Origin of the sequence: Xanthomonas campestris pv. campestris str. ATCC 33913, from assembly GCF_000007145.1 — a bacterium.
Lineage (GTDB): Bacteria > Pseudomonadota > Gammaproteobacteria > Xanthomonadales > Xanthomonadaceae > Xanthomonas > Xanthomonas campestris.
This window is the reverse complement of the sequence record NC_003902.1, coordinates 1,672,476-1,787,818: the sequence shown is the minus strand read 5'-3', so window position 1 is coordinate 1,787,818 and position 115,343 is coordinate 1,672,476. Positions and strand designations below refer to the sequence as shown.

At 63.9% G+C, this 115,343-nt stretch carries 96 protein-coding genes, 1 tRNA gene, 2 other RNA genes and 3 pseudogenes (1 of these 102 only partly in view); 48 read left to right on the top strand and 54 right to left on the bottom strand.

From position 1 onward, the window contains the following. The 7 genes from pstS to rnt form a co-directional block, all read left to right on the top strand. Positions 1 to 391 carry the 3' portion of a phosphate ABC transporter substrate-binding protein PstS gene (pstS, locus tag XCC_RS07980; protein ID WP_011036712.1) on the top strand. It extends 701 nt beyond the left edge of the window, so only the last 391 of its 1,092 coding nucleotides appear in the window; the start codon falls outside the window, past its left edge; the stop codon is at positions 389 to 391. A 112-nt stretch (positions 392 to 503) separates the two neighbouring features. Continuing rightward, positions 504 to 1,478 carry a phosphate ABC transporter permease subunit PstC gene (gene pstC, locus XCC_RS07975; RefSeq protein ID WP_011036711.1) on the top strand — a complete coding sequence of 325 codons (975 nt, stop codon included), beginning with the start codon at positions 504 to 506 and terminating at the stop codon, positions 1,476 to 1,478. Further along, positions 1,478 to 2,341, top strand: a complete 864-nt coding sequence (gene pstA / locus XCC_RS07970) for a phosphate ABC transporter permease PstA (protein ID WP_011036710.1) — start codon at positions 1,478 to 1,480, stop codon at positions 2,339 to 2,341. Before pstC ends, pstA begins: the two co-directional genes overlap by 1 nt. A 22-nt stretch (positions 2,342 to 2,363) precedes the next feature. After that, a complete protein-coding gene (pstB, locus tag XCC_RS07965) occupies positions 2,364 to 3,194 on the top strand; it encodes a phosphate ABC transporter ATP-binding protein PstB (protein ID WP_011036709.1) in 831 nt (276 codons plus the stop codon). Positions 3,195 to 3,314: 120 nt separating this feature from the next. Then, positions 3,315 to 4,025 (top strand): phosphate signaling complex protein PhoU, encoded by a 711-nt coding sequence (gene phoU / locus XCC_RS07960; protein WP_011036708.1) that lies wholly within the window; start codon positions 3,315 to 3,317, stop codon positions 4,023 to 4,025. Positions 4,026 to 4,159: 134 nt separating this feature from the next. After that, entirely contained in the window at positions 4,160 to 4,564 is a 405-nt protein-coding gene (locus XCC_RS07955) for an RcnB family protein (protein WP_011036707.1), read from the top strand. Positions 4,565 to 4,703: 139 nt separating this feature from the next. Further along, complete coding sequence (gene rnt / locus XCC_RS07950; RefSeq protein ID WP_011036706.1) at positions 4,704 to 5,354, top strand: ribonuclease T; 651 nt, start codon at positions 4,704 to 4,706, stop codon at positions 5,352 to 5,354. A gap of 178 nt (positions 5,355 to 5,532) precedes the next feature. On the opposite strand, the gene XCC_RS07945 is transcribed toward rnt, so the two are convergent. The 4 genes from XCC_RS07945 to rnr all read right to left on the bottom strand — a co-directional run bounded on the left by XCC_RS07945 (position 5,533) and on the right by rnr (position 13,004). Further along, on the bottom strand, positions 5,533 to 8,565 hold the full coding sequence (locus XCC_RS07945; RefSeq protein ID WP_011036705.1) for a ligand-binding sensor domain-containing diguanylate cyclase: 3,033 nt from the start codon (positions 8,563 to 8,565) through the stop codon (positions 5,533 to 5,535). 247 nt (positions 8,566 to 8,812) lie between these two features. Beyond that, positions 8,813 to 9,562: a 23S rRNA (guanosine(2251)-2'-O)-methyltransferase RlmB gene (gene rlmB / locus XCC_RS07940; RefSeq protein ID WP_011036704.1), complete on the bottom strand. Its 750-nt coding sequence runs from the start codon at positions 9,560 to 9,562 to the stop codon at positions 8,813 to 8,815. 316 nt (positions 9,563 to 9,878) lie between these two features. Further along, entirely contained in the window at positions 9,879 to 10,352 is a 474-nt protein-coding gene (locus XCC_RS07935; RefSeq protein WP_011036703.1) for a GFA family protein, read from the bottom strand. Between the two features lie 126 nt (positions 10,353 to 10,478). Continuing rightward, on the bottom strand, positions 10,479 to 13,004 hold the full coding sequence (gene rnr, locus XCC_RS07930; RefSeq protein WP_011036702.1) for a ribonuclease R: 2,526 nt from the start codon (positions 13,002 to 13,004) through the stop codon (positions 10,479 to 10,481). A gap of 121 nt (positions 13,005 to 13,125) precedes the next feature. Here rnr and XCC_RS07925 point away from each other — a divergent pair. Then, a tRNA-Leu gene (locus XCC_RS07925) sits at positions 13,126 to 13,212 on the top strand. Between the two features lie 550 nt (positions 13,213 to 13,762). Here the strand turns inward: XCC_RS07925 and XCC_RS07920 are convergent. From XCC_RS07920 to XCC_RS07900, 5 genes and pseudogenes are all read right to left on the bottom strand, one after another. Continuing rightward, positions 13,763 to 15,286 carry a platelet-activating factor acetylhydrolase IB subunit gene (locus tag XCC_RS07920; RefSeq protein ID WP_164923329.1) on the bottom strand — a complete coding sequence of 508 codons (1,524 nt, stop codon included), beginning with the start codon at positions 15,284 to 15,286 and terminating at the stop codon, positions 13,763 to 13,765. A 760-nt stretch (positions 15,287 to 16,046) separates the two neighbouring features. Continuing rightward, positions 16,047 to 16,133, bottom strand: a pseudogene (locus XCC_RS07915) (acyl-CoA dehydrogenase family protein); the annotation flags it as partial. Positions 16,134 to 16,185: 52 nt separating this feature from the next. Continuing rightward, positions 16,186 to 16,296 (bottom strand): acyl-CoA dehydrogenase family protein, encoded by a 111-nt coding sequence (locus tag XCC_RS07910; protein WP_019237783.1) that lies wholly within the window; start codon positions 16,294 to 16,296, stop codon positions 16,186 to 16,188. A gap of 28 nt (positions 16,297 to 16,324) precedes the next feature. Beyond that, complete coding sequence (locus tag XCC_RS22545) at positions 16,325 to 16,435, bottom strand: acyl-CoA dehydrogenase family protein (protein ID WP_043877804.1); 111 nt, start codon at positions 16,433 to 16,435, stop codon at positions 16,325 to 16,327. Positions 16,436 to 16,463: 28 nt separating this feature from the next. After that, positions 16,464 to 17,612, bottom strand: a complete 1,149-nt coding sequence (locus XCC_RS07900) for an acyl-CoA dehydrogenase family protein (RefSeq protein ID WP_011036700.1) — start codon at positions 17,610 to 17,612, stop codon at positions 16,464 to 16,466. 123 nt (positions 17,613 to 17,735) lie between these two features. Here XCC_RS07900 and XCC_RS07895 point away from each other — a divergent pair, with 123 nt between their 5' ends. From XCC_RS07895 to metH, 3 genes are all read left to right on the top strand, one after another. Continuing rightward, a complete protein-coding gene (locus XCC_RS07895) occupies positions 17,736 to 18,731 on the top strand; it encodes an ArsR/SmtB family transcription factor (RefSeq protein ID WP_040941503.1) in 996 nt (331 codons plus the stop codon). After that, on the top strand, positions 18,728 to 19,867 hold the full coding sequence (locus tag XCC_RS07890; RefSeq protein ID WP_011036698.1) for a homocysteine S-methyltransferase family protein: 1,140 nt from the start codon (positions 18,728 to 18,730) through the stop codon (positions 19,865 to 19,867). Before XCC_RS07895 ends, XCC_RS07890 begins: the two co-directional genes overlap by 4 nt. A gap of 82 nt (positions 19,868 to 19,949) precedes the next feature. Beyond that, on the top strand, positions 19,950 to 22,706 hold the full coding sequence (gene metH, locus XCC_RS07885) for a methionine synthase (protein WP_011036697.1): 2,757 nt from the start codon (positions 19,950 to 19,952) through the stop codon (positions 22,704 to 22,706). A gap of 415 nt (positions 22,707 to 23,121) precedes the next feature. Here the strand turns inward: metH and XCC_RS07880 are convergent, their stop codons facing one another. From XCC_RS07880 to XCC_RS07860, 5 genes are all read right to left on the bottom strand, one after another. After that, positions 23,122 to 24,327, bottom strand: a complete 1,206-nt coding sequence (locus tag XCC_RS07880; protein ID WP_011036696.1) for an AGE family epimerase/isomerase — start codon at positions 24,325 to 24,327, stop codon at positions 23,122 to 23,124. Further along, entirely contained in the window at positions 24,324 to 25,310 is a 987-nt protein-coding gene (locus tag XCC_RS07875) for a carbohydrate kinase family protein (RefSeq protein WP_019237781.1), read from the bottom strand. Before XCC_RS07875 ends, XCC_RS07880 begins: the two co-directional genes overlap by 4 nt. Further along, positions 25,307 to 26,617, bottom strand: a complete 1,311-nt coding sequence (fucP, locus tag XCC_RS07870; RefSeq protein ID WP_011036694.1) for an L-fucose:H+ symporter permease — start codon at positions 26,615 to 26,617, stop codon at positions 25,307 to 25,309. The genes XCC_RS07875 and fucP overlap by 4 nt, the downstream gene beginning before the upstream one ends. A gap of 13 nt (positions 26,618 to 26,630) precedes the next feature. After that, complete coding sequence (locus tag XCC_RS07865; protein ID WP_016944503.1) at positions 26,631 to 27,740, bottom strand: LacI family DNA-binding transcriptional regulator; 1,110 nt, start codon at positions 27,738 to 27,740, stop codon at positions 26,631 to 26,633. 244 nt (positions 27,741 to 27,984) lie between these two features. Next, positions 27,985 to 28,821 carry a transporter gene (locus XCC_RS07860; RefSeq protein ID WP_011036692.1) on the bottom strand — a complete coding sequence of 279 codons (837 nt, stop codon included), beginning with the start codon at positions 28,819 to 28,821 and terminating at the stop codon, positions 27,985 to 27,987. Between XCC_RS07860 and XCC_RS07855 the strand changes: the two genes are divergently transcribed. Then, positions 28,740 to 28,919, top strand: a complete 180-nt coding sequence (locus XCC_RS07855; RefSeq protein ID WP_162274426.1) for a hypothetical protein — start codon at positions 28,740 to 28,742, stop codon at positions 28,917 to 28,919. The genes XCC_RS07860 and XCC_RS07855 overlap by 82 nt on opposite strands. Before the next feature lie 155 nt (positions 28,920 to 29,074). On the opposite strand, the gene XCC_RS07850 is transcribed toward XCC_RS07855, so the two are convergent. The 5 genes from XCC_RS07850 to XCC_RS07830 form a co-directional block, all read right to left on the bottom strand. Continuing rightward, positions 29,075 to 29,752, bottom strand: a complete 678-nt coding sequence (locus XCC_RS07850) for a DUF2058 domain-containing protein (protein WP_043877923.1) — start codon at positions 29,750 to 29,752, stop codon at positions 29,075 to 29,077. Positions 29,753 to 29,770: 18 nt separating this feature from the next. Beyond that, a complete protein-coding gene (locus XCC_RS07845) occupies positions 29,771 to 30,007 on the bottom strand; it encodes a SlyX family protein (RefSeq protein ID WP_011036690.1) in 237 nt (78 codons plus the stop codon). Then, on the bottom strand, positions 30,000 to 31,346 hold the full coding sequence (locus XCC_RS07840) for a UDP-glucose dehydrogenase family protein (RefSeq protein WP_011036689.1): 1,347 nt from the start codon (positions 31,344 to 31,346) through the stop codon (positions 30,000 to 30,002). The genes XCC_RS07845 and XCC_RS07840 overlap by 8 nt, the downstream gene beginning before the upstream one ends. A gap of 24 nt (positions 31,347 to 31,370) precedes the next feature. Continuing rightward, the gene (locus XCC_RS07835) at positions 31,371 to 32,273 is read right to left on the bottom strand and encodes an FKBP-type peptidyl-prolyl cis-trans isomerase (protein ID WP_225041547.1); all 903 of its coding nucleotides are present in this window, start codon (positions 32,271 to 32,273) and stop codon (positions 31,371 to 31,373) included. 151 nt (positions 32,274 to 32,424) lie between these two features. Further along, positions 32,425 to 32,982 (bottom strand): glutathione peroxidase, encoded by a 558-nt coding sequence (locus XCC_RS07830; protein WP_011036687.1) that lies wholly within the window; start codon positions 32,980 to 32,982, stop codon positions 32,425 to 32,427. 134 nt (positions 32,983 to 33,116) lie between these two features. Here XCC_RS07830 and XCC_RS07825 point away from each other — a divergent pair, with 134 nt between their 5' ends. From XCC_RS07825 to XCC_RS07795, 7 genes are all read left to right on the top strand, one after another. After that, on the top strand, positions 33,117 to 33,365 hold the full coding sequence (locus XCC_RS07825; protein ID WP_012438718.1) for a hypothetical protein: 249 nt from the start codon (positions 33,117 to 33,119) through the stop codon (positions 33,363 to 33,365). A 2-nt stretch (positions 33,366 to 33,367) separates the two neighbouring features. Then, the gene (locus tag XCC_RS07820) at positions 33,368 to 33,730 is read left to right on the top strand and encodes a GntR family transcriptional regulator (RefSeq protein ID WP_011036686.1); all 363 of its coding nucleotides are present in this window, start codon (positions 33,368 to 33,370) and stop codon (positions 33,728 to 33,730) included. Then, positions 33,727 to 34,602 (top strand): ABC transporter ATP-binding protein, encoded by an 876-nt coding sequence (locus XCC_RS07815; RefSeq protein WP_011036685.1) that lies wholly within the window; start codon positions 33,727 to 33,729, stop codon positions 34,600 to 34,602. The genes XCC_RS07820 and XCC_RS07815 overlap by 4 nt, the downstream gene beginning before the upstream one ends. Beyond that, positions 34,599 to 35,585 carry an ABC transporter permease gene (locus tag XCC_RS07810; protein WP_011036684.1) on the top strand — a complete coding sequence of 329 codons (987 nt, stop codon included), beginning with the start codon at positions 34,599 to 34,601 and terminating at the stop codon, positions 35,583 to 35,585. Before XCC_RS07815 ends, XCC_RS07810 begins: the two co-directional genes overlap by 4 nt. A gap of 9 nt (positions 35,586 to 35,594) precedes the next feature. Further along, positions 35,595 to 36,419: a GIN domain-containing protein gene (locus XCC_RS07805; RefSeq protein WP_011036683.1), complete on the top strand. Its 825-nt coding sequence runs from the start codon at positions 35,595 to 35,597 to the stop codon at positions 36,417 to 36,419. A 27-nt stretch (positions 36,420 to 36,446) separates the two neighbouring features. Beyond that, positions 36,447 to 36,980 carry a DUF2884 family protein gene (locus XCC_RS07800; RefSeq protein WP_011036682.1) on the top strand — a complete coding sequence of 178 codons (534 nt, stop codon included), beginning with the start codon at positions 36,447 to 36,449 and terminating at the stop codon, positions 36,978 to 36,980. 98 nt (positions 36,981 to 37,078) lie between these two features. Continuing rightward, on the top strand, positions 37,079 to 37,501 hold the full coding sequence (locus XCC_RS07795; RefSeq protein ID WP_016944498.1) for a hypothetical protein: 423 nt from the start codon (positions 37,079 to 37,081) through the stop codon (positions 37,499 to 37,501). A 104-nt stretch (positions 37,502 to 37,605) separates the two neighbouring features. Here the strand turns inward: XCC_RS07795 and XCC_RS07790 are convergent, their stop codons facing one another. Beyond that, positions 37,606 to 39,009 carry a class II fumarate hydratase gene (locus XCC_RS07790; protein WP_011036680.1) on the bottom strand — a complete coding sequence of 468 codons (1,404 nt, stop codon included), beginning with the start codon at positions 39,007 to 39,009 and terminating at the stop codon, positions 37,606 to 37,608. A 286-nt stretch (positions 39,010 to 39,295) separates the two neighbouring features. Between XCC_RS07790 and XCC_RS07785 the strand changes: the two genes are divergently transcribed. The 17 genes from XCC_RS07785 to XCC_RS07705 all read left to right on the top strand — a co-directional run bounded on the left by XCC_RS07785 (position 39,296) and on the right by XCC_RS07705 (position 61,048). Beyond that, positions 39,296 to 40,618: a hemolysin family protein gene (locus XCC_RS07785; RefSeq protein WP_012438720.1), complete on the top strand. Its 1,323-nt coding sequence runs from the start codon at positions 39,296 to 39,298 to the stop codon at positions 40,616 to 40,618. A gap of 35 nt (positions 40,619 to 40,653) precedes the next feature. Further along, positions 40,654 to 42,021: an adenylosuccinate lyase gene (gene purB / locus XCC_RS07780; protein WP_011036678.1), complete on the top strand. Its 1,368-nt coding sequence runs from the start codon at positions 40,654 to 40,656 to the stop codon at positions 42,019 to 42,021. 252 nt (positions 42,022 to 42,273) lie between these two features. Further along, on the top strand, positions 42,274 to 42,774 hold the full coding sequence (locus XCC_RS07775; protein ID WP_011036677.1) for a DUF3060 domain-containing protein: 501 nt from the start codon (positions 42,274 to 42,276) through the stop codon (positions 42,772 to 42,774). A gap of 139 nt (positions 42,775 to 42,913) precedes the next feature. Then, a complete protein-coding gene (locus XCC_RS07770) occupies positions 42,914 to 43,537 on the top strand; it encodes a DUF3060 domain-containing protein (RefSeq protein WP_016944495.1) in 624 nt (207 codons plus the stop codon). A 170-nt stretch (positions 43,538 to 43,707) separates the two neighbouring features. Then, positions 43,708 to 45,255 carry a cupin domain-containing protein gene (locus XCC_RS07765; RefSeq protein ID WP_011036675.1) on the top strand — a complete coding sequence of 516 codons (1,548 nt, stop codon included), beginning with the start codon at positions 43,708 to 43,710 and terminating at the stop codon, positions 45,253 to 45,255. Then, positions 45,252 to 46,163, top strand: a complete 912-nt coding sequence (locus XCC_RS07760) for a GNAT family N-acetyltransferase (RefSeq protein ID WP_011036674.1) — start codon at positions 45,252 to 45,254, stop codon at positions 46,161 to 46,163. The genes XCC_RS07765 and XCC_RS07760 overlap by 4 nt, the downstream gene beginning before the upstream one ends. 180 nt (positions 46,164 to 46,343) lie before the next feature. Beyond that, positions 46,344 to 49,172: a 2-oxoglutarate dehydrogenase E1 component gene (locus XCC_RS07755; protein WP_011036673.1), complete on the top strand. Its 2,829-nt coding sequence runs from the start codon at positions 46,344 to 46,346 to the stop codon at positions 49,170 to 49,172. 42 nt (positions 49,173 to 49,214) lie between these two features. Then, positions 49,215 to 50,429, top strand: coding sequence for a dihydrolipoyllysine-residue succinyltransferase (gene sucB / locus XCC_RS07750; RefSeq protein ID WP_011036672.1), 1,215 nt, complete (start codon positions 49,215 to 49,217; stop codon positions 50,427 to 50,429). Positions 50,430 to 50,575: 146 nt separating this feature from the next. Beyond that, positions 50,576 to 52,012: a dihydrolipoyl dehydrogenase gene (lpdA, locus tag XCC_RS07745; RefSeq protein ID WP_011036671.1), complete on the top strand. Its 1,437-nt coding sequence runs from the start codon at positions 50,576 to 50,578 to the stop codon at positions 52,010 to 52,012. Positions 52,013 to 52,165: 153 nt separating this feature from the next. Next, positions 52,166 to 52,759 (top strand): TIGR00730 family Rossman fold protein, encoded by a 594-nt coding sequence (locus XCC_RS07740; RefSeq protein ID WP_014507326.1) that lies wholly within the window; start codon positions 52,166 to 52,168, stop codon positions 52,757 to 52,759. Positions 52,760 to 52,970: 211 nt separating this feature from the next. Next, positions 52,971 to 53,573: an IMPACT family protein gene (locus XCC_RS07735; RefSeq protein ID WP_043877805.1), complete on the top strand. Its 603-nt coding sequence runs from the start codon at positions 52,971 to 52,973 to the stop codon at positions 53,571 to 53,573. Then, entirely contained in the window at positions 53,570 to 55,336 is a 1,767-nt protein-coding gene (locus XCC_RS07730) for an ABC transporter transmembrane domain-containing protein (protein ID WP_011036668.1), read from the top strand. Before XCC_RS07735 ends, XCC_RS07730 begins: the two co-directional genes overlap by 4 nt. A gap of 95 nt (positions 55,337 to 55,431) precedes the next feature. Then, positions 55,432 to 56,331, top strand: a complete 900-nt coding sequence (locus XCC_RS07725) for a hydrogen peroxide-inducible genes activator (protein WP_011036667.1) — start codon at positions 55,432 to 55,434, stop codon at positions 56,329 to 56,331. A gap of 88 nt (positions 56,332 to 56,419) precedes the next feature. Further along, entirely contained in the window at positions 56,420 to 58,111 is a 1,692-nt protein-coding gene (locus XCC_RS07720) for an ABC transporter ATP-binding protein (RefSeq protein WP_011036666.1), read from the top strand. Continuing rightward, positions 58,095 to 59,180, top strand: a complete 1,086-nt coding sequence (locus XCC_RS07715) for an efflux RND transporter periplasmic adaptor subunit (protein WP_011036665.1) — start codon at positions 58,095 to 58,097, stop codon at positions 59,178 to 59,180. Before XCC_RS07720 ends, XCC_RS07715 begins: the two co-directional genes overlap by 17 nt. Then, on the top strand, positions 59,177 to 60,580 hold the full coding sequence (locus XCC_RS07710) for a TolC family protein (RefSeq protein WP_011036664.1): 1,404 nt from the start codon (positions 59,177 to 59,179) through the stop codon (positions 60,578 to 60,580). Before XCC_RS07715 ends, XCC_RS07710 begins: the two co-directional genes overlap by 4 nt. A 270-nt stretch (positions 60,581 to 60,850) precedes the next feature. Then, positions 60,851 to 61,048, top strand: coding sequence for a hypothetical protein (locus XCC_RS07705; RefSeq protein WP_011269904.1), 198 nt, complete (start codon positions 60,851 to 60,853; stop codon positions 61,046 to 61,048). A 377-nt stretch (positions 61,049 to 61,425) separates the two neighbouring features. Here the strand turns inward: XCC_RS07705 and XCC_RS07700 are convergent, their stop codons facing one another. Both XCC_RS07700 and pdxY read right to left on the bottom strand, forming a co-directional pair. Beyond that, on the bottom strand, positions 61,426 to 62,553 hold the full coding sequence (locus XCC_RS07700; protein ID WP_011036663.1) for a prephenate dehydrogenase: 1,128 nt from the start codon (positions 62,551 to 62,553) through the stop codon (positions 61,426 to 61,428). Beyond that, positions 62,550 to 63,458, bottom strand: a complete 909-nt coding sequence (gene pdxY / locus XCC_RS07695) for a pyridoxal kinase (protein WP_011036662.1) — start codon at positions 63,456 to 63,458, stop codon at positions 62,550 to 62,552. The genes XCC_RS07700 and pdxY overlap by 4 nt, the downstream gene beginning before the upstream one ends. Positions 63,459 to 63,636: 178 nt before the next feature. Here pdxY and XCC_RS07690 point away from each other — a divergent pair. After that, positions 63,637 to 63,711: non-coding RNA, sX9 sRNA (locus tag XCC_RS07690), on the top strand. Positions 63,712 to 63,832: 121 nt separating this feature from the next. Here XCC_RS07690 and dnaJ read toward each other — a convergent pair. The 4 genes from dnaJ to hrcA form a co-directional block, all read right to left on the bottom strand. Beyond that, positions 63,833 to 64,963, bottom strand: coding sequence for a molecular chaperone DnaJ (gene dnaJ, locus XCC_RS07685; protein ID WP_011036661.1), 1,131 nt, complete (start codon positions 64,961 to 64,963; stop codon positions 63,833 to 63,835). 138 nt (positions 64,964 to 65,101) lie between these two features. Next, positions 65,102 to 67,030 carry a molecular chaperone DnaK gene (gene dnaK, locus XCC_RS07680; RefSeq protein ID WP_011036660.1) on the bottom strand — a complete coding sequence of 643 codons (1,929 nt, stop codon included), beginning with the start codon at positions 67,028 to 67,030 and terminating at the stop codon, positions 65,102 to 65,104. Positions 67,031 to 67,171: 141 nt separating this feature from the next. After that, positions 67,172 to 67,690 (bottom strand): nucleotide exchange factor GrpE, encoded by a 519-nt coding sequence (grpE, locus tag XCC_RS07675; protein ID WP_014507314.1) that lies wholly within the window; start codon positions 67,688 to 67,690, stop codon positions 67,172 to 67,174. Positions 67,691 to 67,790: 100 nt separating this feature from the next. Then, a complete protein-coding gene (gene hrcA / locus XCC_RS07670) occupies positions 67,791 to 68,822 on the bottom strand; it encodes a heat-inducible transcriptional repressor HrcA (protein ID WP_057672795.1) in 1,032 nt (343 codons plus the stop codon). Positions 68,823 to 68,960: 138 nt separating this feature from the next. Here hrcA and recN point away from each other — a divergent pair, with 138 nt between their 5' ends. Further along, complete coding sequence (gene recN, locus XCC_RS07665) at positions 68,961 to 70,625, top strand: DNA repair protein RecN (RefSeq protein WP_011036657.1); 1,665 nt, start codon at positions 68,961 to 68,963, stop codon at positions 70,623 to 70,625. Positions 70,626 to 71,277: 652 nt separating this feature from the next. Here recN and fur read toward each other — a convergent pair. Beyond that, positions 71,278 to 71,688, bottom strand: a complete 411-nt coding sequence (gene fur / locus XCC_RS07660; RefSeq protein WP_005988392.1) for a ferric iron uptake transcriptional regulator — start codon at positions 71,686 to 71,688, stop codon at positions 71,278 to 71,280. 103 nt (positions 71,689 to 71,791) lie between these two features. On the opposite strand from fur, the gene XCC_RS07655 reads away from it, so the two are divergent. After that, on the top strand, positions 71,792 to 72,187 hold the full coding sequence (locus tag XCC_RS07655) for an outer membrane protein assembly factor BamE (protein WP_011036655.1): 396 nt from the start codon (positions 71,792 to 71,794) through the stop codon (positions 72,185 to 72,187). 222 nt (positions 72,188 to 72,409) lie between these two features. Here XCC_RS07655 and XCC_RS07650 read toward each other — a convergent pair whose 3' ends face one another. Continuing rightward, positions 72,410 to 72,706, bottom strand: a complete 297-nt coding sequence (locus tag XCC_RS07650; protein ID WP_011036654.1) for an RnfH family protein — start codon at positions 72,704 to 72,706, stop codon at positions 72,410 to 72,412. Positions 72,707 to 72,708: 2 nt separating this feature from the next. Continuing rightward, positions 72,709 to 73,140 (bottom strand): type II toxin-antitoxin system RatA family toxin, encoded by a 432-nt coding sequence (locus XCC_RS07645; RefSeq protein ID WP_011036653.1) that lies wholly within the window; start codon positions 73,138 to 73,140, stop codon positions 72,709 to 72,711. A 60-nt stretch (positions 73,141 to 73,200) separates the two neighbouring features. On the opposite strand from XCC_RS07645, the gene smpB reads away from it, so the two are divergent. Beyond that, a complete protein-coding gene (gene smpB, locus XCC_RS07640) occupies positions 73,201 to 73,704 on the top strand; it encodes an SsrA-binding protein SmpB (RefSeq protein ID WP_011036652.1) in 504 nt (167 codons plus the stop codon). 224 nt (positions 73,705 to 73,928) lie between these two features. Here smpB and XCC_RS07635 read toward each other — a convergent pair whose 3' ends face one another. Further along, a complete protein-coding gene (locus XCC_RS07635; protein WP_011036651.1) occupies positions 73,929 to 76,388 on the bottom strand; it encodes a S8 family serine peptidase in 2,460 nt (819 codons plus the stop codon). 133 nt (positions 76,389 to 76,521) lie between these two features. Here XCC_RS07635 and ssrA point away from each other — a divergent pair. Beyond that, positions 76,522 to 76,918, top strand: a transfer-messenger RNA (tmRNA) gene (gene ssrA / locus XCC_RS07630). Positions 76,919 to 77,387: 469 nt separating this feature from the next. Here the strand turns inward: ssrA and XCC_RS07620 are convergent. The 3 genes from XCC_RS07620 to XCC_RS07610 form a co-directional block, all read right to left on the bottom strand. Then, positions 77,388 to 77,870 carry a Mor transcription activator family protein gene (locus XCC_RS07620; RefSeq protein WP_011269907.1) on the bottom strand — a complete coding sequence of 161 codons (483 nt, stop codon included), beginning with the start codon at positions 77,868 to 77,870 and terminating at the stop codon, positions 77,388 to 77,390. A gap of 250 nt (positions 77,871 to 78,120) precedes the next feature. Next, positions 78,121 to 78,498 carry a hypothetical protein gene (locus tag XCC_RS07615; protein WP_011269908.1) on the bottom strand — a complete coding sequence of 126 codons (378 nt, stop codon included), beginning with the start codon at positions 78,496 to 78,498 and terminating at the stop codon, positions 78,121 to 78,123. Next, entirely contained in the window at positions 78,498 to 79,562 is a 1,065-nt protein-coding gene (locus tag XCC_RS07610) for a hypothetical protein (protein WP_228442190.1), read from the bottom strand. The genes XCC_RS07615 and XCC_RS07610 overlap by 1 nt, the downstream gene beginning before the upstream one ends. 34 nt (positions 79,563 to 79,596) lie before the next feature. Here XCC_RS07610 and XCC_RS07605 point away from each other — a divergent pair, with 34 nt between their 5' ends. Next, positions 79,597 to 79,902, top strand: a complete 306-nt coding sequence (locus XCC_RS07605; RefSeq protein ID WP_228442188.1) for a hypothetical protein — start codon at positions 79,597 to 79,599, stop codon at positions 79,900 to 79,902. A gap of 559 nt (positions 79,903 to 80,461) precedes the next feature. Here XCC_RS07605 and XCC_RS07600 read toward each other — a convergent pair. The 3 genes from XCC_RS07600 to XCC_RS07590 all read right to left on the bottom strand — a co-directional run bounded on the left by XCC_RS07600 (position 80,462) and on the right by XCC_RS07590 (position 85,944). Then, positions 80,462 to 84,025 carry a plasmid replication protein, CyRepA1 family gene (locus XCC_RS07600; protein ID WP_011036648.1) on the bottom strand — a complete coding sequence of 1,188 codons (3,564 nt, stop codon included), beginning with the start codon at positions 84,023 to 84,025 and terminating at the stop codon, positions 80,462 to 80,464. 380 nt (positions 84,026 to 84,405) lie between these two features. Continuing rightward, a complete protein-coding gene (locus XCC_RS22755; RefSeq protein ID WP_012438742.1) occupies positions 84,406 to 84,594 on the bottom strand; it encodes an excisionase family DNA-binding protein in 189 nt (62 codons plus the stop codon). A 201-nt stretch (positions 84,595 to 84,795) separates the two neighbouring features. Next, a complete protein-coding gene (locus XCC_RS07590; protein ID WP_011036647.1) occupies positions 84,796 to 85,944 on the bottom strand; it encodes a tyrosine-type recombinase/integrase in 1,149 nt (382 codons plus the stop codon). A gap of 284 nt (positions 85,945 to 86,228) precedes the next feature. On the opposite strand from XCC_RS07590, the pseudogene XCC_RS07585 reads away from it, so the two are divergent. Together XCC_RS07585 and XCC_RS07580 are read left to right on the top strand one after the other, a co-directional pair. After that, a pseudogene (locus tag XCC_RS07585) lies at positions 86,229 to 86,837 on the top strand (integrase); the annotation flags it as partial. Next, positions 86,827 to 87,519 (top strand): DUF6216 family protein, encoded by a 693-nt coding sequence (locus tag XCC_RS07580; RefSeq protein WP_011036645.1) that lies wholly within the window; start codon positions 86,827 to 86,829, stop codon positions 87,517 to 87,519. The pseudogene XCC_RS07585 and the gene XCC_RS07580, both read left to right, overlap by 11 nt. A 70-nt stretch (positions 87,520 to 87,589) precedes the next feature. Here XCC_RS07580 and XCC_RS07575 read toward each other — a convergent pair. Beyond that, positions 87,590 to 88,308: pseudogene (locus XCC_RS07575) on the bottom strand (hypothetical protein). Positions 88,309 to 88,651: 343 nt separating this feature from the next. Here XCC_RS07575 and XCC_RS07570 point away from each other — a divergent pair. Beyond that, positions 88,652 to 89,784 (top strand): IS3-like element ISXca1 family transposase gene (locus tag XCC_RS07570; RefSeq protein WP_087942920.1). Its coding sequence is split into 2 segments (ribosomal slippage): positions 88,652 to 88,907 and positions 88,907 to 89,784, totalling 1,134 coding nucleotides; the frame shifts between segments, so codons are not numbered across the junction. Between the two features lie 90 nt (positions 89,785 to 89,874). Here the strand turns inward: XCC_RS07570 and XCC_RS07565 are convergent. The 10 genes from XCC_RS07565 to XCC_RS07525 all read right to left on the bottom strand — a co-directional run bounded on the left by XCC_RS07565 (position 89,875) and on the right by XCC_RS07525 (position 102,569). Further along, positions 89,875 to 91,242, bottom strand: coding sequence for an IS5-like element IS1478 family transposase (locus XCC_RS07565; protein ID WP_011035783.1), 1,368 nt, complete (start codon positions 91,240 to 91,242; stop codon positions 89,875 to 89,877). A 440-nt stretch (positions 91,243 to 91,682) separates the two neighbouring features. Next, positions 91,683 to 94,880: a DEAD/DEAH box helicase gene (locus XCC_RS22380; RefSeq protein WP_228442281.1), complete on the bottom strand. Its 3,198-nt coding sequence runs from the start codon at positions 94,878 to 94,880 to the stop codon at positions 91,683 to 91,685. Beyond that, positions 94,877 to 96,496, bottom strand: coding sequence for an EH signature domain-containing protein (locus tag XCC_RS07555; protein ID WP_228442282.1), 1,620 nt, complete (start codon positions 96,494 to 96,496; stop codon positions 94,877 to 94,879). Before XCC_RS07555 ends, XCC_RS22380 begins: the two co-directional genes overlap by 4 nt. Continuing rightward, the gene (locus XCC_RS07550) at positions 96,496 to 97,200 is read right to left on the bottom strand and encodes an OmpA family protein (RefSeq protein ID WP_228442283.1); all 705 of its coding nucleotides are present in this window, start codon (positions 97,198 to 97,200) and stop codon (positions 96,496 to 96,498) included. Before XCC_RS07550 ends, XCC_RS07555 begins: the two co-directional genes overlap by 1 nt. 16 nt (positions 97,201 to 97,216) lie before the next feature. Continuing rightward, complete coding sequence (zorA, locus tag XCC_RS07545; RefSeq protein WP_011036639.1) at positions 97,217 to 99,106, bottom strand: anti-phage ZorAB system protein ZorA; 1,890 nt, start codon at positions 99,104 to 99,106, stop codon at positions 97,217 to 97,219. 19 nt (positions 99,107 to 99,125) lie between these two features. Then, positions 99,126 to 99,605, bottom strand: coding sequence for a hypothetical protein (locus tag XCC_RS22375; protein ID WP_011036638.1), 480 nt, complete (start codon positions 99,603 to 99,605; stop codon positions 99,126 to 99,128). A 136-nt stretch (positions 99,606 to 99,741) separates the two neighbouring features. Further along, complete coding sequence (locus tag XCC_RS07535) at positions 99,742 to 100,956, bottom strand: IS4-like element IS1481A family transposase (RefSeq protein ID WP_011035386.1); 1,215 nt, start codon at positions 100,954 to 100,956, stop codon at positions 99,742 to 99,744. Positions 100,957 to 101,069: 113 nt separating this feature from the next. Continuing rightward, on the bottom strand, positions 101,070 to 101,135 hold the full coding sequence (locus XCC_RS22750) for a hypothetical protein (RefSeq protein ID WP_407368640.1): 66 nt from the start codon (positions 101,133 to 101,135) through the stop codon (positions 101,070 to 101,072). A gap of 719 nt (positions 101,136 to 101,854) precedes the next feature. Beyond that, a complete protein-coding gene (locus tag XCC_RS22075) occupies positions 101,855 to 102,025 on the bottom strand; it encodes a hypothetical protein (protein ID WP_011036637.1) in 171 nt (56 codons plus the stop codon). Between the two features lie 301 nt (positions 102,026 to 102,326). Next, a complete protein-coding gene (locus XCC_RS07525) occupies positions 102,327 to 102,569 on the bottom strand; it encodes a hypothetical protein (protein WP_011269914.1) in 243 nt (80 codons plus the stop codon). Positions 102,570 to 102,756: 187 nt separating this feature from the next. Between XCC_RS07525 and XCC_RS07520 the strand changes: the two genes are divergently transcribed. Further along, the gene (locus XCC_RS07520) at positions 102,757 to 104,412 is read left to right on the top strand and encodes a sensor domain-containing diguanylate cyclase (RefSeq protein ID WP_043877806.1); all 1,656 of its coding nucleotides are present in this window, start codon (positions 102,757 to 102,759) and stop codon (positions 104,410 to 104,412) included. Positions 104,413 to 104,428: 16 nt separating this feature from the next. Here the strand turns inward: XCC_RS07520 and XCC_RS07515 are convergent, their stop codons facing one another. Then, entirely contained in the window at positions 104,429 to 104,662 is a 234-nt protein-coding gene (locus XCC_RS07515) for a hypothetical protein (RefSeq protein WP_019237807.1), read from the bottom strand. A gap of 249 nt (positions 104,663 to 104,911) precedes the next feature. On the opposite strand from XCC_RS07515, the gene XCC_RS07510 reads away from it, so the two are divergent. After that, entirely contained in the window at positions 104,912 to 105,886 is a 975-nt protein-coding gene (locus tag XCC_RS07510) for a GGDEF domain-containing protein (RefSeq protein ID WP_011036633.1), read from the top strand. A 94-nt stretch (positions 105,887 to 105,980) separates the two neighbouring features. Here the strand turns inward: XCC_RS07510 and XCC_RS07505 are convergent, their stop codons facing one another. From XCC_RS07505 to XCC_RS22625, 6 genes are all read right to left on the bottom strand, one after another. Continuing rightward, positions 105,981 to 107,405 (bottom strand): efflux transporter outer membrane subunit, encoded by a 1,425-nt coding sequence (locus XCC_RS07505; RefSeq protein ID WP_011036632.1) that lies wholly within the window; start codon positions 107,403 to 107,405, stop codon positions 105,981 to 105,983. After that, positions 107,399 to 108,130, bottom strand: a complete 732-nt coding sequence (locus XCC_RS07500) for an SDR family oxidoreductase (RefSeq protein WP_011036631.1) — start codon at positions 108,128 to 108,130, stop codon at positions 107,399 to 107,401. The genes XCC_RS07505 and XCC_RS07500 overlap by 7 nt, the downstream gene beginning before the upstream one ends. A gap of 33 nt (positions 108,131 to 108,163) precedes the next feature. Next, entirely contained in the window at positions 108,164 to 111,334 is a 3,171-nt protein-coding gene (locus XCC_RS07495) for an efflux RND transporter permease subunit (RefSeq protein ID WP_011036630.1), read from the bottom strand. Positions 111,335 to 111,515: 181 nt separating this feature from the next. Then, positions 111,516 to 112,706 (bottom strand): efflux RND transporter periplasmic adaptor subunit, encoded by a 1,191-nt coding sequence (locus tag XCC_RS07490; RefSeq protein WP_011036629.1) that lies wholly within the window; start codon positions 112,704 to 112,706, stop codon positions 111,516 to 111,518. Beyond that, positions 112,703 to 113,476, bottom strand: a complete 774-nt coding sequence (locus XCC_RS07485; protein ID WP_029628996.1) for an SDR family NAD(P)-dependent oxidoreductase — start codon at positions 113,474 to 113,476, stop codon at positions 112,703 to 112,705. Before XCC_RS07485 ends, XCC_RS07490 begins: the two co-directional genes overlap by 4 nt. After that, positions 113,473 to 113,700, bottom strand: a complete 228-nt coding sequence (locus XCC_RS22625; protein ID WP_019237805.1) for a hypothetical protein — start codon at positions 113,698 to 113,700, stop codon at positions 113,473 to 113,475. Before XCC_RS22625 ends, XCC_RS07485 begins: the two co-directional genes overlap by 4 nt. Before the next feature lie 129 nt (positions 113,701 to 113,829). On the opposite strand from XCC_RS22625, the gene XCC_RS07480 reads away from it, so the two are divergent. Continuing rightward, complete coding sequence (locus XCC_RS07480; RefSeq protein WP_011036627.1) at positions 113,830 to 114,864, top strand: LysR family transcriptional regulator; 1,035 nt, start codon at positions 113,830 to 113,832, stop codon at positions 114,862 to 114,864. Positions 114,865 to 115,343: the final 479 nt, after the last annotated feature.

The window sequence follows — 115,343 nt, the reverse complement described above, 5'->3', positions numbered from 1 at the left end:
GATCAAGGGCTCGATCGGCTATGTCGAACTGGCCTACGCGCTGCAGAACAAGATGCCGTACGCGTCGATGCAGAACGCTGCCGGCCAGTGGGTGGAGCCGAACGCTGAAAGCTTCGGCGCCGCAGCGGCCAGCGCCGACTGGACCAATGCCAAGGACTTCAACCTGGTGATCACCAATGCACCGGGCGAGAAGGCCTGGCCGATCACCGCGACCAACTTCATGCTGATGCACAAGCAGCCCAAGGACGCGGCCCGCAGCAAGGCCACGCTGGACTTCTTCAAGTGGGCACTGGAAAACGGCCAGGCCCAGGCCAGCGAACTGCATTACGTGCCGCTGCCGCCGGAGCTGGTGAAGCAGATCGAAGCCTACTGGGGCAGCGAGTTCAAGTGATGTTCGCCTCCCGCCGCTGTGGCGGGTTGCGCTGCGACGCGGTGCCTGAGGGCGCCGCGTCGATCCTGCTATCTCACGCTCCCGCGATTGCGCGGGTGACGAGCCCAATCGAATGAATGCCACCGCCATTCCCGAAGCGATGACCGCACCGCGCGGCCGCGATCTGCGCGATGCGCGTGCCGATCGCCTGTTCAAACTGGCATTGGCGGCAACCGTCGTCTTCGTCCTGCTGGCCCTGGGCAGCGCTGCGCTGTCGATGTTGTGGGGCGGACGCCACGCGCTGCAGATGCAAGGCCTGAGCTTCTTCTATTCCGCCGACTGGAATCCGGTCGAGAACAAATACGGTGCGCTGGCACCGATCTACGGCACCTTGGTCACTGCGCTGATCGCGATGGTGATTGCAGTGCCGGTGAGTTTCGGCATCGCCTTCTTCCTCACCGAAGTGGCGCCGCGCTGGTTGCGCGGCCCGGTCGGCACGGCAATCGAGTTGCTGGCCGGCATTCCTTCGATCATCTACGGCATGTGGGGCCTGTTCGTGCTGGTGCCGGTGATGACCGAGCACGTGACGCCATGGCTCAACGACAACCTGGGCACGCTGCCGCTGATCGGCAAGTTGTTTCAGGGCCCGCCGCTGGGCATCGGCCTGCTGACCGCCGGCTTTGTGCTGGCGATCATGGTGATCCCGTTTATTTCCTCGGTGATGCGCGAAGTGTTCCTGACAGTGCCGACGCGCCTTAAGGAATCGGCGTACGCATTGGGATCGACCAAGTGGGAAGTCAGCTGGGACATCGTGCTGCCCTACACGCGGTCTGCAGTGATTGGCGGCGTATTCCTGGGCTTGGGCCGCGCACTGGGTGAAACCATGGCGGTGGCCTTCGTGGTCGGCAACACGGTGCGGCTGTCGCCGTCGCTGCTGGAACCAGGCACCACCATTGCGGCATTGATCGCCAACGATTTCGGTGAGGCAACCGAAACCTATCGCTCCGCGCTGCTGTTGCTGGGCTTCGTGTTGTTCATCGTGACCTTCATCGTGCTGGCCATTGCGCGCTTCATGCTGATGCAGCTGTCGCGTCGGGAGGGCAACTGATGTCGTCGGTCTCGCAACACCTCTACACGCGGCGCCGCATCACCAATGTGGTGGCGCTGCTGCTGTCCTGCGTCACGGCGTTGTTCGGCCTGTTCTTCCTCGGCTGGATCCTGTGGACGTTGCTGTCCAAGGGCGTGCCCGGCATCGACGTCAACCTGTTTACCAAGATGACCCCGCCGCCGATGCAGGAAGGCGGCTTGCTCAATGCCTTCTTCGGCAGCGCGGTGATGTGTGGCCTGGCAATCGCGATCGGCACGCCGCTGGGCGTGGCGGCCGGTACCTGGCTGGCCGAATACGGCAATGCGCGCAAGACCGGCGTGGTGGTGCGCTTCGTCAACGACATCCTGTTGTCGGCACCGTCCATTGTGCTGGGCCTGTTCGTGTACACGCTGTACGTGATGCAGACCGGCGGGCGCTTCTCCGCGTTCGCCGGTGCGCTGTCGCTGGCCTTCATCGTGCTGCCGGTGGTGGTGCGCACCACCGACGAAATGCTGCGCCTGGTGCCTTCGCAAATGCGCGAAGCGGCGCTGTCGCTGGGCATTCCGCATTGGAAGGTGACCGTGCAGGTGCTGTATCGCAGCGCGTCTGCCGGCATCGTCACCGGCGTGCTGCTGGCGCTGGCGCGCATCAGCGGCGAAACCGCACCACTGCTGTTCACCGCCTTCGGCAACCAGTACTGGAACAGCAACATCTTCCAGCCGATGGCCAGCGTGCCAGTAATCATGAACCAGTTTGCCGGCAGCCCGTATGAGTCGTGGCAGACCCTGGCCTGGTCGGGTGCACTGGTACTGACCGTGTTCGTCTTGTTGGTGAGCCTGGGCGCACGTGCGCTGCTGTTGCGTAACAAGATTTCCAATGACTGACCTTTCTTTCCGGACGCCCGACATGAACGATCTCCAAAACGCCAAGCCGATGCATCGCATCGCTGTTCCGGCCGCCAAGGGGGCGCCGACGGCGCAGGCGCCGGTGAAGGTGGCCGCACGCAATCTGGACTTCTATTACGACAAGTACCACGCGCTCAAGGGCATCAATATCGAAATCCCGGAAAAGCGCGTCACCGCGCTGATCGGGCCATCCGGTTGCGGCAAGTCCACGCTGCTGCGCATCTTCAACCGCATCTATGCGCTGTACCCGAAGCTGGAAGCGCGTGGCGAAGTGCTGCTGGATGGCGAAAATATCCTCTCGCCGAAATATCCGATGAACCGCCTGCGCAGCAAGGTCGGCATGGTGTTCCAGAAGCCGGTGCCATTTCCGATGACCATCTTCGAGAACGTGGCCTACGGCATCCGTCACCACGAGAAACTGTCCAAGGCCGACATGCAGAACCGCGTCGAGCACGCGCTGCGCCAGGGCGCGCTATGGGACGAGGTCAAGGACAAGCTTGGCCAAAGCGCACTGGGTCTGTCCGGTGGCCAGCAGCAGCGCCTGTGTATCGCGCGTGCGGTGGCGCTGCGGCCGGACGTGCTATTGCTGGACGAACCGACCTCCGCGCTGGATCCGATTTCCACCAGCCGTATCGAGCAGCTGGTGGAAGAACTCAAGCGCGATTACACCATCGTGATCGTGACCCACAACATGCAGCAGGCCGCGCGCGTGTCCGATTACACCGCCTTCATGTATCTGGGCGACCTGATCGAACACGATCGCACCGAAACCATTTTCTCGCAGCCGTCCAAGCAGCAGACCGAGGACTACATCACCGGCCGCTTCGGCTGATGTAGGCCTGCCGTATCACCGCATTGAAGCAGCTCCGCCACCCCGCCGCGTGCGACGCCACCTGCATGCGCATGCCTGGGCAGGGACGGACATCCACCACTGCCACGAATCGAGAACACGATGAACCAGCACCTCAACGACCACATCGTCAAAAGCTACGACGAGGAGCAGCACCGTCTTGTCGCCGAAATCGTGCGCATGGGTGATACCGCAGTGGCGCAGCTGGAAGCGGCGCTGGATGTGGTGGAACGCCGTGATGACAATGCCGCGCACCGTATCGTGGTCAACGACGAAGCCATCGACGCGCTGGAACATGCGATCAGCCACGACGTGATGCGGCTGGCATTGCGCGGGCCGATGGCGCGCGACCTGCGCGAGATCCTGGCCGGCCTGCGGATTCCTGCAGATATCGAGCGCATCGGCGATTACGCCGCCAACGTGGCCAAGCGCTCGATCGCACTCAATTCCGCGCCGCCGCTGCCGCAGACGGTGGGCTTGCGTGCACTCGGCCAGATGGCGGCCGATGCGGTACGCGAAGCCGTACAGGCCTACCGCAACAAGGACGCCGAGGCGGCCATCCGTGTGCGCGACGAAGATGCACGCCTGGACGCGCAGTACACCGCGTTGTTCCGCGAGTTGCTCACCTACATGATGGAAGACCCGCGCAATATCACCCCGTGCACGCATCTGCTGTTCATGGCCAAGAACCTGGAACGGATCGGCGACCACGCCACCAACATCGCCGAGAACGTCTGGTTCCTGGTGCATGGCGAGCAGCCGCTGCCGCCGCGACTGAAGCGCGACGAGACCAGCACTACCGGCGTCATCTGAGGCCAGCGCCTGCCCTAGCGGCGCTGCGGATGACCGGGAGATCGCCCGCAAAGCCTCATTTAATTACGTATTCATCTTTAGACTCCTAGGGTGAAATCACACAGGCAGTCCCCGTGACCTCAGGAGTCGCGCAGATGAAACGCATCATTGGTTCCTTCATGGCCCTGTCGCTGCTGGCGTCTGGCGGCGCGCTTGCCGCACCTCAGCAGCACGACAACCGCGGCCACGACGACAATCGCAACCGGTCTGCACAACGCCATGACGACCGTGGCCCTGACCGTCACGACGACCGCCACGATGATCACCGCGACGACCACCGCAATGCGCGCGCCAACGACCACCGCAATAATCGCCACGGCCCGCCCTACCGCCGCGGCGAACGGCTGGCACCGGACCATCGCGGCAACCGCGTGGCCGGCTACCGCAAGCATCATCTGAACACGCCGCCGCGTGGCCACGAGTGGCGCCGTGTGGACAACACCTACGTGTTGATCGCGGTTGCGACCGGCCTGATTGCCAGCGTGGTCGCCGGCCGCTGATATCTGCGCCCCGCAGCTGACGTCAGCAGGCCCGATCCGTGCAAGCACAGGTCGGGCCTTTTCGTGTCTGGCCGTCTTTCTCATGCGCACGGACGGCGGCTGTGCGACCGATCGGGCCGGCCATGCGACCTGCTAGGCTATGCCGATGAACGAACCGGTCGACCTGCAACCCTCCCCCTCCCTGCTACCCATGTCGCGGCGTTTTCGCGGCTATCTGCCGGTGGTGGTGGACGTGGAAACCGGCGGGTTCGACTGGAACAAGCACGCGTTGCTGGAAATCGCCTGCGTGCCGATCGAGATGGACGCGCAGGGGCATTTCTTCCCGGGCGAAACCGCCAGTGCGCATCTGGTGCCGGCGCCGGGGCTGGAGATCGATCCGAAGTCGCTGGAGATCACCGGCATCGTGCTCGACCATCCGTTCCGTTTCGCCAAGCAGGAAAAGGACGCGCTGGACCATGTGTTCGCGCCGGTGCGCGCAGCGGTCAAGAAGTACGGCTGCCAGCGCGCGATCCTGGTGGGCCACAACGCGCATTTCGACCTGAATTTCCTCAATGCCGCGGTTGCCCGCGTTGGCCACAAGCGCAACCCTTTCCATCCGTTCAGCGTGTTCGACACGGTCACACTGGCCGGCGTGGCATACGGCCAGACCGTGCTGGCGCGCGCCGCCCAGGCCGCCGGCCTGGACTGGAACAGCGCCGATGCGCACAGCGCGGTGTATGACACCGAACAGACCGCGCGCCTGTTCTGCAAGATTGCCAACGCGTGGCCGGGCCCGGCTAGCGCGGGGTGAGTGGGCGGGGATTGGGCAGTCGGGATTAGGGACTCGTAAGAGCGGGGCTCCCGGCTTCTGAGACAACGTCGGTAGCAGCAGTGCTGCATGCAACGCGATTAATTCCCCGCGCCGTTTCTTGTAACCAGCACAGCGCCAAACAGCGCGCTCTTGCGAATCCCCAATCCCCAATCCCGTCCTAACCAATACAGATCCGGTCGCGCCCGGCGCTCTTGGCTTCGTAGAGCGCATGGTCGGCACGTTGCATCAGCGATGAACCCGACTCTTCCTCGCCCAGTTCGGCCAGTCCCGCACTGAAGGTCACCTGCAGGCCTTCCACGCCGCCCCAGTCGTGCCGTGCATGAAACTGCGCGCGGATGCGCAGGCACAAGGCGTGCGCCTGCTCAAGCGTGGTGTCGCTGAGCAGCAGCGCAAATTCCTCACCACCCAGGCGCGCGGGCAGGTCCGAGGCACGCGCCGCCGCCGTGAGCAGCACGCCCACGTCATGCAGCACCGCATCGCCGCTGGCATGCGAATACTGGTCGTTGATGCGTTTGAAATGATCTATGTCCAGAATCGCCAGCACCAGCGGCCGTCCACTGCGGCGGGCCCGGCTTAAATCACGTGCCAGCGCCTCGTCGAAATGCCGCCGGTTCGGCAAGCCGGTCAACGCATCTTCGTGGGCCTGGCGTTCGAACGCATCGGACTTGATGCGCAAACGCGTGAGCAGCTCGCTCTTTTCCTGGTTGGCCTGCAATAGCCGTTGCGCCTGCCGCTGCAGGTCTTCGGTGCGCTTGCGCACCAGTTCGGCCAGCCGCGCGTTGTGGGTCTTGTAGCGCCGCAACAGAAAGCGATACAGCAACGCAAGCAACAGCAGCGCGCCCAGCGCGCCGGCCAGCCGCACGTCCTGGCGTTGCCACCACAGCGGCAGCACCTCGAACGCCCAGACCGCTTCGTGCGGGCTCCAGGCACCGCCCGGGTGGCGCGCGGCCACGCGCAAGCTGTAACGCCCCGGCGGCAGGCCGATGAATTCCACGCTGCGCTGCCGGCCGCGCTCGATCCAGGTGTTGTCCAGACCATCCAGGCGCGTGCGGTATTCGATACGTTCGGGCAGCAGGAAGCTCATGCCGACATAAGACACCGTCAGCCGCTGCCCGCCCGGCAGCTTGGTCTGCTGCCGCCATGGCACCGGCCGGCCGCCCTGCTGCACGTTTTCGATCAACGGCGGCGGCGCGGGCCGTTCGCGGAAGCGCTGCAGGCGTGCCGGGTCCACGGTGCTCACGCCGCCGGCAGTCACCACCCACACGCTGCCATCGGCACGTTCGATCATGCTCGGGCCAGAGCTGCCATTGGCCTGCGCGTTGCCCATGCCATCGATTTCGCCGTAGCGTTCGATGCCGAGCCGGCCGCGCCCCTCGGCCACTGCATTGAGTGTGTTGAGTTCAGTTCGCAGCACGCCGCGGTTGCTGCTGATCCAGGCATTGCCCAGGCGATCGGCGACCAGCTGGAACACGGTGTCCACCGGCATGCCCTGCTCCAGCCCCACGCGTGCCAGCGCGCCACGACGTGCCCGGTACAGCCCACGATCGGTGGAAATCCAGACATCTTCGCCAACGCGCTGGAATCCGAACACGCTGCGCGCACCGCCCAGCCGCTCCAGCGGCAGCTGCTGCAGCACACCGTCACGGACCACGGCCGCGCCATCGACCGAACCGATCCACAGTGCACCATCGATGCTGGCGAGCGCAGTCACCACACCATCGGGCAGGCCGGTGATGGCCAGCGGCGCACGCCGCCCATCGACCAGATGTACTACGCCACGTTGGGTCGCCAGCCAGACGGTGTCGGCATCGTCGATCACGATTGCGCGAATGTGCCCGTTGGGAATGCCGTCGGTCTCACCGAAGTGGCGCAGCACACGCCCGTTGCGCAGCACAAACACGCCATCGGCGTAGGTGCCCACCCACAGGTCGCCGCGCCGATCCAGCGCCAGGCTGAGCACCGACAGCCGCCGCCCGGACGGTGTGGCCACCGGCACCGGCACGATGCGGCCGTCGGGCAGCAGGCGGTCCAGGCCTGCGGTGGTGGCCACCCACAGGCTGCCGTCGCGGTCTTCCAGCAGCGCGCGCGCGTAGTCGCCACTGAGCCCGTCGCGCTGGCTGTAGCTGCTGAACAAGGTTTCGCGCAGGCGGAACAGCCCACCGTTGGCGCCCACCCAGATGCTGCCTTCGGCATCCTCGCGCAGGCTGACGATGCGCCCGGTGGGCAGCGCACGGCCAGCCTCCAGATGCTCCACGCCGTGGCTGCCGATGCGCAGCAGGCCCTGGCTCTCGCTGCCCAGCCACAGGTCGCCATGGCGATCCTGCAGCATCGCAGTGAAGTGGCCCTGCCCCGGCACGTGGTGCACCAGCTGCGCACGTTCGCCCTGCAGGCGATACAGCTGCTCGCCGGCCACTACCCACACCGTGCCGTCCGGTGCCCGATACGGCCAGGCCAGACCCGGCGGCAGGCCGAACGCTGCGGGCGCGCGATGCATGCGGCCATCCGGCTCGCGGTAGATCAGGCCATCCAAGGTGCCGATCAGCAGCCGGCCCCGGCCGTCGAAGACCATCCGCGGGAAGCTGCTTTGCAACGGTACGCCGGCCTGCGGCGGAAAATAGTCGAAGCGCCCATCCGGCCACAGGCAGCCCAGGCCATGGCCTTCGAACAGCAGCCACATCCGGCCATCAGCATCCATGGTCATGCCGTGGATCAGCGCCTGCGGCCAATCAGCACGGCGCGGCCACTGCCGCCAGTGACCATCGGCACCGTGGCGCACCAGATTGCCGCGTGCATCACTCAGCCACAGGGCGTCGTCGTGATCCACGTATAGCGCACCGACGCCGTTGTCGGGCAAGCCGGGCCGCGTGCTGCGATCGATGACAGTGAATTCCAGCCCGTTGTAGCGGACCAGGCCCTCCCAGGTGGCGAACCACAGGTAGCCATCGGCGGTCTGGGCGATGTCGCGCAACGAGTTATGCGGCAGTCCGTTGCGCGAACTCCAGCTGTCGATGGCGTAGTCGCGCAGGCGTGCGCTCGTGCTCGGGGCCGCGTGTGCTGCAAGCGAGCACATCCACAACAGCGCGCACACGCAGGCCGCGAGCCAGCATTGCCACTGCCCCCACCCTCGTGTCGACGCCGTTGCGCCATCCCCACTATCGCCCGCGCTGCGAGCGCCCACCCCAAGCTTCATCACCCACACGACACGCCGTTCGCTGCGGATATGGTAGGCAAAAACGCGCGCCAGCGCCGCTGCCGCGATGCCAGGGCCTGGTGTAGTGGGCTTGCCGGTGCGTGGGCGAGGCCAGCGCACCGCGCAATGCGCTGCAATTGCGCAGGAGTGTGGTGTTGCCGCTATGCCACCGATGGGCGCTGCGCGCTTATAAACTCGCTGCGGCAGTGCCCGGCCCGCGCACTGCGGCGCCGGCGCACCGCATGACTCAGGCGCCCAGGCGCTGGCGCACGGCCTCGAATAAGGTCACGCCCGTGGCCACCGAGACATTGAGGCTTTCGATGTCGCCGGGCATCGGGATCTTGACCAGGCCATCGCAATGCTCGCGGGTGAGCCGACGCAGGCCATCGCCCTCGCCGCCCAGAACCAGGCCGACATTGCCGCGCAGGTCCACGCTGTACAGCGAAGCCTCCGCTTCGCCGGCCAGGCCATACAGCCACACGCCCTGCTTCTGCAGATCACGCAGGCAGCGCGCCAGGTTGGTCACCGCCACCACCGGGATGCGGTCGGCCGCGCCGGCCGAGGTCTTGCGTACGGTGGCGTTGACCGTGGCGGACTTGTCCTTGGGAATCACCACCGCGGTGACGCCGGCAGCAGCGGCGCTACGCAGGCAGGCCCCCAGGTTGTGCGGGTCCTGCACGCCGTCCAGGATCAGCACCAGCGCGCGCCCTTGTGCAGCCTCCACCAGGCCTTCCAGCTCGTTCTCTGCCCAGAGCCGCGCCGCGGCGTAGCGCGCAGCCACGCCCTGATGGCGTACCTGGCCGCCCACGCCGTCCAGCGCCTGGGTGTTGACCCGGCGCACGTCGATGCCCTTGCGGCGCGCCTGTTCTTCGATCTCGGTCAGGCGCGGGTTCTTGCTACCGGCCTCGATCAGGACCTCGCGCACGTTGTCGGCGTCGTTCTCGACGGACGAGGCGACAGCATTGACGCCGACGATCCACTGGTTCTGCTTGCTCATTGCGCGGGCATACGAAGAAATGAGGGGGAATGGTAGGGCCTGCGGCCTGCTACGTCACGGCCGGGGCACGGATCGCCTGACAAATCAGGTAAACGATTGCAGCGCCGCCGCCGGCACCTGCCGGGAGTCATGCGTCGCTGGCCGCCGCGCGCATGCCGCAACGGCAGCCGTGCACCGGACTGTTTCCGCGCGAGGTGAACCGCTGTGGACAAGCGCTTGAACGCTTGTCGCGCCGACGTCGGCAACGAACCGCAGTGCGCCGACATCAGCCTGATTGAACACAGCGAGGACCTGCAAGGCGAGGCCCGATCGCTGCTTACACCGGCCACCGCTCGGTGTCGTGATCCGGATGCTGATGCGATACGAGCGCGGCCTGGAATGCCAATGCCGCCGCGTCATCCTCGCTCGGGCGTATCGGCAGCTGCGTCAGGGTATCGACGAACGGCACCTTGCGCTCCAGCCCGTACTGAATATGTGGGGGCAACCGCTCTGGCGTATCGAATGCACCAGCGGCAATCGCCACGCCATCGGGTGCTTCATAGGTCAACGGTGTCCCGCACTCGGCGCAAAAACCGCGCTGCACCAGCGTCGACGACGCGAAGCGCTTGGGCTCACCGCGGGTCCAGCGGAACGCGGCGCCACGCACCGACACCAGCGGCGCGTAATACGCTCCAAACGCTTTCTGACACATGCGGCAGTGACAGATCGATGCGTGGTCCAACACGCCGCGCACATGAAAGCGCACCGCACCGCATTGGCAGCCACCGCTGTATTCGGAAGATGCGCTCATCGTTTGCCTCGCAGATCGGCGTATTAGGCAAGCCACCGCGTCATCACGGCGCGGTGGCACTCACTCCGCACTGTCCGGCTCAGCAGTGCGGGCCGCCATGCCGGCCACCCGCACTACCGCGCAGCATCAATACGGCTTTTTCTTGCGCTTGGCCGGCTTCTCACGCGGCGGCAGCGGTGCTTCTGCAGGCGCACCCTCTTCGGCCAGACGGAAGTCGATCTTGCGTTCTTCCATGCTCGCCTTGAGCACCAACACGCGCACCGGGTCGCCCAGACGGAATTCGCGACCGCGGCGTTCGCCGGTCATCGTTTTGCGGATCGGATCGAACTGGTAATAGTCCTGCGGCAGCTGGGTGACGTGCACCAGGCCGTTGACCTTGGACTGGGTCAATTCCACGAACAAGCCGAAGCTGGTCACGCCACTGATCACGCCGTCGAACTGGCCACCGACATGCTTTTCCATCCAGGCGGCGCGATAACGCTCGTCCACTTCGCGCTCGGCCTCGTCGGCACGCCGGCCACGCTCGGAACACTGCAGCGACAACGCGGCCATCTGACGCGGGGCGTAGATGTATTTTTCCGGGCTGGCGCCGGTCAGCGCGTGCTTGATCGCACGGTGCACCAGCAGGTCGGGATAACGGCGGATCGGCGAGGTGAAGTGCGCGTACGCCTCCAGTGCCAGACCGAAGTGACCGTTGTTTTCCGGCGAATACACCGCCAGGCTCTGGCTGCGCAGCAGCACCGATTCCAGCAGCGCGGCATCCGGACGCGCACGCACCTTCTTCAGCAACTTGGTGTAGTCACCTGGGCGCACCTTGCTCCACGCCGGCAGGCTCAGCTGGAATTCCTTGAGGAACTCCAGCAGGTCTTCGTACTTGCTCTCCGGCGGCCGCTCGTGCACGCGGTACGGCGCAGGCACATGCATGCTCAACAAATAACGCGCTGCCTCGACGTTGGCGGCGATCATGCATTCCTCGATCAGCTTGTGCGCGTCGTTACGCACCAGCATGCCGGCCTGGGTGACTTCGCCGGTGTTGTCGAGAACGAAGCGCACTTCGGAGGTTTCGAATTCGATCGCGCCGCGATGCGTGCGCGCCTTCGACAATACGTTGTACAGCTGATGCAGACGCTGCACCTGCGGCAACAACGGGCCGATAAACGCCTTGGTATCGGCATCGTCTTCGCCCACCGCCTTCCAGACCTGGTTGTAGGTCAGGCGCGCGTGCGAATTCATCACCGCTTCGTAGAAACGCGAGCCGGTCACTTCGCCATCGCGTCCCACCTGCATATCGCAGACGAAACACATGCGGTCGACCTTGGGCATCAGCGAACAGATGCCGTTGGACAAGGTCTCCGGCAGCATCGGCACCACGAACCCGGGGAAGTACACCGAGGTGGCGCGCTTTTGCGCTTCGTCGTCCAGCGGCGTGCCGGGACGCACATAGTTGGAGACGTCGGCGATCGCAACCACCAGACGGAAACCGTCGGCATTGGGCTCGCAATACACCGCGTCGTCGAAATCCTTGGCGTCCTCGCCATCGATGGTGACCAGCGGCATCTGCCGCAGATCCACGCGCCCGCCGATCATCTGCGGCTCGACCACCAACGGCACCGCCGCGGCTTCGTCGAGCACCTCCTGCGGGAATTCATGCGGCAGCTCGTGGCCATGGATGGCCATTTCCACCACCAGCGACGGCGTCAGCTTGTCGCCCAGCACCGCGATGATCTTGCCGATCGCCGGGCGGCGCGCGTCCGGCGGTGCGATCAGCTCGCACACCACCAGCTGGCCTTCGCGGGCCTCGCCGATGCCGTCCGGGGCGATCTGCACATTGCGCTGCACGCGCTTGTCGTCGGGGTCGACGTAGGCCACACCGTGCTCGTAGAAGAAGCGCCCGATCATGCGCGACATGCGGCGTTCCAGCACCCGCGCGATGGCGCCTTCGCGGCGGCCACGGCGGTCGATGCCGGTGACGTTGGCCAGTGCGCGATCACCGTGCATGACCTTGCGCATTTCGAACGGCGGCAGGAACAGGTCGTCGCCACCTTCGTCCGGCTTGAGGAACCCGAAGCCTTCCGGATTAGCGATCACCACGCCGGCAATCAGGCTGGTCTGCTGCACCGGTGCATAGCCGCCACGGCGGTTCTGCACCAGCTGCGCTTCGCGCACCATCGCGGCCAGGCGCTTGCCCAGCGCATCGATGCGATCGCTCAAGCCCAGCTGTTCGGCGATTTCTTCAGCGGTCTGCGGGCCGTCGCAATCTTCCAGCAATTGCAGGATGGCTTCGCGGCTAGCAATCGGCTCGGCGTAGCGCAGCGCTTCGCGGTCGGCGTGCGGGTCCTTGAATCCGGTATCTGCGACAGCCTGCACGGCGTCTTTCTGGAATCGTTCCGGCGGCGGCGCAGGCGGGCCGCTCTTGCGAGGATGCGGTGCGCGGGGCGCAGCAGGCTCGACGGGAGGTGCCGGCTGGTCGGACGATGCCTTTGCCGCAGCGCGCTTGTTGGCGGATTTGGTGGACGCACCTGCCGCAGCGCGGACCAGGAAGTCCGGCATCCAGCCCGGCAGTTTCTGTTGCTCGGCGGTGCTGGACTCGCCCGGGCTTGCGGATTTGCGGCGGCTGGGCCGGTCGGAATCGGGGGTATTTTTCTTTGTCATTACCCTAATGGTACCCCTTGCGGTCCTGACGTGGGCGGCAATGCCAGCCAGGCCCTTGGCAATTGCTCCACATCACCCGTTGACAAGCCCCCCAGGAGTCTGCAAAATTCGCGGCTCACCTGCCCAGGTGGCGGAATTGGTAGACGCACTAGCTTCAGGTGCTAGCGGGGGCAACTTCGTGGAGGTTCGAGTCCTCTTCTGGGCACCAGTTTAAAAAGACCTCCGAGCGATCGGGGGTCTTCTGGTTTCTGGGGTTGGGTTTTTCGGGTAGATGCTGCGACGTGGGCACTGCACGCTGCGCGAGATCGGTGATGCAGGCCTTGCGCTAGATGTGCGCGGCTGCGCTCGGCTTGTGGCGAAGGCGCCTAACCCGGCCTGTTGTTCCTGCTCGATGCGTTGGCGCTTGCGCCCTCGATGCAGGCAGCCTCAGCCTGTCTGTTGACTGCATGACCATGCAGTTCAACGGACTCTGACAAGCACGGCAACTGCGTGGTTTCTGCCCTGCCCCACGGCTTGCTTGCTCCCAGCCTTTCCGAACGAGCTCATGTGCGCACCGCGCGCGTAGAAGTGCTGCTCAATCGCAAGGATCAAGCATCAGGGCGATAGACGTCATGCGATTGGCGTCGACGAAACCGGACGCGCCGTGCGCCAGCTGCGACGCAACAGCAACTCGACCTAAGCAACTCGACCCACCTCATCGCAACCGCATCGCAGCGACGATCACAGGCGCAGGCGACGCCGCCCCTGAACACCGCAGCTCAAGGCGCGGCAGTAATGCCTGCCGCGCGCAGCGCCTGTGCCCAGATCCTATAGCCGGCCTCGCTGGGGTGGGTACCGTCGGGCATCAGCGCCTCGGGCAAGGCGCCGTCGGGTTGCAGCATTTGCGGCCCGATATCCACCAGCCGCACCGCCGGGTCACCGGCAAAGCGCGCAGCAAGCAGGCGGTTGGTTTCGGCGATCGGCGCTCGCTGCGGGCTGTCGGGGCGATGGCCGCGGGGCATGATCGCCATCAGGATCAACTTGCTGTTGGGCAGGCGCTGGCGCACTTCGGCAACCACCGCTTCCACGCCCTGCGCGGTCTCGGCGGGTGTACTGGCGCGCGATTGCGCGGTGCCGGTGAGATTGTTGGTGCCGATATGCAGCACCACCCAGCGCGGATCGAGCCCATCGAGTTCGCCCTGGCGAATGCGCCACAGCACGTTTTGGGTGCGGTCCCAGCCAAAGCCCAGATTCAACACCGGCCGCTTGCCATACAGCCAAGCCCAGGACGCAGGCCCGCTGACGCGCGTGGCCTGCGGCGGGCCGGCCCAGAAATGCGTGATCGAATCACCAATCATCACCACCTCCGGCTTGAGGCTGCGCGCGGTGGCCAGTGCGGCGTGGTGGCGCGCGTACCAGTCGTAGGAGTCCTGTTCCAGCCAATCGACCGGGATCAGCGAGGTTGCCACCCCGCGGCTCAGCTCGGCGACCAGCTTGACCGGTGGCTCGCCCAGCAGCTTTGCCAGGGTCGGCTCGATGGCTTCCGCCAGCATGCGCTGGCCCTGCGTGTCCGGATGCAGGGCACCGGCCGGCGGGCGGAAGCGGGTGTCGTAGAACAGCTCGGTGCGCAGCGCGCCGTCGCGCAGGAAGATCGACCCCACATCCAGGTAGGTCACGCGCGGATTATCGCCATAGCGCATCGCCAGGGCCTGGTTGACCTGCGCGTCGCGGCGCGACTTTTCGGCCGAGACCGCACTTGGCAGCACACCCAGCAACAGGATGTGCGTGCGTGGCAGCTTCTGTTCGATCGCCGCGACCACCGCATCGATGCCCAGCTGGGTCTGCTCGGCGGTGTGCTGCAGGTGCCCGGTGTTGTTGGTGCCGATCAACACCACGGCCACCTTGGGATGCAGGCCATCCACTTCACCGTTGGCCAGGCGCCAAAGCACGTGCTCGGTGCCATCGCCGCTGAAGCCTAGGTTGAGCGCACCACGGCTGCCGTAAAAGGTCTGCCAGGTGGGCTGGAAATTCTCGTCGGGCGCCTGGGCCTTGTCGTAGTTCTGGGTGATCGAATCGCCGATCAGCAGCAGCGGCGTGTCGGCGTGTTGCTTCGCCTGCTCCAGCACCCGCGCATGCCGTTGCGCCCACCAAGGCTCCTGCAGCCGGTCGGTCGGCACGATCGACGGTGGCGGCGTCTGCGCAGTGGCCGCAGTGCAGACCAGCAATAGCCCACAGCACACCAGCGCGGGCGCAATGGCAGACAGCGAAAGGCGGGAAACCACCGCGTGCAAAGACCGGAACATGCGCGCACCAGAGACAGGAGATGCGGCGATTGTGGTCTGCGCGCGCGGCGTACGACAAGCGTGTACGCAGCGAGGCTGCGGTTTGGCGCTGCTGTGGTGGTGGCTCGGCGCCTGACGCCGTGCAGGCTGAGCAGCCTAGACATCGTAGGAGCGCGCTTGTGCGCGAGGTGGCGTTCTCGGTAACGCCTCATCGCGCGCAAGCGCGCTCCTACGAGGCGGGGTATCGCAACCGGATACGCCGCGATACCGGCAACGCCATCACGCGCCTGATCCCGATAGGCATGTGACTCATCAGATGTGGCACGTGGTCTTGGCTCGGCCGCCGAAACGGCTCAAGCCTAAATGCAGGCTTGCAAGCCCAGGCGTTGTAAGAGCGCGCGCGCGCGATGTCGCGTTATCGGTAACGCTTCATCGCGCGCAAGCGCGCTCCTACGAGGCGGGATATCGCAACCGGATACGCCGCGATACCGGCAAGGCCATCACGCGCCTGATCCCGATAGGCATGTGACCAATCAGATGTGGCATGTGGTGTTGGCTCGGCCGCCGAAACGGCTCAAGCCTAAATGCAGGCTTGCAAGCCCAGACGTTGTAGGAGCGCGCTTGCGCGCGATGAAGCGTTATCGATAACGGCTCATCGCGCGCGAGCGCGCTCCTACGAGGCGGTGGATCGCCATCTGATACACCACGATTCCAGCAAAACTATTACGCGCCTGATGTGGATAGGCCTCGACCGGTGGCGCGTGACGAAACGCGGCCGACCTCAGCGCAGGCCGGTTTCGCCGCGCGCGATCACCAAGCGTTGAATCTCCGAGGTGCCTTCGTAGATCTCGGTGATCTTGGCATCGCGGAGAGCGTTCCAGCGTTGCCGCACCCGCGGCAGCGCTGGAGCGCGGCCGACCTCAGCACACCCCGGTTTCGCCGCGCGCGATCACCAGGTGTTGAATCTCCGAGGTGCCTTCGTAGATCTCGGTGATCTTGGCATCACGGAGAGCGTTCCAGCGTTGCCGCACACGCGGCAGCGCTGGAGCGCGGCCGACCTCAGCGCAGCCCGGTTTCGCCGCGCGCGATCACCAGGTGTTGAATCTCCGAGGTGCCTTCGTAGATCTCGGTGATATTGGCATCACGGAGAGCGTTCCAGCGTTGCCGCACACGCGGCAGCGCTGGAGCGCGGCCGACCTCAGCGCAGGCCGGTTTCGCCCCGCGCGATCACCAGGCGTTGAATCTCCGAGGTGCCTTCGTAGATCTCGGTGATCTTGGCATCGCGGAAGTAGCGCTCCAGCGGCATTTCCTTGGAATAGCCCATGCCGCCGTGGATTTGCACGGCCTGATGGGTGATCCACATCGCCGCTTCCGAGGCGATGAGCTTGGCCACCGCTGCTTCGGTGCCGAACTTCTGGCCCTGCCCCTTGAGCCAGGCCGCGCGCAAGGTGAGCAGCAAGGCTGCGTCGAGCTTGCACTTCATGTCGGCGATCTTGGCCTGGGTCATCTGGAAGGTGCCGATCGCCGCGCCAAACGCCTTGCGCTCCTTCACATAGGCCAGCGTGGCCTCATAGGCCGCGCGCGCAATGCCCACTGCCTGCGAGGCAATGCCGATCCGGCCTGCATCGAGCACGCTCATCGCAGTCTTGAAGCCCTCGCCTTCCGCGCCCAGCACCTCGTCCGGCTGCGCTACGTAATCGGCGAACTCAATCTCGCAGGTGGCCGAGGCGCGGATGCCGAGCTTGGGCTCGGTCTTGCCGCGATGGAAGCCGGCGCGCGCCGTATCAACCATGAAAGCAGTAATGCCGCGCGAGCCCTTGTCCGGCTCGGTCACCGCGAACAACACGATGTACTTGGCCACCGGGCCGGAGGTGATCCAGCTCTTCTTGCCATTGATGACGAAGCTGCCATCGCCCTGCTTGATCGCACGGCAACGCATGGCCGAGGCATCCGAGCCGGACTGCGGTTCGGTCAGCGCAAATGCGCCGATGTGCGTGCCTTCGGCGATTGCGCGCACGTACAGCTGCTTCTGCGCCTCGGTGCCGTTCTTCAGGATGCCGGTGCAGAACAGCGAATTGTTGACCGACATGATGGTGGAGTGCGCGCCATCGGCGGCGGCAATCTCGATCATCGCCAGCGCATAGCTGATCGGGTCCATGCCGGCGCCGCCGTACTCGGCCGGCACCTCGATGCCCATCAGGCCGTTCTCGCCCAGCAACTGGATGTTCTCCAGCGGAAACTCGCCGCTGCGGTCGAACTGCTCGGCGCTGGGGGCGATCTTTTCCTGCGCGATCCGGCGGGCCACGTCCTGGATCATCAGTTGTTCTTCGGTAAAGCTGAAATCCACGTTCGACCCCTCCCGGGTATTGGCTGAGCGGCCATTGTAGCCACAACCATTCGCATGCGTATGTAGTTGACCCCACACCCCGCCCGGTCGAAAATATCTCCATATCGCGATATAGAGATATTCATGGATCTGGAAGACTGGTCGGCCCGCCTGAAAGTGTTTGCCGACGCCACCCGGGTACGCCTGCTGGCCTTGCTGGAACAGGAAGAACTCACCGTGGCCGAGCTGTCGGCCATCACCCGCCTGGCGCAGCCGCGGGTCTCCACCCATCTGGCCAAGCTCAAGGAAGCTGGCTTGGTGCGCGACCGCCGCGCCGGCGTGTCGGCCTACTACCGGTTTGACGAAGTGTCACTGGACCCGGCCCAGCGTGCGCTGTGGCTGGCGCTGAGCACCGGCAGCGACGACCCGCTGCTGCGCCAGGACGCCGAGCGCGTGGCTGCCGTGCTCGCCAACCGCGCCGCCGACCAGAACTGGGCCGATTCGGTGGCCGGCGACATGGAGCGGCATTACTCCCCGGGGCGCACCTGGGAAGCGCTGGCACGCACCGCGCTGCCGCTGCTGGAAACCGGCGACGTGCTCGATATCGCCTCCGGCGATGGCGTACTCGCCGAGCTGGTGGCGCCGCACGCCACCCGCTACATCTGCATCGACACCAGCGCACGCGTGGTCGCTGCGGCCAGCGAGCGCCTGCGCAAGCTGCGCAATGTGGAAGTGCGCGAAGGCGACATGCATGCACTGCCCTTCCCCGATGCCAGCTTCGACCTGGTGGTGCTGATGCACGCACTCACTTATGCAGCCAAGCCCGCGCAGGCGGTGGCCGAGTCGGCGCGCGTACTGCGCCCCGGCGGCCGGCTGTTGCTGTGCAGCCTGGCCAAGCACGAGCACCGCGCAGCGGTGCAGGCCTACGGCCACGTCAACCTGGGCTTTGCAGCGAAGGAATTGCGCAAGTTCGTAGAGAAAGCCGGCCTGGACGTGTCCAACCTGGAGTCAGTGACGCGCGAAAAGCGTCCACCGCATTTCGAAGTGATCTCGTTGATTGCGATGAAGCCGGGAATCGGGAATCGGGAGTCGGGATTGGTTGAAGGCAAGAGCAACGCGTCGCGGAGAGCCAACGCATGACACACCTACCAATCCCCAGTGCCGAATCCTCCATCCCGTTTTCGCTGCCATGGCTGCACCCGGAGCGCGCCGCCAAGCTCACCGCGGCGCTGCGCGAGCGCATCCTCATCATCGACGGTGCGATGGGCACCATGATCCAGCGTCACGATCTGCAGGAATCCGATTACCGCGGCACGCGGTTTGCCGAGGGGTACGACAGCGCGCAAGGGCACGTGCACGGCGCCGGCTGCGATCACGCGCCGCAAGGGCATGACCTGAAGGGCAACAACGATCTGCTGCTGCTGTCCAGCCCGGAGATCATCGCCGGCATTCATCGCGCCTACCTGGATGCCGGTGCAGATCTGCTGGAAACCAATACCTTCAACGCCACCTCGGTCAGTCAGGCCGACTATCACCTCGAACATCTGGTGTACGAGTTGAACAAGGCCGGTGCCCAGGTCGCACGCGCCTGTTGCGATGCCGTCGAAGAGCTGACACCGCAGAAGCCGCGCTTTGTGATCGGCGTGCTCGGCCCCACCAGCCGCACCGCATCGATCAGCCCGGACGTCAACGACCCCGGTTACCGCAATACCAGCTTCGATGCGCTGCGCGAAACCTATCGCGAAGCCATCGACGGCCTGATCGATGGCGGCGCCGATACCTTGATGGTGGAAACCATCTTCGACACCCTCAACGCCAAGGCTGCGTTGTATGCGATTGAAGAAGTGTTCGAAGCGCGTGGCGGCCGCCTGCCGGTGATGATCTCCGGCACCATCACCGATGCCTCCGGGCGCACGCTGTCCGGGCAGACCGCCGAAGCGTTCTACGCCTCGGTCGCACACGGCAAGCCGTTGTCGGTGGGCCTGAACTGCGCGCTGGGCGCCAAGGAGTTGCGCCCGCACGTGGAGACGCTCTCGCAGATCGCCGATGCCTACGTCAGCGCGCATCCCAATGCCGGGCTGCCCAATGCGTTCGGCGAATACGACGAGACGCCGGCAGAAATGGCCGAAACGCTGCGCGAGTTCGCCAAATCCGGCCTACTCAACCTGGTAGGCGGTTGCTGCGGCACCACGCCGGACCATATCCGCGCGATTGCCGAGGCCGTGGCCGACCTGCCGCCGCGCCAGCTACCCAACGCGCTGGAGCAAGCCGCATGACGCAGGCCTGCGCGCGCCGTCTTCGTTGCCGGCCTGACACGCACGCGTGCTCTAGCCGACCCGTCACCTTGCAGATGCCCGCATGAACGCACAGCCCCGCTACACCCGTCTGTCCGGCCTGGAACCGCTGGTCATCACTCCAGACCTGTTGTTCGTCAACGTGGGCGAGCGCACCAACGTCACCGGCAGCGCGCAGTTCCGCAAGCTGATCAAGGAAGAGCGCTACGAGGAAGCGGTGGAGGTCGCGCGCCAACAGGTCGCCAACGGCGCGCAGATTCTCGACGTCAACATGGACGAGGGCCTGATCGATTCCGAGAAGGCAATGACGCGCTTTCTCAACCTGATCATGTCCGAGCCGGATATCGCGCGCATCCCGGTGATGGTGGATTCGTCCAAATGGACCGTGATTGAAGCGGGCCTGAAGTGCCTGCAGGGCAAGAGCATCGTCAACTCGATCTCGCTCAAGGAAGGCGAAGCGGTGTTCATCGAACAGGCGCGCAAGGTGCTGCGCTACGGTGCCGCCGCGGTGGTAATGGCGTTCGATGAAGTGGGCCAGGCCGACACCTGCGCGCGCAAGGTGGAGATCTGCACACGCGCCTACAAGGTGCTGACTGAAAAAGTGGGCTTCCCGCCGGAAGACATCATCTTCGACCCGAACATCTTTGCGGTGGCTACCGGCATCGAGGAGCACGACAACTACGCGGTGGACTTCATCGAGGCGACGCGCGAGATCAAACGCACCCTGCCGCATTGCCATATCTCCGGCGGCGTCTCCAATGTGTCGTTCTCGTTCCGCGGCAATGAAAGCGTGCGTCAGGCGATCCACTCGGTGTTCCTATTCCATGCAATCAAGGCCGGCATGGACATGGGCATCGTCAACGCTGGCGGCATGCCAATCTACGACGAGCTCGACCCGGAGCTGCGCGAGCGCGTGGAGGATGTGATCCTCAACCGCCGCAAGGACGGCACCGAGCGACTGCTGGAAATCGCCGAGCGCTACAAGGGCACCAAGGGCGCCGCCAGGACCGAGGACCTGGCCTGGCGCGAAAAACCCGTGCGTGCACGCCTGGCGCATGCGCTGGTGCACGGCATCGATGCGTTTGTGGAAACCGACACCGAAGAAGCCCGGCAACTCTCCACGCGCCCGCTGGACGTGATCGAAGGGCCGCTGATGGACGGCATGAATGTGGTCGGCGATCTGTTCGGCGCCGGCAAGATGTTCCTGCCACAGGTGGTCAAATCCGCACGCGTGATGAAAAAGGCCGTGGCCTATCTGCTGCCCTTCATCGAGGCGGAAAAACTGCGCACCGGCGATGTCGGCAAGTCCAACGGCAAGATCATCATGGCCACGGTCAAGGGCGACGTGCATGACATCGGCAAGAACATCGTCGGCGTGGTGCTGGCGTGCAACAACTTCGATGTGGTCGACCTGGGCGTGATGGTGAGCGCGCAGGTCATCCTGGATCGTGCGCGCGAAGAAAACGCAGACCTGATCGGGCTATCGGGCCTGATCACGCCCTCGCTGGAAGAGATGTCGCACGTGGCGCGCGAGATGCAACGGCAGGGCTTCGAGATTCCGCTCCTGATCGGTGGCGCTACCACCTCGCGTGCGCACACGGCGCTGAAGATCGACCCGCATTACACCGCGCCGACCGTGTGGGTGAAGGATGCCTCGCGTGCGGTGGGGGTGGCGCAATCGTTGATCTCGCGCGATCTGCGCCAGGCCTTCGTCGCCGCCAACGAGGCCGATTACGCCGAGATCCGCGCGCGTCATCGCAACCGTGGCGATGCCAAGCGACTGGTGTCGCTGGAAAAGGCACGCGCGCAAAAGTTCGATGGCGGCTGGGACAGCTACACGCCTCCCGCGCCGCGCCAGCCCGGCCTGCAGGTGTTCGACGACTACCCGCTGGACGAGCTGATCGAGCTGATCGACTGGACCCCGTTCTTCCAGGCCTGGGAACTGGCCGGCAAGTTCCCGGCCATCCTCAGCGACGAGATCGTCGGCCCCCAGGCCAGCGAGCTGTATCGCGATGCCCGGCGCATGCTCAAACGCATCGTCGAAGAGAAATGGCTGACGGCCAAAGCCGTCTTCGGCCTGTGGCCGGCGAACAGTGTGGGCGATGATGTTGTTGTCCTCACTGAGCCGGCGGACTCGGCAATCCCGCATGGCGAATCGCACAGCGCCGCGGAAGCGCTCGACCATTCCCGATTCTCCATTCCCCATTCCCTGCACTTTTTGCGCCAGCAAGTCGATAAACCCGTCGACCGCCCGGATTTCTGTCTGGCCGACTTCATCGCGCCCAGGAGCAGCGGCAAGCAGGACTGGATTGGTGCGTTCGCGGTCACCGCCGGGATCGGCATCGACCCGCATGTGGCGCGTTTTGAAGCGGCCCACGACGACTACAACTCCATTCTGCTCAAGGCGTTGGCCGACCGCCTGGCCGAGGCCTTGGCCGAACGCCTGCATCAGCGCGTGCGCACCGAATTCTGGGGCTATATCGCCGATGAAACGCTGGACAACGAGGCGTTGATTGCAGAGCGCTATCAAGGTATCCGCCCGGCGCCCGGTTATCCGGCCTGCCCGGAGCACAGCGAAAAACGCACCTTGTTCAATCTGTTGCATGCCGAGCGCAACGCGGCGATGTCGCTGACGGAAAGCTTCGCCATGCTGCCCACCGCGGCCGTGTCGGGCTACTACTTCAGCCACCCCAAGAGCCAGTATTTCGTAGTGGGGCGCCTGGGCAAGGAACAGGTTGCCGACTACGCCAAGCGCAAGGGCATCACGCTGGCGCTGGCCGAACGCTGGTTGGCATCGAATCTGGACTACGACCCGGAGTGAGGGCAGCTGATCTGCCGCCTGGCTGCAGGGCCCTTGCCCGCCCCCCATCACGCGATACGCTGCAAGTACGTCCTTGTAAGCGCTTACGCGGCATCCATGCCGCGTAAGGTCCCGCGACAGTGGGCAAACAAGGACCAATCGAGATGGGCGGTGTGCATGGTTTTCAACAAAGCAACCAGAAAACTCTCTGGCGTGGTGTCCTCACCGCTTGCGGGACCGTGTGGCGGCATGGATGCCGCCACCGAGCCCCCAGGGATGGGTTCCCGGCGTGTCCCATGAGCGGTGAGGGAATCGCGCCCTCGACCGACTAGGCTTCTGACCTCAACGTCTGACTGCGTCTAAATGCCGCTACGAGTCGATATCTCGGCGCCTTGAAGTCATTGAAAGGTGGGCACACCCCGCCGACCGTGTCGCATCACGCAGCCGGCCGCAACACGTTCAACACTTCGTAGCACGCACCCATGGTGTGGTAATCGGTCTTGCCGGCCGGGCTCTTCTCGTCACTGTACTTGCGGTTGTCCGCATCCAGGATGCGGTACCACGCGCCGTAGCGGTGATCGATCATGTGCGTCCAGGAATAATCCCAGAGCTTGTCGTACCATTGCCAGTAGCGCGCCTCACCGCTGCGCTGCGCCAGCAACGCAGCGGCAGCCAGCGACTCGGCCTGCACCCAGAAATACTTGTCGTCGTCGCAGACCTTGCCGTCGGGGTCGAAACCGTAATACAGCCCGCCACGCTGCGCGTCCCACGACCGCTCCACCGCCACATCGAACAGGTGCTGCGCAGTCGGCAGCAACCAGTCGGCCGGCGCATAGCGATCGAGCAACATCAGCAACTTGGCCCATTCGGTCTGGTGCCCGGGCTGGAATCCCCATGGACGGAACAGGTGCTTGGGATTGTCGCGGTTGTAGTCCCAATCGATATTCCACTGCAGATCGTAGTGCTCCCACACCAGGCCATCGGCCTTGGCGGCCTGGCGCCGGGTCATGTTGTCGGCGAGCAGCAGCGCGCGGTCGAGATAGCGCTGCTCACCGCTGGCCTCGTAGGCGGCGATCATTGCCTCGCACATGTGCATGTTGGCGTTCTGGCCGCGATACGTGGTGAAGTTGAACTGCGCATCGGCCTCGTCACGGTACAAACCAAAACCCGGCTCCCAGAAATGTTTCTCCAGTAGCTGCCAGGTCTCGTCCATCCACGCGCGCGCTTCGTCCACGCCGGCCTTCAAGCCGCACGAATACGCCAGCAACACGAAGGCCACGCCGTAGCAGTGGTTCATGTCGTCTTCCACCACGCCATCGCGCAGCGTCCACGCATAACCGCCGGTGGCGGCATTACGGTGCACGTTACGCAAATAGGCCAGACCATGCCGCACCGCGTCCAGATAGTCGGCATTGCCGAATTCGCGGTAGGCCATCGCATAGTTGAAGACAAAGCGCGTGCTGCTCACCAGATGCCGGTGCCCGGCGTCGTAGATGGAGCCGTCGTCGCGGAAATACTGGAAAAAGCCACCGGCCGGGTCGATCGCGCGCGGGTGGTAGAAGGCCATGGTGTCGGCGATGTGCTGGCGCAGGACATCGGCCGAACGGAAATCCGGTGGGGGGGTCGCGGGCAATGGGCTCATGATTGTTCCTGGATCAAAGAATGGACCTCGTCAACGCTGGGCATCGCGGCAAACGCGCCCTTGCGTGTCACCGCCAGCGCACCAACCGCGGCGGCGAAGCGAATCACCTCGGCAATGGCCGCCGGGTCGGCACACAGCTGCTCAAGCGTGCTCGCGCGCGCTGCCAGCTGGAACAACAGGCCGCCCACGAAGGCATCGCCGGCCGCCGTGCTGTCGCGCACCTGCACATGGAACGCGGGCACCTGCCCGGAATCCACACGCGTCTGCCAATGCACCGGCCCGCCGCCATCGGTGACCAGCAACCAACGGGCGTGGCCTTGCCACAGCTTCTGCGTCACCGCGCTGGCATCGCTGTCGAGCGTGCCGGCGAGATAGTCGAGCTCTTCGCGCGACAGTTTCACCACGTCGGCAAGCGCGAGCGCTTCCCACAACAGCGGTGCCGGGTCGACATCCTGCGGCCACAGCATCGGGCGCAGATTGAGATCCAGGCTGACGATGGCGCCATCGGCACGCGCGCGGCGCATGCCGTCGAGCGTGCACCGCGCGATGGCCGGCTCGGTCATGCTGTTGGAGCACACGTGCAACACGGCCGCCTGCGCAAAGCCATCGGCGGCGAAATGTTCGGCACGGAACAACAGGTCGGCCGCCGGCGGGCGATAGAAGCTGAAACTGCGTTCGCCGGCCGCATCCAGCGCGACGAATGCCAGCGCCGTCTTGGCCTCATCGGTGCGCACGATGCCATCGGTCACGACACCGGCCTGCTGCAGGCTCTCCAGCAGAAAATCGCCAAACATGTCGCGCCCGAGCATGCCTACAAAATGCGCCGCGCCGCCCAGGCGTGCCACCGCAACAGCCACGTTGGCCGGAGCGCCACCCGCATATTGGGCGAAGGTGCGGGCCTCGTCCGGGCCGGCCGGCGGCAGCGCCAGCATGTCGATCAGCGCTTCGCCGAAACACACCACCTGGTTCTTGGCAGCACTCATGCGCGCGCCTCCGCCAGTGCGCCGCGCAGACGCGAGCCCCAGATGCCGTAAAACACGATGTACAGGTAGCACAGCAGCGGCAACACGAACGACTCATGCAAGCCGATGCGGTCTGCCAGCAGGCCCTGCAGGTAGGGCACGATCGCGCCGCCCACAATGGCCATGATCAGCAGGCTCGACGCACGCCCGGTCAGCGGGCCAAGACGCTCGATGCCCAAGGTGAAAATGGTCGGGAACATGATCGAGTTGAACAGGCCGATCGCCACCAGCGCATACACCGCCAGCATCCCGCCACTGGCCATGGTCAGGCCCAGCAGCAGCGCATTGATACCTGCGAATACCGACAACAACACGCGCGGCGACAACTTGGCCAGCAGCGCCGAGCCAATGAAGCGCCCGATCATCGCCAGCGTCCAGTACGCGGAGACGTAGTTGGTTGCCTGACGCTCGGTGAAGCCGCCGATCTGCGGCAGCGAGAAGTAGTTGACCATCAGGCTGCCGATCGCGACTTCCGCCCCCACATAGAAGAAGATCGCCAGCACGCCGAACCGCACATGCGGGTGGCGCAATGCATCCAGCAGTGAATGCGCGCTTTCGTCCTTCTGCGCACTCGCATCGGTGAGCGCCGGCAGGCGGAACAGGAACACGAAGATCGCCAGCAGGAACAACACCACCGCCAGGCCGATATAGGGCCCCTGCACTGCCTGCGCTTCCTGCACGCGATAGGCCAACTGCTCGGCGTCCGGCAGCACCTTGAGCTGGTCGCCCGTCATCACGGTGTTGGACAGGATCAGCCAGCCACCGAACAGCGGCGCGATCGCGGTACCAAGCGAATTGAGCGCCTGTGCCAGGGTCAGCCGGCTCGATGCGCTGCGCTCGGGACCGAGCAGCGCCACGTATGGATTGGCCGCCACTTGCAGGATGGTGATGCCGGTGGCCAGCACGAACAACGCACCGAGGAAGGCGCCATACACGCGCAATTCCGCCGCCGGCCAGAAGCCCAGCGCGCCAACCGCCGCCACCGCCAGGCCAGCCACGATGCCCTGCTTGTAACCCAACCGCGCCACCAGCCAGCCGGCCGGCAGCGACATCAGGAAATACGCGCCGAAGAAGGTGAACTGCACCAGCATCGCCTGCGCGAAGTTGAGCTCGAACACCGCCTTCAAATGCGGGATCAGGATGTCGTTGAGGCAGGTGAGAAAGCCCCACATGAAAAAGATCGTGGTGGCCACCGACAACGCGACGCCGTTGTTGACGGGCGCCTTGTTGCCGCTTGGCACATTGGATTGCGTGGAAAGGGAAACCATAGGAGTTGCCTGGTCAGCGGCCTGGGGCCTTGGTGGGGGGATGGGTGGACACTGCGGGGGACGGTGCACATGCGCTGCTCGCGCGAATCTTCAATGCCACCGCGGCGGTAAGCCGCTGCGGCGCATGGTCGGGGTCTTCAATGCGCTGCAGCATCAGCTGTGCGGCCTGCTGCCCACGCGCGCGCGGGTCGGCCGCCAAGGTGGTGAGTGCGGGGGTGAACAAGCCGGCTTCGGCGATATCGTCAAAGCCGGTCACTGCGAAGTCGCGGCCGGGCACAATGCCGCGCATGGCCAACGCGGCCATCAATCCGAGTGCAACGCTGTCGTTGTAGCAAACCGCGGCACTGGCAGTGCGGTCGGGGTGCGCAAGCATCTGGGTCGCACAGACTGCGGCATCCTGGCGGTTGGGCGCCGACTCCACCCACTGCACTGCCAGACCGGCGGCCGCCATTGCGCGCGCGTAACCGGCGCGCCGTTGCCGGCAGGAACTGGATGCGGCATGCCCACCGAAAAACACGATATGCCGATGGCCCTGCGCGATGAGATGCGAGCAGGCCTCGAACGCGCCCTGCTCGTTGTCCAGCGCCAGCAGATCCCACTCGGCGTCGGCGACCTCGCGATTGAACAGCAGCACGTTGCGCTGCCGTCCCAATGCCTGGGTCAGTGCCTGCGCCTGACTGCCTTCGGCCGGCGACAGGATAATGCCGGCGGGCGTGTGCTCCATCAGCGAGCTCAGCACCGCCTGCTGGCGCTGCGTGGATTCACCGGTGCTACCGAGCAAGGTCACGTACCCGGCTGCGCCCAGCGCCTCGTCCACGCCAGCAGCGAATTCGGCAAAGAACGGATTGGACAGATCATTGATCACCAGCGCGATGCTGGATGACGTGCGGCGGCGCAGATTGGCGGCGGCACGGTTATAGACATAATGTTGGCGATCCAGCTCGGCCTCGACCCGCGCGCGCGTGCTCGCATGCACCAGCGGGCTGCCACGCAGCACCAGCGACACCGTCGCGCGCGAGACACCGATGGCGTTGGCGATATCGCGCAAGGTCACCGCGCCACGGCGGGTGCTGCGCGCTGCGTCGTCCTCAGGCGACGGAGGCGCCGGCGTGGTGCGGGTCACGCAGCAGACCTGGAGTGGTAAGGAAGAGGCATGCACTCGACGCTGATTGGATCGATCCAATTAGGCCTTTTCCCTGCATTCAATGCATGCGGCAGTGCAGCATTTCTGTGGGAACGGGCTGGAGCGTGCGTTGGTCAGTCCAATGGTACTGACGAATGTCCCTTGCCCCACGACGACCAGAGCAAGCGCCCTGACTCCAAGCGCAGCGCCTGTGTGCTGGCCCCAGCGTATCCGCGGCTCACCCTCACTGGAACGCGATCGACAGCCCTAACCCGCCCTGCCAGTCCGGGCTCTCGGAGGTCAGCCCCCGCAACACCGAGACATCCAACTGCATCGCGTGCGGCAGCTGCCATGCACCGCCCGCGCCCGCCACCCGTGCATGGTCACCCCCCGAGTCGATGCCGGCTTCCACATAGGTGCTGAAGTGCTCGCCGGAAAAGAAGGTGTAGTTCGGTGCGAAGGTCCATTGGTGGCCATCGCTATCGCGGGCATAGTTGACGTACAACGCCAATGCGCGCTCCTGCGGTAGGTCCCACGAGGCGGTGACACCCAGTTCGCGCGAATAGCCGTCGCTGAAGGCCGCACTGCCGGTCGGCACGCTGTAGCTGCCGAGCACGGCCCAATGAAAGCTCTCCACGCGCGACGGCAGCGCCACCTTGAGCGCAACGTGGCTGTCGCCACCACCCCGCACACGTTCACCACCGCCGTGCTGCCAGTTGTAGCTGTCACTGCCCAGCTGCAGCTCGACGTTCTCAAACAGGCCCAGGCGCAGCACGGTATCGGCCGTGTACAGCGTGGTGCGCTGCCCGCCGCTGCGGTCAGTGCTGGCATCGGGAAGCCCCTGCTCCCAGGCAAACGCGCCGGGGCGCAGCGTCTCGGCCGCGAACGGGATCCCCGGGCGATCGAACGCCGGCGCATCGTCGGCCTGCGCGGAAGCGCGCTGGCTGAGCAGAGTCAGTGCGAGCAGCACTGCGGCGGATGTACCGAGACCGCGTGCAAATGATCGGCGACGTGATTGCGCGCAATACGTTGCTTCAGCCGCAGGGGAAGAAGCAAGACGAAAAAGCGACAGTGCGGACATGGCAAGACCTTCCAATGAAGAAGCGGCGGCGCATCAGTCGCGTCATCATCCCGAAGCCGCCATCCGCGAGCGCTGCGATGGTGGGGTGCTGGCCGTGATTAGCCTGTGTATCGCGGCGCAACAGAACCGAAGCGCTGGAAGGCGGGCATTCGTTAGGCCTGCGGGCCAACAAAGACAGCGACGGGCAAACAAAAAGGCACCGCTCAGGTGCCTGATTTGCTGCCTTCAATGTGCCGGAAAAACACGCCCCGCCTCACCAGACCAGGTCGTCCGGCACCTGATACTTCGGGTCGGCGTACGGGTCGTCACCGGCCGGTGCATTGGGATCCACTTTCAACGCTACCGATGGTGCAAACACGGCTTCGGCTTCGGCCAGCACCTGCGCTGTCACCAGCAGATAGCGGCCGTTGAGTTGCAGCACGCCCAACTGGCCGGCATTGAGGGCCTTGAGCTGATCGGCGGTGACGTAGATGCGCTTGATCTTGCCGCCATATGGAAAATGGCGGGCGATGTCCGCTTCCGCGTGATTGAGGCTCTTGTCCTTGAGCAGTTCTTCCAGCTTGGCCTTGGCTTCGCGCCGCAGGCGTGCTTCTTCCTGCTTCACGCGCTCGGCTTCGATGCGCTCGTCCTTCTCGCGTTGCGCGCGGATCGCGTAGGCCTTGGCCAGATCGATGTCCTCGCGGGTACGCGCAGGCCGGGGCCCACGACGGTCTGCGTTCGGATGCGGCCTGGCGGAGGGCGCGGGCTTGCCGTCGGGTGCCGCAGCGGCATGCGGCCGCTGCGGTCCCCTGCCCTGTCCCGGCTTGCCGGGCGCAGGCTTGCCACCCTTGCCATGCGGACGCGCGGCAGGCCGTGCGTCGGGTTTGCGTTCGGGCTTGGGGGCGGGCTTGAAGCCCAACCCAAGCAACTGGTCACGTAGGGTATCGCTCATGGCGGTGGCAATCTGCAATCAATAGTGCGGCGGTGGCGGTTCGTCCGCCGCATCCGCAAACAACGTGGAGCGCACCTTGCCCAGATCCTCGAGCAGGTGGCGGATCAATTCGGCATTGCGGGCGCCCGTCAAACGGGCGTCCGCAAGCGCTTCACTCAGTTCGGTCAGCGCCTGCTCCTGAAAAGAGAGGCGCGTTTCCAGTTCCACCAACCGCGCTTCCAGTTCCTGGTCGCGCGGCGAGAGTTGCTCATGCATGCAGCGAACGGCCTCGTCCGATGGCGTAGTACGCCAGACCTGCGGCTTCGATCTCCTGCGGGTCGTACAGGTTGCGGCCGTCGAACACGACGTCGTCCTTCAGAGCCTGCTTGATCTTGCCGAAATCCGGGCTGCGGAACTGCTTCCACTCGGTGACCACGACCAGCGCGTCGGCGCCTTCCAGTGCGGCGAAGGCGTCGTCGCAGAACGCCAGGTCGTCGCGCTCGCCGAAGATGCGCTTGGCTTCGTGCGTGGCTTCGGGGTCGTACGCGCGCACCTTGGCACCGGCTTCCCACAACTGCGCCATCAGGCGACGGCTGGAGGCTGCACGCATGTCATCGGTATTGGGCTTGAACGCCAGGCCCCACACCGCAAAGGTCTTGCCGGCGATGCTGCCGTTGCCATCGGCATAGTGACGCTGCACCAGTTCGAACAGATGCCCCTTCTGCGCGTTGTTGACGCTTTCCACCGCGTTGAGCAGGGTCGGCTGCATGCCGTACTGCTGCGCGGTCTTGGCGAGCGCCTGCACATCCTTCGGGAAGCACGAGCCGCCGTAGCCGGCACCGGGATAGATGAAGTGCCAGCCAATGCGCGGATCCGAACCAATGCCGTTACGCACATGCTCGACGTCCGCACCGACGCGTTCGGCAATGTTGGCGATCTCGTTCATGAAACTGATCTTGGTCGCCAGCATCGCGTTGGCCGCGTACTTGGTCAGCTCGGCCGAGCGCACATCCATTTCCACGATGCGATCGCGGTTGCGGTTGAACGGGGCATACAGACGGCGCATGCGTGCAATCGCTGCCGGCTTCTTGGCCCCGATCACGATCCGGTCCGGGCGCATGCAGTCGGCCACCGCGTCGCCTTCCTTGAGGAACTCAGGGTTGGAAACCACGTCGAACTCATGGTCCACGCCGCGTGCATCCAGTTCTTCCTGGATGGCCGCGCGCACCTTGTCGGCGGTACCGACCGGCACCGTGGACTTATTGACGATCACCGACGGCCCGTCGATATGACGGCCCACGGTGCGCGCAACCGCCAGCACGTACTGCAGGTCGGCGCTGCCGTCCTCGTCCGGCGGCGTGCCCACGGCGATGAAGGTGATTTCGCCGTGCGCAATCGCCTCGGCCGCGTCGGTGGTGAAGCGCAACCGGCCAGAGGCGTGGTTGGCTTTCACCATCGGCTCCAGGCCGGGTTCATAGATGGGAATCACCCCACGATTGAGACCATCAACTTTCGCCTGGTCGATATCCACGCAGATAACGTGATGACCTACTTCCGCCAGACAGGTACCGGTGACAAGACCAACATAGCCGGTACCAAAGATCGCAACTCGCATGGGTGGGGGTACTCCTGTGGGGGATCAGGGAAGGATACCCATCAGTTCGACATCGAACGTCAACGTTGCGTCCGGTCCGATCGGCCCCCCTTGCGTGCCGTTCGGGCCATAGGCCAAGTTGGATGGAATCCAGAAACGATATTTCGAACCGACCGGCATCAAGGCGACACCCTCGGTCCATCCAGCAATCACTTGATTCAGACCAAACTCGGCCGGCTGGCCGCGCTGGTAAGAGCTATCGAAGACCTTCCCGTCGAGCAGCTTGCCTTCGTAGTTGACGCGCACCGTGTTGGTAGGCATCGGGCGCTCGCCGCTGCCCTGGCGCAGCACCATGTACTGCAGACCCGAGGCCGTGGTGATCACGCCCTTTTCGGTCTTGTTCTTGGCCAGGAACGCATTGCCTTCTTCGCGATTCTTGGCGCCGGCTGCGCCCTGCTTGGCAGTGGCGAACGCCTGCATCGTTGCGGCCGCTTCCTGCTGGGTCAACCGCGTGGTGCCCTTGGCGAATACGGTGCGGACGGCTTCCATCAGGATCGACAGATCGATCTCGTCCTTGATGCCGGCCAGCGACGGGCCAACCGCGCGGTCACCCAGCATCAGGCCGACATTTTCCTTGGACGGCGCCGCCGGGGCGCTGCCCGGTGCCATGCCCGGCATCTGCTGGCCATTGCGTGCCGCCAGCGCGGTGCGCAGTGCGGTGTCGGTGGCCTGGGTCTGCTCGTCGGACAACAGCGGCTTGCCGCCCTTGAAGGCGTTCTCGATGGCGCGCTGCATGGCGCTCACATCGATGTCCTGCGCGATCGGCTCAAACGAACGTGCCACGTCCATACCGATGGCGTAACTCACGTTGCTCTTTTCAGACGATGCATTCAAAGCCGGCTTCTCCTTGGTGGCCGCTGCGGCCGGTTGTTGCGACATCGCAGGCATCGTTGCCAACATTGCCACCATCAGTAGCGACGCCGCCGCGCCGCGCTTTCCCATCTTCATTCGATGCACTTCCCGAAAGTGAAAAGATCACGCCGACGCCGGCGCTGAATGCGCATTGTCGCATGTGCACGCGACGTTGCGCGCGCCGCGCTCAGCGTGCTGGCGCCTTGAGCTCGCGCTCGATCGCCGCCAGCACCTGCGGATCGTCCGGCTTGACCTTGCTCGGGAACTGCGCCACCACATGTCCATTGCGACCGATCAAATACTTGTGGAAGTTCCAACCCGGCGCCACGCCGGTCTCGCGCGTCAGTCGCTGATACAGCGGGGTCGCCTGCGCGCCCAGCACATGCACCTTCTCAAACATCGGGAACTTGACGCCATAGGTCAGCGTGCAGAATTCCTGGATCTGTTTCTCAGATCCGGGTTCCTGCCCCTGGAAATCGTTGGACGGGAAGCCGAGCACCGTGAACCCGCGGCTGCCGAAGCGCTGATTGAGCGCTTCCAGGCCTTCGTACTGCGGGGTGAAGCCGCACTTGCTGGCGGTGTTGACCACCATCACCACCTTGCCGCCGTAACTACGGTTCAGGTTGATTGGGGCCTTGCCGGCCAGCGGGCGATAGTCCAGATCCAGCACCGAGGTACCGGCTGCCACCGCAGCAGTGGAAAAAAGTCCAGCAAATACAAGGACCAACAGACGATTGAGCGACATGAGCGGTGCCCTAGGTGGTGAGGACACACGCGCCGGCGGCGGGGTGCCATCAGTTGGGTATGACAGGCAGTTGACTGCCTGCGTGTCGGTGTTATAGTTGAATACAAAACCAGTCATCCAACGCAGGGGAAAGCATGAACAGCACACGCTTTACGCGACCAGTTCCGCTGCTGCTGTTCGGCAGCACCCTGTTCGCCATTGGTTGCCTGGGAGCCGCTTCCAGTCAGGTCACGGATACCGGCGCCGATTATGGCGCGTCGGAGGCGGTTACGGAAAACGCGACAACTCCCCCCGAGACACGCACCCGGCCCAGCCGGCACCTGCGCGCCTCGCTGTCGATGCCCTATTTCTCCTTCGCGCAAGTCCTGCGCCCACGGAGCTGATCATGACTGACATCCAGTGGAGCGACGGCGCTCCCATCTATCGCCAACTCAAGGAACGTGTGATTGCCATGATGCTCGATGGAATCCTCAAGCCTGGCGACGCCCTGCCCTCGGTGCGGCAAGTGGCGGCCGACTATCAATTGAACCCCATCACCGTTTCGCGCGCCTATCAGGAACTGGCCGACGAAAACCTGGTGGAGAAGCGCCGCGGCCTGGGCATGTTCATGACCCCGGAAGCCGCACAGAAATTGCGTGGAAGCGAACGCGAGCGCTTCCTCAATGAAGAATGGCCTGCGGTGCTGGAACGCATCCAGCGCCTGGGACTGACCATCGACGATCTGCTGCCACAGGGGAAAACACCATGACCGCCGTCTCCACCGACCACGTGGTCGACGCTCGTGGCCTGCGCAAGGCCTACAAGCACCGACTTGCGCTGGACAACACCAGCTTCACCATCGCCGCCGGCCGCATCATCGGGCTGATCGGCCCCAACGGCGCCGGCAAGACCACCGCGCTGAAGGCCGTGCTGGGCCTGACCGATTTCGACGGCGAGCTGCAGGTGCTGGGCATGGACCCGCGCACGCAGCGCAATGCGCTGATGAACGAGGTCTGCTTCATCGCCGATGTGGCAGTGCTGCCGCGCTGGCTGCGGGTCGGTGAGGCCATCGACTTCGTCGCCGGCGTGCACCCGCGCTTTGACCGCGCCAAATGCGAGCGCTTTCTGGCCAACACCCAGCTCAATCGCAAATCGCGGGTGCGCGAACTCTCCAAGGGCATGATCGTGCAGCTGCACCTGGCCCTGGTGATGGCCATCGATGCGCGCATCCTGGTGTTGGACGAACCCACGCTGGGCCTGGACATCCTGTACCGCAAGCAGTTCTACCAGCGCCTGCTGGAAGACTACTTCGACGAGCAGAAAACCATCATCGTCACCACCCACCAGGTGGAAGAGATCGAGCACATCCTCACCGATGTGATGTTCATCCGCGATGGCCGCATCGTGCTCACGGCCGATATGGAACACGTCGCCGAGCGCTACACCGAAGTACTGGTCAACGCCGAGCACCTGGACAGCGCGCGCGCACTGGGCCCCATCGACGAGCGCAGCCTGCCGTTCGGCAAGACCGTGATGCTGTTCGACGGTGCGCCCAAGGAGCAACTCGCCCGCTTCGGTGAAACCCGCAATCCCGGCCTGGCCGATCTGTTTGTTGCTGTCATGAAGGGGACCTACGCATGAATGCAATGACCCACCAAGCATCTCCCGCACGCACGTTCACCTGGCTGCTCAAACGCGAGTATTGGGAGCACCGTGGCGGTTTCGTCTGGTCGCAGGTGATCACCGGCGGCATCGCGGTGTTCTTCGCGCTACTGGGCGCAGTGATCGGCGCAGTCAGCGCGCGCGGCAACATGTCCGGCGACAGCATGAGGATGGACGACCTGGCCGAATACACCCGCACCCTGGGCCAGGTGGGCGACGGCCTGCTGCTGGGCGGCATCGGCATCGCCTCGGTCGTACTGGCCTTCGTGGTGTTCTTCTATGCGCTGGGCAGCCTCTACGACGACCGCCGCGATCGCAGCGTGCTGTTCTGGAAGTCGTTGCCGGTGTCGGACACGCAGACAGTGCTGTCCAAGGCCGCATGGGCGTTGTTGCTGGCGCCGCTGATCGCGATTGCGATCGGTCTGGTGGTCGGCCTTGCCCTGTGGTTGATCGCCATCGGTGGTGCGTTGATCGCCGGCGTCCCCAGCCCATGGGCCATGGCCACGCATTCGCATCCGTTCGCTTTGGTTGGACGGCTGTTGATGACCGTGCCGATGAGCCTGTTGTGGTCGCTGCCGACCGTGGGCTGGCTGATGTTCTGCTCGGCCTGGGCCACGTCCAAGCCGTTCCTGTGGGCGGTGCTGTTCCCGCTGCTGGCCTGCGTGATGCTGAGCATTCTCTCGGCCATGCCCGGTGTGTCGCTGCCGATCGGCTGGGTCTGGTACATCGTCGGCTACCGCGGCCTGCTCAGTGCCCTGCCCGGCACCTGGTCGCCGCGCGCGGTCAGCGGCACCCTGGACAGCAGTGCGATGCAGAACCCCAGCGACCTGGTGCAGTGGGTGCTGCAACACACCGACAGCGCACGCGTCTACGGCAACCCGGACATCTGGATCGGTGCGGCCATCGGCGTTGCCCTGATCGCTGCCTCCATCTACCTGCGCCGCCGGCGCTCCGAAGCCTGAGGTCGCGCCATGCGCCTGCAACTGAGTCTGCTCCTGCTGCTTGGTCTGCCCGGTGTTGCCCTGGCCGAAGAGCAGTGCAAGTTTTCCGACCCGCGCAGCTTGGAGTTGCAGCTGTCCGGGATCAAGACGGTGTTGTTCGAAATCGCCTCCAATGACCTGCGCCTGGAGGCGCTTCCGGGCAGCAGCGGGCGCGTGAGCGGGCGTGCCTGCGCTGCCCGGCCCGAGTTGCTGCGCAACCTCACCGTCACCCAGAAACGGATGGGCACCAAACTGGTAGTCACGCTGGAAGACGACCGCCCGCTGCGCATTTCCATTGGCGAGAGCTACGCCTATCTGGACCTGCGCGGCAGCGTGCCGAATACGCTGCTGGTGCAGTTCGACATCGGTTCTGGCGATGCCGAGATCAGCGGCGCCGCAGCCGTCAGCGCCGACGTGGGCTCCGGCGACATGACCGTTCGCCGCACCAAGGGCCGCGTGACCGCCAAGGTGGGTTCGGGCGATATCGAACTGGAGGACGCGGGCGCCTTGCAGGTGCTGGCCGTGGGCTCTGGCGATATCAAGGCGCGCCAGATCCGTGGCGCGGCCGAGGTCGGCAAGATCGGCTCGGGCGACGTGAAGCTGCATGGCGTCGCCGGCAACGTGCAGGTCGGCAGCATTGGCTCGGGCGATCTCGAAGTCCGCGATGTACAAGGCAGCGTCAACATCGAATCGATCGCCTCCGGGGCCGCGGATGTGCGCAAGGTGCAAGGGGATCTGACGTTGGCGCACAAGGGCAGCGGCGATATCAACGCCAGCGATATCTCCGGCACCACGCGTGTGCCGGCCGACAATTGATCAACGTCCAACATGGGGAGACTGCAGATGAAAGTGCTTGCTTCGGCATTACTGATGGGGGCGTTGCTGGTGGGGTGTGGCGGGCACTCGGAAAGCACGACCAGCGGCTCGGCACAGGTCAACGGCAGCGGTGTGACGTTCGACAACAACAGCGTCACGCTCAACCGTAGCGGCTTGCCGGCGGCCAGGATCGGTGCAGACGGCAGCTTGCGCATCGCTGGCAAGCCGGTGGCGCTGAACGCTGCGCAGCAGCAGGCCATGCGCGGCTATTACGCGCAGTTGCAGGCCGTGGCCAAGCAAGGCATCGAGATCGGCACCAAGGGCGCGGCGTTCGGTGCGCACGCGGCGGGCGAAGCGCTCAAGGGCGTGCTGAGCGGCAACCCCGACCAGATCGGCGGGAAGATCGAAGCCGAGGCCGACACCTTCAAGCAACACGCACTGCAGATCTGCGACCGCCTGGTTGGTCTGCGCACGGCGCAGGATGCGGCCGCCAGCCTGATTCCGGCCTTTGCGCCCTACGCCAGCCTCACCCAGCACGACGTCGAGGACTGCCGCAAGTAACGCCACTGCGCCGGCATGCGCCGCCCCGGTCGATTGATCGGGGCGGCGTTGACGGACGCGGGATTACACTAGTGGTCTTCCCACGACCCTCCGACCCCATGAACAAGCTCGTGATCCTCTGCATGGCGCTGCTGCTGTGCACTCTAGCCGCCTGCGGTGACCAATCGTCCCGCCGCGCCGAACGTGGCAAGCCACGCGTCGCGGTGACCACCCAGTCGGTGATGATTCGCCGCCCACCCGCAGCCAATGCGGAAATCACCCCGGACGGCACGCTGAAGATCGACGATATCGCCCTGCCGCAGGCCGAGCCGACCCGGCTCAAGTTGCAGCTGCTGTTCGGTCACCTGCAGATGTTGCGTCAGCAGGCCATCGCCGATGCGGGCCCGGACCCCGGGTACAAGTCGATCAAGCTCACCGCAACGCCGGACATCCAGCGCCTGAGTGGCGAATTGCTCAACGACATCCCGCCGCTGCAGCCGTATCGCGAAAGCTTCGGCAACGTGCAGGCCGAGCGGCATTGAGTCTGCATAATCGCGGCAATCCGTAGGAGCGCGCTTGCGCGCGATGGGCCGTTATCGATACAGCCCATTGCGCACGAGTGCGCTCCTACAACAGCTGACCAAGGTCAGCCGCCACCACCGCCACCCGCCTGGATGCCGCCGCGTGTCAACGCCGCCGGATCCAGCAAACGGCGCAGCTCTGCCTCGCTCAGACCGCTGTCTTCCTTGGCCACATCCAGCACCGGGCGCTGCTCCTTGTAGGCGCGCTTGGCGATCGCGGCAGCCTTTTCGTAGCCGATGATCGGGTTGAGCGCGGTCACCAGGATCGGGTTGCGGTCCAGGGCCTCGCGCACGCGCTCCTGGCGCACCTTCAATCCGGCAATGGCGGTATCGGCGAGCAGGCGCGAGACGTTGCTGAGCAGGTTGATCGAATCCAGCAGGTTCGCGGCGATCAGCGGCAACGCCACGTTCAACTGAAAATTGCCGGTCTGCCCGGCCACCGTGATCGCGGCGTGGTGCCCGATGACCTGCGCGCACACCATCACGGTCGCTTCGGGAATCACCGGATTCACCTTGCCCGGCATGATCGAACTGCCTGGCTGCAGCGCCGGCAATTCGATCTCGCCCAGCCCTGCCAGCGGCCCGGCATTCATCCAGCGCAGGTCGTTGGCGATCTTGATCAAGGCCACCGCCAGCGCATTGAGCTGGCCCGACAATTCCACCGCATCATCCTGCGCCGCCAGGCCTTCGAACTTGTTCTCGGCACTTTCGAACTTGACGCTGCTCAACGTGGACAAGGCCTTGGCCACCTTGCCGCCGAAGCGCGGATCGGCGTTGATGCCGGTGCCAATCGCAGTGCCGCCCAGCGGCAACCGGCGCAGCCGCTTCAGGCTGTCGTCGATGCGCTCCTGCGCTGAACTGAGCTGCGCAGACCACGCGCCGAACTCCTGACCAAAGGTCAGGGGCATCGCATCCATCAGATGCGTGCGGCCGGTCTTGACGATCTTGTCCAGACCCTTGGCGCGCTTGTCGATGGTCTTGCGCAGGTGCTTGAGCGCCGGCTGCAGCTGCTCCTGCACCGCCAGCAATGCCGAGACGCGAATGGCGGTGGGCACCACGTCGTTGGAACTCTGCCCGAGATTGACGTGGTCATTGGGGTGCACCGCGTCCTTGCCGGCGCGGGTGGCCAGCGTGGCAATCACCTCGTTGGCATTCATGTTCGACGACGTACCAGAGCCGGTCTGATACACATCGATCGGGAAATGTGCATCGTGCGCGCCCTGCGCCACCTGCAAGGCGGCTTCCTGCACCACCTTGGCCACCGATTTGGACAGCAGCCCGAGATCGGCGTTGACGCCTGCGGCCGCGGCCTTGATCAACCCCAGCGCGCGAATGAAACCGCGCGGCATCGGCTGGCCGGAAATCGGGAAGTTCTGCACAGCGCGCTGGGTCTGCGCACCCCACAACGCATCGGCAGGCACCTGCAACTCGCCCATGCTGTCGTGTTCGATCCTGAAACTCTCGCTCATCTGCACTCTCCGCACATCGTTGATTGGTGGTGAAGGAAGGCTGGCAGCGGGGCGCACCCGGGCTGGCGACGCCATACGATACGCGCCCACGCCGTTGCCGCGATGTCATCGCAGCACTGCGGCTAGACTGCTGCCTGTGTTTGCTGGAGATCTTTCGCTGCCATGGGCCACGCGCCTGACTGTAGGACCAATCTTTTGATCGCGTGCCACGCCACGCCACACCGCCGCCCCAGCCCCGCACACGTTGCGCAGCGCGTTCCAGTCAACGCACGGCGTGGAGCACGCCATGTGGGCTAACGTCGGGCTGTTGCTGGTCGCGCTGTTGCTGGTGCTGTTGAACGGGTTTTTTGTCGCCGCCGAATTTGCACTGTTTAAATTGCGGCATACCCAGGCGGTGGGCCTGGCCGAACACCACGGCTGGCGCGGGCGCCTGCTGCTGGGCGTGCATGCACACCTGGACGCGTATCTATCGGCCTGCCAGCTCGGGATTACGCTGGCCTCGCTTGGCCTGGGCTGGGTCGGCGAGCCGGCCTTCGCGCACCTGCTGCAGCCGGTGTTCGACACGCTGGGTCTATCGCCGGAAGCCGCGCAGTTCACCGCGCTGGCGATCGCCTTCAGCCTGATCTCGTTTCTGCACATCGTGCTCGGCGAACTGGCGCCCAAATCGATGGCCATTCGCCGCCCGGAACGCATGTCGCTGTGGACGGCCGCACCGCTGTACGCGTTCTACTGGGTCATGTATCCGGCGATCTGGGTGCTCAACAACAGCGCCAACCGGCTGCTACGCGTGCTGGGCTGGGGCGAGGTGGAGCATCAATCGCACCGCTATTCGCGCGAAGAACTCAAGCTGATCGTGGGCCGCCAGGACCCCAACGCGGCTGCGCCCGACCACGGCATGGCACTGATGAGCCATGTGCTGGAGCTACCCGACCTGGTGGCTGGCGACCTGATGCGCCCGCGCGAACACCTGCGCAGCCTGCGGGAAGGCATGACGCTGCAGACGGTGCTGGCGGAATTCAGCACCTCGCGTTACAGCCGTTATCCCTGGTTCGACGCCGATGGCGAGCAGGTACTCGGCATCCTGCACACCAAGGACATCCTGGTGGCGATGGCGCGCGGCCAGACCCTGGATGCGTTGCGCACCCTGCTGCGCCCGGCCACCGTGCTGGCGCTGGAAAGCCCGATCCCGCGGGCGCTGGAGCAGTTCCGCAGCGGCGCCACCCATCTTGCGCTGTGCGTGGACGAGCACGGCCGCATCCTGGGCTTCTTCACCCTGGAGGACCTGCTGGAGGTGGTGGTGGGCGAGATCGAGGACGAGCACCGCCACGTGGTGCGCGACGCACCGGTGCGCGGCCCGGACGGCTCGCTGCTGGTGGCCGGCAGCACCTCGATCTTTCGCCTGGAACGCCTGCTGGGCCGGGATCTCAGCGCGCCCGACCAGGTCAATTCGGTTGGCGGCCTGATCGTGCACCAGCTGCAGCGGCTGCCGGAAGAAGGCGAGACCCTGGAACTGGACGGGCACCTGCTCACGGTCCGGCGGATGGTCGGCCACCGCATCCAGGCGGTGACGGTGCGCCCGGTCGGCGAAGCCGGCGCCGGGGCGGCGTAGAATAGCCGCCCCGCCTGCTTCCCAGTGCCCTGCCCATGTCGGATTCCGCCCTGCTCGCCCTGTCCCCACTCGATGGCCGCTACGCCTCCAAGGTGGACGCGCTGCGCCCGATCTTTTCCGAATACGGCCTGATCAAGGCGCGGGTGAAAGTGGAGATCGAGTGGCTGCTGGCACTGGCCGCCGAGCCGGGCATCGCCGAACTGCCGGCCTTCTCGGCCGCCGCCACGCAGCGCTTGCGCGCCCTGGCCGAGCAGTTCAGCGTGACGCACGCCGCACGCGTCAAGGAGATCGAACGCACCACCAACCATGACGTCAAGGCGGTGGAGTACTTCATCAAGGAACAGCTCAAGGACGACGCCGAGCTGGGCCCGGCGCTGGAATTCGTGCATTTCGCATGCACCAGCGAAGACATCAACAACCTCAGTTACGGCCTGATGCTGGAGCAGGCACGCCGCGAGGTGCTGCTGCCCACCCTGGACGGCGTCGCCGCCTCGCTGCGCACGCTTGCGCACGCTCAGGCCGCGCAGCCGATGCTCTCGCGCACGCATGGCCAGACCGCCTCGCCCACCACGCTCGGCAAGGAGATCGCCAACGTGGTGGCGCGGCTGGAGCGCCAGCGCAAGCAGATCGCCGCGGTCGAGCTGACCGGCAAGATCAATGGCGCGGTGGGCAACTACAACGCACACGTGGCGTCCTACCCGTCGGTGGACTGGCCGCAGTTCGCGCAACGCTTTGTCGAAGGCTTGGGGCTGGTCTTCAACCCCTACACCACGCAGATCGAGCCGCACGACAACGTGGCCGAAATCGGCGATGCCACCCGCCGCGCCAACACCATCCTCATCGACCTGGCACGTGACATCTGGGGCTACATTTCGCTCGGCTATTTCAAGCAAAAATTGAAAGAAGGCGAAGTCGGTTCCTCGACCATGCCGCACAAGGTCAACCCGATCGACTTCGAGAACGCCGAAGGCAATTTCGGCGTCGCCAATGCGCTGTTCGAGCATTTCAGCGCCAAGTTGCCGATCAGCCGCTGGCAGCGCGACCTCACCGACTCCACCGTGCTGCGCGCCCTCGGCACCGCGTTCGGCCATACGCAAGTAGCGCTCGACTCGCTGGCCAAGGGCCTGGGCAAGCTGACCGTCAATTCCGAGCGCCTGGATGCCGATCTGGACGCCGCCTGGGAAGTACTGGCCGAGGCCGTGCAGACGGTGATGCGCCGCCATGGCCTGCCCAATCCCTACGAGCAACTCAAGGCACTGACCCGCGGCCAGGGCATCACCGCCGCCTCGATGCAGGCGTTTGTGGAAAGCCTGCAACTGCCCGAAAAGGACAAGCAGCGCTTGCGTGCGTTGACGCCCGGTGCTTATACCGGTCTGGCCGAGCAATTGGCGCGCGCCATCTGATCTGCCGGCAAGGCCAGTACCGGCCCGCCGTACGGGCCGTATCTGCTCAGCCTGCCCAGACCTCAGGCAGCGTCCATCGGTCGCGCTTCCTGCCAATGGCGTGCCGTCTGCACTCGTTAAAGGCTGTGCCTCGATCCGCCTCGCGTCATGCACGCCAACTGTTTCCCGGGCCCGGACAGGGCCCATGGTCCTGCACATGGACCACCGAGCCGGACTGCTATCGTGCCGGCCTCGCCCTTCAGGAGATCGTCAATGCGTGTGACTCAGACAGCAGTGTCCCTGTTGACCCTCGCCAGCGTGCTGGCGCTGAGCGGATGCGGCGCCGATGGCCCCGCCGCGCAGGCGCTGTCGGCGGTGTCGTCCACCTTGACCGACCCAGCCAGCGGTGCCGACTGCGGCGGCAGGGATCTGCGCATTACCAAGGACAACGCCGACACGATCGTCAATGGCGAATGCGGCGCAGTAACGATCACCGCCTCGCATGGCGCGCTGAACGTCGAAAAGGCACGTGCCATCCGCGTGGAGGGCAGCAGTTTCACTGTCCTCAACCGACAGGTCGGCGAGTTGAGCATCATCGGCAACAACAACACGCTCAACCTGACCAACCTCGGCAGCGCAGACATCCAGGGCAACCAGAATCTGGTCCTGGTCCGCGAGGTGAAACAGGTGCGTTTTTCCGGTAACGACAACACCGTCAATCCCTACAGCAAACCCACGCTGGACGACCGTGGCAGCGGCAACAAGCTGATGTAACGGCGGCGCGATCGCCATCGGCCTGTCTGCCGTGCCGCTGGTGGATCCGTGACTCACAGACTCGACCACCTCGTGCGCCAGCGGCGCGGGGACCAAGCCCATCGCTGCGTTGTGTTGTTCCCGTTTTCAGGAGATTGACATGGCATTGCGCTCACTGCTGCCCCTCTCACTGCTCGCATTGGCGGCCTGCGGCGAGCAGCCCGCTGCTGATCCTGCTGCTGCCATCTCCCCGACGCCTCCAAGCGCATCCGCAGCATCGGTGGCGCCAGCTCAATCCGCTCCCCAGCCGGCGCAGCCGGCCCTGTCGCCAGCAAGCACCGACGCCGCACCGAAGGCCGACACTGGCGAGCGGCCGACGTTGCTGGTCACCTCGACCAGCGGCACGGTCAGTTGCGACGGGCATAACGTCGATCTGACCGGCGACCACGCCAATCTGCTTTTCAAGGGCGATTGCGGCGCCATCTCCGTGCTGGGCGAGCAGGCAATCGTGCAGATCGAGCGCGCCGAATCGGTCCGTATCGTTGGCGACGCTGCTCAGGTCACCCTGGCCGGCGATGCCAAAAGCGTCGAACTGTTCGGCCGCAAGTCCACGCTCAAGGCCGGTCGCGTCGACACCCTGCTGGTGCCCGGCGACGACAATCACGTGCAGGTGCAGACGATCGGTGAGGCCACGCTGCACGGTCGCGGCAACCGCATCAGCCAGCAGTCCGGGACTGTGAGGGTCGATGACTACGGCAGCGACAACCAGATCACGACCCGCTGACCCGCCGGCGCCGGCCAGCATCCGGCGCGACCAGCGCCTCCGTGGGCATGCCTTGCACTGAAACCTGACTGCAACACAGGCCGGCAAGGCATCGCGCAGCGGGCTGGGCGACAATAGGCCACTTCGCCGGCCGCGCAGCGCCGGCTTTTCCCAGTCGGACCCGTCACACCATGAAAAAGACCGCCGCAAAAAAGACCGTTGCCAGAAAGGGCGCCCCGCTGCCCTTCGAGATCCATGCCACCCGCGATCAGCCGTTGGGCATGCCGGTCGAGCGCTTTCTACGCACCTACTGGCACAAGCATCCGCTGCTGATCCGCAACGCGTTCCCGGATTTCCAGTCGCCGCTGCAGCCCGAAGACCTGGCCGGACTGGCCTGCGAAGACGGCGTGCTGGCGCGGCTGATCAGCCACGACCGCGCCGCCGACGACTGGACCGTGCGCAGCGGACCTTTCCAGGAAACCGACTTCCCCGGCCTGCCCGACCACGACTGGACCCTGCTGGTGCAGGACGTGGACAAGTGGGACGCCGACGTGCGTGCGCTGCTGGAGCAGTTCCGCTTCCTGCCGCGCTGGCGCATCGACGACATCATGATCAGCTTCGCCGCCACCGGCGGCTCGGTGGGCGCGCATGTCGACCATTACGACGTGTTCCTGCTGCAGGGCCTGGGCCATCGCCGCTGGCAGGTCGACGCACGCAGCTCGCAGGGCCGCAAGCCCACGCCGATGGCGTTCCGCGACGATGTGGACATCAAGCTGCTGCGCGAATTCAAGCCCACCCACGACTGGGTGCTGGGCCCGGGCGACATGCTGTACCTGCCGCCGCTGGTGCCGCACCACGGCGTGGCCCAGGACGCTTGCCTGACCTTCTCCATCGGCACCCGCGCGCCCTCCTCGGCCGAGCTGATCGGTGACTACCTGGACACCTTGATCGCCGATGCCGACGAGGCCGTGCGCTATCACGACGAAGACCTCAAGGTGCCGGCTGATCCATACGAGATCGATGTCACCGCGATGAACCGCGTGGTCGCCGCACTCAACGCCCTGCGCATGAACGACCCGGACCGCCTGGGCGACTGGTTTGGCCGCTTCATGACCACCTACCGCGCCTCCGGCGACGTGGTGCCGGCACCGGAACCGATCCCGCGCGAGGCCGTGGAGCAGGCCCTTGACGAAGGAGTGCTGCTGCATCGCCACCCGTGGTCGCGGCTGGCCTGGCGGCGTGCCAAGCGCGGCGCCACCCTGTTCTGCAGCGGCCTGGAATTTGCGCTGTCGGTCAAGGACGCCAGCCGCCTGGCCGCCGCCGAGGAGATCGACGGCGCGCTGTACGGGCAGTTGTCCGTGCGTGGCCGCGAGGTGGTGCTGGAACTGCTGGCGCAGGGCCATTACCAGCGCGCGCATGAGGATCAGTACGAAGACCTCGACGACGACGATGCGCATACCCTGAGCCTGTCGGCCGACCACCTCGACAACGACGAAGACGCTGATCTGGATGCCGACACCGACGCCACGCAGATCGATGCGGACGCCGATGTGGAAGCAGTCGCAGACGAGGCTGACCAGCCGGATGCGCTCGAGGAAGCGGAAGACGAGGACGACAACGCCGAGGCGGCCGCCGACACCGGCATGGCAAGCGACGCCTCTGCCACGCAGGAAGACGACGCCGCCAACCCGGCCGACGACGACGCGTTGCACGACGACGAGGATCCGCAGCGCGCATGACTCCCGCCGGCCCGGCGCAGATCGTCACCCTGGACCCGGCCACGCAGGCCGGGACCTTGCGTGCGCTGCGTGCGGGCTGGGCGGCCAGCGCTACCGAGGACTCCTGGAATGCCCTCGACCCGCTCAGTCTGCACCTGGCCGCACGCGATGCGGATGGCGAGCTGGTCGCCGCCGTCCGGCTCACCCCGGATCGGCGCATCGACCGCCTGGGCGTCCTGCCGGCCTGGCGCCGGCGCGGTCTGGCCGCTCGCCTGCTTGCCGCCGCCGTGGACAGCGCCCGCCAGCGCGGCTGGCCCACCGTGAGCACGCATGTCAGCGCAGACGCCGCCGCCCTGTTCGGCCGGCTCGGTTTCCTGCCTGTGCCTCCCGCTGCGCTCTCGACAACCGCAGAGGAGGTGCCAGCAGGCCAGGCGCTGTATCGCCGCCTGGACGGCCCCATGGCGGTCGAAACCCTGGCTGCGGCACACACCGCCACCACCGCCCTGCTCGGCACCGCGCGCCGGCAGGTGTTGATCTACACGCGCGCCCTGGACGTGGCGTTGTTCGATGCCCCGGCCGTGCTCGAGGCGCTGCGTCGCTTTGCCACCGCTCGCCACGACAAGCGCGTGCACGTGCTGGTGCAGGAGCCCGCCGCGGCCGGCGCCAGCAGCAGCGCACTGCTGCGGCTGGCGCAACGCCTGCCCAGCGTGTTCCGGTTCCGTGCGATCAGCGATCCGGTCGATACCAGCTATGCATCGGCCTACGTGATCGGCGACGACGCCTACTACTTTCGTCCAACAGGGCACCGCTTCGACGACGGCGAAACCTGGCTGACCGGCGCGGCACGCAGCCGGCAGCTGGAGCGCGAATTCGCGCAGATATGGGAGCGCAGCGCACTTTGGAACGAGCCGCGCGCGCTTGGCATCTGACGCCGCAGCGCCCCTTGCGCGTAGGCGTCTGGCCAATTGGTCTACCCCGCCGGTCAGCTCGCAGACGCCCCCTCACAAGCGCAAGGGGGTATAATTTTTCGAGATTTGAGATCGACCGATAGGGCAACTCGCCCTGCCGCTTCCGCACAATCATCCCCACAGCAGACCCGACTTACCATCGTGGATAATCTCCTAAAGCAGTTCGCGCAGTCATCGCAGCTCGCCGGCGGCAATGCCGCCTATATCGAGGATCTGTACGAGCAGTACCTCGTCGCCCCCGACAGTGTCGATCCGAAGTGGAAGGCGTATTTCGACGGCTTCAACGGTCGCGATGCCGGTGATGTGCCGCACTCGGCGGCAATTGCCCACATTCTCAGCGCCTCCAAACAGGCTGCCAATGCCGGTACCGGCGTGGGCGCCAGCGACGAGCGCGAGCGCAATGTCGGTCGTCTGATCACCGCCTACCGTTCGCGTGGTCATCTCGGCGCGCAGCTCGATCCGCTGGGCCTGACCCCGCCGGTCAACCCGCCCGACCTGGACCTGCCGTTCCACAGCCTTTCGCAGGCTGATCTGGACAGCGAGTTCAGCACCGGCGGTGTCGGCGGGCAGCCGCGGATGAAGCTGAAGGATCTGCTGGCGCGCCTGAAGGCGACCTACGCCAGCACGATCGGCGCCGAATTCATGCATATTCCCGAATTCGACCAGCGCCAGTGGATCTACAAGCGCCTGGAAGATGCCGGCGGCAAGATCGCTGCCGATGCGGCCAGCCGCAAGCGCACGCTGGAGCGGCTCACCGCCGCCGAAGGCCTGGAGCGCTACCTGCACACCAAGTACGTCGGCCAGAAGCGCTTCTCGCTGGAAGGCGGCGACGCACTGATCCCGATGATGGACACCATCATTCGCCAGTCCGGCAATGACCAGGTCAAGGACATCGTGATCGGCATGGCCCACCGCGGCCGTCTCAACGTGCTGGTCAATACGCTGGGCAAGAACCCGCGCAAGCTGTTCGACGAGTTCGAGGGCAAGTTCGAGCACGCCCACGACGACCGCGCGCACACCGGCGACGTCAAGTACCACATGGGCTTCTCGGCGGACATCGCGGTCGGCGACGACAAGCAGGTCCACCTGGCGCTGGCGTTCAACCCCTCGCACCTGGAAATCGTCGACCCGGTCGTGGTCGGCAGCGTGCGGTCGCGGCAGGAGCGTTTCGGTGATGCGGATCGCAAGACCGTGCTGCCGATCCTGATCCATGGCGACGCCGCATTCGCCGGCCAGGGCGTGGTGATGGAGCTGTTCCAGATGTCGCAGGCGCGCGGTTTCGCGGTCGGCGGCACCGTGCATATCGTGGTGAACAACCAGATCGGCTTCACCACCAGCGCACGCGACGATGCCCGCTCCACCCTGTACTGCACCGACGTGGCCAAGATGATCGGCGCGCCGGTCTTCCACGTGAACGGCGACGACCCGGACGCGGTGATGTTCGTGTCCAAGCTGGCCTATGAGTTCCGCCAGCAGTTCAAGAAGGACGTGGTCATCGACCTGGTCTGCTACCGCCGTTGGGGCCATAACGAGGCCGACGAGCCGGCCGCCACCCAGCCGGTGATGTACCAGACCATCCGCAAGCACAAGACCACCCGCGAGCTCTACGCCACCAAGCTGGAAAGCGATGGCGTGCTGAGCGCCGACGAGGCCAAGGCGCTGGTGGATGGCTACCGCAACAAGCTGGATTCGGGCGAATACACCACCGAATTGGCCAAGCGCAAGCCGGACGAATTCGCCATCGACTGGTCCAAGTATCTGGTCGGCACTGCGGCCGATCCGGTCGATACGCGCGTCAAGCGGAATGAGCTGGACCGTCTGGCCAAGCTGATCACCACCATCCCGGCCGGTGTGGAACTGCACGCCCGCGTGGCGAAGATCTACGAAGACCGCGTCAAGATGGCCGCCGGCAATCAGGACGGTGACTGGGGCTTTGCCGAGAATCTGGCCTACGCCACCTTGCTGGCCGAAGGCCACAAGCTGCGCCTGGTCGGCCAGGATGCGGGCCGCGGTACGTTCTTCCACCGTCACGCGATCCTGCATGACCAGAAGACCGACAGCTATTACCTGCCGCTGCGCCAGCTGGTGGAAAACCCGGAAGACGCCACCATCATCGATTCGCTGCTGAGCGAAGAAGCAGTGATGGGTTTCGAGTACGGCTACTCCACCACCGACCCGAACGCGCTGTGCGTCTGGGAAGCGCAGTTCGGCGACTTCGCCAATGGCGCGCAGGTGGTGATCGACCAGTTCATCGCTGCCGGCGAGGCCAAGTGGGGCCGCATCGCGGGCCTGTCGCTGTTCCTGCCGCATGGCTACGAAGGCCAGGGCCCGGAGCACAGCTCCGCACGTCTTGAGCGTTTCCTGCAGCTGTGCGCGCTGGAGAACATGCTGGTCTGCGTGCCGACGACCCCGGCGCAGTGCTTCCACATGATCCGTCGCCAGATGCGCATGACCACCCGCAAGCCGCTGGTGGTGATGACCCCGAAGTCGTTGCTGCGCCACAAGCTGGCGGTGTCGACGCTGGAAGAACTGGCCGATGGGCAGTTCCAGCATCTGATCCCCGACGCCAAGGCCGACGCGAGCAAGGTTAAGCGCGTGGTGCTGTGCTCGGGCAAGGTCTATTACGACCTGCTCGAAGACCAGACCAAGCGTGGCCAGGACGACGTTGCCATCCTGCGTGTGGAGCAGCTGTACCCGTTCCCGCGTGCGCAGCTGGCCGCAGAACTCAAGCGCTTCGGCAATGCCGCCGACGTGGTGTGGTGTCAGGAAGAGCCGCAGAACCAGGGTGCGTGGTATCAGATTCGCCATCACCTGAATTTCTGCCTGGCCAGCGGTCAGAGCCTGCATTACGCCGGCCGTGCCCGTTCGCCCTCGCCTGCTGCCGGCCACATGGCCGACCACATCGCCGAACAGCAGAAGCTGGTCGCCGATGCGCTGCTCAATCCGTTCAACGACCAAGTCGCTGAATAACTCCTCTTCCCCAAAGAACGAAAACCCTAGGACGCTCCCCGAATGGCCACCGAAGTCAAAGTTCCGGTACTGCCCGAATCCGTTTCCGACGCCACCATCGCCAGCTGGCACAAGAAGGCCGGTGAAGCGGTCAAGCGCGACGAGAATCTGGTCGATCTGGAAACCGACAAGGTCGTGTTGGAAGTTCCTTCGCCGGTCGACGGCGTACTGAAGGAAATCAAGTTCGAAGCCGGCAGCACGGTCACCAGCAACCAGATCCTGGCGATCATCGAAGAAGGCGCCGTGGCCGCAGCTGCACCGGCCGAAGAGAAGAAGGCCGATGCCACGGCGGCCGCCGCTGCGCCTGCTGCTGCGCCGGCACCGGCTGCCGCTGCCGCTGCCGCGCCGGTTGCATCGAAGTCGTCTGCTGACAGCCTGCCGCCGGGTGCGCGTTTTTCCGCCATCACCCAGGGCGTGGATCCGTCGCAGGTCGACGGCACCGGCCGTCGTGGCGCGGTGACCAAGGAAGATATCGTCAACTTCGCCAAGGCCGGCGGCGTGGGCAAGGCGTCTGGCGCCCGTCCTGAAGAGCGCGTGGCGATGACCCGCGTGCGCAAGACGATCGCCAAGCGCCTGATGGAGTCCAAGAACTCCACCGCGATGCTGACCACCTTCAACGAGGTCAACCTCGCCAAGGTGTCGGCCGCGCGCAAGGAACTGCAGGACGAATTCCAGAAGGCGCACGGCATCAAGCTCGGTTTCATGAGCTTCTTCGTCAAGGCCGCGGCCAACGCACTGCAGCGCTTCCCACTGGTCAACGCCTCGATCGACGGCGACGACATCATCTATCACGGCTACAGCGACATCTCGATCGCCGTCTCCACCGAGAAGGGCCTGGTGACGCCGGTGCTGCGTAACGTCGAGCGCCAGTCATTTGCCGAAGTCGAACAGGGCATCGCCGACTACGCCGCCAAGGCGCGCGCCGGCAAGCTGGGCCTGGACGACCTGCAGGGTGGCACCTTCACCATCACCAATGGCGGCACCTTCGGCTCGCTGTTGTCGACCCCGATCATCAACCCGCCGCAGAGCGCCATCCTGGGCATGCACGCGATCAAGGAACGTCCGATCGCCGAGAACGGCCAGGTCGTGATCGCGCCGATGATGTACCTGGCGCTGTCCTACGACCACCGCATCATCGACGGCAAGGATTCGGTGCAGTTCCTGGTCGACATCAAGAATCAGCTGGAAAACCCGGGCCGGATGCTGTTTGGCCTCTAAGAGCCGGGAATCGGGAATGGAGATTCGGGAATGGGACAAGCGCCCATCGACCGCTCCATTCCCGCCTGGACCTGGATGGGACGCGACAGGCGCGTGCGCTGTTGCGATTCCCCATTCCCTACTCCCCATTCCCGTGAGCAAATGAAATGAGCGAACAATTCGACGTCGTCGTCATCGGTGCCGGCCCGGCCGGTTATCACGCTGCGATTCGTGCAGCGCAGCTCGGCATGAAGGTCGCCTGCATCGACGCAGCCATCGGCAAGGACGGCAAGCCCGCCCTGGGCGGCACCTGCCTGCGCGTGGGCTGCATCCCGTCCAAGGCGCTGCTGGATTCCTCGCGCCAGTTCTGGAACATGGGCCACCTGTTCGGCGACCACGGCATCAGCTTCAACGACGCCAAGATGGACGTGCCCACCATGATCGGCCGCAAGGACAAGATCGTGAAGCAGTTCACCGGCGGCATCGCGATGCTGTTCAAGGCCAACAAGATCACCCCGTACTACGGCTTCGGCCAGTTGCAGCCGGGCAACATCGTCAAGGTGACTCAGCACGAAGGTGGCGAGATCGAGCTGAAGGGCACCAACGTGATCCTGGCGGCCGGTTCGGAATCGATCGAACTGCCGTTCGCCAAGTTCGACGGCGACACCATCGTCGATAACGTCGGCGGCCTGGACTTCACCGCGGTACCCAAGCGCATGGCAGTGATCGGTGCCGGCGTCATCGGCCTGGAGCTGGGCAGCGTGTGGAAGCGTCTGGGCGCCGAGGTCACCATCCTCGAAGCGCTGCCGGATTTCCTGGCCCTGGCCGATGCCGAAGTGGCCAAGACCGCGCTGAAGGAATTCAAGAAGCAGGGTCTGGACATCAAGCTGGGCGCCAAGGTCAGCAAGACCGAGATCACCGGCAGCGGCGACGCCAAGCAGGTGGTGCTCAGCTACACCGACGCCGCCGGCGAGCAGACCCTGACCGTGGACAAGTTGCTGGTCGCCGTGGGCCGGAAGGCCGCGACCAAGAATCTGCTGGCCGATGGCACCGGCGTCAAGCTGACCGAGCGTGGCCAGATCGAGGTCGATGGCCATTGCCACACCGGCGTCGACGGCGTGTGGGCGATCGGCGACTGCGTGCGCGGCCCGATGCTGGCGCACAAGGGCTTCGAGGAAGGCATTGCGGTGGCCGAGCTGATCGCTGGCCTGCCCGGGCACGTCAACTTTGACACCATTCCGTGGGTCATCTACACCGAGCCGGAAATTGCCTGGGTCGGCAAGACCGAGCAGCAGCTCAAGGCCGAAGGCGTTGCCTACAAGGCCGGCAGCTTCCCGTTTGCGGCGATCGGCCGTGCGGTGGCCATGGGCGAGCCGGCCGGCTTCGTCAAGGTGATTGCCGATGCCGAAACCGACCGCGTGCTGGGGATGCACCTGGTGGGCGTGGGTGTCTCGGAGCTGGTGCACGAAGGTGTGCTGACGATGGAGTTCAGCGGCTCGGCGGACGATCTGGCGCGCATCTGCCATGCGCACCCGACCCTCTCCGAAGCAATCCACGACGCCGCCATGGCGGTGAGCAAGCGCGCCATTCACAAGGCGAATTAAGCCGGGAATCGGGAGTGGGGAATTGGGAATCGCAAGAGCGTTCCCATCACTTCGCTCTTCATGCTGACGCCGGACCTAGGTCCGGCGTCATGCGTTCCGGCTTTTGTTTCTGCTTTTACCCATTCCCAATTCCCTACTCCCGATTCTCATCCCATGAAAAGCATCTGCGTCTACTGTGGTTCCAATGCCGGCAACAAGCCTGCCTATGCCGAGCGCGCTATCGCCCTGGGTGACCGCATCGCCAAACAGGGGCTGCGCCTGGTGTATGGCGGTGGCAATGTCGGCCTGATGGGCACGGTGGCCAACGCGGTGCTGGCCGCAGGTGGCGAAGTGACCGGCGTGATTCCGCAGCAGCTGGCCGATTGGGAAGTGGCGCATCGCGGGCTGACCACGCTGGAAATCGTTGGCTCCATGCATGAGCGCAAGATGCGCATGTTCGAGCTGTCGGATGCGTTCGTCGCCCTGCCCGGTGGCTTTGGCACCATGGAGGAGATCTTCGAGATGCTGACCTGGCGGCAGCTGGGCATCGGCAACAAGCCGTGCGCGTTCCTGGACATCGAAGGCTTCTACGCGCCGCTGATCGGCATGATCGATCGCATGGTCGAGGAACGCTTCCTGCATCCGGATCAGCGCAGCGACCTGTGGTACGGCGCCGACATCGAGCAGATGCTGGAGTGGATGCAGCACTACACGCCGGCACAGGCATCGAAGTGGATCGACGAGAAGCGCCGCTCCACCCTGGTGTGATCGTCACGGCGGCAACAACAGTCGCTGCGGACCAGCGCAGCGCGCTTGTATTACGGCGCTAACCCCACGCAGATGCTGTACTGATCTAGCACCACACGCTCGTCAGTGACCATGCGGATAGCGCGCTGCACATCCGCGCCGCAACCTGTCCACGCCCCCACCTGCTCGCACAGAGACGCACGCCCGGCCGCGCGCGACCAGCTCGCATAGAATGCACGCGATGCCAGACACCCTTGCCGCCGACGCGCACCACAGCCTGGAGATCAAGCACAGTCGCTTTGTCGCACAGGCCTGCGCGCTGGCATCGCCCGAGCAGGCACTGGAGCAGGTGCGGCGCTTTGCGGCCGTGGATGCCACGCACAATTGCTGGGCCTACCGCTACGGGCAGGAATACCGCTCCAGCGACGACGGCGAACCCAGCGGCACCGCTGGCCGGCCGATCCTAGCTGCGATCGATGGCCAGGGCTACGACCGCGTCGTGGTGGTGGTGACGCGCTGGTATGGCGGCATCAAGCTCGGCGCCGGCGGCCTGGTGCGCGCGTACGGCGGTACGGCCGCCGAATGCCTGCGGCTGGCCATGCGCCGGCCACTGGTGACGATGTCGCTGCTGGCCCTGCGCTGCCCGTTCGACGACCTGGGCGTGGTCCATGCCGCGCTATCGACCTTCCACGCCGACAAGCTGGACGAGCAATTCGACACCGAGGGCGCCGCATTGCGCGTGCAAGTGGCCGCGGATCAGCTCGCCGGCTTGAAAACCCGCCTGTGCGACGCCACTCGCAACAGGGTCCATCTCTCAACACCGGAAGCCGCATGAGCCAGCCCCCCGCCAAGCCTGCCCCACTCCGCAAGCTTGGCAACCTGCGCACCCTGTGGCCCTTCGTGCAGCGCCAGCGCGGCCTGTTCGCGGCCTGGCTGGTCGCATTGGCGGTCTCCTCGGCGGCCACGCTGAGCCTGCCGGCTGCGGTCAAGCGCATGATCGACCACGGCTTCTCCGGCGGAACGCAGATCAACCAGGCCTTCGCGCTGCTGTTTGCAGTGGCGGTGGTGCTGGCGCTGGCCACGGCGGCGCGCTTTTATTTCGTGGCGCTGCTGGGCGAAAAAGTGGTCGCCGATCTGCGCGGCCGCCTGTATGCCCATCTGATTGGCCTGGATGCCGGCTTCCACGATCGCAGCCGCAGTGGCGAGCTGGTGTCGCGCCTATCGGCCGACAGCGAACTGCTGCGCGGCGTGGTCGGCACCACCATGTCGGTGGCCTTGCGCAGTTCGGTCACGGTGATCGGCAGCCTGGTGATGCTGTTCGTCACCAGCCCGCGGCTGGCCGGCTTCACCTTGATCGGCATTCCGCTGGCGGTGCTGCCGATCGTGCTCGGCGCGCGACGCCTGCAGAAGATCTCGCGGGCCAGCCAGGACCGCGTGGCCGATGCCAACACGCTTGCCGCCGAAACACTAGGGGCGGTGCGCACGGTGCAGGCACATGCGCGCGAGGGCTACGAGAGCAACCGCTTCAGCCAGGCCTTGCAGGCAGCCATCGGGACCGCGCGCGTACGCATCCGCACCCAGGCCACCGTCACCGCAGTGGCGATCATGCTGATCTTCGGGGCCATCGTCGCGGTGCTGTGGTTGGGCGCGCACGATGTCATCGCCGGGCAGATGACGCCGGGCACGCTGGGCCAGTTCGTGCTGTATGCACTGATTGGCGGTGGTTCGGTGGGTGCGCTGGCCGAAGTATGGAACGAGCTGCAACGCGCTGCCGGTGGCATGGGGCGGATCGGCGAGTTGCTCGACGAGCAGTCGGCAATTGTCGCGCCCGCGACCCCGCAGCCGTTGCCGGTGCCGGTGCGTGGCGCGATCCATTTCGACCAGGTGGTCTTCCACTACCCGCAGCGCCCGGACATGCCGGCGCTGGATGGCTTCGACCTGCATGTGCAGCCGGGCGAAACCGTGGCGCTGGTCGGCCCCTCCGGCGCCGGCAAGAGCACGGTGCTGGCGATGCTGTTGCGCTTCCACGACCCGCTGAGCGGCAGCGTGCGGATCGATGACGTAGATCTGCGCCAGACCGATCCAGTGCTGCTGCGCGAGCAGATCGCACTAGTCCCGCAGCAGCCGACCTTGTTCGCCGCCAGTGCCGCCGACAACATCCGGTATGGCCGCCTGGACGCCAGCGACGCGCAGGTGGAAGCCGCCGCCACGGCTGCCGAGGCCGACATCTTCTTGCGCGCATTGCCGCAGGGCTATGCCAGCGAACTGGGCGAGCGCGGCACGCGCCTGTCCGGCGGCCAGCAGCAGCGCGTGGCAATCGCACGGGCGCTGCTCAAGGATGCTCCGATCCTGTTGCTGGACGAGGCCACCAGTGCGCTGGATGCACAAAGCGAGCGCGCGGTGCAGCAGGCGCTGGACCGCTTGATGCAGGGCCGCACCACGCTGGTCATCGCGCATCGCCTGGCAACGGTGCTCAAGGCAGATCGCATTGTGGTGATGGACGCCGGCCGCATCGTGGCGCAGGGCACGCATGCACAACTGGTGGCCGAAGGCGGGCTGTACGCGGAGTTGGCGAAGCTGCAGTTCATCGATCAGTGACCGCCACACGCTCACTGATCGCTGCAATCACGCGGCACGCGCGTACGGCCACCTCGGCATGCACGCCCGCACGCGCTGAGGCCAGGAGCTGACCCATGCCCCGCCCCAGAACCACCATCCGCCAACTCAGTTATTTCGTCGCGCTGGCAGACACCGGCAGCTTCACCCGTGCCGCCGAGCAGATGGGCGTTTCGCAACCCTCGCTGTCGCAGCAGATCCGGGGACTGGAAACCATCATCGGCGCGCCGTTGTTCGAACGCGGCGGGCCGGCGATCCTTACCCCATTGGGGCGCGAACTGCTGGCGCGTGCACGCAGCATCCTGCTCGATCTGGCCGACCTGGAAGACGTGCGCGCCACCTCGGCAGATTCGCTGATCGGCACCATCCGGCTCGGCGTGTCGCCCACGCTGGGCGCGTACCTGATGCCCAGCCTGGTGGCGCGGCTGCACCGGGAGCATCCGGCGCTGCGCGTGCATGTGCGCGAAGGATTGCCAACAGTGCTGGCCAGCGACCTGGCCACTGGCGTGCACGACGTGATCCTGGCGCAGTTGCCGGTGGCCGGGCGCGGCCTGCACAGCGAACGCCTGTTCCGCGAACCGTTGCACGTGACCATGGCCGCCGACCATCCGCTGCGGACCAAGGCCTGCATCACCCCCGCCGATTTGCGCGGCACCAGCTTGCTGACGCTGATGCCGGAATATCGCCTGGCCGAGCAGGTGGCCGCGATTGCGGCGGAAGTCGGCGCCAACGTGCTGCGCGATTACGAAGGGACCAGTCTGGATGCGATCCGGCAGATGGCCGGCATGGGCATGGGCCTGGCGCTGCTGCCGGATCTGTACGTGCGCCAGGAGATCCGCGAGGGCGACGATGTGGTGGTACGGCCGGTCAAGGGTGGGCGCTATTACCGCGACATCGGCCTGCTCTGGCGACAAGGTGCCGGCCGTGCGCCGGCGTTCGGGCTTATCGCCGAATTGCTGCGTGCCGCCGCCGCATAGGAAAATCCTATGCGGCAAATAAGCTCGCCGGCCTTGTTCGTAAGCACGAACTCGTCAATGCTGCACTGAACTCATCAGCGGAAGTGCAATGGCGGCGGGCAAACAGATCGGATGGCGGGAAGCGGCAAGCTGGCTGGCGGAGATCGTCGGGCCGGACATGCCCTATGTGCGTCTGGCCATCGTCTACGGCGTGGCGATCAGTCTGTTGTCGCTGGCCACGCCAATCTCGGTGCAGTTGCTGATCAACAGCGTGGCCAACACCGCGCTGCCCACGCCGCTATGGACCTTGTCGGTATTGTTGCTCGGCCTGTTGCTGCTGGTCGCCGGCCTGAGCGCGATGCGGGTGTGGGTCATGGCGCTGTTCGAACGCCGCTTGTTCGCACGCGTGGTGGCCGAGATCACGGTGCGCGCCGTGCATGCGCAAAACCCGTTCTTCGCCGACCAGAACCGCGGCGACATGTTCAACCGCTACTTCGATCTGGTGGTGGTGCAGAAGGCCGTGCCGAGTCTGGCCATCGGTGCGTTCACCATCGTGCTGCAGTCGGCGGTGGGGCTGATCGTCACCAGCTTCTACCACCCGTTTTTCCTGGGCTTCAACGCCTTGCTGCTGCTGGTGATCTTCAGCATCTGGATGATCTGGTCGCGCGGGTCGATCCGCACCGCGGTGGATCTGAGCCACGCCAAGCACGAGGCAGCACGCTGGCTGGAAAGCGTCGGCGGCTCCAACGGGTTCTACAAGTCCAGCCGCCATCTCGATTTCGCAATGGATCGCTCCGAGGCGGTCACGGCCGCCTACATCGATCGGCATCGGCGCCACTTCAGCTACAGCTTCACCCAGACCGCCTCCTTCCTGCTGGTCTACGCGGTGGCCAGCGCCGCGTTGCTGGCACTGGGCGGCAACCTGATCCTGCGCGGTGAGTTGTCGATCGGCCAGCTGGTGGCGGCCGAGCTGATCCTGAGCGCGGTGTTCTACGGTATCTCCCAGCTAGGCACCTACCTGGATGCGCTCTACGACCTGGTCGCCAGCTCCGAGGAACTTTCGTTGCTGTTCGCGATTCCGCAGGAACGCGCCGTGGTGGCGCCGGGCAAGACCCCGGGCAACAGCGCGGTCCGCTTGGATGGGGTGGTGATCGATGGCGCGCGGTTCGACTTTTCGCTGGCCGCCGGCGAACAGCTGGTGACGCTGGCCGATGGCGGTGCCGAGCGGCTGCTGGCCATGGTGTTGAAACGGCACGTGGTGCCCGACCGCGGGCTGGCGATGGTGGGCGGCGCCGACATGGCCACCTTCGACATGTATCTGCTGCGTTCGGAAGTCACCGTGCTCGACCGCCCCACTATCGTGGAGGTCACCATTCGCGAATACCTGGCGCTGGCCTCCAGTGATGTGAGCTCCGAAGCGATGCTGGAAGCCATCGACGCGGTGGGCTTGCGCAGCCGCATTGCCTCGCTTCCCAAGGGGCTGGACACGCGTCTGGCCGCCTCCGGCTACCCGTTGTGGATCGGCGAGGTGATGGCGCTGAAGCTGGCCAACGCGCTGCTGGTGCAACCGCGTGTGCTGATGCTGTCGCAGCTGTACGACCTGATTCCGGCCGAACGCCTGACCAAGATCCTGCGTCGTTTGAAAGCCACCGGCACCACCGCCTTGTTGTGCACCGGCCGGCCGGAGGACATCACCCTGGACGGCTGGTTCCGCCTGCAACCCGGACAGCAGCAGCGCTACGCCACGCGCGATGCCCTGATCGCATCCATGCAGGAGGCAGACGATGCGCCAGGCCGCTGATCGCAACGCGCACTTCCCAACCCTGGCGGCGATGCGGCCGCCCAGCATCGCCAAGGCACTGGCCTGGATGCTGCTGATCGGCGTGGCCATTGCCGCGGCGATCCTGGCGCTGGCACCGTGGGTGCAGACCGCCAGCGGCAAGGGACAGGTGGTCTCGCTGGACCCGGGCGATCGCCAGCAGCAGGTCACCGCCTTCGTTCCCGGCCGTGTCGAGACGTGGTACGTGCACGACGGCCAGCATGTCTCGCGTGGCGACCCGATCGCGCGCGTCGGCGATCTGGACCCGGACCTGCTGACCCGCCTGGCCAGCGAACGGGCGCAGGTGCAGGCCGAGATCGCCGCCATCCAGCAATCACGCGCGGTGGCCGGCATCGATGTGGAGCGCAGCCGGCAATTGCTGGCCGAAGGCCTGGCCGGGCGCCGTGACTACGAGCTGACCCAGATCAAGGTGGCCGAAGCCGATGCCAAGCTGGCCGAGTCGCGCGCCAAGTTGACCCGGATCGACATCCAGTTGAATCGCCAGTCTGCGCAGTTGGTGCGTGCGCCGCGCGACGGCCGCGTGCAACAGCTCAACGCCGCCAGCGGCAGCGCGATGGTGTCGCCGGGCACGGTGCTCGCGGTGATCGCGCCCGAGCGCGTGGAGCGTGCGGTCGAGCTGTATATCGACGGCCGCGACGTGCCATTGATCCGCCCCGGACGGCCGGTGCGGCTGGAGTTCGAAGGCTGGCCGGCAATCCAGTTCAGCGGCTGGCCGTCAGTGGCGCACGGCATGTTCGATGGCCGCGTGCGTGCGATCGACCCCAACGCAGCGCCCGACGGACTGTTCCGCATCCTGGTCGAACCCATGCCGGGCAAGCCGGCGTGGCCGGCGCAGGAATTCGCGCGCCAGGGCGGCAAGGTGCGCGGCTGGGTGCAGGGCGAAACCGTGCGGGTCGGCTACGAACTGTGGCGCCAACTCAACAACTTCCCGCTGGAATTCGACCGCCGCCCGACGGCCACGCAGCAGGATGACGGCAAGGCCAAGCCGGCGGCGTACAAGGCCGAAGACGACGCGACGGGCAAGAAATGATGCACCGTTTTGTTGCCCTGTTGATCGCACTCTGCCCCGGAGCGGCATTCGCCCAGACCGCTGCCCTGACCCTGGACGAGGTGTTGCAGTCCTCTGCCCGCTCGGCGCCGCAAATCGTCGAATCGCTGGCCAAGGTGCGCCAGGCCGAAGGCAAGGGGCTATCGGCCAATGGCGCGTTCGATACGGTGTTCGATATAGATGGCCGCTCGCGCGAGGCCGGCTATTACGACGGCAGTTCGATCGAGAGCACGGTCAAGCGGCCCTTCGAGGAAAACGGCGGCTACTACTACGGCGGGTACCGGTCCTCGCGCGGGTCGTTTCCGGTCTACGAAGACAAGTCCTACACCGACCGCGGCGGCGAAGTGAAAGTCGGTGCGCTGTATGCGCTGCTGCGCGACCGCGTGGTGGATGAGCGCCGCACCCGTCGCAGCGTGGCCAGCGGCGACATCGACGTGGCGCAGTACGAAGCGGAGATGGTGGCGATTGGCGTGCAGCGCCGCGCGGTGGATGCCTACCAGAGCTGGGTCGCGGCCGGGCTGAAGCTGCGGGCCTACAAGGACCTGCTGGAGCTGGCCGAACGCCGCCGCAACGCCATTTCCCGGCAGGTGACGCTCGGCGCACGGCCAACCATTCTGTTGACCGAAAACGACCAGAACCTGGTGCGCCGCCGCGCGCTTGTGGTGCGCTCGGAGCAGGACTTCGCCAATGCGGCCAATGCGTTGTCCTTGTATCTGCGCGACGACGCCGGCATGCCGCTGATCGTGTCCGCCGAGCGGCTGCCCGCCGACGCCTCCGCGCTCGAAGGTCTGGCCGGCGCCAGCAAGATCACCGCGCCGGTGGAACGCCCCGATTACCGCGCCGTGCTGACCCGCATCGATCAGGCCACCGCCCGCCTGATGCTGGCGCAGAACGATCTGAAGCCACGCCTGGACGTGAGTTTCGAGGTCAGCAAGGATCTGGGCGCGCCCGGCGTGGGTGGCCCAAACCGTTCGCCGACCGATGCGATCATCGGCTTCCGTTTCAGCGTGCCGCTGGAAAATCGTTCCGCCAAAGGCCGCGTGGCCGAGGCACGCGCGGAGATCGAGGCGCTGGATCAACGCAGTCGCTTCCTGCGCGACCAGATTTCGGTGGAAGTGGAATCCATCGTCATCTCGCTCAATGCCGCCCAGCGACTGGCCGGCATCGCCGATGAGGAGCGCAGCCTGGCAGACCGGCTCGCTGCGGCGGAGCGGCGCCGTTTTGAACTGGGCTCGGGCGACTTTTTTCTCGTCAATCAACGCGAAGAAACTGCCAACGATGCCCGCGTACGGCTGATCGATGCACAGGCGCGGATCGCCTCCGCACGTGCCGAACTGGCCGCCGCCACCGCGGACCGTGACGCTTTGATGCTGCGCCAGTAGCGCACGCTGGCGCTGGCCGGATGTCCGTGCATCCAGCCCAACAGGCCCGCCGCTGGGCAGCGTGCAACGCACCACTGCCATGCCCTCGAAGTGTCGCGCGCGTAGCGCGAGAAGCTAAAAAGCAGCCACAACCGGCGCCGTCATTGTGTGCTTCATCGCTTGACGACGCATCGGTAACACGGCGCTGCGCATGCTCGCGACACCGGCAACAGCGCCGGTCGCGCGATCGTTGACGGTCGCATTGCAACCTTGAAACTGAGGAGGTGCGAGATGTCTTTTCGGCAATTTCCAGCCGTCGGTGCAGACGGCGAGCCCTACGTGATCATCGAGTTCCGCGACGACCAACCGCAGGGGCGCGCGCAGACACACGCGACACCACGCTATGAGCTCCCCGACGGTCGCCATCTGCTGCGGCAGGGCCAACGCTTCGTCACCAGCGGCGGCGAACTGAGCCTGCAAGCGGCATAACGCCAGCTGGTCATTTTTTGACCATGGCAAACCCGGCCGTTGCGCGGCAAGGGCTGATGCGAGTTATCCACATGCTTGTCCAGGATTCATCCACACCCTGTGTGGATGAATCTGCCATGCGTCAGCGCCAGTGCTCGGGGTCGCTTTCACAGTCGTTCGAATTACTTAGCAGGCGAGTGCGTTTCCACTTGCCACTGCGTTGCTCCCGCAGATGTGGTGCGTCCCGAGGCCACTCGATTGACAGAAGCAAAGCACCTTGAAGCCTGCCTACCCGTGATGCGGAACAGGCGTGGGCAGACGCGAGGCCTATGACTACATCGCTGCCGCTGATGAGTCAGGTCTTGCATACTCCGGTGCATGACGATGACTCGAAAGACTCAACGTTCCCGATCAACGCGCTCCAACACCCGCCCGATCCGGTCGGCATCGATTTGCGCTGCGGCGCGGCCCAGTGCAGCGCGATCGCTCTCCGGCTCGAACCCCATCCGGAAGTGCAGCTCGCCGCCGGGCGTGCGCGAGGAGTGGATCGAGGACAGGTTGACGCCGTGCTGCTCGAATACATGCAGCAACACGCGTAACGAGCCCGGCTGGTCTTCGGGCAGATACACGCTCAAGGTCAGCGGCTCGGTGAGGTCGGCCAGCAGGTAGCCCACCCGTTCATAGGTGTAGTTGCCGGCCGCCAGTGAGTCGCCTTGCAGGGCCTGCGCGTTGGCATCGAGAAAGGCCTGCCGAAATCGCAAGCGTGCCGCATCATCGCCCTGCACCACCAAGCCGCGCAGTTCTTGCAGCTGCGCGAGCAAGCGGTCGAGCATTTCGGCAACGTAAGGATTGCCGAACTGGATGTCTTCGTAGATCGACGGGTTGAGCGAGAGAATGCGCGCGATCACCGCGGTATCCAGTTCGAACGAGGCCGAGCGGTATGGCATCAAGGTGCGCAACTCGCCGAGCAAGGGGGCGTAGTCGCGCAAGGTGCCAGCCTGCGCCAGATGGGTGGCATGCACCATGGCCTGCACGAGCGCCATCACGCGGTCGTGGTGTTCGGGCGTGGCGTAGACGCACTCGGCCTGCAACGCGCTGCACAGCGCATCCACCCAGCCGGACCAGCGCTGCACACGTGCGCGGCAGACCACCATCACCCGCCCCTTCAAGGTGGGCGACTTGGGCGGTGCGGTCATCGGGTGCAGGCCCACCACCTCGGCCTGCGACGCCAGCATCGCCGCGACTGGCGCCTGTTTGATCGAGGTGACATCCAGCCACAGTTGCTCCGCCGCACGCGCGCCGGCAAGAGCGGCATAGCGTTCGATCAGCGCAGCGGTGTGGCGGATTGGTGCCGAAAAAATCAGCACATCGGCGCGCGCCACCAGCGTGGCGTCGTCCAGCCCGTCCGGTAATGCCGGATCCACGCCGATCACCTCCAGCCCCATGCGCGTGCGCAGGAATTGGGCGAGCCAGCGTCCGTAGGCGCCGGCGATCCCGACGATGCCAACGACCGGATGCGCGATCACGCCAGTCGCTCAACCGCAAAGCGCGGCGCGGTGCCAAGCGCGGCCGGCGCGGCAGCCAGCACATCGAATTCCTCGAAGCCAGCAGCCAGGGTGGCCTCCAGCGCCGCATGCACGCCGGTCAGTGCATGCCCCACCGCCTGCTCGAATGGCACATCGCGCAGCAACAGGCCGATCAGCAACGCCATCAGCACATCACCGGTGCCGGCCACGTCCACCGGCAGGTGCGGGCTGGCCCAGCGATAGACTGCCTCAGCGCTCACGGCCAGGGTCACCAGCTCGCCGGTGCCGCCGGCCACGCTATGTGCAAGCACCCATTGCGGGCCACGCGCAAGCAAGGCGCGTGCAGCGACGATGGCATCGTCCTGTTCCAGACTCGGCAGCCCGGTCAGGCGACCAAGCTCGAAGGCATTGGGCGTCACCAACCAGGCATGCGGCAACAGCCGCTCGGCAAACACGCGCTCCAACCCGGGCTCCACGTAAGGGCCGGTGTGGGTGTCGCCAATCACCGGGTCCAGGCAATAGCGCAACTGTGGCGCCTGCGGCAGGGTCTGCTCCAGCCAGTCCGCAAAAGCCTCGCCATTGGCCAGGCTGCCGAAGTAACCGGAAACAAGCAAGCGTGCACGCTGCGGCAGGCCGCGCTCGGTCGCGCCCAGCAATAGATCCGCCAGCCAGTCGGCCGGCAGGATGCGTCCGCGCAAGGTGGCGTAGAACGGCGCATTGCTCAGCAAGGTAGTGGGTACTTCCGCCACGCGTAAGCCCAGCGCGCGCAACGGCGGCACCGCCGCGCTGTTGCCGGCATGCCCGTAGACCAATTGCGATTGCACCGAGATCACATCGACCGGTGCAGGACCATCCGGGCGCTGACGGCGGCCGTGGACGAGGTGGCTGTCGGTTGCGTCGCTCATGCAGGCACCATCTTCGAAAGAGATGTCCCATTATCCGCGCAAGCCAGCAAGCGTGCTGTCGAAACAGCAGGAATGGCACGCCCGTGCATCCACAACGCTGCGCCTGGTGACTGCTTAGAGCAGCTATCAAAACTACTGCGCTGCCGCCAGGCGGGCGCGGCCGGTGCTCGGAATCCTCATGTGCCCACGTACACTCCGGTTCCTCCGCGCCGTCCGCACCCACCTGACGGCTGCTCGCTACGTTTTGTTAGCCGCTCTTAGTTATGCCGAGTTGGGCAGGGCAATCCGTGCAGGCGATTCCATAAAAAAATCCGGCGTGCATCGCTGCACGCCGGACGTTGCTGGATCACATCAGCTGGATCTGCGCCCCTGGATCAGGAGGTCATCCGATCCCAGAAACCCTTCACTCCATCGATGAAGGTCGCCGACTTGGGCGAATGCTTGCGCGCGTCCTCACCGGTGAACGTGGCCTCAAACTGCTTGAGCAATTCGCGCTGATCGGTAGTGAGGTTGACCGGCGTTTCCACCACCACGCGGCAGTACAGATCGCCCTCGCTGCGGCTGCGCACCGAGCGCACGCCCTTGCCACGCAGCCGGAACAGCTTGCCGGTCTGCGTTTCGGCCGGGATGCGGATTTCCGCTTCGCCGCCCAGCGTGGCCACCCGCACGGTGTCGCCGAGCGCGGCCTGCGAAATGCGGATCGGCACCTCGCAATGCAGGTCGTCGCCATCGCGCTGGAAGATCGCATGCTCGCGCACGCGCACTTCCACATACAGATCGCCCGGCGGCGTACCGGCCGGGCCAGCTTCGCCCTCGCCTGCCAAACGGATGCGGTCGCCGGTGTCCACGCCTGCCGGCACCTTGATCGACAGTACCTTGTCCTCTTCCACGCGACCTGCGCCATGGCAGGTCTTGCACGGGTTCTGGATCAGCGTGCCGCGGCCGTCGCAATGCGGGCAGCTCTGCTGCATGGCGAAGATGCCGCGCTGGATGCGGACCTGGCCGCGCCCATGGCAGGTTGCGCAGACTTCCACCTTGCCGTCTTCCGAGCCGCTGCCGTGGCAGGGTTCGCACTCGATCAGCGTGGGGATCTCGATGCGCCGCTCGATGCCGGCGACGGCTTCTTCCAGATCCAGTTCCAACACGTAGCCGACGTCGGCACCACGTCGCGCAGCGCGCGGACCGGCGGCGCCACCGCCAAAAATATTGCCGAAGATATCGCCAAAGATATCTCCCATGTCCGGACCACCAGGCCCGCCACCGCCGCCGCCCATGCCGTGCTCGAACGCCGCATGGCCGTGCGCGTCGTAGGCACGGCGCTTGTTGCCGTCCGACAGCACTTCATAGGCTTCCTTGCATTCCTTGAACGTTGCCTCTGCAGCAGCGTCGCCAGGATTGCGGTCCGGGTGGTACTTCATGGCACAACGCCGATAAGCCTTCTTCAGCTCCTCGTCGCTGGCGCCACGGGCCACGCCCAGAACTTCGTAGTAATCGCGTTTGCTCATGACAGGGAATCGGGAATCGGGAGAAGGGAATCGTTCAAAGCGTACATCCTCACATCAGCAGGCATCCGGAAGGGTCAGAACAGCGAAGGAGCGATGCCGTAGCACCGCTCCTCCGATTCTCTATTCCCTATTCCCGACTCACGCCTTCTTATCGTCCTTGACCTCGGTGAACTCGGCGTCCACCACGTCATCGGCGGCCTTGGAGGCCTGCGCATTGCCGCTGGCCGCATCGGCGTTGCCGCCCTGCTCTGCCGCGGCGGCCGCGGCGTACAGCGACTGGCCGGCTTCTTCCAGGGTCTTGCTGCGCGCTTCGATCTGCGCCTTGTCGTCGCCCTTCATGGCGGTTTCCAGGTCGGCCAGGGCCGCTTCCACCTTGCCGATCACATCGCCACCCACCTTGCTGCCATGCTCGGTGATCGCGGTGCGGGTGGCGTGGATCAAGCCATCGGCCTGGTTGCGGGTCTGCACCAGCTCCTGGAACTTCTTGTCTTCTTCGCGGTTGGCTTCCGCGTCGGCGACCATGCGCTGGATCTCTTCATCCGACAGGCCCGAACCGGCCTTGATCTCGACCTTCTGTTCCTTGTTGGTCTTCTTGTCCTTGGCCGACACGTGCAGGATGCCGTTGGCGTCGATGTCGAAGGACACTTCCACCTGCGGCATGCCACGCGGCGCCGGCTCGATGCCGGAGAGGTCGAACTTGGCCAGCGACTTGTTGAAGCGGGCCTGCTCGCGCTCACCCTGCAGCACGTGCACGGTCACGGCCGACTGGTTGTCTTCGGCAGTGGAGAAGGTCTGCGAGGCCTTGGTCGGGATGGTGGTGTTCTTTTCGATGATCTTGGTGAACACGCCGCCCATGGTTTCGATACCCAGCGACAGCGGGGTCACGTCCAGCAGCAGCACGTCCTTGACGTCGCCAGCCAGCACGCCGCCCTGGATCGCGGCGCCCACGGCCACGGCTTCGTCCGGGTTGACGTCCTTGCGCGGTTCCTTGCCGAAGAAATCGGCAACGGCCTGCTGCACCTTCGGCATACGGGTCTGACCGCCGACCAGGATCACTTCGTTGATGTCGCTGGCGCGCAGGCCGGCGTCGTTCAACGCGGTGCGGCACGGCTCGATCGACTTCTTGACCAGGTCTTCCACCAGCGCTTCGAGCTTGGCACGGGTCAACTTGATGTTGAGGTGCTTCGGGCCCGAGGCATCGGCGGTGACGTACGGCAGGTTCACTTCGGTCTGCTGCGAGGTCGACAGCTCGATCTTGGCGCGCTCTGCGGCGTCCTTGAGGCGCTGCAGCGCCAACGGATCCTTGCGCAGATCGATGCCCTGATCCTTGTTGAATTCGTCGACCAGATACTCGATGACGCGGTTGTCGAAGTCTTCGCCGCCCAGGAAGGTGTCGCCATTGGTGGCCAGCACTTCGAACTGCTTCTCGCCATCGACCTCGGCAATTTCGATGATCGACACGTCGAAGGTGCCGCCGCCCAGGTCGTACACGGCAATCTTGCGGTCACCGCCGTTCTTGTCCAGGCCATAGGCCAGGGCAGCAGCCGTCGGCTCGTTGATGATGCGCTTGACGTCCAGACCGGCGATGCGGCCAGCGTCCTTGGTGGCCTGGCGCTGGCTGTCGTTGAAGTACGCCGGCACCGTGATCACCGCTTCGGTGACCTTTTCGCCCAGGAAGTCCTCGGCGGTCTTCTTCATCTTTTCCAGCACGCGTGCGGAAATTTCCTGCGGCGCCATGCGCTTGGAATCGCTGGTCTGCACCCAGGCATCGCCGTTGTCGTGCGCCAGAATGCCGTACGGCACGTGGGAGATGTCCTTCTGCACTTCGCCGTCAGTGAACTTGCGGCCGATCAGGCGCTTCACCGCGTAGAAGGTGTTCTTCGGGTTGGTCACCGCCTGGCGCTTGGCCGAGGCACCGACCAGCACTTCGCCGTCCTTGGTGTAGGCGACGATCGAGGGCGTGGTGCGATCGCCCTCGGAATTTTCGATGACGCGGGCCTTGCCGCCGTCCATGATCGCCACGCACGAGTTCGTGGTGCCGAGGTCAATACCAATGATCTTGCCCATGGATACGCTCCTGATGAGTCTTTAGCTGTGTCCGGCGACGCCGGGTCTGGCTGAGATGTGGGGGTGGTGCGCAGGTGTTCAAGCCACCTGTACGAATCTGCGTTCCGCGTCTGCGCCGGCCGGTTCAGCCGGCAGCAGTGCTCAGTCGTGCTTGGCCACGACCACCAGGGCCGGGCGCAGCAGGCGCTCGTTGAGCAGGTAACCCTTCTGGAACACCTGCACGACATGGCCCGGCGCGATGCCCTCGGCCTCGCCCTGGCTGATCGCCTGGTGCTGGTCGGGATTGAACGGCTGGCCGACCGGGTCGAGCAGGGTCAGGCCGTTGTCGGCAGCGACCTTGAGCAGCTGCTTGTAGGTCAGATCCAGGCCATCGCGCAGCGGGCTGGGTTCGGTGCCGGCGGCGGTGAGGCCCGCGTCCAGGCTGTCGAACACCGGCAGCAGTTCGCCGAGCAGCTTCTCGTTGGCGAACTTGCGCGCGTTCTCCACATCGCGGGCGATGCGCTTGCGCTGGTTCTCCAGGTCGGCGCGCTCGCGCAGGGCGTCGGCCTTGACCAGGGCGATCTCGCTGCGCAAGGACTCGATCTCGGCCTTGAGCGGATCGGTCTCGGGCGGGTTCTGGGACAGGTCTTCGGAGTCGAATTCGGGGTGGTCTTGGTTCATGTGCAGTTCCCGGGCAAGCGGAACGCCCGCCCCAACGTCACCCCGTATGTGGGCGCTCGCGCGCGTTTCAAGCAAATGCCATCGCTCCGATCGAGCGCGGTTATCGCGTGCCGGGCGGCTCCATGGCCGCGCCCAGCATCTGCGCGGCGGTCTGCACCAGCGGAATCACCCGGTCGTAGGCCATGCGTTTGGGCCCGATCACCCCCAGCACGCCCAGCACCTGGCCGCCGGCGGTATACGGCGCGGTGACCAGCGAGACGTCGTCCAGCGACACCATACCGGTTTCCTCGCCGATGAAGATGCGCACACCCGGCGCCTGGATGGTGCGTTCGAGCAGCTGCAGGATCTCGCGCTTGCTGGCGAAGGCCTCGAACAGCTCGCGCAGCCGGTCCAGGTCCGACAGGTCCTGCACACCCATCAAGCGGGTCTGCCCGGCCATCACCATGCCGTCGTCGTCGGCCGGCACCAGCGCCTCGCTGGCCAGGTCCACGCTATGCGCCAGCAACTGCTCCATCTCGTTCTTGGCCAGCCGCAGTTCGCGCAGCAGCGAGGCGCGGATGTCCGACAGCGCGCGCCCGGCGAACTGCGCGTTGAGGTAGTTGGCCACCCGTTCCAGCTCGGCCGGCTCGTAGGCGCGGCGCGGCTCGATCACCCGGTTCTGCACCTCGTTGTCGGCAAATACCAGGATCGCCAGCACCCGGCGCGCGTCCAGCGGCACGAAATCGATATGCCGGAACGCAAACTGCTCGCGCCGCGGCGCGCTGACCACGCCCACGAAGTGGCTCATCGCCGACAGCATCTGCGAAGCGCTACCCAGCAGCGACTGCGTCCCGTTGCTGCTGGCCAACTCGGCGCGCAGCCGGCGCACCTCCTCTTCGCCGGGCGGCTGCATCTGCACCAGGCTGTCGACGAACACCCGGTAGCCGTGCGCGGTGGGCACCCGCCCGGCCGAGGTGTGCGGAGAACTGAGCAGCCCGATGTCTTCCAGGTCGGCCAAAATATTACGGATCGTCGCCGGGCTGACATCCAGGCCGGCATGCTGGGCCAGCGTCTTGGAGCCCACCGGTTCGCCATCGCGGATGTAACGCGCGATCAGCGTGCGCAGCAGGTGGCGTGCGCGGGGGTCGAGCATTGGGGACTGGGACGCGCGCATGGGATCATCCGGTGAGACTGGGCATAGATAATGTCTGGCCCCGGGGTTGGCAAGCATCCCATTCCCCCAGCGTCCCCATCGGCCCTAAGCTTCCCCAAAGCGTTCACACTCGATCCCATGCTCAGACACCTCTCAATCAAGGATTTCGCCGTTGTCCGCGCCACCGAACTCGAATTCGGGCCGGGCATGACCGTGGTCTCGGGCGAAACCGGCGCCGGCAAGTCGCTGATGGTGGATGCGCTGGGCTTTTTGTCCGGCCTGCGCGCCGACAGCGGCGTGGTCCGCCACGGCGCCGACCGCGCCGAGCTGTCGGCCGAATTCCAGCTGCCGGCCGAGCATCCCGGCCTGACCTGGCTGGCCGACAACGAGCTCGATGACGATGCCCAATGCCAGCTGCGCCGGATCATTCGCGCCGACGGCGGCTCGCGCGCCTGGATCAACGGCCGCCCGGTGACCTCCTCGCAGCTGTCCGACCTGGCCGCGCGGCTGGTGGAAATCCACGGCCAGCACGAGCACCAGGCGCTGATGGCCCGCAACAGCCAGCTGGCCCTGCTCGATGCCTACGCCCGCAACAGCGCCCAGCGTGAGCAGGTGCGCCAGGCCAGCCAGCGCTGGCAGGCGCTGCTGGACGAGCGCGATGCCCTGTCTGCGCAAGGCGATGTCTCCGACCGCATCGGCTTTCTGGAGCACCAACTGGCCGAACTGGAGCGCGAGGACCTGGACCCGGCGGCCATCGCCGCGCTGGACACCAACCATCGCCGCCAGGCACACGCCACTGCCTTGATCGGCGCCTGCGAGAGCGTGGTCCAGCAGCTCAATGGCGACGAGGGCCCTTCGGCGCTGGGCCTGCTGCAGGACAGCCGGCACGACCTGGCCCGGGTGGCCGAGCACGAGCCGCGGCTGGGCGAAGTGGATGCGCTGCTGGACAGCGCCGCGATCCAGATCGAAGAAGCGCTTGCCCTGCTCGACCGCGTGCGCGACGACCTGGATGCCGACCCCACCCAATTCGAGGCCATGGAGCGCCGTCTCGGCCGCCTGCATGACCTGGCCCGCAAGCACCGCGTTTCGCCTGACGAGCTGGCCGCGCATCGCGACCACCTGACCGCCGAGGTTGAGAGCCTGCGCGGCGCCGACGAGCGCCTGCAGCAGCTGGACAAGCACATCGAGGCGGCCATCGGCGTCTGGCAAGGCGCCGCCAGCGTCCTCAGCGCCAGCCGCCAGAGCGCCGCGCAGGCGCTGTCCGCTGCCACCACCACGCTGATCGGCGAACTGGGCATGGGCGGCGGGCAATTCCTGATCCAGTTGCAGCCGCAAGAGACCCTGCGCCCGGATCCCAATGGCGCCGAGCGGGTGGAATTCCTGGTCGCCGCCAACGCCGGGCAGCCGCCGCGCGCCCTGCGCAAGGTGGCCTCCGGCGGCGAACTGTCGCGTATCTCGCTGGCGATCGAAGTGGCAGCGCTTGGCCTGGACAGCGTGCCGACCATGGTGTTCGACGAAGTGGATTCCGGTATCGGCGGCGCGGTGGCCGACATCGTCGGCCAGAAGCTGCGTGCCCTGGGCGAAGAACGCCAGGTGCTGTGCGTTACCCACTTGCCACAGGTCGCCGCCAAGGGCCACGCGCATTACCGCGTGAGCAAGGCGCCGGTGGATGGCATGACCCAGAGCGCGGTGGAACTGCTCGGCCCGCAGGCACGCCAGGAAGAACTGGCGCGCATGCTCGGCGGCGTGGAAGTCAGCAAGGAAGCCCGCGCGGCGGCGCGCAAGCTGCTGCAGAGCGCCTGAGTTACCGGGCGGGTCCCGCATGCTGCGGGCTCGCGGCGCGATGTGCCCGCCCGAGTTCGCAGTGACTTTCCCTCCGCGCTTGCGGGGGGTGGATTTCGCTGCAATCGGCAGAGCGGCATGCCTGCTGAGCCCCGACTTTTAGTGCGATTGGCCTGTTTGATAGCGCAGGCCTGGTAATCGGTAAGCCGGCACCCGATGCAGTATTTGCGGCGCATCGCGACAACGCGGCGCCAGTGCCTTACCTGCGGCAATTACAGACTGAAGCTGGGGCGCTTTCTCCCGCCGAACGGCAGGCGTAAATCGCACTGACCACCGACGTCTCGATTGCGGCGCGCGCTGCAATTACTGCGCACGCGTCCTGCGCAACGCCCTAGCCACACGTGACATGCGCAATCCACGCATCACTGCAGACCTCCTGCATCGGCAGTTGAGTAGTGGGATGGCAGTACTCAATCGTCGCGTGCAGGCGCAGCGGCGTGCACGCGCTGTGCGGCGCACCAAGACGCACTTATGCGCCAGAACGCTGAGCGCTGTTTCATCAAGGGTCACGACGGATAGCATGTCGTGCGCAGCACATCAGCGATGTGCTTCTCCCAAACATGCACAAGGCGGCCGAAGCCGCCTTGTCAGTGTTACCTACAGCAACGTGGCGTCAGCGCGGGCGCTTCTTGCGCACGTACAGCACCAGCGAATGCTCTTCGAGCTCGTAGCCATGCTTCGCCGCAATCTGGCGCTGCAGCGCTTCAATTTCTTCGCTCTCGAACTCGATCACGTGGCCGGTGTCCACATCGACCATGTGGTCGTGATGGCCGCCGCGGTCCAGCTCGTACACGGCCTGGCCGCCTTCGAAATTGTGCTTCAACACCAGGCCAGCAGCCTCGAATTGGGTCAGCACGCGGTAAACCGTGGCCAGGCCGATTTCGTCGCCATGGTCCAGCAGCTGGCGATAGATGTCTTCTGCGCTGAGGTGGTGCTGGTTGCTCTTCTGTTCGAGCAGTTCCAGGATCCGCATACGCGGATGGGTCACCTTGAGCCCGACTTTGCGCAGGTCGTGGGTTTCCATACGTTCTCCGTTCATTGGCGATTTAGCGCCAGCTGCCTGAGACGGGTCGCGGCGACCGCCGGGAGTGTATCATCGGCGTGATTTCCTCAGCACTTAATCCCCGATGCGCAATCTCCTGCTGGTCGCCGCCGTTGCACTCTCCACCGCTGGCTGCGGCATCATCTACAAGCAGCCGATCTACCAGGGCAATCTGATCAAACAGACCGCCGTGGAGCAACTGCAGGTAGGCCAGAGCAAGCAGCAGGTCAGCGCGTTGCTGGGAACACCGTCCATCCCCGATCCGTTCCATGCCCAGCGTTGGGACTACACGTCCACGCAGCGCGTCGATCGTCTGGCGCGGACCGACGTCAAGAACTTCACCGTGTTCTTCGAAAATGAGCAGGTCGTGCGTTGGGAAGGCGATTATTTCCCGGCTCAAGACGAGCAGCTGGCCAAGTCGGCGCCAAAGCAGTTCGGCCGCAACCTGGCTCGCGACAAGAAGAAGCAGCGCGGCCGCTGAGGACGCTGACGCAGCGAGTGGATCACCGCTCGCTGCTGCTTGATCGTGATATCGCTGGCCATCGGCCAGCCCCGCTTGTCTCGGTGACCCCACAGGATGTTGCGCGTGCTGCTTCCATGTGCGTGCTCCGAGGCGCTGCCTCTTAGCGCCCTGCTCTTTTGATGCCAGCCCCGTGCCTGGGGCCGATGGCAACTCATCTCTCCCCCGCGCATCAAACGCACCTTACGGCGAAGCATTGCGCTTCTTTTGCGTGCCTGGCGCCTGTTTGGCGGGCGCGGCACGACGCCGGCGCGCCTCCTTCGGGTCCAGCAGAAGCGGCCTGAGCAATTCGACACGATCGCCGTCGCGCAACACCTGGGCCGGCGTGGCAATCACGCCATGCACCGCCTGGCCGACCAGCGCTTGGTCACCGGCAAAACCGGAGGCGGCAACGGCCTCGGCCACGGTGGCGCCCTCGGCAAGTTCCAGCTGGACCGCGCTGTAGCGGTCCGGCCAGGCGACGATGACCTCCACCCGCATGACTAGACGTCGCCGCGATCGGCGACCCGCACGAAATCGTTGACCATGCGGTCGGCCAGGCCCTGGAAGCCCAGCGCCAGCGCCGGGCCCAGCAGCCGCGAGCTGGTTTCCACTTCAAGGGTCAGGCTCACCTTGCACGCGTTGTCACCCAGCGATTGAAATTCCCACAGGCCTTCCAGGCGCTTGAACGGCCCGTCGCGCAGATGCATCACGATGCGTTCGGGCCGCTCGAGGATGTTTTCGGTGGTGAACCAGGTGCGGAACGATCCCAGCCCCAGGTCCAGCCGCGCCACGATGTGGGCGTCGTCCTCTTCAAGCACATGCGCAGCGTCGCACCAGCCGAAGCGGCGCGGATAGGCGGCGACATCATTGACCAGATCGAACATGCGGGTGGCGCTGTGTTCGACAAGCGCGCTGCGACGGATGGTAGGCATTCTCTGACTTGTGAAAGACGGGCGATCGTTTGGCGACGCCGAATCGGCGACAATAGCGGCATGAGCAAGAAGCCTGCCAAGGATAAAGCAAAGAGCGCGACGGCCACGAAAACCATCGCCCTGAACAAACGTGCGCGCCACGAGTACCACCTCGAGGAGCGCTATGAAGCCGGCCTGGCCCTGCAGGGCTGGGAGGTCAAGGCCATCCGCGCCGGGCGCGCGAACATCGTCGACGGCTACGCCTACGTGCGGTCGGGCGAGATTTACCTGATCGGCGCGCAGATCACCCCGTTGATCCAGGCTTCCACCCACGTGATTCCGGTGGAGCGCCGCGACCGCAAGCTACTGCTGCACCGTGCCGAGATCGACAAGGTGCTGACCCGCGTGGAGCGCGAAGGCTACACGCTGGTGCCCACCGCGCTGTACTGGAGCAGCAACAAGGTCAAGCTGGAGATCGCATTGGCCAAGGGCAAGCAATCGCACGACAAGCGCGATGCCGCCAAGGAACGCGACTGGCAGCGCGACAAGCAGCGCGTGATGCGGCGGCATAATCGGGATGCGTGAGTAGCCGGGAATCGGGATTCGGGATTCGCAAGAACGGGGCTGCTTGAGCTGAGCATTTGCTGAGACCGCAAGTTGCGATGGTTTGGGCTGCTTTGAGGCCGTGCGATCCCGCCACGCCATGTGACGCGACCGCTCTTAGCCAGCCTTCGGGCTGCAACCTGCATCGCGGCCGTTTTTGTTCAGCCAACCACCGCGTTTGCGAATCCCCAATCCCGACTCCCGAATCACGTATCTCCAAGCATCCGCATCAAATTCGGCACCCCCCTGCCCTGCACGTAACGATCGCGCTGCAGGTCGGTGCAGGTGTCCAGCAGCAGTTGCTTGACCCGGTCCGGAAAGCCGATGAACTCGCGGCGTGCGGATAAAAAACCGGCCAGCACGCCGGACACATGCGGTGCGGCCATGCTGGTGCCGCTCATTTCGACCATCAGGCTGGACGGGTCGCGCGGGTCGAAGCCGTAGTACGCGGACAGGATTTTTTCGCCCGGGGCGACCACATCAGGTTTGGAGCGGCCATCGGCGGTCGGCCCGCGGGATGAAAAATACGACACGCCGTAGTTGTGCGGGCTGCTCTTGTGCACCGATCCCACCACGATCGCGTCCTCCAGATTGCCCGGATCGCTGATCGACAGATCCATGTTCGCCGGGTAGGTGCCGCCGTCGTTCTGCATCAGCCAGGCCAGGCCTTCGTTGCCGGCCGCCACCACTACCAGTACGCCCTGCCGCCACAACCGCCGCAACTCGTTGCATAACGGGGTGAAGCCACAGCCGTAGCTTTCCGGATCGAAGCACCCGCCCAGGCTCAGATTGACGCCGTGGATCACCAGCTCGCCGGCACGCTCGTTGAGGTCGGCCACGTGCTGCACTGCCTTGATCATCCACGAATCGCGCCCGTTGCCGGCGTCGTCCAGCACCTTGAAGCCATAGAGCTGCGTCTCCGGCGCCATGCCGGCAAATTCCAGCAGTTCGCCCGGATTGCCACGGGCATCGGGCACCGCCGCCCGGCAACAGCCGGCGATGATGCCGGCGATGTGCGTGCCATGGCCATGCCCATCGAGTGCGGTGAACCGTTTGCCATCGGCCCGCGTCAGCCGCTTGGGCGCGCCGCGCCGGGTGCAATCCCACTGCGCCACCACATTGTCGCGCTCGCCCGGCACGAAGAAATGTGGATGCCCGGCCGCAATGCCGGTATCCAGGACCGCCCAGCCGATCTGCTGCCCACGTGCGCGATACGCCGTGCGTGCTGCATCCACATGCAGCACATTGCCCGAGACGTGGATCAGCGCACGCTTGCCGGCATCGCGCCAGACGCGCCGGAAACCCAGCGCGCGGTAGCGGCTTTGCAGCGTTTCGATCTCGAACCGCGTCAGCCGCGCCGAAATGAAGCGTTGCAGGCTGTCTTCGAGTTCGATCGCGTCGTCCAATGCATCGCCGTCCAGGCCGGTGCTCTGCCCGGCAATCTGGCGCATGTGGGTGAGCAACTGCGCACGCACGCCGGCCGGGTCCGCGCCCAGGACGCGACGGTCCAGCTCGATCAACACCTCGTGCCGATAGTCCGCGCCGTGCGCCTCGAGCTGCTCACTGAGGTCCTTGATCAGCACCGCATTGGAGACCGGTTGATCGAAGCCCACACCCACCGCCTGCCGCACCGCTGCACGCACCTGCGCAATGGCCAGATATCCCGAGCCCGAATGCGGGTTGTGCTCCCAGTCCGGGTTGAGCCGCGCGGCGGCGATGTTCTCGAACCGCCCCTTGGCATTGGCGATGTCGTCGGTCAGGTCTGGATCCAGCGCGATCGGGTCGCGCGTTTCGGCCACGTTGACCCAGCGCCGCACGCAGTCGGGGAACGGCAGTTTGCGCGTCCCGGTCCAGCGCTTGAACATGCTGCGCACCTGCGGCAAGCCCAGCGGCGAGCCCAGGGTCAGGAACAGCGCCACCTCGCAGCCATCGGCCTGCAACTGCCGCAGCACGTCGTAGGCAATCATCGAGCCCTGGCTGTGCGCCACCACCACAAACGGCCCGCCACCGGCGCGCAACCGTTGCGCCAGGCTTTCGCGCATCTGCGCAGCCCGCTCCGGGACAAAGAACAGATCGTGCACATCCTGCAGCAGCGCCGCGGAAATCAGCCGCAACAGCACGCGGTTGATCGCATCGATCGGCCCCTTCGCCTGCACGCCGCCGGCAAGCGGCGCGGCCTGCAGCTCGTCCAGCATCTGGTGCAGATCAGCACGCTCCTGCTCGCTCTGTGCCAGCGCATCGGCCAGCGCGTGCAGGTCCTGCTCGCCCGGCACCAGCCCCAGCGTGCTCAACGCCCGCTGCACGCTCTGATTCAACGCCGGCCCCACATCGCGGCCATCGCAACTGCCAGGCTCGGGCACCGGGTAGCACTCGCGGTTGACCCAGTACGCAAGCCGCGTGCGCTCACCCATCGGGCGGCCGAACAAGGCCTTGTCCCACTGGCAGCGCAACACCTCAGCCGGTGGCTTGTTGCCGATGCCATGGATGTAGATGACGGTGCGGGCCTTGCCCTGCACCCGCGTGCGATGGCCGTTTTCCTCTTGCGTTTCCGCCTTGGCGGTGGCCTGACGCCCCGAACGGCGCTTGGCCGGCGGGGCGGTCTTGGCGGTCTTCTTGGTTGCGGCGCGCGTCGTGCGCGGGCCGGTGGGGCGCTTGCCTGTGCTCATCCAGTAGCTCCTTCAGTTCCAGATAGTTCCGGTCTGTGCAACTGAAGCCACTGTAAGCGCTGCCTATCTCACTACTTGTGACCGGGCACGCCGATCCCTACACTGGTCACGTCAGCGTTTTGATGCTTTCCCCGGGGGTGCACTGGTTTCGACGGGGGTCGCGAAGTCGCTTGGCGCATGCCGAGGGGGCAGCTTTCCTCGTTAATCCAGCAGCAAACTTTTAGTTGCCAACGACGACAACTACGGTTCGGACTTCGCTATCGCCGCTTAATTGGCTTTAGTTGTAGTTCTACAGCCGCCTAAGGCGAACCCCCGAAACTACTTGTGCCCGTGCTCGTAGATGTAGGGTCATTATCACGGAACCGCCGGTAGTGGCTGCCTGTCAGCTATCGGTTAGATCAAGCAGGCTGGTTTTCAGGTGCGCTTTGCCCGCCGTGCTGCCTGGGAACGAGATCTAACGGAGGGATAAGCATGTAGTGCTGGGGATGGAGTGCTTCCGGACGGCGGTTCGATTCCGCCCACCTCCACCATTCAAACCCCTGATTTATCAGGGGTTTTTTTATTCATGGTGTGCACTGTCGTACGTTGTACGGATCGTTGTACGGATACGGCTTTGGCATTACTTGGGCCGCCGCGCACTCCGTGCAGTCGCCCTGCCTTGTGCGCCGTTCGGCGATATGGCCGCGTTTACATGGTTTGCCCGTGAGGTAGCGCGACAGACCCAGCCGGATCGCATCGGCGCGGGTCACGATGCGGATAACGATCACGCAGCACTGCGCCTGCCAGGCGAGCGGCGAACCGTGCCGCGCGCGTCTCGCTGGTAGTCCAGCCAGGCCCTCACGGCGTCACGGTCGTAGAACGTCGCGCGCGGCCCAAGCCGGATAGGCGCAGGAAAGTCGCCTTCGCGCACGAGTGCGGCCAAGGTGTTCAAGGCGATGCCCACCAGGCAGGCGGTGGCCTCCGAATTTATGAGGCGGGATGCGCGAGGGTCATTGTTCGTCATAGGGGCGGCCTGTTTTTGCTGAGTGGACGGCCGGCCGCATCGAATGCGGGTCGCGGCTCACCTTGGGTGATGTTGCGAACCTGTCTTTCGGTGATGTCATGCAGCCAGCCAATCCACGGTGCCGATAGCGTGCCGTCGCGCCAGGCTTTGCGCACGGATTCATCACGGATGCGGTTCGTGAATGCCGTGCACGGCGGGAATGCAACTTGATTCCCGCCGAGAACATCGACCAGCCGTGCCGCAGCGTCCCGGCCTACCAGGTCGGCAATGCGTTTGAATGTGTCGCCGTTCGGGCGTTGCGGGATATAAATGCGCCCCGCGCGTCCTGAATGGCTGGCACGACGCGGGCCGCCAGACGCCGGGCAGAAAGCGCCGGCAAGCCGCATGGCATCGGGCAGGCCGATCACTTCGGCGACTTCTTGCACCGAAGCCGGCAGCAGGAACCAGCCTGCCGGCCTCTCGACGGGATTGAGTGCCACGCCTAACGCAGCCGCCCGAGAAATCCGTTTCCGCCGCAGATGCGCTGCATTCCTGGCCTGCTTTGCATTTTTCGCTTGGTCTGCGCAGCGGACTGGCGGCGTGCCTGCTTCGGCGTTGGCGTTGGCGTTGGCGTTGGCGCAATCTCTTGCGCAGGCATTGGCGCCGCGCCGGCAAACCTCGCTCGCACGTACGCTGGAAAAATCCCAGGCTGCTGCGCGATCATCAGGGCGGCGATGGCGATATCCGTAATCATCGGATACCCCCGTCGTGATCGCGCCGGGTCCAGCTGTGAACCCAGTTGCTTGACTGGCGCGCAGCCTGCTCCCTGCGTGATGCGACATCGCGCTCAGGCTGGCTGAGCGTCTCGCGCATGACAGCGAAGAGTTCAGCCAGTACGCGGCTGGCCTCTTCGGCGTTTAACTCGGGCCAGGCACGGCGAATGCGCGAAATCGCTTCTTCCTGTCTGTCGTACCGCAGAATCAAGGAGCCAAGGCGAGCCACTTGCACCGCCACGCGCTGCTGCTTTTCATCGTCGGAAAGGCGATAGGCCGAGCCGTCCTGCACAGCCTGTAACGCGCCCAGCAGGACTGAGGCATTGCCCTTGGCGTGCGAAACGAAGGCGGCCATTAGGCGGCCACCTTCCAGAATTTACTTTGGTCAGGAACCAGAGCCACCGCGCTGCCCAGCACGGTCAATACCATGCCGCCATCCATCACCGATCCAGCTCGCTCGGCAACTACGCTAACGCTGCGGTCAAGCAGCACGGCTGCGTTGGCCCACGCACCGACGAACGTCGATTCGGTGGCGTCGGTCAGTTCGGCCAGCACACGCGCCGCCCGCAGCCCGCCGTCATCCGCGATGGTGGCGCCGGCACCGGCGGTGCCCACCAGGCCGCGCAGGGCGGTGTGGCTCAAGCCGGCCGCTGCGGCTGCGCCGATGGTGAAGTTCGCCAGGTTCGCAGCAGCCAGTGCGCGCAGCAGAACCGCGTCGGCCATCTGACCCACACCGGCGAGAATGCTGGCGGTGATGATGGCCGTCAGGTTGCCTTCGTCGCGATACTTGCGCAGTTGCGCCCGTGAAATCTCAAACCGGATTGCGTGAATCTGCGCGGTGTCCTGGTCGGACCAGTCAACGGATGCCGTTTTGATCGGCATGCCAACAGTGGCCGGGATCGCTGCGCCATCTGCCGATGGAACCAGGCGGGCCGGCTCGACGAGACTGAAGCCGGACACCTCGCGCTGGAATACCGGAATGCCGTTGTGCGCCCTCGCCGCGATAGCATCTTCGCGGAGGAGGAGATGTGCGCCAGCAGCGGCGCAGCGCGAGGTGGCACGTGCGATTTCCAGCGGCTTCACGTCAGCGTACGTGACTGCCTCGCGCGAAGGTGGGACACGGCGCAGGCGACCGTTCGCGTCGAAAAATGAAGCCAAATTCGATACAGGCTGGTCTAGCGCCAGCTGACCGAAGCGCTGTAGGGTTTCTGGCGTGATTCTCGTGGGGGCATCGAAACCAGCCGGTGTTCTGGTGTTTACACCTGCAGCGTTGCGCGCTTCTTCGATAAGTGCGGAGAGGTCAAGATTTGGCATATGTTGTTTTGCGGTTCTCATCAGATCGAAACGGCGAAATGCCGCTGCGTTGACGACTATCTTCAGACACCGGAAACAGACGTTCCATGTCCGGAATTTCCGCATTCACGCACGCGTTGGCCGCCGTGATGTCCGGTGAATGAGCGTGCTTGAACATGTGCACCGGATGGTTCGCAGCGTTCAGCTAAATGCGCTTGGCAGAGCATCGAATGGCGGCATCGGCGGTGCTGTTGCGCAAATCGGACCGATTGGCTTCGCGGCATGGCCTGCGGTGGCCCAACAGGTGGGCGGTGTGGCGGTGGTGGTCCTCGCGCGTTTTATTCGCTTTTACACCGGGCGGTGTAATGCGTCACGTATTCCACGCTTAAATCCAAGTGTTTTTAGCTATTTCGAAACGGAATGGGTAGAAGCAGAAAACCGGTTTTGGAAAGCCACGCAGATTTGATTTGTCGGGGTGTCAGGTGACCCGCCCTGCCGCACCCCCTTCAGGAGTACCTTAAAAATCTTAACGATTTGTTAACGTTTGCCTTCACGCTGCCTTAACATCTCATTCAGATTAACTAAATCGTAACGCTTTCTTAACTACTTCTTAACATTCAGTGCATCCCTACATTCAGGGAGCGACGAGGCTGGCCCACCGTTGATGGTCACACCCTGCTGCCGGCACACCGTCTGCACCAGCGCGTTATGCGGACCACGGCACGCCTGGTATGTCTCCGCTGCCTGCACGTGGTTCGCCAGGATCGATGCCCTATCGCCGCGCTTCAGTGGCGGGGCCATGTCCTGCGGGCACTGAACCAGCTGCCCTGGCGGGGACCGACGACACACATCGCACCATGCACTGGCGCGCCCCCTGCTGTTACCGCTTTGAGCCACCAGCCACCAGCCATATAAAAAAGCTGTCCTGCTGCAATATCCGGAACAATCTTTACCGTAAATGCGGAAGAATCCATTTCTAAGACTCCATTGCGGCCTGAGACTTAAGCCAGTTCTTTGAATCTAGCTCAGGCCGCGCATCGCTGCCACTCAGGCGCATAGACCCATCGCAGCCAAGTCACCGCGACTCTTGCCCCGTATGTACGCCCGCTGCTGTCCCGCTGGTTGCCCCCGTCCTGTTGCGCTCGGCACTTTGCCAGGATCAGGCGAGCGGCCTCATCGGCGGGCATTGCCCGCGCCATGATGTCGCGCCGCACGGCGTGCCAGTAGCGGTCGTCAGAAGACTCGCGCGGGACCGCATCCAGCACGCGTCGGGAATTCCGGCGTGCAGCAAGCTCGGCCGTTCGGGACCATGAATCGGAATCGACGACGTACCAGGTCATGACATCGACGATGCCCCGATGGGTGCCAAAACCCATGTAACAACCTAAGGTTTCTATGCCACTTTTGGCACCCATTTTGGCCTTTCGGTTGTTGCGCGCTCGGATCAGTTTCAGACCCATGCGCTCGAACAGATCGGTAACCGCCCGAGTGGCTGCGTTACCGGCCGGAAGGCCAAACCGATCCCCAGCCCATTTGGCCGGCACCAGCCCCAGCACCGCCAACAACTGCCGCCGCCCGTACATGCGGCCCAGCAGCACCGCCGAAACTTCCGAAGTGATGCGGAATCCCGGCGCCAACTTGAACCCATCAAATAGTTCCCGATACGCCAGCACCCGAGCACGGCCGAACCGCAGCCGGTGAAGATCGGTCACCCCGCCATCAGTTGCGGCGTCAGCGGTGCCTGCGATAGCAGCCGTCCACCTGTCCCATGCACGCGGCCCGCGCCCTGCATCCCAATCGTCTAGGTCGGCGTCGCACAGCGCTTCCTGCAACCCCAGGTCGCGCACGATCCGATGACGCAGCAGCGCCGCCTGGTCAGCCTCGCTCAACGCCGGCCGCTCACGCAGTCTTCGCGCTTCGAAGTCGGTCAAGTCACGCGCAGCCAGCAGTGAGTCGCGCTGTTCGCGGTCGATGTCGGCGCGCAGCAGTTTCATCGACTCGGCGGACACCGCGCTATCGCCGACCAGCATCGGCTTCACGTCCCATCCAGCGGCCTCCAGCAGCCACCACAGCCCGCCCGCGAAGTCGGCACGCTGCCGGGCGTCTCCTGCTTCGATGTCGGCCACAAGTCCATCCAGGTCGGTCGGCGTCGGTGCGCGACCTTCCAGGGACGCGGCCTCAGACAGGCCGGACAGTATTGCATCGGCGGAATCGATTTCTGAGCGATTCGAAGCTGTGACCACCACCGAAAGGGATGGCGCATACCGCACCCGACGTGCCATCTGTAATGCGTCCGCTGGTGTCACTGTAGCGCCGGACGCAAGCATGAACACGCGGTTGAACCACGGTCCGAATTCGCGGTGTTCGATCGAGACCCCCGAGGAAATCACCGGTGAGGCCACAACAGCATCGTAAAGGCGACTCATGCGATCCGGCGCGGCCAGAAATTCTGCCTGTTCCCTGTTACCAGAGTTATCAGAAGTAACCAGCAACACGCGCCGGCCTCCTGTCTCCAGGAGTCGCGCGCATTCAATCGCACGGGACTTCTCACCGCACGCAGCCCACAGCCGGCGACCGTCAGCTAGTTCGGCGAGCATGTCGCCGTAAGCGTGGTGTAGCGCTTCCGGCCCGAAACCGAATTCCGCTTCCTGCGCCTGCGATGGCGCAATGTCGGCATCGATCACGCGGAAGCGCTCGCCGGGGCGGCAGGATTCAATGAATTCGATGGTTCGATCATCGATCCCTGCATCAGCCACGATCACACAGTCAGCCCGTGACACAAGTTCGCGCAGCGCGGCGAGCACGTCCGACATTTGCTTGCGGTCAGCCACCGTAACGCGCGCGGCCAGACTGCGCACGACCTGGCTGATTTCGTCGATGAACACCCACCGCGCTTCGCGGTAGATTTGCGCATGATCGGCCTTGACGATAGACGGTAGACACGCCGCAAGTGCGTCAACGTGCACTGCGTCCTCACCATCGATTCGTTGGTAGTGGGCACACCCCAGCCGCGCCGATAGTTCCGCGATCAGTGACTGTCGGTGTGCCAAGGCAACGAAGCGCCCATCCTGCTGGCTGGCCCATGAAGCAAAGGGCAGGCCGATTTTCTGCGTCTTTCCGCTACCCATAGGCGCGCGCAGCACGATCACGCCGCTGTAGTCAGCCCCGCCCAGCATCGGCAGGCTGTCGCGCCGCTCGACGGTGTGGCGCGCCAGGATGGCAGCAGACGGCCGCACGGCCGCCAGCGCACCGGCTCGGCGCCGGTCGATAATCCAGCGGATACCGCCAGCGATTGCGTCGATGGTGGCGCCGGCCAGGATCGAACTGGGGAGCGCGTCGCGCAGCGTCTTTGAAATTGATTCGATGCTCTCACCGCGCGCCGGGATGCCCATCGACAGGCGTTTAGCCAATGCCCACGCGAAGGCCGCAGCATCGGCAGCGTCAGGGATGCGCCCAAGGACGCGCAGGGCGTCGGCACGGCCCGGCGGGACATCCGCCGCAGGTAGCTCGAACGGCCGAACGTATGCGGGCGCTTCGGGCAGTGGCGGCTGGCGCAGGTTCATCAGGGCAGCGCGTACGGCGTCGATGCCCTGGCGTTGGTGTAGGTCGTTGAAATCGTCGCCCACGGCAGCGGGGCATGCCCACGGCAGGCCAGTCGTCTCTGCGGCACGCTGGCCGGTGCCGCTGGCGTCATTATCAGCTGCAACTGCGTCGGCCAGACTGGCGCAGTGAATCAGGTTGCCGGCATCGAATGCAACGACAACGGGAGCACCCGTCGCCGCGTGCACGCTGGCGCCGGTGGCGTAGCCTTCGCACAGCCACGCAGGGCCGGTGCCTTGGATTCGGAAATGCGTTGCGCGTTTCTGACCGCCGCGAAGAAATAGCTTTCGGCCAGTTGCGTCAATGCGTTGGACATTGACCAGCTGCCCGTCCGGCAGGCGCACAGGCACCAACAGATCGCCAACGCGCACGACAATCGCATCATCGATCCACCGCGCCCGCTCGGCGTCCCACAACCGTGCGCGCATGGTCGTGGTCGCGACGCGCAGCCCGTATGCCGCGACGCCTTTGCGCAACAGATAGGCATGCGCACCGCAGTCAAGCGAAGCCGCGTCCCAGGCAATACGCGCCGCATCGGCAGCGGCGACGCGGCCAAGCTGGTCAGTAGCGTCCCGCTCTACGGCTCGCGCCTGCTCCTGCTCCTTCGCCAGCCGCGCACGCTCGGCGTAGGCGGCCACACGTGCGGTATCTGCGCCAATGTCTTCACGACCGTCGCGCAGGAAAATATTCCAGGCCAGGTCACGTGGCTTCCAATAATGCGAAGCGCCGCCATGTTTAAACGACTTGAACGTAATCGCCGGCCAGGAAGTGCCATCGGGGTCGGTGGTGACGCTGGCGACGTGGAACTGCCGCTTATCGCGCTTGCCGGACTGGCTGGGCAGGTAGCGCCTAACGCCGTCCAGGTCCGGCAGTTCGGTCAGCTGCGCTCCGACTTCCAGCGCCGCAGCCTGAGCGTCGGCGAAGAATTCAAAAAGAGCGTCTTCCGGCGTCGGCCAGCGCGCCGAGACAAAGTCAGCAAAGCGGAGCATCGGTCAGCCTTCACCGCGCGCGATGCGATCAGCCGTATGGCAAACCGTCCGGACGTCACTGCGCCGAAATCGCACACGTAGGCCGCTTGCGGTAACCGCTGAATCAAATACAGCCCAGGCGTAGTCCGGCCAGTTGGAATGGACGCCGCGCATGGCGAAGGCTTGCCGGATGACCCAATGTCGTAAGTAATACTTAAGCTGCTGTACGTCGCGCGCGCGCGAGGCTTGGGAGAGGCTATAGGCAGCTGACGCCCGCCAAACTTCTGGCGGAAATTCTGAGCCTGAAAAAAATGCGCTGCAGTTGCCATGCTGCATGTGAACTTTGCGGTTCGGTTTGATCAGAGCGCCACGGCTGGCCCCGTGGCGTTTTTTTTGGGTGCTCACTGGGCGCGGCTCTCCTGAGCGCACGCCGCCACGAATCGATCAAGCTCCGTGCGAGCAACAAGGGTCTTCTTCCCGAGCTTAATTAGACTCAGGCGACCGGAACCCGCCAACTGATAAAAAGTGCTTCTGCCGATACTTAACGCGGCGCAAGCTTCGCGGACATTCAAACAGATTTTTTCGGACATTTCCCACCTGGTTTGTCTATGGTGGGCCGCTTATGGCTCCACCCGTCCGCAACCGTGCGGACAAGCGTATTGAACACCAAAGAATTACTCGCGAGAAGTGTTGAAGTGTTCACGTTTGGGATAAATCCTTACTTTCCGTGATGTCGAAATCCCGATCATCCCGCTTATAAATCCACTTCGTTCTATTGCCGGCAACGAATTTTATAAAAAATCGATCTTCCCAAGCATTTCCCTCGCAGCGTGTTGCGCCAGGTGCCCATAGTGCTGCGAAATCATTTCGAGTGAAGTTCCTGTTAGGCGCGCGACGGTTACAGCGTCCAGACCTCCAATGATCGCGTCCGTTATCCAGGCGTGTCTAAGCACATATAAGACAACGCCAGTCGGGAGACCTGCCGCCGCCGCCGCCGCTTTTACCTTTGGCGCCCACGCCTGCGGTGTCCAATGCTCACCTTCATTTGTGAACATCCAGGCATCCCCTTGCTTGTCCGTCGCTAATCTATCGAATAGCGCTCGCGCAGCCGGTGAAACGGGCACCGTCCTTGCACCCGTTTTTGTGGCGAACGTGGCGAGTCCGTTTTTCGAATCCCAATCCTTGCGCCTCATGGCAACAGGATCACCAGGGCGGCAGCCGGTCAGTGCGACACACTCGGCTAGAGCACGAAGGTCTGTCCCCATGGCATCCAGCAGCGCACGCCGCTGCGCCTTGTCGAGATACGTATCTCGCCTACCACTAGCCCCCTTATGTGGTTTTATCGACTGCCACTCTATTACGCGCTCTTGCGGAATCTCTCTGCGCGCCACGGATCGATTTAGAGCCGCCTTCAGTGCAGTGAGGTTTCGATTGAACGTCGCGCGCGATGGCAGCGCCTTTTTGCGCCCAGTCATTTCGCCCGCCTCCATTCGCGTCATCCAGGCTTCTAAGTGCCGCTGCGTCAGCTTGTCGGCGCGCAGTTTTCCAATTGGATCGACATAGACAATTCTGTCAAACCTCTTACGTGCGTCGATTGCTGCGCGCGTTCGGCCCTCGGCCTCTATGGCTGCGGTGTAATCACGGCACACGTCGGCGACCGTCAGAAGGCGATCTGCCTGAACACCGGCGTCAATTGTTTTGCGCCATATCCTAGCCTCACGCTTTGCATTCTCGTGGTCGTTCTCCGCAGTGACTGGCCCCAGCGATTTATAGGCGTGGGTTCGGTCTTCCTTGTGGTAGCGGGCCACCCAGCTGCCACCTTGAGCAAGGCGACGAAACCCAACATATAGGCCGCGCTCCACTGGCGCCCCCCAATAGGGTTCACGCCGTGGATCAAGGCGCGCGCGAACTGTTGCCTTGTCGATATCGTATCTAGCCATCAGCTTTAATCGCTCACCTGGTCCGTACGGATATGGTACGGATACACCGTGACGAACACCAGTGGACGGCAGCGAATAGTATTTCTTTAGAATCAGTGGCTTAAAGTACAGCGACGGACGATAGCGAACGCTATTTAGCGCCTTCGGACGGCGGTTCGATTCCGCCCACCTCCACCATCTGATCGCGAAAAAGAGCAGTAAGTGCTTGATTTCGCGAAGGCTAGGCCCGGGGTTTGATGTTCAGTTTGAGCCTGCGTTAGGTATCAAACGAGGTATCAAACCCCGTGCCGAAGCCTTATTTTCTGCGCCGCCCTGCTGGGCTCTATGTGCGCTTCTTCGTCCCGACCGACCTGCAAGCCCTCATTGGCTCGCGCTACCTTGTCCGTCCAGTTCGCTTGACCCTTGGTGATGCTGCCCGTCTGGCCGTAGCACGAACTGCTGTGGCACTCTCGGAAGCATTCGATCGGATGCGGCGGGGGGCAAGCAGCATGAAGGACGATTTGCTGAGCCAGGCTTTGGCCGCATTGCAAGGAAACGAAGCTCGGCCCTACACCATCAAGGTGGGTGGCGTGGAGCTCTCTGTCAACGGACCTGAGGATCATGCTCGGCTGCTCGAAGCGCTGAAAAATCTGCCGCTGCCCTCTTCCACCGAAGTGGCGAAGAAAGCTGGGCCGTTATTTTCTGAACGCGCAGCCATCCATATTCGCGAGATGAAACGAGTCGGTCGAAGTGCGACCAACATCTTCGACACCGAATACAGCTTGGGCTTGTTCGTTGCGTTGGTCGGTGACAAGCCTGTGGAAAATTATAAAGCCGATGATGTGCGGAGCTTCTTGGAAGCCATCGAGCACTATCCTAGCAACGCGAGCAAAAAGGCAGAGTTTGCAGGACTGGCTCAGCAAAGACGATATTGAAGACACAGTCATTCGCAAGAATTTGGCAGACCATTCTGCTTTGGCTGCGTTTCGAATGGCACACCAGATCGGCGTCCAAACGCTAAAAGATGCAAAAGCGCTTATTGGATTTTCGGACTTACACAATATTCCGCTCAAACTCATTGGACATGCAGGATGGGCTTTTGACCTCAAAAATCATGTTATCCACCCGAAGCGGGTTCATTCTAAGTGGTGGCTGATTTTACCCTTCATCGCTGTTGCAGTGCTTATTGTTCTCGCCGCAATACTTGGTGCAATCGCCGCCAACGACAGTTTGTTAGTGACTTTGAAAGAAACACACACTAGTATCTTTGCCTCTGAAACTGAGGCAAGAACCCAAACGCTTTTCTCCGTTAGAAGCGACACTTTGACAGTTGAACAGTGCAACACCGCCAACAAACAAGTCATCCCACCTACATTCGACCCACGAGACCTTAAAATTCTCTGCCAAGTTTGGCAGGATCCCGCTCTAAAATCGCATTTGGCAAAAGAGGTGCCTAAGCAGAGAGCTGCATCACTATTGGGTTTTGTCTTCGCACTGTGGTGTGCCTGGCAATTCTATACATTGTTCAGAGAGCTGCTCTCAGCCAACATGCTCAAAGCCATTCTTGACGAGCGTCAGCTCAGCACAAGTGAGTAGCAACGCGATTCACACTTCCCAAAAAAATGAGGAGGGCTTTGCCTCCTCATTTTTATATTTCCGCTAAATTCTACTCAACAGGTCTCGGAGACGAACGCTGATATTTAGAGAATGTTTTGTAAAGCGAAGCTGCACGCTCATCGGCAGCAACGCTCTCAACGCTACTCAACCCTCGAAGAGCAATGTCAGTAGATGCTTTGCCGTCTCCCAACAGATACGCCAAACGCAGATATGCGGCACTATCGATCAGATCAGATTTTTATCCTTAGTCTCGCTGGCATAGATATCCGACAATCCATAATACGAGTATAAGTTTCCAGCAGATGCCGCATTCCTTAAAATGCCAAGCCCCTCCTGGAAGTGGCCACTCGTTGCCGTCTTCTTTCCATAAATGACAGTTGCGGCCTTATTGCCCGCCTGCGATTCTGCCTTCAACTGATCCAACGTCAGTTTGTCCAATCGTGCAAGTTCGGCCTCAGTCGGATAGCCATTAGACAAAAGCCACTTTGCCTCGGCATCTGAGTTAGCAACCAAAGGGCCACTTGCCTTGCAAGCACTTCCGCCGCCCTGACACAAATACTGCTTGGCATCTTGCACGCCGCTAGGCTGTTGCAGCTTCGCCGTCTGCTGCGCTCCATTCACAGCTGCGCTGTGATCAGCTTTTGCAGGCGAAGAAGTCCCAGTCTGGGAAGCTGGTGAGTCGCTGTTTTCCGCTGGCTTGTCGGCTTTTCCACAGGCAGCAAGCGCGCAGGAAAGCAGCGCCATGGACAAGATTACTTTGGCTTTCATAGTTCCATCCATTATAGACTGCACTGATTCTGCTGGAAGTTGGTCCACCATCTCGAACAAGAAGCATCCGCTGACGTGACCTTCCATTTGACGCCAATTGAGTTATCTAGACTTCCAGAGCTGAGAACCTCTCCCGGGACATATCTTTCGAGATTAACCGCATAACGCTTAGACCAATCGATAAAAAATTGAACAAAGTTCATCTGATCATCGGCCTCGATGTCGAGCGCCTTCATGATTTCGAAGCAATAATATTCCGGAACGGTCAACTGGCCTGGGATGACCTGCCCCCGCTGAGCCGTACCACGTGAAGCTGTAAAGTCCGTCAACCACGAGGACGGACATGAAGAAGAGTCGTTTCACCACCGAGCAGATCATCGGATTCATCAAGCAGGCGGATGCCGGGATGGCGGTGGCTGAGCTGTGCCGCCAGCACGGTTTCAGCCCGGCCAGCTTCTACCAGTGGCGGGCCAAGTACGGCGGCATGGAGGCCGAAGACGCGAAGCGCCTGAAGGAGCTGGAGCAGGAGAACAACCGCCTCAAGCGGTTGCTGGCCGAGGCGCACCTGGACATCGAGGCGCTGAAGGTCGGGTTCGGGGTAAAACGCTAGCCCCGCAACGCAAGCGCGAGGCAATCCGGCGCATGTGCGAGCTGACGTCGATCAGCGAGCGCCGGGCTTGTCGCCTTGCGGGGATCTCCCGCGATGCTTTCCGCCACGCGCCGACACCCACGCCGGCGACGCAAACCCTGTCGGCCAGACTGGTGGAACTGGCGCAGGCGCGTCGCCGCTTCGGCTATCGCCGCCTGCACGACCTGCTGCGCCCGGAGTTTCCGCAGGTGAACCATAAGAAGATCTACCGTCTGTACCGCGAGGCGAAGCTGAGCGTGCGCCGGCGCAAGAAGGCCAAGTTCCCGGCGGCACAGCGGCAGCCGTTACGGCCAGCGCGGCATCCCAACGAGGTAATCAGCATGGACTTCGTCTTTGATCAGTTGGCCAGTGGCCGCCGCATCAAATGCCTGACCGTCGCCGACGACTTCACCCATGAATGCGTGGACATCGCGGTGGACCATGGTATCAGCGGGGCTTACGTGGTGCGTGTGCTGGAGCAGATCGCCTGCTTCCGCGGCTATCCCCGCGCGGTGCGCACGGACAACGGCCCGGAGTTCACCAGCCGCGCCTTCATCACTTGGGCACAGCAGCGTGGCATCGAACACATCCTGATCGAACCCGGCAAACCCATGCAGAACGGCTACATCGAGAGCTTCAACGGCAAGTTCCGCGACGAATGTCTCAACGAACACTGGTTCACGTCGCTGATCCAGGCTCGCGAGGTCATCGCCGATTGGCGGCGTGACTTCAACGAGGTACGTCCGCACAGCAGCTGTGGTCGCATCCCGCCAGCGCAGTTTGCCTCCAACCACCGAGCACAAACCGGCAACAACGCAGTACCCTTCAACCCCGGGCTTTATCAGTAATCACTGGTATGGCCGGTGGGGGCAGGTCAATGTCTCTTTCCCGATTCGTCTAAGGCGCTGTAATAATTAGTCGCCCCTGAAAAACCCCCTTCAAGCACCAAGTGTCATCGGCGACAGCGGCACGGCGCTAAAGGATGGCCATCCCATCGCCCGCATCCAGGCACGCAAAAACGCGATCCAGCGCAGCAGCCAGCGCAGGTTGTAGCCGGCGGCGCAGCCGAGTACGTGCAGCGCATCGCCTTGTGCACCTTTCAGCCTGCAGCGACGCAACCTGCAGTCGTCTTTCAGATGTCCGATCACCGGTTCCACCGCCTGCCGTCGTTTGATCCAGCGCCATTGCCGTCGCGTCAGCGTCTTGGCCTTGCCACGATGGAGCACCTGCACGCCATCGACCTCGCGCCCGCGATAGCCCAGGTCCACGATCGCCACCGTCGGTTCTACGCTCAGATCCTGCAGCAACCCGCGTGTCTGCTCCAGCTGCTCGGCCAAGGTGTCGCCGTCGTACGGGTTGCCCGGGAAGCTACGCGCACCCACGACCAATCCCTTGCAGGCGGTGACCGCAATGCCGACCTTGACGCCGAATTCGTACGCTTGACGCGCCTTGCCCTTACCGATGCATTCCACTTCCGGGGCATGCAATGCGTACAGTTTTTGTTTGTCCTTCGGACGCTGCGTGTACAGCCGTTGCGCACGTTCCAGCCAGACCGCGATGCGCTCGCGCACGCCGGGTTCCACCTGGTCCAGCTTGCGCGCGATATCGCGCAACACCCGCCCCAAGACCGTGCGTTGACGTCGCAGCACGCGCTGCATGCGCTTGAACTGGCGTGCATGCGCATAGCGGCCCGCCTTGCGGCTCAGGGCCGGACCTTGCCGTGCGTAGCTCTGCCGCAACCCGATGCCGTAACGCTTGGCCAGCAGCACCAGTTTCTTGCGTGCCACCTCCAGCAACCGACTATCGGTCGGATAGGCAATCGCCTTTTCCTGCACCGTGGTGTCCACGATCACCCGCGACAACTCGCGTGCGTCCACCGCCTGCATGGCATGTGCAGCGTTGATGGTGTGTGCCAGCAACTCTTCCATCCCCGCTTCGTCAAGCCGCTGACGCCAGCGCGTCAGCGAGCTGGCATCGCACGGCAAGCGCGTCTGGAACACGACCTCGCCAGTGAAAAACTGCCAATACGGATTTTCCAGCCAACGCTCGCACACCGCCTCATCGGACAGGTCGTAGGCGTGTTTGAGGTAGAGCAAACCGGCGATCAGCCGCACCGGCAATGCCGGCCGACCGCCACCAGCCTGGGTGGCCGGCAAGCGCGATGAAAGTGCTTGCTCCAACGCCGTCCACGGCATCCGTTGGCTCAGCTGCGCCAGCGGATGCCGCAGATCGATCTGGTTCTCCAGGCGCGAACGAAACAACTCCTCGGCAGGCATGTGCTCGGCAGCAGGACGGCGTGTATGCATGAGTGGAAATTGCCAGAAACCAGCCTTCAGCGTAGCGAAAACTGGTAGTTCTGGCACGCCACTGCAGACATCAAGGCCTTGCGGGCGTTGGGTGATTGGGGGTTTTTCAGGGGCGACTAATTACGCAGGGCGACCAAAGTATCAGGCCGGGACAGCACTTCTACCACCTTCGCCCTAACCTCCTCTGGGGCAGTTGCATACTTTTTTCAAGGTAATCCTGCTCCTCCTTCGAAGCTTTACCGTCGACCGAGAAGGACAATGCCGCAAGCATTAAGCAAAAACTGTCGGCGGGCGCCCACTTTTCTACGCCTTTCAAACTATTACTAGACGAATTGAGGAAAATTTTTCCTGCGGGAAGGATGCTCCCGATTGCAGTAAGCGCCGCATCACCGAGCTTTACAAGGGCAACCATTAAAAACCTCATTTATCCAATCAATCTCTTACTCGGAAAAGCCGAGAGACAAATCCGAGAACTCTTCCAGAGTAAGCCCCTGCTCCGGGGCCAACATATCGTTCGATAACTTACGCTTCGTCGCAAGCCGCTTGGCAACACGTTCTTCAAAACTCTCAAAGCCATCCCCCAACACGGTTGGGTAATAAACGAAAACCTCCTTTTCCTGCCCAATTCGGTAAGCGCGATCTGTCGCTTGGTCTTCCTTAGCCGGGTTCCAGGGACGGGTGAAATGGATGACATGATTTGCGGCCTGGATGTTCACGCCAAAGCCCACGGCGGTTGTGGAGAGCACGATCACTCCAAAATCCGGCTTGGCCTGGAAAGCGTCAATAATTATCTGGCGCGAGTCATCTGCCCCGGCTTCCACGCTCGTGCTCCCATTGACGATGGAAGCTTGATAGCTCAACCGGCTGGCAATGGCGCGCTGGATCAGCCGCTGGATGTCGCGGAATTCCGTGAAGACAATGACCTTTTCGCCTGTGGCCTGAATCTCTTGTAGCTTTTCGATCAGCCATGCCAACTTTGGTGAATGACGTAGATGTTCGTCTAGCGACAGAAATTCGGACCGATCATCCGCGGCAGCAAGAGGATTGGCGCAAATCTGCCTGAGTTGATGGAGCAGGCTTAAAGCAGCAGTATCGCCACCCTCGCCAGAGTCAACTGTTTCGCGGAATCGTCTGGCAGCCGCGGCATAAAGACCGCGCTGTTTGGCTGACATCGCGAGCTCGCAGGGCAATTCAGTTTTCGGCTTGAGATCTGCAACTTCAGCCTTCATCCGCCGAAGGACCCAGGGCGAAATTTGCTCGCGCAATACCTCGACCTTTTGCTCGTGCCCCTCAGACCTGAGCTCAATCTGTTGCCTGAACACCTTGGTGAACTTAGTCAGGGAGTCGAGCAAACCTGGCTGGAAGAAATCGAAGAGACACCAGAGATCCGCAAGTGAGTTCTCCACTGGCGTACCCGTACAAGCTATTTTGAAATCAGCCTGCATCGCCTTGGCAGATCGAGTCACCATGGCAGATGGTGTCTTAATCTTCTGGGCTTCGTCGCAAACGAGTACACCCCACTTCTCCCGCGCCATGGACAGCTGGTAATCGCGCAAGGTCTCGTATGTCGTCAACACGAACGCTGCGCCATGCGCAAAGCCAGGATTAAGAGCTTTCTTGACGCCCAATTCTCTAAGTTCAGGCCCGATCTCACGTGCGCTCAGCCTGTGAAGGGCCAAGTGCTCGCCGTAGAGTGTGAGTGTTGCGCCCTGCCTCCCGTCAAGAAATTTGGCGATCTCCGCTTTCCAATTTTCCAGTAGGGATACGGGGGCCACGATCAGGCACGGCTTCGGCGCCGGCGCAGTCTGCCGATACCAAGCCATCAGCGTCAGCGCCTGCAGCGTCTTGCCGAGGCCCATATCGTCGGCGAGCAACACACCTCGCACACCGTCACCTCGCTGTCGCATACGCCCTTGCATCCAAGCGACGCCTTCGACCTGGTGATCTTTCAGTGCAACTTCCGGACGAAGCGCAGCAGGCGCTTCATAGACGTCCTTCACTCGCGCCTGCTCAGTTTCCTCGCTTGGGTACTCAAGCTCCTCAATGTTGTGGAGGATTCTGAGCGACAGCTTTTCCGCGGGCGCGGGATTCTTTAGGCTCTCAATTCGCTTTTCGCCAGCTGGCTTAGTGAGCTCCTTCATCCATGCCCGTGCTTCGGGCGTTGGAATTTCCTTTTCAATCCCGGGGACTGCAACATTGATGTGGCCCTCACGCTCGGCTAAATCAACACGCTCGCCGAACTCCTGAACATCATTGGTGCTAAGGCGCCCTTCCGTTGCAGTTCCTGTAGCAGGATCTACCGCAACGAACTCTCCGGCACCCTTAATCCAGTCTTCAGCGGGCGAACTGCCTTGGACTTTTGGCACGATGATGGGCTTTCCATCGAAACCCACGACGCGATCGCTGTAGTGAGCCAGGTCAAAAAGCGTCTCGACACCGATCACGCTGCCAACCGCCTCCTTGAAGTGGGCCTGCCGGAGACGTGCGAGGCTTTCAAGTGTCAGACCAGAGAGCAAAACCCGATGCTTCTTCCATCGGGCAACACCAAGTCCCTCAGATCCACTTGCCTCTTCCAGCAGCGAATCGAATTCGGAAGCATGAAAACTTCCGACGAACACGCTCTCACTCTTGCCGACCGAATCAACCAGCACTGCATCCCAACTACCGTCAACGTCCGCAGGCTGGAGCTCAAGTTCCCACTCATCGATGCCGGCCGTACGTTTTGCTTCAGCGAAACGCTCCGGAGAGATGACCTGCGCTGCAGCTTCGCCAAGGACGGCATATGGGTTATGCATAAACGCGTCGGCTTGCTTGCCAGCCAAGCGCCGCCCTGGCATCGATTTGATCTGTTGACCAACCTCGCGCACCTGACTTGAAAGCACAACGTGACTCATGCCGCCTTCGGCATCCGTAACGTCATAACGACCACGGACCGATTGATAGCGATCAAATTGTGAAAGCCAGCCCTCCGGCGCGCCAATAGGGCGTGGCTCAACCTCTACGATCTGGGCTTCGGCAGCTTCGTGCTGCTTCAAATTGATCTCAAGCTTGTTAGCGACAACGACCGGTGAGTGCTCCAAATAGCGATCCATCGTCGCCCCGGCCCACCTGGCGGCCTCTTGGACCTTGCCCATTTGCAACATACGGCGGTCCGCATCCCAGTCTTCACCGCACTGTGCGAGCTCAGCCATTGCCTCTAGGAGCGTAAAAGCTGACTGCGGCAGCAACAGATCCTGCCCAGGCATGGTCAACACCGCGCCAAGACGTTCAGCCAGAAGCTCCTCGCCACTTTCCGCGATCCACGCTTCCAGCGTGACTCGAAAATTTGTGTCGGTTGGTGTCCCGTGCGACCGAATCGCGGGGCGTAGCCTAGAGGTCTGCGGCAACTTCAGCAGATGCAAGCTTGATACGTGGTCGCTATCGGAAAGAAGCGAATAAAGCTTCTCCCATGGGATCAGGTACCCAGCTCCATCTTTAAGCGCAAATCTCTCGTCGGCAAGCTGCAAGAGATAGATCGCGCCCGGATGAGTGCTCTTCTCTTGTGCCGTTCCTTTCCAACCGCTTGATTCAGCAGAGAACTCAGGAGCATCCATGGGAATGGTCTCGGGGCTTTCTCCTTTCCAGAAGCGAAGCTTCATCGATAGAACCCTCGGCTTGCTGCAAATCTGAATCCAGCCACATTCATTGCCTCAATCAGCTCGCTGGAAGGTTTAGAGCCAAGCTCAATCCAGTAGCTGCCGCCTTTATTACGGTTATCGACAATCGCCTTGCGTGCCAATGAAAGCTCCCGCGCAAGGTGTGCCGGCAACGAAGGAAGAAGCTGATCAACGTCAGCTATGGCAGACGGCGCGTTGGTCGCTCTCTTTGCCGGCGATCGCCCACCCTGTTGCACTCCGTTGGGCCAGATGCCGACGCGAGCTAGTGTTCGGTCAAACTCAGACTCCCATGGCCCGCTGTGTGGAAGCCTGTATGTTGCTATTCGCTGATCTTTAAGCTGATGAAGCGATAAAGTCTTATCGCCAACCTTGAACGGCAGCGTTATTTGTTGATAGCCATAGCATGCATTACCCGTCTCCGCGAACTCGACAAACCAATGTTCCCCAAGCTTCATCAACATGGCGATGTTCATTGATGTTGAGCTGGCCAACCATCCCAGGCGCCCTCTTCGTTTCTTAATGAAGCGGCCTATGTCGGCATTCGTCGTTGACCTAAACGATGGCCCTAAAACAAGCTTAGTGAACTGCATTCGCCCGGTGAATCGCTTCCAATACTCGAATCGCCGCTTATCCATGGCGCTTAGTGCCTTGGAAGAACTTTTGATCAACTCAAAGAAGTCAGTCAAGTCTTCTTCGGCCAAGCAACGACATATCCATTGCCTCGCGTCGTCCGACACCTGTGACCAACGATGAGACCGGTCGCTTAGCTCAAGCTGTGGATTACCCCAAGCGTCGACCACACACTCCAGAATCTTCTGATTCAGCAAGTTGTCCGGTGACCCGGCTGCACGTTCGACCAACGCGGCAAGGACAGCGTCCTGCTGACTAGGAAATCGATATAAAAGGCTCAGATATCGCAGGGAACTCCGCTCGAACTCAATGTCGTTCATGCCTTCCAACTTCGCGAGCGCGTTGCCCACGAATTCGGCCCAGAACCAACTGCTACCGGGTATTTCCACATGATCCGACAGCGCATCCAATCCACGCTCATCGCCGGCCGCCCACTCAGTCACATAGCGCGCGAGGGGCTTTAGGCCGAATACCTCCTTATGCTCTTCAACTGTTGGCAGCCATCCGGGCGGAACCTTCTGGGCCTTCAACTTCGGCAACGTCTTCTGAAGGAAATCTCTGTAGACCTCCCTCTCTGCACTTTCACCTAGAAGGAAATATCCGACGAAGACAGTGCGCCAGAGCAACGGACCAAGTAAAGAATCTCCAATCCCCTTTCGCCACCGCTGGATGAGTGGAACGCTAAGATCTTGCCTGGCAGCGATTGACTGTCCACAGAGAAGTTCCGAGCTCGCAACAAATTGAGACGCAAGGATCATGTCATCCCGCGCACTCAAAGCATTCGCGCCTTCGTTGAGCAGTCTACCCAGCGATTTTTTAAACAATTGAGGTGAATCAAAGCCTGTCGGCGCAGCTCCCAGCTCCTCGCGCATGACACTGACCGCTTCTCTGAGACGCTTCAGCGGAACCGGCCTCACCTGCAATTCCTGCACCGGCGCCACCATTCGCTGGAGAACTTGTCTGAACATCAGAGCTGGCACCTATCCGCGCCTGCCATGAAATCTGATCCAGTGTCCAAATGCGCTGAATGAGGCTCATCAACGCCGTAAAACTGAATTCTCAACTCGACTCGGCGACTCTCATCAGCCGTCGTTCTCTGGTTATTGAAAGACACGCCGCCAGCCAGGAACAACTTTCGCACTCGAGACAGCTGCTCATCACTCAGAGCGAGACTCTTGTTCTTTGATGGGTCCATCAAGAGGCAAAGCACCCATTCGGACCGCTGCAGACTTAGATGAAGGTTGTAGAGATAGCCGCCCTTGGTGTCGGTATATCCCTCCACGACGACCTGTTTCAACCATTTCTTTCCCAGCTCTCCGTCAGCAGCATTTAGAACAGCGGGAACTAACTGTGCGAGCGCACCGTCAGCCTCTGCCGGCAACCGATAGCTATTAAAACCAAACGTCCCGACGGTTGGGAAGGAAATGCGTTGATCGGCGCAGTTGATCTGAATTTCGGATACGCCCGATAGATCTCGACCTAATTGCTCACAGACCGATTGAATCTCCCGTGCTCTGATCTCCGCAGGCCCCTCCACTACTCTCGTTACAGCAGCGATCGTGACCGCCATGGCACTCAGAAACAACACCATCATCGCCGTCATCAAATCTGCATAGCTGATCCAGAATGGCTTCTCTCCATCATCTTTATTCCGGCGCCGACCCCGGGCCATGCTCCCAAACATATGCTTATCCCCTACGCTCGTCCGATGCGGCGATTAGGGACATACGTTCAACGATATCGCGCAGCATGAGTACCGCGTTCCCGAGCTCCTTATCAAAATCAGTCATGAGATGGTTCAGCACAGCGCCGGTCTTAGAGCCGAATTGCTCCATCGCATCACCAAGCTTGACGGTGAGCATGTCCGAATATTCGCCAAACTCGCGCGCAGCTTCCTGACCCTTACTCAGCGCCAGCTGGATATCTTTTAGCGTTGCCTCGCGCGCACTCGCCTCGGTCGTCATCAAGCTGGAAACACCTTCGACACGGACGCTGGCTTGAGACAGTGCTTGAGAGGCAATAGCTAGCGTGTCAGTACTGGTCCGGAGGCTGGTCGAACTCTGATCCAACCTCGAACCTAGCTGTCCAGATTGCTCATGCAGGCCGGCCAGCGACCCACTGGTTCTCGCCAATCGATCGACCACTTCGTTCAACGCCGCCATCATCGATGCGACCTGGGCAGCGCCGCTCTCAAGTTTACGAATGGACTCAAGCGTCACGTCGTGAATGCTTTCTGTAAGCTCTGCTGCTCGGCGAGAAGACTCTTCGCCCGCCTTCTGCACCTCAGCGGAAGCTTCAACAATTCGACGCGTTGCATCCGCAGCAGCCTCGCCGACTTGGTTCGCGCCAGCGGCCTGAGCAGATGCCATCCTCTCTACTGCGCTCTGAACATGGGTCAGCATCTGGACCTGAGCGCCGCCCAGCGTCTCTGATTGCTGGCGCTCATGTGATGCGAGCGACGACAGGAGCTCCGCCATTGCGCGCTGGATGCCCTCAGAAGACGCGTGAGTGGCGCTCTGCATATCGTCTACAAGTCTGCGGAGACTCTCTTCGACGCGCATGATTGATGCGGCACTTTGCTGCATCATGCCGCTCAGATCTCCCATCTGAGAACCCATCGTGTCGCGCATCTGGGCCATGAAGGTGTCCATCAAGTTCTCGATCATCTTGCCCGCCGAAGCAGACTGATCCTGGCTTGCGAGCTGCACCGTGTCGGCAATCTTTTGGAGCGGCACCTGTAGGCTCGTCTCCAGACTTGCACCAATCTCGTTCGAGAGCTGATGTGTTGCTTCAATTTGCCGCTCGGTCAAATTGGTCAAAAGCGCCTTCAGATCTTCAACCAGGCTTTCCTTGAGCTGCTTTGTCTGTACAGCACCATCTTCAGAAGACCTCACCAATTTGGAAAGGTATTCCTCGCCGACACCAGACTTGAAAAGACCATCCAGCGCCAGCGCGATCGACGTGATCGCATGCACGTTTGCTGCATAGAGGATTTTTTCGACGATCGTGCAGATCATCGCGAGACCAATAGCAACCGCAGAAAGAAGAAACGCACTGCCAACGTGGCCGAAAAGACCGCCGAGACTTGCTTTCAGCGCGTCCGGCTCTACCGCCTTGACGTCGAAGCTTTGTAAGCCTGCAATGAGCCCACTGAAGGTCGCGATGATTCCGAGCCCGGTAAAAATCCCAGGAAGATGCTTGAAGAACTCTGTGTGCAGCGTGCTATCAACCACCAGCTCCGCATTGAAGAACGATTCTGCGGGGACGGTTGCACGAACGGCTACGATTTCTCGATCAATACCTTGATTGGCGGTCTGCTCATGCAACGTGTCCTCGTACTCGGCCCAGTTCGGCTGGAGGCGACTGTTGGCAAAGAGCTTGCTGAGTTCCCGCTTGACGAGGGGGGGCGATTTCCCTGTCAGCAGCCGAACAGCATTACCGAGTCGCTTCAATGACACCAGAAGCGCGCTCGCCCGGAACAAGACAAAGAAGAGAAAACAGAGAAAAAGGACTGCGATGATCGACGCAATCAGAGCATGTAGCCAATCGCCAGTCGCCGCGATCCAAAGCACGTTCATTTCTTCTAAATCCCCTGTATTAGCTTGTCAACTTACTGGCGTCTTCCCACTTCACCCCAGTCATGATTCCCCAGTTGCCACCGGCATTTGGTCTCCGCCAGCGCGGCTTAGGAATCAGGCGAAGTTGCGAGAGAGCTTCTAGATAGCTCTCCACCACAATCTCCTCACCCTTGGCGCAGATGGTGTACCCGCGCCCTCTCTTCAAATCGGGCGAGAACCACGTGCCATCACTGGCGACCGGTATCAATACGCCAATAGGCACCGCGCCCGCATCTTCAAGTGTGAATCGCTGCTCCGGCAGATTCTTAGGCTGGAGGTTCGTTCCTAGGGTTAACGGCAGCTTCTGAGGAATCTTGAGATGGCTGGCACCAAGCTGGAGTTGGGCCACAACCTCATCGTCGAGATTGACCCACGTAACAGCACCGGAAGGATGGTCGTAGCTGACCGATCGCGCCAGTGGAGTCGCCCTACTAAGCGCCCAAGCGACGTTCCAGCGCATGGCCAGCTCTTCGCGCTCTATGGGAATACAGTGTTTGTCGGCGTGTGCGCGCCAGGCAGTGGCGTCGAAGGGGCCGATGCAGTCAACCAAATCAGCAACGCCGACGATGGTTCCGGATCTAAGGTATCCCCACGTTTTACACCGTAAGCGTCATCTGCTCGCGCACTGCCGCAGGCAGTGCGCGCAAGCGCCCTATCCACCGTGAGACGGGTTCCATCGGCCACTGCCTGACCAGCGCTTCTCGGCCGATGCGTAGCGTGGAGTAAAGCTTGCGTGTGCTGTTGCGAGGAGACAGCCACTGGGCGATACCGGTCGCTTCGCATCCCAGCCCCGCCAACCAGCTGGCGAATGCAGCCAACGTATTGATCAGCAGCAGGATCTGCAGTCGCTCGCCGCGTCGGGTCAAACTGTCTTCCAGCGCCTGGCCGTAGCGATGTGATTTCAGATCGCGAAATGCAAGCTCGATCTGCATCCGTCGTGCGTACACATTGACCAACTGCTTTGCGCTGGGCGCCTGCAGCTGCGGGGATGCAACGATGAGCCAAGGCTCGCGCTCGCGCGCTGCGGCCTTCAGACTCGATGACGCACGCGAGACTTTGGCGGGTGAGCGGCGATTGCACTGTTTGCGCCCTTGCCGTGCCTTGGCGTAAATCACCAACCTGCAATCGAGTGGATCGCTGCGATTGGCCTGCATCGGCGGTAACTCGCATGCACGATTGGACGCCAACACATGCAGTTTCCGGCTGTCGATCCACTGATCTGCTTCATCCCGCACGTCCTGCGGCTTGACTTGCGTGCGCCCGCGCAGTCGCCCAACCCAACACCAGCCCATGGCCGATACAGCGCGGAACCACGGTGTCCGGAAGCCGGCGTCAGTGACCAGGATCGGGCGAACATCGTCCGGAACCAGTGCCCTCAGTTGTTGCAAGAAGCGTCTTTCTGCACCAGGCGATCCCTGCTGCTTTCCTGGCACTACCATGTCCAGCAAGGTAAGCGTGCGGCCGCCCACCGGCACCGCTGCGCGCAGCAGACACCACGATTTGTCTGGCTTCAGATCGCTCCAGTCGATGACGATTACCGGCTGCGCGCCGCGCAGCAGCCAGTGCGCCATCTCGTGGTCGATCACTGATCGCTCGACCTGCAAATTGCGATTACTCAACAGGCGATCAACTGCCTTGAGCGGCGCGCGCACCCGCAGTGCGCTCGGCCACGAACGTGCGATGTCCATCAGTGTCAGCCTGCGTCCGTGCAACAACGCCTCGACCGCATGCAGCAACGCGCGTTCGCGCAACGCATGCATCCCGGACAGTGAGTTGGGCAGGCACTTCTGCAATACTTCGCTGGCGCGCATGGTCGTCAACCTTCTCTGGCTTAGTCACCTTGAAGATTGCGCCATGCGCGCACTTTCTTCCAGGCAATTACGTCGCAAGTGATTGATTTGCCAGGAGGAAATGTGGGGAAACCTCAGGTTCCGGATCCCTTTTTGATTAACGCGATGCGACCACGAATGGACGTTGCGCGGGAGCGCATCTCCCAGGTCTTCTGGCCACTCAGGATCAATGAGATCCACGGTTCGTCAATGACGAGTCCTTTCACTTTTAGGCCCTTATCAACGCCCAGCTACGATCAATCCCGCAGCTTCCCCAAGCGTTGGGGAAGTATGTCTGACCACAAGGCTAGATGGCTAGACTCCTGAACCTCCCATCCTCCTGTGTCGTGCGCTCGGACATCCTGGATGGAAGCGAGATCAGGATTGCGAGGCGCCAATTGCGCAACTCAGAGCGTTTAGACCAGCGTGAGCCAGCCAAATGTCGATTCATCGTTATATTTTTCCAGGGGCATATTTGGGGGCATTCCTACAGAAGAAAATTAAATTATCTTTAATATCAGTATTTTATCGTTATTTTTTGGTAGACCCCACCTCCACCAAACAACGGTCCTAAGACGACCGACTAAGGCCAGGCGTTCTCGAGAGAGACGACTGGCCTTTTTCATGTGCGGTGTTGGGCGTTTGGAGAGTGCTGCCGTGCAGGTCACGCCGGTCAGCAAGAAGGTCCCGGTACCTGGGCTTTGTGCAGCGCCGCCCTGCTTGCTCACGAGTGTTTACAGTGCCGCCTCGTTAGCGGGCGGTAGCGCGAAGCGCCGGCGCCGGCACGGGCAGTGGCAGTGGCAGTGGCAGTGGCGGCACAGCAGATCACCACAACATGACCGTGATGCGTCTCGCCCAGCCCGACAGTGGACGCAGCGCGTCAGAGAGTGACGTCACCGGTCTGTGGCGGATGCGCGCGGACCGGCTCGACCTCATTGCCCTGCATCGGGGTCGCTGGCGCGGTATCGCAGCATAGGCGGTCGAACAGGGCCAGCAATTCGGTGGCTTCCTGTCGCAGCATGACGAAGGCCTGTTTGGTGTGCTCTTCCATTCCTGCTCTCTTTGGCGCGCTCCCCAGCGCTCGTAGAGAGACAGCAGCAAGTGGCGTGCCAGTGTGTTCGCAGAACACGCATGCCTGCCGGCAGGCAATATGCGCTCGGCAGGCAGCTTGCTAGAGCAAGTCAAAAAGGGAATCTTCACCGCCAGTTTGGCCCGTGCGCCGACACCGTCAAGGCGGGCGACATGACCTCCCAAGCCCGGCCTCGCCAGCCGGCCTTTAATCGCGTCGGCCCGAGATCGAACGCCGAAGGCCTTGGAATTCAGGCGGCGTGGGCGAGAAGCGATGCCAGTGCTCAGGCGTATTCGAGCTGCCGCTGGGCGTCGGCGTGCATGGCTTCCAGGATCACCATGCCGGCGGCACGGGCGGCGGACATGGCGCTGCGGTGGTCGGTAAACAGGGGCGAGAGCTCGCCGCGAGCCAGATCGCCGGCCTTGGATGCACCCACCTGCTGGATGCGCCAGTCCGCGCGCCACCCTTGGGCAGGGTGCGGCAGCGCATTGCACGACAACTGGTAACGCCCAAGAAAAATGACCAACGCGTGCTCGGCTCAATGACTCGCCACAAGGATACCGCCGCCTCCGCGCGCAGGCGACCCCGTGCCGCCACCGGGCAAGCGAAGTGAAGCATAGGCACGGCGCTTGCATCGGACTCGACCAGACGATCGTTGTTTGGGGAACACGGTGTTGACCAGAAAAGCAAAACGCCACGCCGCCGGGGCCTTGATGCTCGGCGGGCTGATCTTTGTGTTGATCGGCGTCGGTGGCTACATCACCTCGCGGCAGTCGCTGACGGCGGCCGCGTGGGTCTCGCATACGCAGGAAGTCATTGCCAGCATCGACGAGATCCAGGCCGGGCTGCTGTCGGCGGAGTCGTCGGCGCGTGGCTTCGTGCTGACCGACAACGAGGCCTTTCTGGGCGTGCATGCCGACGCCATCGGGCGCCTGCCCGGGCGCATTGCACGGCTTGAGGTGTTGGTGCAGGACAACCCCCTGCAACTGCGCAACGTGGCCGCGCTGGACAAGCTGGTGGACATGCGCCTGGTGCAGATCAACGACCTATTGCACAGCTATCGCGCCACCGGGCTGGATGGCGCGCGCGCCTCCATCGCCAAGGGCGTGTTCCAGACCTCTTCGGCGCTGCGCCGGCAGGTGCAACTGATGGGCGAACTGGAGCGCCGGCAGCTGGTGTCGCGCACCCAGGCCAACCACGACAGCGCGCGCTGGGTGCTGTGGATGACGGCGATCGGCATTTTGTCCGGGCTATTGGTCATGGTGCTGGCCTACCGGCTGTTGTCGCGCGAATTGGCCCGCCGTGTGCGTGCCGAGGAAGAAGCCAGCACGAGCAGCACGCGGCTGGCCGAATCGTTCAGCACGTTGGAACGCACCTCGGCAGGATTGGAAGCGCTGGCGCGCTATTCGGGCCTGCTGCAGAACTGCCGCAACGCGGAAGAAGCCCTGGAAATCACGGCGCGCACGATCGCCCCGCTGGTGCCCGGTGTGTCGGGCGCGGTGTATCTGCTGCGCGCCTCGCGCGATCGCGCCGAGCAGGTGGCGGCGTGGGGAACGCTGGCCGATGGCGAACGCGGGAGCATCGCGCCCGAAGAGTGCTGGGCACTGCGACGCGACCGCACTCACCTGGTGGAGGACGCCAGCGTAGGCATGGTCTGCCAGCATGCCGGCGTCAATCTTCCGCCGCATGCGAGCACGGTCTGCATTCCATTGTCGGCACAGGGCACCCAGCTGGGCATGCTCGCGCTGCGCGGCGACAACGCGCAGGAACTGGCCTCGCTGACCGTGGCCGAGGCGGCCGCCGAACAATTGTCGTTGGCGCTGCACAACCTGCGCCTGCGCGAGACGCTGCGCCAGCAATCCATCCGTGACCCGCTGACCGGCCTGTTCAACCGCCGCTATCTGGAAGAAGCGCTCAACCACGAGCTGTCGCGCTGCACCCGACGCGTGCAGCCACTGTCGGTGCTGATGCTGGACGTGGACCATTTCAAGCAATTCAACGACCTGCATGGCCACAGTGGCGGCGACCGCGTGCTTGCTGCGATCGGCGAACTGCTGCTGGCGCAGACCCGCGGCGAAGACATCTGCTGCCGCTACGGCGGCGAGGAACTGACCATCATCCTGCCCGAGGTCGACCTGGCCACCGCCAGCGCGATGGCGGAGAAATTACGCGCCGGCATCGATGGCCTGCAGGTAATGGCCGATGGCGTGTCACTGCCCAAGATCACCGCCTCGTTCGGCGTCGCGACCTTTCCCGGGCATGCAGGCAACGCCGCGCAGTTGCTGCGCAAGGCCGACGAGGCGCTGTATCGGGCCAAGCAGGCCGGGCGCAATCAGGTGGTCAGCGCGGTGACGCCGGGCAGCGTGTGACGCCAGGCCCGTGCTGTCAGCGACAGGCCTGCCCGTTGTCGTCGGTCGGGATCAGCCCGGCGCTGGCCAGCATGTCGTCGATGCGGCCACGCACATGCGCGGCGTCTTCGGGTGCGGCGCTGTGCAGGACGGCCTCGGCGCGGGCCTGGAAATCCAGATAATCGAAGTCGGCGTCTTCATCGGACGCCACGTTCGGCAGTGCGTCCTGCAGCGCATCCAGGTGCGCATCCAACTCTGAGCGATTAGGCATCGGTGACTCCACGGCAAAGCCCCAAGGTTGCGGCTATGCCGTCAAGGATCTGCGAAACCGTACAGCGCGTGTGGGATGCGGCATCTGATCGGCTGCGGCGCGCCGAGGTACGTGCTGATCAGCGTTGTGCGCCGTAGCGGCATCTGACCAACGTTGCGCACGCACGATGCGCTGCCGGCGCGCGCCACCTTCCCTCAACTTTCGCACGCGTCGGCCGATACTGATGCCGACTCCTCCAGAACTTCGCCCGTGATCCTCCATTTGCGGCGGGATTTCCGCCTCGGCATCGTCAAGATGCTCGGGCCGATCACCGCGCTGTTGCTCTGCCTGTACGCGGTGTACCTGGCCATGCATGGCCAAGGGGTGGCATGTGCGTTGACTGCCGCACTCGGCCTGGTCGCGGTGTGGCGTGGCTGGCGCATGCGCAGTGCCGAGCGCACTGGACGCGGCGGGGTGTGGCTGGCCTCCATCAATGTCGCTGGCTGCCTGATCGGCTGCTGGAGCGGCGGCGACGGCGCCCTGCCCTGGTTGTTCCCGGTGCTGGCCACCAATTATTTTCTCTGCGGCCCGCAGCGCGCGGTGTTGCTGAGCCTGCCGTTGCTGGCGGCCTTGCTGTTGCTGCCCGGCTTGATCGTCAGCCCTGGCCAGGGCATCTCCACCGTGATGGTCACCTTGGTGACGCTGGCGGTGGGCTACGCGTTCTCGGTGCGCATGCAGGACGACCGCGTGCATCTGGAAGAACTGGCCTCGCTGGATGCGCTGACCGGCCTGCCCAACCGGCGCATGCTCGAGCGCGCGCTCACCCATCAGATCGATCAACGTCAGCCGCAGGATCGGCTCAACAGCCTGATCATCCTGGACCTGGACCACTTCAAGGACGTCAACGATCTGTACGGGCATGCCGCCGGCGATGCGGCATTGGCTGACCTGGCCACGATCCTGCGGTTCGAGGTGCGTGAGCCCTATCAGGTGTTCCGCTTCGGCGGCGAAGAATTCGTAGTGCTGCTGCGCGCCGGCTCGCTGGCGGAACTGGAAGCGGCCACCGAGCGCTTGCGCAAGGTGATCCGCAACGGATTACGTGGGCCGGGCGGACGCATCACCGTGTCGCTGGGCGCGGCCCGCCACGATGGCGAAACGCACTGGCAAGACTGGTTTTCGCGTGCGGATGCGGCGCTGTATCTGGCCAAGAACGGCGGCCGCGACAGCGTGCGCATCGCCGACTGAGTCATCCAGCGCTGATCGGCAATTGCCGATCAGCGATTGATACCGTCGTGCATGCATGGGCGGGACGGCCGCGCGGCCGCCCCGCCCTGCCATCTCAGCGCTCGGCCACTGCCACCGGCGCGGCCGGTGCCTCACCTTGCTTCCAGCCACCCAGCGCCTTGTAGACGCCGACCACGCCGACATTGACCGCTGCTTCGGCCTGCGCCAATGCATCGTCGGCTGCCAGTTGGGTGCGCTGTGCATCCAGTAGGGTCAGGAAGTCTTCCGAACCCTCGCGGTAGCGGATCTGCGCCAGCTGCTCGGCACGCCGCGCCGCATTGGCCTGGTCCACCACGATCGCCAGGCGCGCCTGCTGACGCCCGTAGCCGGTCAAGGCATTTTCGGTATCTTCCAGTGCCAGCAGCACGGTCTGCTGGTACTGCGCCAACGCGCCTTCGGCCTGCGCCTTGCTGGCACGCAGGCGTGCACGTACGGTGCCGAAGTCGAACGCGGCCCAGCTGATCGACGGCGTGATCGACCAGGCCTTTGCGTTGCCCTGGGTCAACCTGGCCGCATCGCCAGACAGAAAGCCGACAAAGCCGCTCACGCTGATGCGCGGGAACAGATCGGCCGTGGCCACGCCCACCTGTGCGGTGGCCGCAGCCAGACGCCGTTCGGCGGTGCGCACGTCCGGGCGTTGCCGCAGCAAGCTGGCGGTATCGCCGAGCGGCAAGGCGCGGGCGAACGGCGGTGCGGTGCGCGCCACCAGGGTGGCATCCAGCGCATTCGGCTGTTGACCGAGCAACACGGCGATCCGATGGCGGTACTGCGCTTCGGCAGTTTCCAGCAACGGAATGTCGGCTTCGATGGCCTTCAAGCGTGCCAGGCTGCTCTGCACATCCAGCTCGCTGCCGGCGCCCAGGTCCCAACGCGTCTGCGTCAGCTTCTGGGTGTCGCGCAGGTTGGTCAGGGTGCGCTTGGAGACGTCCAGCTGCTTTTGCGTGCCGCGCAATTCGAAATAGTTGCGCGCCACCTCCGCGGCCACCGTGACCTGCACGTCCTGCAGGCCGGCCTGCTCGGCTTCCAGGTCGGCACGCGCCGCCTCCGACGCACGCCGCTGGCGGCCGAACAGATCCAGTTCCCACGCCGCATCCAGACCCAGCGTGGTCTGCTCGGTGAGGAAACGCTGATTGCCGGCGATCACCTGCTGTTGTTCGCGGCGATCAAAGCTGCCTTGTGCGGTGATGTGCGGCGCCTGGTCCAACCGGCGTTCGACGAACACCGCACGCGCCTGCTTGACGCGCGAGACGGCAATGCGCAGATCGTGGTTGGCGAACAACGCATCGCGCACCAGTTGTTCCAGCACCGGGTCATCGAACTGCGACCACCAGTTGCCCACCGGCGACTCGGCGCTATAGGCCGCATCCTGCGCGCCTTGCAGCGTCACCGCGGCCGGCGGTTCGGGGCGGTAATCCGGCCCGACCGCGCAACCACTCAGGATCGCCGCGGCAAGCGCGGCGCCCAGCAAGGTCCTCACCATGGCAGCACCTCGCCCAGGTAGGTGAAGCTGCCATTGGGGCCGTGCGCATCGATCAACGCCATCTGCACGCTGCTGTGTGCGCCCTGCTCCACGTCGATCTCGCCGACGCCACCGTTCATGTCGGTTTTGACATAGCCCGGATGCACCATGTTGACCTTGATCGCGCTCTCGCGCAGCTCATGGGCCAGGTGCACGGTCCAGCTGTTGAGTGCGCTCTTGGAGGCGTCGTAGGCAGGTATCTTGAAGTCATAGATCGGCGAGCCCTGCTGTGTGTGCAGGGTCAACGAGCCGAGGATGCTGGAGACGTTGACGATGCGCCCGGCCAGCGAACGACGCAGCAGCGGCAGGAACGCCTTGGTCACGCCGACCACCGCAAACAGGTTGGTGTCGAAGGTGCGCTTCCAGGTGTCCAGGCTCTGCTCGGACGGCTTGCGCTGCATGTCCTCGATCATGATGCCGGCGTTGTTGATCAGGATGTCCAGATGGCCGTGACGCTGCTCCACCGTGCCAACGGCCGCGGCGATGCTGATGTCGTCGTTGACGTCCAGCTGGATGGCTTCCACCGGCAGGCCTTCGGCCTGCAGCTTGAGTGCAGCGGCGACGGCGTCATCGCGCTTGCGGCCAGCCAGCAGCGTGTGCACGCCGGCCTGGGCCAGTTGACGGACGGTCTCCAGGCCGATGCCGCGGGTACCGCCGGTGACCAGTGCGATCTTGTTGGTGCTCATGTGCAATGTCCTTCAAAGATGGGGGAAGAGGAATCAGGCCTTGACCGGATCATGTGCCACGGCGGCCGGTGCGGCGGGTTCGCCACGGGTCACCCACTTGCGCAGGGCCACGTAGAACACCGGCGTCAGGAACAGGCCGAACAGGGTCACGCCCAACATGCCGGCGAACACGGTGATGCCGGTGACCGAGCGCACTTCTGCGCCAGCGCCATGGCCGAACACCAGCGGCACGGTGCCGGCGATGAAGGCGATGGAGGTCATCACGATCGGGCGCAGACGCAGGCGGCAGGCTTCCAGCGCGGCTTCGACGATGCCCTTGCCGTGCATCTCCAGTTCGCGGGCAAACTCCACGATCAGGATCGCGTTCTTGCACGCCAGGCCCATCAACACCACCAGTCCCACCTGCACGAACACGTTGTTGTCGCCACCGGTGAGCCATACGCCGAACAAGGCAGACAGCAAGGTCATCGGCACGATCAGGATCACCGCCAGCGGCAAGGTCCAGCTTTCGTACAACGCGGCCAGCACCAGGAACGCCAGCAACACCGCCATCGGGAACACGATCAACGCCGAATTGCCCTGGATGGATTGCTGATAACTCAGATCGGTCCACTCGATGTTCATGCCGTTGGGCAACACCTTCGGCGCCATGCCGGCCAGCGTCTGCATCGCCTGGGCGGACGACAGCACGCGCGTGTCCGCTTCACCGATCAGATCGGCGGCCGGGTAGCCGTTGTAGCGGATCACCGGATCCGGGCCGTAGGTCTGGCCCAGCGTGACCATGCTGCCGATCGGCACCATCTGCCCGCGATCGTTGCGGGTGCGCAGGTTGGCGATGTCTTCGACGCTGTCGCGGAACTGTCCATCGGCCTGGGCGATCACCTGATAGGTACGACCGAAGCGATTGAAGTCGTTGATGTACGCAGACCCCAGATAGGTCTGCAGCGTGTCGAACACATTGGTCAGCGGCACACCCTGCGCCTTGGCCTTGTCGCGATCGACCTTTGCATCGAGCTGCGGCACGTTGGCCTGATAGGTGCCGATCGGGAACTGCATGCCCGGCGTCTGCGAGATCGCACCGGACATCGCCGTTACCGCAGTCTGCAACTGCCCGTAACCGAGCCCGGCACGATCCTGGATGTACAGCGAATAGCCGGAGCCTTGACCCAAGCCAAGAATCGGCGGCGGCATGAAGGCGAAGGCGAAGCCCTTCTCGATCTGGCTGATGCGCGCGTTGATCTCGGCATTGATCTGCGCTGCGGTCCGGCTGCGTTCGCTGAAGGGCTTGAGGGTCAGGAACAGGGTGCCGGTGTTGGGCGTATTGGTGAACTGCAGTGGATTGAGGCCAGGAAACGCCACCGCGTGCGCAACGCCCTCGGTCTGCAGCGCAATATCGCTGATCTGGCTGATCACCTCGCTGGTGCGCTCCAGCGATGCGCCTTCGGGCAGCTTGGCACCGGCGATCAGGTACAACTTGTCCTGGGTCGGAATGAAGCCGCCCGGCACCAGTTTGAACATCACCCCGGTGCCGACCAACAGCAACAGATACACCATGAAGACCATACCGCGCTTGCCCAGCGCGCGCGAAACCGCACCCTGATACTTGTGCGAGCTGGTGTTGAAGAAGCGGTTGAACGGACGAAAAATCCAGCCGAACAACCGGTCGATCAACCGCGTCGGACCATCCTTCGGGGCGTCATGGGCCTTGAGCAGCATGGCTGCCAGTGCAGGCGACAGGGTCAGCGAGTTGATCGCCGAGATCACCGTGGAGATGGCGATGGTCACCGCGAACTGCTTGTAGAACTGGCCGGTCACGCCCGACAGGAACGCCATCGGCACGAACACCGCGCACAACACCAGCGCGATGGCGATGATGGGCCCGGACACTTCGCGCATCGCCTGATGCGCAGCAGCCAGCGGGCTCAAACCTTCTTCGATGTTGCGCTCGACGTTTTCCACCACCACGATCGCATCGTCGACCACGATGCCGATCGCCAGCACCAGGCCGAACAGGGTCAGCGTATTGATCGAAAAGCCAAGCACATACAGCGCTGCGAAGGTGCCCACCACCGACACCGGCACCGCCAGCAACGGAATGATCGACGCACGCCAGGTCTGCAGGAACAGGATCACCACCAGCACCACCAGCAGCACCGCCTCCAGCAAGGTGCTCACCACCGCCTTGATGGAATCGCGCACGAAGATGGTGGGGTCGTAGGCCGCCGACCAGGCCATGTCCTGCGGGAACTGTTTTTCCAGCTCCGCCATCTTGGCGCGCACCGCATCGGACAACTCGATCGCATTGGCGCCCGGGGACTGGAAGACACCCATGCCCACCGCGCTCTTGCTGTCCAGTTGCGAGCGCAGCGTGTACTTGCCGGCACCCAGTTCCAGCCGCGCCACATCCGACAGGCGCACGATCTCGCCGCTGGTACCGCTGCGGATCACGATGTTGCCGAATTCTTCTTCGGTGGTCAGGCGGCCCTGTGCATTGATCGACAGCAGGAACTCGCTCTTGTTCGGCATCGGCTCGGCGCCGAGCTGGCCGGCGGACACCTGCACGTTCTGCTCGCGGATGGCGGCCACTACATCGCTGGCGGTGAGCCCGCGCGCGGCGACCTTGTCCGGATCCAGCCAGATCCGCATGGCGTAATCGCCGGCACCGAAGATCTGGATCTGGCCCACGCCCGGCAGGCGCGACAGCTCGTCCTTGACCTTCAAGGTGGCGTAGTTGCTCAGGTACAGCGAGTCGTACTTGCCCTTGGGGGAGGTCAGATGCACGACCATGGTCAGCGTCGGCGACTGCTTCTGCGTGGTCACACCCTGGCGCCGCACGTCCTCGGGCAGACGCGCCTGCGCCTGACTGACGCGGTTCTGCACCTGCACCTGCGCCTGGTCCGGATCGGTGCCCGGCTTGAAGGTCACGGTGACCACCAGCACGCCATCGGAGCCGGCGACCGACTTCATGTACATCATGTTTTCCACGCCGTTGATGGCTTCCTCAAGCGGCGTGGCGACGGTCTCGGCGATGACCTTGGGATTGGCGCCCGGATACACCGCACGCACCTGCACGCTCGGCGGCACCACTTCGGGGTATTCGCTGATGGGCAGCAGCGGCATGGCGATCAGGCCAGCCGCGAAGATGATGATCGACAGCACCGCCGCGAAGATCGGTCGGTCGATGAAAAAACGGGAAAAGTCCATTGGGGTGGTCCTGAAAGAGGTTGCCGCCGGGTGGCGGCGCAACACGCCCCGCCCTGAACCGGCCTGATGAAAAGGCCGGTAGTCACGGGCGGGCGATGCAGCGATGAATCAGTGCAGCGGTCGAACCGGCTGCGCAGCCGCCGGGCAGGCGCGACTGCTTGCCAGGTGTGATCGACGAGGCTTATTTGGATGCGGTGCGCTTGTCCGAGGTGGGCACCATCGCCACGGCCTTGGCATCGACCGGCATGCCGGGCATGAAAATCTTCTGCACACCATCGACCACCACGCGGTCGCCGGCCGCCAACCCCTTGCGCACGATGCGCAGACCATCGGCAGTGCGGCCAAGCTCCACATCGCGTCGCTGCGCCTTGCCATCCTTGTCGACCACGTACACGTACTTGCGGTCCTGGTCGGTCAGCACGGCCTTTTCATCGACCAGCATGGCCTTGAACTGGCCGCTGCCGAGCAACTGCACATGCGCATACAGGCCGGGCGTGAACTGCCGATCGGCGTTGTCGAGCACGGCACGCACGCGGATGGTGCCGGTGCTGCGGGTGACCTGGTTGTCGAGGAAATCCACGCGCCCGCTGTGCGGGAAGCCCTGCTCGCCGACCAGGCCGATGCGCACCGGCAACTCGCCGCCACGTTCGTCCGGACGCTCGCCGTTGCGGCTCATCTGCGAGTAGCGCAGGAAGGTGCCTTCATCGGCATCGAAGTACACGAACACCTTGTCCAGCGACACCAGCGTGGTCAGCACGCTGGCGCTGTCGCCGGCGGTGACCAGGTTGCCGGCGGTAACCATCGCGCGCCCGGCGCGGCCGTCGATCGGGGCACGCACGCGTGTCCAGTCCATGTTGAGCTTGGCGGTGTCCACGGCGGCCTGTGCGGCCAGCACTTCGGCATCGGCCTGGTCGGCCGCGGCGCGGCGTTGTTCCCAGGTTTCGGTGGAGATGGCCTGCTGCTCGGACAGCTTGCGCGCACGCGTCGCTTCGCTGCGGGCCAGGCTGGCCTGGGTGCGGGCACGCACCAGCGCGGCATTGGCGCGGGCAAACTCGGCGCGGTAGCTGCGGTCGTCGATGCTGAAGAGCACATCGCCCTTCTTCACTTCGGTGCCTTCGGCGTAATTGACCTTGTCGATATAGCCGGACACGCGCGGGCGTAGTTCCACGCTTTCCACCGGCTCGATGCGGCCGCTGAATTCATCCCACTGGCTGATCTCTTTCAGCAGCACCGGGGCGACACTGACGCTGGGCGGTGGCGGCGCGCCGGTCTCGGCGGCCTTGCTGCCGCAACCGGCCAAAACGACCGCGAGGACAGCGCCCGTCAATACAGTACGCAAGGGAAAACGGAACGGGGTGGCGTTCGGGGTCATGGGGAAATCTCTCGGGCGGGAAGGGGAAACTGCAGACCGGCCAGGCGGCCAGCCGACGGTGCGGTCTGCGGGCGACGGCTGACGGTCACGATGGCGTGTCCGGGCTGGCCAGGCCCGGCGATCAACGAGACGGCGGCGCGGCCGACGTCCACGGCCCGGATCCATTCCGGGCAGGCCTCCTTGGCACGGCTGGGCGTGCACACCGGCTGCTCAACCGACAGCAGGTGCACGCGCACGCCCAACGGCTTGGCTTCTTCGTGCAGCACCTGCGCCAGCATGCGGGTGGCCGCCGCGGCGATGGAGATATCGCCGTGCGCCGACCACGCACGCAGTGCACACGGGCTGCCGAGCAACAGGTAACGGCCGCCGCCATCGGCCTCGGCCAGTAGCGGCATCAGATGCCGGGCGGCCGCCAGGTGCGGAAGCAGGTCGCGGTCCAGCCGGCGGCGCAAGGCGCTGACCGGGCGGTCCAGCAGGCGGCCGGCCTTGAGCGGGCTGCCCAGGCTCGCAACCACCGCCGCCAGCGGGCGTGGACGTTGCGCCAGCTCGGCAGCCAGTGCCTGCGCGGCGGCGTCATCGGCCACCGAGCCCTGCACCGTCTCCAGCAAGGGGCTGTCGCCATGGCGGGCGCGCAACGCGGCCAGCTTGGCAGCATCGCGGCCGACCACCAGCACCGGCAGCTGCGCCTCGAGCAGCGCGGCGACGATGCCGGCACCGACGTTGCCCGCGCCACCCAGGACGACCGTCTCGGATTGGACCATCCCAGTCACGGGACTTTCACTCCCGAAATCGGGACAATCCCACACATGGCCCAACGTGCAGATAGCCCGCTGCGGCGCACCGGCGCACCGCCGGCCTGCCGCTTGGGCGAGGCAGCAAAGGCGCGCGAAACGCTGGAATGCGGGCGTTTTACCGGCATCTGCACCGGATCGAACGCGCTCTCAAGGGCGCCGCGGGGACTGGGGCACAAGCCGAGAAGTTGGCGCAACCACATGGCGGCGCTCCTGCGTGGAGGGGATGCCGCATAAGCTAGGCCTCAAAGCAGCACTTGATTAGTCCGGATTTAGGGGAATAATCGTCCCGCAAGCGGTCCAATCCCTCCAGACTCCGGAAGGCACCCCTCATGACCCACGATCTCAACGACACCCTGATCTTCGTCAAGGTGGTCGAACAAGGCAGTTTCATCGCTGCCGCCAACTCGCTCGGCCTGCCCAAGACCACGGTCAGCCGCAAGGTGCAGGAACTGGAAACCCGGCTGGGTGCCCGCCTGCTGCACCGGACCACGCGTCGCATCGGCCTGACCGAAGCCGGCGCGGTCTATCACGAACACTGCCAGCGCATTGCCCGTGAACTGGAAGAAGCCGAAAGCGCCGTCGGCCAATTGCAGTCGGGCCCGCGCGGCTGGTTGCGCTTCACCGTGCCGTACTCGCTGGGCATCACCTGGATCGCGCCGTTGCTGGGCGAATTCCACGCGCAATACCCGGAAATCCAGCTGGACATGCACCTGGGCAACGAGAAGCTGGACTTGATCGGCGGCGAAGCCGATCTGGCCCTGCGCGTGGGTGCCCTGCCCGATTCCAACCTGGTTGCGCGCAAGCTGGGCAGCCTGCGCACGCAGGTGTTTGCCAGCCCGTCTTACATCGAACGCTATGGCGAACCGCTGCATCCGGACGAGTTGCAGTTCCATCGCACGCTCGCCCTGCGCAAGAACCGCAATGTGCACAACAACCGCTTCTTCTGGTCGCTCAGCGACGGCAGCGATGTGCGCGAATTCCCGGTCAATCCGTTGATGGTGGCCAACGACCCGGCCGCGCTCAATGGTGCGGTGCTGTGCGGCGAAGGCTTGTTGCTGACCGGCGATGTGATGGCCAAGCCGTTCGTGCAATCGGGCATGGTGCGGCGTGTACTGGCAGGTTGGACCGGGCCGGAAGTGGACTTCAACGCGGTCTTCGCCGGTGGCCGGTTGGTGTCGCCGAAGGTGCGGGCGTTCGTGGATTTCCTGGTGACACGCCTGAACTTCGACGCCGATTACATGATGGCGCAGTGCCCTGCACGGCTGGCCGCACAGCGCGCCAATGGGGATGCGGAGGTGGAGGTTGAAGTGGAGGCCGAGTTGCGCGCCGAGGGTAAGCGCATTTTGGAAAAAGCTACGGCGTGACGGGCGTTTTGTGCGGTCTCGACGCGTAGCGCGGCGGGTTCTCCTTCTCCCATTGGGGGAAGGTGCCTGCGGGACTGTTGGGGGTGAGGTGGGTTCGTTGTTCTGATATTCGTAATCGGATTTGCGTCTAGCTCGCGCAAGAAAGTTGATGCGACGCTTTAAGCGAATCCCTAATCCCGACGCTCCAATCCCGGCTTCAACGCAGAGCTTTCGCGCCTGCGGCGCGAGTTCCTTTTGTCTTGGCAAAAGGAACCAAAACCGCTGTCGCCGACGCAATCCGGTGCGGTGAAGCCGCACCGGTGCCCTGCGCTCCTCGCCACGCCTGGCACGGCGCCCAAACTCGCTGCGCTCAGACAAGGGCGCCTCTTCGGCCACGCGCAGCTGCGGTGCTCGGCTTGCTTTAAGGCGACTGGGTGAAGCAGGAGCAAAAGCGGAACAGCGGTGCCGAAGCAAAGTTTCAGGCTTGGCAGGCGACGGAT

What these genes read in the sequence shown, in the direction of transcription:
- XCC_RS07935 (WP_011036703.1), bottom strand. Translation starts at nt 10,352, where the DNA reads ATGAGCGCATCTTCCGAATACAGCGGTGGCTGCCAATGCGGTGCGGTG.
- XCC_RS07835 (WP_225041547.1), bottom strand. Translation starts at nt 32,273, where the DNA reads ATGCCTGCGATGTCGCAACAACCGGCCGCAGCGGCCACCAAGGAGAAG.
- XCC_RS07785 (WP_012438720.1), top strand. Translation starts at nt 39,296, where the DNA reads ATGTGGGCTAACGTCGGGCTGTTGCTGGTCGCGCTGTTGCTGGTGCTG.
- XCC_RS07820 (WP_011036686.1), top strand. Translation starts at nt 33,368, where the DNA reads ATGACTGACATCCAGTGGAGCGACGGCGCTCCCATCTATCGCCAACTC.
- XCC_RS07600 (WP_011036648.1), bottom strand. Translation starts at nt 84,025, where the DNA reads ATGCTCCGCTTTGCTGACTTTGTCTCGGCGCGCTGGCCGACGCCGGAA.
- XCC_RS07800 (WP_011036682.1), top strand. Translation starts at nt 36,447, where the DNA reads ATGAAAGTGCTTGCTTCGGCATTACTGATGGGGGCGTTGCTGGTGGGG.
- XCC_RS07735 (WP_043877805.1), top strand. Translation starts at nt 52,971, where the DNA reads ATGCACGCGATGCCAGACACCCTTGCCGCCGACGCGCACCACAGCCTG.
- XCC_RS07590 (WP_011036647.1), bottom strand. Translation starts at nt 85,944, where the DNA reads ATGGCTAGATACGATATCGACAAGGCAACAGTTCGCGCGCGCCTTGAT.
- hrcA (WP_057672795.1), bottom strand. Translation starts at nt 68,822, where the DNA reads ATGCTCGACCCCCGCGCACGCCACCTGCTGCGCACGCTGATCGCGCGT.
- fucP (WP_011036694.1), bottom strand. Translation starts at nt 26,617, where the DNA reads ATGGTTTCCCTTTCCACGCAATCCAATGTGCCAAGCGGCAACAAGGCG.
- XCC_RS07715 (WP_011036665.1), top strand. Translation starts at nt 58,095, where the DNA reads ATGCGCCAGGCCGCTGATCGCAACGCGCACTTCCCAACCCTGGCGGCG.
- XCC_RS07880 (WP_011036696.1), bottom strand. Translation starts at nt 24,327, where the DNA reads ATGAGCCCATTGCCCGCGACCCCCCCACCGGATTTCCGTTCGGCCGAT.
- rnt (WP_011036706.1), top strand. Translation starts at nt 4,704, where the DNA reads ATGCCGATGAACGAACCGGTCGACCTGCAACCCTCCCCCTCCCTGCTA.
- XCC_RS07730 (WP_011036668.1), top strand. Translation starts at nt 53,570, where the DNA reads ATGAGCCAGCCCCCCGCCAAGCCTGCCCCACTCCGCAAGCTTGGCAAC.
- XCC_RS07645 (WP_011036653.1), bottom strand. Translation starts at nt 73,140, where the DNA reads ATGCCTACCATCCGTCGCAGCGCGCTTGTCGAACACAGCGCCACCCGC.
- XCC_RS07790 (WP_011036680.1), bottom strand. Translation starts at nt 39,009, where the DNA reads ATGAGCGAGAGTTTCAGGATCGAACACGACAGCATGGGCGAGTTGCAG.
- sucB (WP_011036672.1), top strand. Translation starts at nt 49,215, where the DNA reads ATGGCCACCGAAGTCAAAGTTCCGGTACTGCCCGAATCCGTTTCCGAC.
- XCC_RS07725 (WP_011036667.1), top strand. Translation starts at nt 55,432, where the DNA reads ATGCCCCGCCCCAGAACCACCATCCGCCAACTCAGTTATTTCGTCGCG.
- XCC_RS07720 (WP_011036666.1), top strand. Translation starts at nt 56,420, where the DNA reads ATGGCGGCGGGCAAACAGATCGGATGGCGGGAAGCGGCAAGCTGGCTG.
- XCC_RS07505 (WP_011036632.1), bottom strand. Translation starts at nt 107,405, where the DNA reads ATGGTGAGGACCTTGCTGGGCGCCGCGCTTGCCGCGGCGATCCTGAGT.
- XCC_RS07805 (WP_011036683.1), top strand. Translation starts at nt 35,595, where the DNA reads ATGCGCCTGCAACTGAGTCTGCTCCTGCTGCTTGGTCTGCCCGGTGTT.
- XCC_RS07770 (WP_016944495.1), top strand. Translation starts at nt 42,914, where the DNA reads ATGGCATTGCGCTCACTGCTGCCCCTCTCACTGCTCGCATTGGCGGCC.
- XCC_RS07555 (WP_228442282.1), bottom strand. Translation starts at nt 96,496, where the DNA reads ATGTTCAGACAAGTTCTCCAGCGAATGGTGGCGCCGGTGCAGGAATTG.
- XCC_RS07920 (WP_164923329.1), bottom strand. Translation starts at nt 15,286, where the DNA reads ATGTTCCGGTCTTTGCACGCGGTGGTTTCCCGCCTTTCGCTGTCTGCC.
- pstB (WP_011036709.1), top strand. Translation starts at nt 2,364, where the DNA reads ATGAACGATCTCCAAAACGCCAAGCCGATGCATCGCATCGCTGTTCCG.
- XCC_RS07850 (WP_043877923.1), bottom strand. Translation starts at nt 29,752, where the DNA reads ATGAGCGATACCCTACGTGACCAGTTGCTTGGGTTGGGCTTCAAGCCC.
- XCC_RS07515 (WP_019237807.1), bottom strand. Translation starts at nt 104,662, where the DNA reads ATGCCTAATCGCTCAGAGTTGGATGCGCACCTGGATGCGCTGCAGGAC.
- XCC_RS07955 (WP_011036707.1), top strand. Translation starts at nt 4,160, where the DNA reads ATGAAACGCATCATTGGTTCCTTCATGGCCCTGTCGCTGCTGGCGTCT.
- XCC_RS07895 (WP_040941503.1), top strand. Translation starts at nt 17,736, where the DNA reads ATGGATCTGGAAGACTGGTCGGCCCGCCTGAAAGTGTTTGCCGACGCC.
- smpB (WP_011036652.1), top strand. Translation starts at nt 73,201, where the DNA reads ATGAGCAAGAAGCCTGCCAAGGATAAAGCAAAGAGCGCGACGGCCACG.
- rnr (WP_011036702.1), bottom strand. Translation starts at nt 13,004, where the DNA reads ATGACAAAGAAAAATACCCCCGATTCCGACCGGCCCAGCCGCCGCAAA.
- XCC_RS07535 (WP_011035386.1), bottom strand. Translation starts at nt 100,956, where the DNA reads ATGCGCGCCAGCGAAGTATTGCAGAAGTGCCTGCCCAACTCACTGTCC.
- XCC_RS07810 (WP_011036684.1), top strand. Translation starts at nt 34,599, where the DNA reads ATGAATGCAATGACCCACCAAGCATCTCCCGCACGCACGTTCACCTGG.
- XCC_RS07860 (WP_011036692.1), bottom strand. Translation starts at nt 28,821, where the DNA reads ATGTCCGCACTGTCGCTTTTTCGTCTTGCTTCTTCCCCTGCGGCTGAA.
- XCC_RS07830 (WP_011036687.1), bottom strand. Translation starts at nt 32,982, where the DNA reads ATGTCGCTCAATCGTCTGTTGGTCCTTGTATTTGCTGGACTTTTTTCC.
- XCC_RS07550 (WP_228442283.1), bottom strand. Translation starts at nt 97,200, where the DNA reads ATGGCCCGGGGTCGGCGCCGGAATAAAGATGATGGAGAGAAGCCATTC.
- XCC_RS22075 (WP_011036637.1), bottom strand. Translation starts at nt 102,025, where the DNA reads ATGGAAGAGCACACCAAACAGGCCTTCGTCATGCTGCGACAGGAAGCC.
- dnaJ (WP_011036661.1), bottom strand. Translation starts at nt 64,963, where the DNA reads ATGAGCAAACGCGATTACTACGAAGTTCTGGGCGTGGCCCGTGGCGCC.
- XCC_RS07610 (WP_228442190.1), bottom strand. Translation starts at nt 79,562, where the DNA reads ATGCGGAAATTCCGGACATGGAACGTCTGTTTCCGGTGTCTGAAGATA.
- phoU (WP_011036708.1), top strand. Translation starts at nt 3,315, where the DNA reads ATGAACCAGCACCTCAACGACCACATCGTCAAAAGCTACGACGAGGAG.
- grpE (WP_014507314.1), bottom strand. Translation starts at nt 67,690, where the DNA reads ATGAACCAAGACCACCCCGAATTCGACTCCGAAGACCTGTCCCAGAAC.
- XCC_RS07705 (WP_011269904.1), top strand. Translation starts at nt 60,851, where the DNA reads ATGTCTTTTCGGCAATTTCCAGCCGTCGGTGCAGACGGCGAGCCCTAC.
- XCC_RS07795 (WP_016944498.1), top strand. Translation starts at nt 37,079, where the DNA reads ATGAACAAGCTCGTGATCCTCTGCATGGCGCTGCTGCTGTGCACTCTA.
- XCC_RS22625 (WP_019237805.1), bottom strand. Translation starts at nt 113,700, where the DNA reads ATGTGGTTGCGCCAACTTCTCGGCTTGTGCCCCAGTCCCCGCGGCGCC.
- purB (WP_011036678.1), top strand. Translation starts at nt 40,654, where the DNA reads ATGTCGGATTCCGCCCTGCTCGCCCTGTCCCCACTCGATGGCCGCTAC.
- XCC_RS07480 (WP_011036627.1), top strand. Translation starts at nt 113,830, where the DNA reads ATGACCCACGATCTCAACGACACCCTGATCTTCGTCAAGGTGGTCGAA.
- XCC_RS07775 (WP_011036677.1), top strand. Translation starts at nt 42,274, where the DNA reads ATGCGTGTGACTCAGACAGCAGTGTCCCTGTTGACCCTCGCCAGCGTG.
- XCC_RS22755 (WP_012438742.1), bottom strand. Translation starts at nt 84,594, where the DNA reads ATGTCCGAAAAAATCTGTTTGAATGTCCGCGAAGCTTGCGCCGCGTTA.
- recN (WP_011036657.1), top strand. Translation starts at nt 68,961, where the DNA reads ATGCTCAGACACCTCTCAATCAAGGATTTCGCCGTTGTCCGCGCCACC.
- XCC_RS07605 (WP_228442188.1), top strand. Translation starts at nt 79,597, where the DNA reads ATGAGCGTGCTTGAACATGTGCACCGGATGGTTCGCAGCGTTCAGCTA.
- rlmB (WP_011036704.1), bottom strand. Translation starts at nt 9,562, where the DNA reads ATGAGCAAGCAGAACCAGTGGATCGTCGGCGTCAATGCTGTCGCCTCG.
- XCC_RS07890 (WP_011036698.1), top strand. Translation starts at nt 18,728, where the DNA reads ATGACACACCTACCAATCCCCAGTGCCGAATCCTCCATCCCGTTTTCG.
- pstA (WP_011036710.1), top strand. Translation starts at nt 1,478, where the DNA reads ATGTCGTCGGTCTCGCAACACCTCTACACGCGGCGCCGCATCACCAAT.
- XCC_RS07490 (WP_011036629.1), bottom strand. Translation starts at nt 112,706, where the DNA reads ATGACCCCGAACGCCACCCCGTTCCGTTTTCCCTTGCGTACTGTATTG.
- metH (WP_011036697.1), top strand. Translation starts at nt 19,950, where the DNA reads ATGAACGCACAGCCCCGCTACACCCGTCTGTCCGGCCTGGAACCGCTG.
- XCC_RS07495 (WP_011036630.1), bottom strand. Translation starts at nt 111,334, where the DNA reads ATGGACTTTTCCCGTTTTTTCATCGACCGACCGATCTTCGCGGCGGTG.
- XCC_RS07815 (WP_011036685.1), top strand. Translation starts at nt 33,727, where the DNA reads ATGACCGCCGTCTCCACCGACCACGTGGTCGACGCTCGTGGCCTGCGC.
- XCC_RS22375 (WP_011036638.1), bottom strand. Translation starts at nt 99,605, where the DNA reads ATGCGCTGGAACGTCGCTTGGGCGCTTAGTAGGGCGACTCCACTGGCG.
- XCC_RS07635 (WP_011036651.1), bottom strand. Translation starts at nt 76,388, where the DNA reads ATGAGCACAGGCAAGCGCCCCACCGGCCCGCGCACGACGCGCGCCGCA.
- XCC_RS07565 (WP_011035783.1), bottom strand. Translation starts at nt 91,242, where the DNA reads ATGCATACACGCCGTCCTGCTGCCGAGCACATGCCTGCCGAGGAGTTG.
- XCC_RS07500 (WP_011036631.1), bottom strand. Translation starts at nt 108,130, where the DNA reads ATGAGCACCAACAAGATCGCACTGGTCACCGGCGGTACCCGCGGCATC.
- XCC_RS07945 (WP_011036705.1), bottom strand. Translation starts at nt 8,565, where the DNA reads ATGAAGCTTGGGGTGGGCGCTCGCAGCGCGGGCGATAGTGGGGATGGC.
- XCC_RS07765 (WP_011036675.1), top strand. Translation starts at nt 43,708, where the DNA reads ATGAAAAAGACCGCCGCAAAAAAGACCGTTGCCAGAAAGGGCGCCCCG.
- fur (WP_005988392.1), bottom strand. Translation starts at nt 71,688, where the DNA reads ATGGAAACCCACGACCTGCGCAAAGTCGGGCTCAAGGTGACCCATCCG.
- XCC_RS07840 (WP_011036689.1), bottom strand. Translation starts at nt 31,346, where the DNA reads ATGCGAGTTGCGATCTTTGGTACCGGCTATGTTGGTCTTGTCACCGGT.
- XCC_RS07760 (WP_011036674.1), top strand. Translation starts at nt 45,252, where the DNA reads ATGACTCCCGCCGGCCCGGCGCAGATCGTCACCCTGGACCCGGCCACG.
- XCC_RS07875 (WP_019237781.1), bottom strand. Translation starts at nt 25,310, where the DNA reads ATGAGTGCTGCCAAGAACCAGGTGGTGTGTTTCGGCGAAGCGCTGATC.
- XCC_RS07740 (WP_014507326.1), top strand. Translation starts at nt 52,166, where the DNA reads ATGAAAAGCATCTGCGTCTACTGTGGTTCCAATGCCGGCAACAAGCCT.
- XCC_RS07655 (WP_011036655.1), top strand. Translation starts at nt 71,792, where the DNA reads ATGCGCAATCTCCTGCTGGTCGCCGCCGTTGCACTCTCCACCGCTGGC.
- XCC_RS22380 (WP_228442281.1), bottom strand. Translation starts at nt 94,880, where the DNA reads ATGAAGCTTCGCTTCTGGAAAGGAGAAAGCCCCGAGACCATTCCCATG.
- XCC_RS07825 (WP_012438718.1), top strand. Translation starts at nt 33,117, where the DNA reads ATGAACAGCACACGCTTTACGCGACCAGTTCCGCTGCTGCTGTTCGGC.
- lpdA (WP_011036671.1), top strand. Translation starts at nt 50,576, where the DNA reads ATGAGCGAACAATTCGACGTCGTCGTCATCGGTGCCGGCCCGGCCGGT.
- XCC_RS07615 (WP_011269908.1), bottom strand. Translation starts at nt 78,498, where the DNA reads ATGGCCGCCTTCGTTTCGCACGCCAAGGGCAATGCCTCAGTCCTGCTG.
- pdxY (WP_011036662.1), bottom strand. Translation starts at nt 63,458, where the DNA reads ATGAGCGACGCAACCGACAGCCACCTCGTCCACGGCCGCCGTCAGCGC.
- XCC_RS07855 (WP_162274426.1), top strand. Translation starts at nt 28,740, where the DNA reads ATGATCGGCGACGTGATTGCGCGCAATACGTTGCTTCAGCCGCAGGGG.
- XCC_RS07845 (WP_011036690.1), bottom strand. Translation starts at nt 30,007, where the DNA reads ATGCATGAGCAACTCTCGCCGCGCGACCAGGAACTGGAAGCGCGGTTG.
- dnaK (WP_011036660.1), bottom strand. Translation starts at nt 67,030, where the DNA reads ATGGGCAAGATCATTGGTATTGACCTCGGCACCACGAACTCGTGCGTG.
- XCC_RS07520 (WP_043877806.1), top strand. Translation starts at nt 102,757, where the DNA reads ATGCTCGGCGGGCTGATCTTTGTGTTGATCGGCGTCGGTGGCTACATC.
- pstC (WP_011036711.1), top strand. Translation starts at nt 504, where the DNA reads ATGAATGCCACCGCCATTCCCGAAGCGATGACCGCACCGCGCGGCCGC.
- XCC_RS07710 (WP_011036664.1), top strand. Translation starts at nt 59,177, where the DNA reads ATGATGCACCGTTTTGTTGCCCTGTTGATCGCACTCTGCCCCGGAGCG.
- zorA (WP_011036639.1), bottom strand. Translation starts at nt 99,106, where the DNA reads ATGAACGTGCTTTGGATCGCGGCGACTGGCGATTGGCTACATGCTCTG.
- XCC_RS07650 (WP_011036654.1), bottom strand. Translation starts at nt 72,706, where the DNA reads ATGCGGGTGGAGGTCATCGTCGCCTGGCCGGACCGCTACAGCGCGGTC.